The sequence below is a fragment of the Blastococcus sp. CT_GayMR20 genome (assembly GCF_004570345.1).
Genome location: NZ_SPQM01000005.1, coordinates 1 through 96,697 on the forward strand (window position 1 = coordinate 1; position 96,697 = coordinate 96,697).

Genomic DNA, 96,697 nt, shown 5'->3' on the forward strand with positions numbered 1-96,697 from the left:
GCCGGTGGGCTCGTGGGTGATCGTCATGGTGACCCGGGTGCCGCCGGCGCCGGTGTCCTCGAGCTCGATCCGTGTCGTCCAGGTCTCCGGCGTCAGCTCGAGCCGGGTCGTGACCAGCCGCGGGGGCGACCAGTCCACGATCTCCCCTTGGGGCGCCCCCGCCGCGGGCGGGAACCCGTCGAGCCGGCCCGGTGCGCAGACGAACGTCGTCCCGACCCCGGGCTCGGCGGCGTCGTCCCCGACCACGTAGGAGACGTCGCAGACCGCGCAGTACGGCTCCAGGACGGCGAGGGCGCGCCAGACCTCGGCCCGCGGCTCGGGCACGTCGCGGACGCCGGTGGCCGTCGTCGTCCCGGTCATGTCAGGTCGGTCACTCAGCGGCCGCCGACCGAGACCTCGAACTCGACCTGGCTGACGTCGGGACGCAGCCGGGAGAAGCTGTGCACCAGCGGATGGCCGCTGCTGTCCCGGACGGTGGTGCGGACGACGAGCAGCGGCGAGCCGGCGACGATGTGCAGGAGATCGGCCTCGTCGGGGGCCGCGGTGCCGACGTCGACGACGATCCGGGCGGTCGCGAGGTCGGCGGAGTACTCGCGGCGCAGGAAGTCGTAGAGCGAGCCCTCGCTGAAGTCCGCCTCGACGGCTCCGGCGTACAGGGCCGCCGGCAGGAAGCTGTGCGCCACGTGGTTGGGCTCGCCGTCGAGACTGCGCAGCCGCTCGAGCTCCACGACGTCGGCCGTGCCCTCCAGGGCCAGTTCCACGGCCACCGGAGCCGGGGCCGGGACGATCCGCTGGGTGAGCACCTTCGTGCCCACCTGGGCGCCCTGCTCGCTCATCACCGAGCTGAAGCCGGCGATCCGGTGGACGAAGCTCTCGCGGTACTCGTGCCGGATGGCCGGCCGGGTCACGTACGTGCCACGGCCCTGCTCGCGGACGAGGTGACCGTCGGCGACGAGGCCGTCGACTGCGCGGCGCAGCGTGATGCGGCTGACGCCGTACTCGGCGCAGAGGACGGGCTCCGGCGGGAGGACGGTGTGCTCGGGCAGCGCGGCGACGCGGCGCCGGAGGTGCTCGCGGACCGACAGGTACTTCGGTCCGGTGACGGGGCTGACCACGCGTCAAAGGTACGGGATCGCAAGACGTCTGGACGTCATGTCGTATGAGACGTCCGTTTCGCCCGTCCGGACGACACGCCGGGGCGGAATCATCAGGACGTCATGACGTATCGTCGGGCGCTCGGCCAGCAGAAGGAGCGACCGGTGCGCATCGGTGTCCTCACCGGCGGGGGCGACTGCCCCGGCCTGAACGCAGTCATCCGGTCCGTCGTCCGTACGGCGACGACCCACTACGGCAGCGAGGTCATCGGCTTCCGCGACGGCTGGCGCGGCCTGCTGGAGGACCGGACGACGCCGCTGGACATCGCCGCCGTCGACGGCCTCCTCACCCGGGGCGGGACGACACTCGGCTCGGCGCGGGTCGCCCCCGAGCGGCTGGACGCCGGCATCGCGGAGATGAAGGGGGTGCTCGCCCGCCACGGCGTCGACGTCCTCATCCCGATCGGCGGGGAGGGCACCCTGACGGCTGCGCACCTGCTGTCGCGGGCCGGCGTCCCGGTCGTGGGGATCCCGAAGACGATCGACAACGACATCGACGAGACCGACCTGACCTTCGGCTTCGACACGGCGGTCAGCATCGCCACCGAGATGATCGACCGGCTGCACACCACCGCCGAGTCGCACCAGCGGGTGCTGCTGGTCGAGGTGATGGGCCGGCACGCCGGCTGGATCGCGCTGCACGCAGGCCTGGCGTCCGGGGCGCACCTCACCCTGGTGCCGGAGGAGCCGTTCGACGTCGAGGAGGTCTGCCGCCTGGTCACCGCCCGGTTCGACCGCGGCGACTCGCACGTCATCGGCGTCGTCGCGGAGGGCGCCACCCCGCTGCCTGGCACGATGCCGTTGCGCGACGGCGGCGTCGACGAGTTCGGCCACCGCCGGTTCACCGGGGTCGCCCAGCAGCTCGGCGACGAGCTGGAGCGGCGCACCGGCAAGGAGGTCCGCACCACCGTCCTCGGGCACGTCCAGCGCGGCGGCACCCCCACCTCGTTCGACCGGGTCCTGGCGACCCGGTTCGGCCTGCACGCCACGGTCGCCGCCCACGAGGGGGCGCACGGGCAGATGGTGGCGCTGCGCGGAACCGAGATCGAGCTCGTCCCGCTGGCCAAGGCCGTCGCGAAGCTGAAGACGGTGAGCGCCTCCCGGCTGGCCGAGACGGGGGCCTTCACCGGCTGATTCGGCCCCGCGGGCGGCGCTCGGACCGCGTGAAGTGCGAAACCGCGGGTAGGGGCGGCAGGATGCGGCCCGTAGTCATCCGGGGACACCCGGTGGGGCGGCTGCGCTCAGTGCTGCGCGCGGACGAGGGAGTGACCAGTGGCGGACACGGGGGACTGGCGGATGCGCCGATGGGAGACGACCCACCGGCGGGTCTACGACGTGGCGATGGGCCTGTTCAGGGAGCACGGCTTCGAGCGGGTGAGCGTCGGCCAGATCGCCACGGCGGCGGAGGTCTCCGTGCCGACGTTCTACGCGCACTACCCGTCGAAGGAACACCTCGTCATGCAACTGCCGAGCGCCGAGGACATGGAGGCGCTCGTGGCCGCCCTCCCGGCCGAACTGCCGCTGCGGGAGCGCCTGAAGCACGCCCCGGCCATCTGGGTGTCCGCCTGGAGCCTGGAGGAACGGGAGGCCACTCTGGCGCGGTGGCGGATCATCGCGGCCACCCCGGCGCTGCGGACGCGGGCCGCGGAGTTCGAGCGCACCACGGCCAACCTGATCAGCGACGCGCTGCGGAAACAGGCGGGCGGCGCGCTCCCTCCGGCGGACGCCGTCGTCGTCCAGGTCTTCATGGCCGCCTTCACCGCGGGTGTGCTCGCGTGGGCGGACCGCGACGGCGAGCGCAAGCTCGAGGAGCTCATCGACGAGGCGTTCGAGGCCCTGTAGGGCCGCAGCCCACGACTCAGCCGGGCAGTGGCCGCAGTTCCACGACCGTGACCTCGGGCCGCGCCCCGATCCGCATCGGCGGACCCCAGTAGCCGGCGCCCGACGTGACGTAGAGCTGGGTGTCCCCGTGCCGGGTGAGCCCCTCGACGGACGGCTGGTCCAGCCGGATCGCGTAGTCGAAGGGCCACAGCTGGCCGCCGTGCGTGTGGCCGGAGAGCTGCAGGCCGACGCCGGCCGCTCGTGCCTGGTCGACCATGACGGGCTGGTGGGCCAGGAGGACGACGGGCGTCGCGTCGTCGCGTCCGTCGAGGGCGGCGTCGAGGTCCGCGCCGTGCCCGGGCAGGCCCGAGGACGCCGCCGTCCGGTCGTCGATGCCGGCCAGGTCGAAGGACGCCGCGCCGCGCCGGATGGCGACGCGTTCGTTGCGCAGCACGTCCACCCCGAGCGTCGGCAGGTGCCGCAGCCAGGCGTTCGTGTCGACGAAGTACTCGTGGTTGCCGGTCACGAAGAACACGCCCTGCGCGCTGACCAGGTCGGCGAGTGGCGCCGCCTCCTCGCGCAGCTCGCTCACGTCGCCGTCCACCAGGTCGCCGACGATCGCGACGACGTCCGGGCGCTGCTCGTTCACGAGCTCGACGAGCCGCTCGAAGCGGCGGCCGCCGTAGGTGGCCGAGAGGTGCCCGTCGGAGAAGGTGACGATCCGCAGGCCGTCGAGCGAGGGATCCAGGCCGGCCAGGGTCACCGGCACCCGGCGGACGACGGGTGCGGAGTTGGCGAAGTACGCCCCCGTGCCGGCCGTCCCGAGGGCGATCGCCCCCGCCGTGACGGCGAGGCTGCGCGCCAGGAACAACCGCCGCGCGGGATCCGGTGGCCCTTCCGGGAGAGCTTCGTCTCTCCTCCGGCGCAGCAGCAGCCGGCCCACGAGCCGCACGGGCTCCAGGAACAGCAGCGCGAGGAAGCCGTAGAACGCGATCCCGAGCCAGCTGTAGGCGACCCAGTCCAGCGGCGCCGAGGCGCCGAGGGGCAGCGTCCGGCGCAGCGAGATCGCGAGCACCGGCAGCAGCATGAGGCCGACGGTCAGCAGCGTCAGCCGCCGGCGGACCTGGCCAGGCGGCGTCGTGCCGCGGACCAGCCGGAACCAGAGATAGCCGTGCAGCAGCGTCATGGCCAGCAGGACGACGGTGCCGAAACCGAGCAACCGGATCAGGGACACCGGCGCCCCGGCTCGCACAGCACGGTCCCACTGTCGCAGGTGCGGCGGGCCGGCCGCCGTACAGCTAGCGCGCGGCGCGGTCCAGGGCCTTGCGGAGCTTCGGCTCCTCGGCCCAGAACGCCTCCTCGGCCCGCTCGGCGCGCGCCTGCTCGAGCGCGTGCAGCCGGCCGTAGGTGAAGGTGCTCTCCCCCTCGGCGAAGGCCACGACCCCGAAGCGGCGGCAGTGCTCGCGGGTGACCGTCGTGTCCTGCAGCTCGCCCAGGTCCGCCTGGATGCGCTTGGCGGCACGCACGAGGGGCTTCGCCGGCCCGAGCTCACCGGTGCCGATCTCGGCCGCGTAGCGCACGCGCTTCGCGGCCTTGCGGACGGCGTGCAGGGCCTCGTGCCGCTGCTCCTCGGATGCCTTCTCGGCGGTCGCGAGATGCCGGCGCAGTCGCTGCACCGAACTCCCGACGGCCTTCCGGAGCACGGGGCGCACCGGGCTCCCTGCCTTCCCGGTGAAGGGCGGCTCGGCGAGCAGCGCGTGCAGGGCGTCGAGGAGCTGCAGGTATCTCGGCTCCGAGAGCGTGACGAGAGCGCGGTCGAGCCCGGCCCGGGCCTCGCGGATCTGCGCCTGCTGCAGCCGCGCCGCCACCGGCCCGAGCACCAGTTCCTCCGGCTGCCCCCGCACGAGCTCCCGCAGGTGGGCCAGCGCCACCTCGTCGTCCCGGGCGTTCGACAGCTGCCCGCCCAGCCAGCGGAGCTCCTCCCGCAGTGGCGCCGTCGCCTCCCGGTCGAGCACCGCTCGGAACGCCGCGAGCGTGCTGCGGAGGCGCCGCGCGGAGACCCGGAGCTGGTGGACGGCGTCGGGCTGCTGGGTGCGCAGGTCGAGGTCTGCCTGCTGCAGCGCGGCGACCTGCTCGCCGAGGGCTGCCTGCACGAACTCGCCGGCCCGGGGGCGCTTGTCCTTCCGGCCCCGCTCCGCCGGGAGGGCGCCGGCCGCCAGCCGCGCCGCCAGCACGCGCCCGGCCTTCGACGCCGACTCCGACGGGCGGGCGCCGGCTCCGGTGAGGAGCTCCGCCACTGTCCCCAGGAGCTCCTCGCCGCCGTCGACCAGCTCCACCTCGAGCTCGCGCCAGACCTGCACCTCGGCCGGCTCGCCGATCCCGACGGCCGGCGTCGTCGCGGTCACCGTGTCGTCGGCCAACTCGGCCAGGGTCCGCCCGTCGGCGTCCCGGACGTGGGTGACGACCCGGCGCGTCCGGAGGGTGGCGACCGGACCGGTCGCAGCGCCGCGGAGGATCCCCCGCACCGGCGCGAGGAAGCCCTTCGGCGGGTTCTTGACCGCCCGCCCCAGCGGTGCGTGCAGCTCGCGCCGCGCGGGCCCGGCCGGCAGCTTGAGGTGCCAGCCCGCGTCGGCGCCCCCGGTGCGGCGGCGCAGCGTCACCCGCGCCCGCAGCAGCCGCAGGTCGGATGTGTCGTGGTAGACCGCCTCGAGCTCGTGGACCACCGGCGCGTCGACCGTCGCGACGCCGTCCAGGCCCGCCAGCCCGGGCAGCGCGAAGGTCTCGTCGACGTCGAACTTGCGCTCGACCTCCAGGTGTCCGGCAGTCACGACTGCGAACCTAGGCGCGCGGCGGTTCCTCCACCACGCCGACGGGGCTCGCGGCACCGCTGGCTACGGTGACCGCGATGGCCGCACCGGTTCGCGTCCGCCGCCGGACGGCGGTCGCCGTCGCGCTGCCGTGGGTGGGATGGGCGGTCGTCCGGGTGACCGGAACGGAGCGCGGATTCCCCCTCGTGCCGGCGATCTCCTTCACCCCCTACGCCGCGGTCACCGCCGTCCTGCCTCTCGCCGCCGCGGTCCTGGCCGGATCCGTCCCGGCCGCGGCGCTGTCGGCGGGCGCGGGCGCGGCACTCGCCGGGGCGGTGCTGTCCCGGGCCGGGGGATCGCCGGCACCGGCGGAGGGGCGCACCCGCCGAGTGCGCGTCGCGACTGTCAGCCTGCGCAAGGGGCTGGTGGAGGCCCGGCCGGTCCTCGACCTGGTTCGCCGGCACGACGTCGACGTCCTCTCGGTGCAGGAGCTGACCCCCCGGGCCGAGGCGGCCCTGCGGGCGGCGGGGATCGACGAGGTGCTGCCCCACGCGCACGTGATCCCGGCCCGCCCCGGATCCGTGCCGGCGGGCTCCGGCGCCGTGTGGACCCGCCTGATCGTGCTCGACCGCGGTGCCGAACCCGGGACCTTCGAGCAGCCGACCGTACGGCTGGCGGTCGACGGCGCACCGGACCTCGTGCTCACCGCCGTCCACACGACCCCGCCGGCGACCTCGCCGGCCGCCGTCCGGGCCTGGACCGGGGACCTCGCTGCCCTTCCGGACCCGGAGGCCGGCGTCCTGCGCGTGCTGGCCGGCGACTACAACGCCACCTTCGACCACGCCGCCTTCCGGGCGGTGCTGCGCCGCGGATACGTCGACGCCGCGCGGGTCGCGGGTGGCGCACTGGCGTGGACCTGGCACCCCCTCCGGCTGCGGGTCCCCCGCCTCGCCGTGGACCACGTGCTCGTCGACCCGCGGATCACGGTGGCCGACGTGGGGCTCGTCGCGGTCCACGGCAGCGACCACCGGGCCGTCGTCGCCGACCTCGTGCTGCCGGCCCGATGACGGCGATGTTCACCGAGCGGCCCGGCTGGGCACGATCATTCCCATGCTGAGCGAGCGAGAGGTCTCCACCTCCATCGGGAGCACCGTGTACGGCACCAACGGCGACAAGCTCGGCACCGTCGAGCACTTCTACGTCGACGACCGCACCGGAGCGCCGACGTGGGTCGCGGTGACCACCGGGCTCTTCGGCACGAAGCAGTCGATCGTCCCTGCGGTGGACGCCACCATCGAGGAGTCGGGCGGACTGCGGGTACCGGTCACCGCCGAAGCGGTGAAGGGCGCGCCGCACCTGACCGGCGACCACCTCACGCCCCACGACGAGGCCGAGCTGCGCCGCCACTACGGCCTGGGACAGGCGGGCGGTGAGGCGGTGGCCCCGGTCGTCGACGCGCCCGTGCCCGCCTCGCTGACCGACGCACCGGTCGACCGGACCCAGCCGGTACCCGTCGATGCCGAGGGCGGGATGGTGCGCAACGAGGAGCGCCTGGTCGTCGGCACCGAGCGGGTGGCGACCACCCGCGCGCGGATCGTGAAGTACGTGGTGACGGAGGAGGTCCAGATCACCGTGCCGATCCGGCGCGAGGAGATCCGCGTCGAGGAGGTGCCGGTCGACGCCCCGGACCTGCCGGGCGAGTCGCTGCTCGACGACGGCCGTCCGGGGACGGACGTCCAGGGCATGCCGGCGGGCGACGGGCTGCCCGGCGAGATCATCCTCCACACCGAGCGACCGGTGGTGACCGTCGAGGTCGTGCCGGTCGAGCGGGTCCGCCTGCGCACCGAGGTCGTGCAGGGGCAGGAGACGGTCACGGAGCAGGTCCAGCGCGAGCAGATCGCCGTCGACCAGCACGCAGTGCCGCGGACGACCGCCCGGCACGCGGCCACCGACGATCCGGCCGTCTGACCCCTCAGCCCACCCGGTCGGTCCCGGCGGCACGCAGCAGCTCGTCGACGGTCGGCTCGACGAGCACGCGGCCGTCGGCGGCGAGGACGACCGGCCGGTGGTCGTCGAGGCCCTCGATCTCGGTCAGCATCGCCCGGGCGGCCTCGTCCTGCGTCGGGTCGAGCCACTGGTGGACGATGCCGCGCTCCGCCAGGACGGCGCGCAGCTCGGCGCTGGCCGGCCAGCGGGGGTCGCCGACGACCCGCAGCCCCGTCGCCCGCCCGATCAGCATGGCCCGGCGCAGCAGGAACGCCCGCATGATGACGTCGGAGAGCTCGCGGTCGGCCGCCATCACCTCGCGCAACCGGTCGACCGAGAGCGTCACCACCGAACCCGGGGCCGCCACGACGACCGACCGCACCGCGCGCTGCCCGGCGAGCATGTTCAGCCCGCCCAGGAAGCGCCCGGGTCCGACCACCGACACCACCCGCGGCCCGGCGACGGCGCCGTCGGCCGCGTCGGGCGGGAGCCCGTCCTCGACGACGGCGACGGTGCCCTCCAGGACGACGACGAAGTCCCACTCCGACGAGCCGCCCTGCACCAGCACGTCCCCGGTCGACGTCGACCGCCGCCGGCCGGCCCGCCGCAGCACCGCGAGCTGCCGGGCGTCCAGTCGCGGTGAGGCGCCGCTGGGGTCCTCGGTCTCCGCGAGTCCCTCGACCGCGGGCAGCCGGGCCGGGGGCGAGAGCGGCGCGGGGGGACGCGTCCCCGGCACGGGGGACGGCCCGGCGGCGGAGCGCTCCAGGGCGGTGCCCCGCGGGTCGGTGCTCAGCAGGGCCGCCGCCAGCTCGTCGGTCCCGGCGCGGCCGACGTGCCGGACGCCGTTGACGAAGAACGTCGGGGTCCCCTCGACCCCGCTGGCCTCCGCTCCGGCGACGTCGTCCCGGATGTGCTGGGCGTACGTGCCGTCGCCGAGGTCGCGGGCGAACCGCTCGAGGTCGAGCCCCAGGGCCGAGGCGTAGTCGAGGAGGTCGGGCGCCTCCAGGTCGTCCTGGTGGGCGAAGAGCTTGTCGTGCATCTCCCAGAACTTGCCCTGGGCGCCGGCGGCCTCGGTCGCCTCGGCGGCCAGCTGGGCGTGCGGATGCAGCTCCACGAGCGGCAGGTGCCGGAAGACGTAGCGCAGGTCGTCGCCGAATCGGCCGCGGAGTTCGCTGACCACGCCTGTCGCCCGCCCGCAGAAGGGGCACTCCATGTCGCCGTACTCGACGAGGGTCAGCGGCGCGTCGACCGGACCGCGGACGTGGTCGACGTCGGGGTCGACCGGCGGGTCAAGCTCCACCGGCCGCTCGGGGGCGCTGCTTCGCTGGCTCAGCACGCGGAAGAAGAGGGCGCCCACGGCCGTGGAGACCACGGCGGCGGCGAGGATGCCGACGGTCGCCTCCTCCCGCAGCCGCTCGTCGTCGAACGCGAGGTCGGTGACGAACAGCGAGACCGTGAAGCCCAGGCCGGTGAGGGCGGCACCGCTCCAGACGTTGCCGAGGGTGACGCCCGGCGGGAGGACGCCCAGTCGCAGCCGCACGGCGAGTGCCGCCGCCAGACCGACACCGAGCAGCTTGCCGACCGCGAGGCCGACGAAGACGCCGATCGTCACCGGCGAGGTGACGGCCCGTTCGAGCAGGGCGCCGTCGATCCGCACGCCGGCGTTGGCCAGGGCGAACACCGGCACGACGACGTAGCTGCTCCACGGGACCAGGACGGCGCCGATCCGCTCGTTGGGCGAGATCGCGCGCTCCACCGACAGCTTCGCCTCCCGGGCGAGGGCCGGCTCCGGGGACTGGCGGAAGGCGCGGGCCAGGGACCCGGCGCGCTCGACCTCGGCCCGGCGCGGCGGGTACGCGCTGACCAGCAGCCCCAGCACGACGCCACCGATGGTGGCGTGCACGCCGGACTCGTACATGGCCACCCACATGACCGCGCCCACGGCGAAGTAGGCCGGTCCCCGCCACACCTGCATGCGCGACAGGCCGATGAACGCGAAGACGCAGAATCCGGCGATCGCCAGGGCGACGAGGTCGATCTCGTCGGAGTAGAAGATCGCGATCGCACTGAGGGCGCCGATGTCGTCGACCACGGACAGCGACAGCAGGAAGACCCGCAGCTGGATGGGGGTGTGCCGGCCGAACAGGGCCAGGGCGCCCAGCACGAACGCGGTATCCGTGGCCATCGGGATGCCCCACCCCACCGCGCCCTCCCCGCCGGCGTTGATGGCAAGGTAGAGCAGTGCCGGGAGGACGAGGCCGGCCACCGCGGCGAGCACCGGGATGGTGAGCCGGCTGCGCTGCACGAGCTCCCCCATCGAGAGCTCGCGACGCACCTCCATCCCGATCAGGAAGAAGAAGAAGACCATCAGGCCGTCGTTGACCCAGTGCTGCAGGTCCATCGCGATCTCGGCGTTCCCGAACCGCAGGGCCAGCTCGGTGTGCCAGAGCTGGTCGTAGGAGTCGGCCCAGGGCGAGTTGGCCCAGGCCAGCGCGACCAGGGTGGCGGCCACCATCAGGCCCGCGCCGGCCACACCGGAGCGCATCAGCCGGCGGACGGGGGCCGAGAGCTGCGCGGCGAGGTGGGCGGATCCGGTGCGGCTCGCTCCGGCGACGGTGGTCACCCGGGGAACGCTAGGGCCGGACGGTTTCCGGTGGGAGTCCCCGTCAGTCCCCCCGACGGTCGGGCAGGAACCTCAGCCGGTCCCGGGTCGCGGCGACCTCGGCGGCGTCGACGTCGGCGAGGACGATCGTCTCCACGCCGGCCGCCGTGGCGAGCAACTCCCCCATCGGGCTGACGATCCGGCTGTCCCCGACGTGCTCGGTGCCGTCGCCGGCGGTACCGACCCGGTTGCAGCCGACGACGTAGGCCTGGTTCTCGATGGCCCGGGCCTGCAGCAGCGTCTGCCAGTGGTGCCGGCGCGGGCTGGGCCAGTTCGCCGGCACGAGGTAGACGTCGGTGTCCGGCGCCGCCTTCCAGAAGACGTCGGCGAAGCGCAGGTCGTAGCAGATGAACGGGGTGATCCGGAGGCCCCCGACCTCGATCGTCACCGGCTTCTCCCCCGCCTTGAACCGCTCGTGCTCGCCGGCGTGGGTGAACGGGTGCAGCTTCCGGTACCGGTGCGTGGTGCCGTCCGGGCCCGCGATGACGAAGGAGTTGTAGGGCAGCTCCTCCCCGGTCGCCACCTCGGGACAGGTGCCCGCCACCCAGGCGCCCTGCGCCGACGCCTGGGCGGCAAGGAACTGCGCGGACGGCCCGCCCTCCGGCTCGCCGATCCCCGGGGTCATCGAGAACCCGGTGGAGAAGGTCTCGGTGAGCAGGACGAACTCCGCGCCGGCACCGACCGCCCGCTCGACCAGCGGGGCCAGCCGCTCGAAGTTGGCCTCGCGGTCCTCCCAGACGATGTCGTGCTGCACCGCCGCGATCCTCATGTCATCCCCCTCAACCGCCGGACGGCCTCGGCCAGCACATCGTCGCCCTTGCAGAACGCGAACCGCACCAGGTGCCGGCCGAGGTGGGCGTGCGCCGGGTCGTAGAAGACCACGGTGGGGATCGCGACGACCCCCGCCCGTTCCGGCAGTCCGCGGCAGAACGCCAGGCCGTCCCCGTCCGGTTGCACGGAGCGGACGTCGACGGTCGCGAAGTAGGTCGCCTCGGGGCTGATCACCGGCAGGCCGGCGTCGGTCAGCCCCCGGACGAGGACGTCGCGCCGGTACTCGAGGTCGCGGGCGGCCCGCGTGAAGTACTCGTCGGGCAGGCCCAGCCCCGCGGCCACCGCCGGCTGGAACGGCCCGCCGTTCACGTAGGTCAGGAACTGCTTGGCGGTCCGGACGGCGGAGACCAGCGCCCCCGGCCCGCAGATCCAGCCGATCTTCCAGCCGGTGACGTTGAAGGTCTTCCCGGCACTGCTGACGACGAGCGTGCGCTCGCGCATCCCGGGCAGCGTGGCGATCGACCGGTGCACCGCATCCCCGAAGACCAGGTGCTCGTAGACCTCGTCGGTCACGACCAGCAGGTCGTGCTCGATCGCGGCGGCCGCGACGAGGGTCAGCTCGTCGGCGGTGAACACCTTGCCGGTGGGGTTGTGCGGGCTGTTCAGCAGCAGGATCTTGGTGCGTGGCGTGATCGCGGCGTGCAGCTCGGCCGGGTCGAACGCCCAGCGGCCCTCCCCGTCGTCCGGGGGCCGGAGGGGGACCGGTCGGGCGACGCCGCCGGCCATGGCGATGCCCGCCGCGTAGCAGTCGTACATCGGCTCGAACAGCACGACCTCGTCACCGGTGTCGAGCAGCGCGAGCAGTGCTCCCGACAGCGCCTCGGTCGCGCCGGCGGTGACCAGCACCTCGGTGTCGGCGTCGTAGCTGCCGCCGCCGAACCGCGCGCGGTGGTCGGCGACGGCGGCGCGCAGCTCGGGGATGCCGGTGCCCGGCGGGTACTGGTCGGCGGCCGTGCCGATCGCGGCACGGGCCACGTCGAGGACCTCGGGGGGGCCGGGGTAGTCGGGGAAGCCCTGGCCGAGGTTCACCGCGCCGGTGGCCACCGCGAGCGCGCTCATCTCCGCGAACACCGTCGTCCCGAAGCCCTGCAGGCGGGCCGACAGGTACGGCACCCGGCTCACGGCTCGCCCGCCGTCGTGAAGCGCACCGACCGGCCGGCCACGTCGGCCTCCTCCAGGCGAACCCGCACCCGGGTGCCCGGCCGCAGGTGGTCCCCGGTGCACCTCCCGCGGATCGCGAGGGCGTCGAGCACGACCGTGCCCTTGCCGTTCTCGGCGTCGACGACCACGGCGGAGAAGGTCTGGCCGACGTGGTCGCGGATCAGCCAGGCCTCGGTCGCGTCGATGACCGCCCGCTCCACCTCCCGGGTCCGCCGGTCCGACGCCGACATCTGCGCCGGGAGCTCGGGCAGGGCGGCGCGCAGCTCGGGCGCCGGCTCCCGGCCGGCGGCGAGCGCGAGGCAGACCTCGGTGCCGAAGCGGTCGACCAGCCGGCGCAGCGGCGCTGTCACGTGCGCGTAGGGCGCGGCGACCCCGCTGTGCACCGCCTGTGCGGGCGGCGGACCGTCGAAGGGGGTGTACGCCGCGCCGCGCAGCAGGGTGACGGCCTCCTCGAGGAACGCCGCGTGCCCGGGCCGGGACGCGTCCAGGCGGGCGATCACCTCACCGGGCCCCGCGTCGGCCGGCCAGTCGACGCCGAGGGCCGGGGCGAGCAGGCGGAGCCGGCTGACGTCCTCCGGGCGGGCCGGCGGCAGGGTGCGCAGGACCCCCACGCCGCCGTCGAGCATCAGCGCGGCCGCACAGCGACCGGTGAGCAGCGAGATCTGGGCGTTCCACCCTTCGACTGGCAGGTCGCCGCGCAGGGCCAGCGTCCAGCCGCCGTCCTTCCCGGCCACCACCTCCTGGTCCGGGGTGCCCAGCTCGATCGCACCCCGCTCCGTCGCCCGCTGCTGCAGGAGGGCGCCGATCTCCGGCAGCAGCGCCAGCGGCTCGGGCAGCGTGCCGGCGTCCGCCTGCGCCTGCACCGCGGGGTAGTCCAGCTGCGCCCGGCTGCGCACGCGGGCCCGTCGGAGGTCGACGCGCACCGGTTCGCCGTCCGCGTCGAGGTCGATGGTCCACAGGACGGCGGGACGCAGCCGGTCGGCGAGCAGGCTCGCGGCGCCCTCGCTCAGCGCGGGCGGGTGCAGCGGTGTCCGGCGGTCGGGGCTGTAGAGGGTCTGGCCCCGGCGGCGCGCCTCGCGGTCGATCGCACCGCCCAGGACGACGAAGGCCCCGACGTCGGCGATCGCGTAGCTGACCCGGTAGCCGCCGTCGCGGGCGGCGAGGTGCACGGCCTGGTCGAGGTCGCGGCTGCCGACGGGGTCGAGGGTCACCAGGGGGACGTCGGTGGCGTCCAGCTCGGGCAGGGGTGGCTCGGCGGCCCGCCGCTCGGCCTCGGCCAGCACGTCGGCCGGGAACTCCTCCGGGACGTCGAACTCCGCGCGGATCGCCGCGAAGTCGGGACCGTCCTCGGCCGCGGCGGGCCAGCGCGGGAGGCGGATGGGGGCCGCGGACGGGACAGGCACGGTCGCCAGCCTGACAGAGGCGGCGGGACCGCGCGGTTCCACGTGGAACCGCGACGTCAGCCGATGCGCACGTCCTCCATGCCCTCGACGGAGATCACGTCGCCCGTGCGCAGCTGCCGGCCGCGGCGCTCCTCCGGCTGCCCGTTGACGCGAACCTCCCCGGCGAACAGCACGTCCTTCACCTGGGCCCCGGTGGGGACCGCGTCGACGAGCTTGAGCAGCTGCCCGAGGCGGATGCTGTCCTCGCCCGGGCGGAGGGAGACGGTGCGCACGGTGCCCAGTCTCGTCTCAGGCCGGGACGAGCACGTCACCGGTGCGCACCGTGCCGGAGGTGAGGACGGCGGCGCGCACCGCCAGCAGGCCGTCGCGCTCGCGGTGGATCGTCTTCAGCACGGAGGTGTCGCGGGCGATCCCGCCCGGTTGCGGCCGCGTGGTCATGACGCACCGGGAGATGGGCAGGCCGAACCGCAGCCGGACCCCGCCGAGCTCCGCCTCGCGACCGCGAAGCGCGTCCTCGCCCGCGCCGTCGAGGACGACGTTGGCGCGGAACCGGCGCCGGTCCCAGGTCCCGAGCGTGCCGGTCGAGACCAGCGACAGGCGGATCCGCGGGCTGTCGTGGAAGGGGCCGGGCGCACCCTCCCACTGCAGCCACTCCGTGGGATCGGGCACCTCCTCGTCCGCCGGGGTCTCGTAGGTCGGGGCCACGTCGCCGCGCTCGTCGGCCGCCCGGAGCTCCACCCGGCGGCCGAGCCAGCCGGAGATGTCCCCGTCGTCGGTGGTGACCGTCCCGTCGGGGAGCACCACCTCCACGCCGCCGTCCGCCCGGAGGCGGGCCGAGGCGAACAGCAGCTCCGGCACCCGCCGGGCGGTGAGGCCCAGGCCGGTGTCGAGGTCGAACAACGCCCAGCGCCGGTCGCCTGCGATGCCGAGGGCGTCGACGGCCGCCTCGGCCAGGCGTTCGCCCTGCAGCGACTTGACCGGGTAGCGCCAGAGCTCGGCGACTCTCATTCCCCGGCCGACCAGCTCAGCGTCCAGGTGCCCGACCAGTCCTCCCCGGGCTCGAGGACCACGAGATCGACGGCGTCGGCGAAGGCGTTCGGCGGGCAGGTCATCGGCTCGACCGCGAGGCTGCGGCGGCGCTGGCCCACCGGCAGGGTGTCGCCGCTGTAGACCTGGAGCCAGGGCCACGACGCGTCGACGGCGAGCTCGACCGCGCCCGCCGGGCCGCGGAGTCGGACGCGCGCCCAGCCGTCGTCGTCCCGCACGAGATCGGTGAGCGGGTCGTCGAAGGACCTGCCGCCGATCCGCCCGACCGCGCCGTCGAACGGCCGCCGCTCGCCGGTGGGCAGGCCGTCGCCGTCCACGACCAGCAGCGTGCGCGCGGGCAGCTCGAGCTCCGCCGTCCCCACGTCGCCGTCCTCGCTGCCCCCGACCGCCAGGTAGGGGTGCAGCCCGACGCCGAACGGGGCGGGCTCGTCGCCGGCGTTGCGCACCCGGACGGTCGACTCGAGCCGGTCGGGGGAGAGCGCGTAGTCGATCGCCGCGGCGAGCCGGAAGGGGTAGCCGGAGCGCTTCTCGACGACGGTCCCGACGGTCACGCGGTCGGCCTCGGAGTGCAGGACCCGCCAAGGCTGCGCCGAGACCAGGCCGTGGATGGCGGTCGGCTTGCTGGTCGATGCGATGTCCAGCTGGAGGTCGTGCCCCTGCCAGGTCCACCGTCCGTCGCGGATGCGGTTCGGCCAGGGCAGCAGCACGCCGCCCCGCCGTCCCGACGGCACCTCGCCGGGGGCGTACCCGTCGAGGACGTCCCAGGCGCCGACGGTGAGCGCGCGCAGGCCGCCGCCGTTGAGGTCGACGGCCAGCCGGGCGTCGCCGGCGGTCGCATGGACCTCGGTGGGCTCCGTCTCGGGCCAGGCGTGCTGCGACATGGCGCCAGCTCACCACACGCCCGTCGGCGAAGGAGTCCTGCTGCCGGGGCAGCCGGGAGATGCGGACCAGCCCCCTCGATCACCCGGATACGCACGACGGCGCGTATGGGGCGTCCGATGACCGCCGTCGTGCGCATATCGGCGCTCATCGCTGCGGCGTCCAGCAGCCGCTCGAAGAAGAGGGACTCGTCGGGGCCTTCGAGACGCCGCGCCCCCGGGCTGCCGGGACGACGAACATGCGCTTCACCTCCGCGACACCCGTCCCCAGCTCGCGCAGGGCGCCGCAGCCGATCGCCGTCCCGTCCTCGTCGCGCGCCACCAGGACGACGCCGATGTCGGCGGTGGACGGCGGCGTGCCTGGTTCCCCTTGCCGTCGTAGCGGGCGCGCACCTCCGCCTGCTGGTCGGCGGCCAGCCGCTGGACCTCGGGGTCGTCCCAGGAGGCGAACCCGACCGTCACAGCGCGATCCCGTGCAGCAGCAGGGCGGCCAGCTCGCGGTAGGCGGTGGCGTCGTCCAGGCCGGTCGCCCGGGCGGTGTCGCCGCGGCCGATGCGGAACATCAAGGTGGTCACGGTGTCGGCGATCAGCGCCGGGTGCACCTCGCGGAAGCGGCCCTGGGCCACCCCCTCGGCGATCAGCGCGCGCACCCGGTCGGCCGCCAGCGCGGTGTTGCGCTCGTAGACCTCGCGGCCCGGGGCGAAGGAGTCGAGGTCCCGGTGGAAGTCGGGGCCGGCGGGAGCCAGCGCCCGCGCGACGGCGCTCAGGTACGCGGTCACCCGCAGGGCCGGGTCGGTCTCGGTGACGGTCTGCGCCTCGACGTCCTCGGTCGCCTTGCGGAAGAAGTGCCGGATCACCCGCGAGGCCAGCCGTTCCTTGCTCTCGGCGAGCGCGTAGAGGGTGCTCTTCGAGCAGTGCAGCCGGACGGCGAGGTCGTCGAGGGTGAACCGCGCAAACCCCTCCGTGAGGAACAGCTCCTCGAGCTGGTCGAGCAGCTCGGCCCGCCGCCGGGTCAGCCGGGCGTCCGCCGGAACCGTGCTCGTCATCGCGCCTCCCAGCATGAACCAGGACGTACAACAGTACTGCGGTACCGTCGTGAGTACTGTTTTCGACGAGGGGACGCCCGTGCCGGTCGACCGCGAACTGCCCACGCCCGAGGCGTACGACCTGATCGCGCTCACCCGCGAGCTGGCCGACGCGGAGCTCGCGCCGAAGGCCGCGCAGTACGAACGCGAGGAGCGCTTCCCCCGCGAGGTCTTCCGCCTGCTCGGGAACGCCGGGCTGCTCGGCCTGCCCTTCGGCGAGGACGTCGGCGGCGGCAGCCAGCCCTACGAGGTCTACCTGCAGGTCGTCGAGGAGCTCGCGGCGCGCTGGGCCAGCGTCGCCCTCGGCGTCAGCGTGCACACGCTGTCGTGCTTCCCGATCGACCGGTTCGGCACCGAAGGACAGCGCCGCGACCTGCTGCCCGAGATGGTCGGCGGCCGGCTGCTGGGCGCCTACTGCCTGTCGGAGGCCCACGCCGGTTCCGACCCGGCCGCCATGCGCGCCGCCGCCCGGACCAGCGACGACGGCTGGCTCGCCACCGGCGAGAAGGCCTGGGTGACCCACGGGGGGCACGCGGACTTCTACTCGACGTTCCTCCGGACCCCGGACGACGGGGAGCGCGCGATCTCCACCTTCCACCTCACCCCGGACCTGCCCGGGTTCACCGCGGCCAGGCCCGAGGAGAAGATGGGCCTGACCGGGTCGACGACCGCGGCGATCCGGCTCGACGAGGTGCCGGTGCCCGCCGACCGGCTGGTCGGCGAGCGCGGCCGCGGGCTGTCGATCGCGCTGGCCGCCCTGGACTCCGGGCGCCTGGGCGTCAGCGCCGTCGCGGTCGGGCTCGCGCAGTCCGCGCTCGACGTCGCCGTCCGCTACGCCGGGGAGCGTGAGGCGTTCGGCCGGCCGATCGTCGAGCACCAGGGCGTGGCGTTCCTGCTCGCCGACATGGCCGCCGCCGTCGAGTCCGCGCGCGCCACGTACCTGGTGGCCGCCCGCCGCAAGGACGCCGGCAAGGACTACTCCCGGCAGGCCAGCATCGCCAAGCTCGTCGCCACCGACGCGGCCATGAAGGTCACGACCGACGCCGTCCAGGTGCTCGGCGGCGCGGGGTACACCCGCGAGTTCCCGGTCGAGCGCTACATGCGCGAGGCGAAGGTCATGCAGATCTTCGAGGGCACCAACCAGATCCAGCGCATGGTCATCGGCAAGTCCCTCGCCAGGGACGCGGCACCGGCCGGGAGCTGACCCTCGAAATCGTCGGCGCCCGGGTGGAGCATCCCGGCATGGCCTCGTTCGCCGATCTGGAGTCCCGGGAGCCGGAGTTCGCCGCGCGCGTGCGCGCGGCCTTCGACGCCCACGAGCACAAGTTCCTGGCCACGCTCCGGGCCGACGGGTCCCCGCGGATCAGCGGCATCACGATGCAGTTCGTGGGCGGCGAGCCCTGGCTGGCGGGCATGCCGGAGTCGGTCAAGTTCGCCGACCTGCGGCGCGATCCCCGGTTCGCCCTGCACAGCGGGAGCTCCGAGCCCGACGCCTTCTCCGGTGACGCCAAACTGAGCGGACGCGCCGCCGAGGTCACCGGATCGGCCGAGCGCAGCGGCTACGCGAAGGCGGCCGGCGTCCCGAAGGCGATGATGCACTTCGTCCTGTTCCGGGTGGCGCTCGAGCAGGTGGTGCTGGTCGCTCTCAACGACGAGAAGACCGCACTGGTCATCTCGTCGTGGCGCCCCGGGAGGGGCCTGACCCGGACGCTGCGCACCTGACGGCCGGAGTTCCACGTGGAACTGGTGACGTCCGTCAGTGGACCGGAACGACCGTCGCGGACGACACTGGCTGCACACCGACCAGGAGACGTCCGATGCCCGAGCCCCACCTGCGCGCCGCCGACACCGACCGCGCCGCCGTCGCCACCGTCCTCGGCCAGCACATGTCCGCGGGCCGGCTGACGGTCGACGAGTACGACGACCGGCTGGCACGGGCCTACGCGGCGAAGACGTATGGCGAGCTGGCCGAGCTGACCGCCGACCTCCCGGCCGCCCCGAAGCCCCGGGCCCCCGAGGCCGCCCGCCCGCAGGGCGCCGTCCCCGCCTGCACGCCCATGGCCAACCCCTGGGCCTGGCACGGCAGCGCCCAGTCCTCCTGGCGGTCCTGGCTGACCACCGCGCTCATCGTCGTGACCATCTGGGCGGCGACGTCACTGGCATCGTGGGAGTTCCACTACTTCTGGCCGATCTGGGTCATCGGTCCGTGGGGCGCGGTCCTGCTCGCGCAGACCCTCACGCGCGGCCGGCACGACCGGGAGCGGTACCGCCAGCTGGGCTGAGGCCCCGCGGCGCTCCGCGCGGGCCGGACCACCAGCGCGCCGGAGGCGGTCCACCTGCCAGGGACGCCGCTGCGCGGGGGGGTCCGCCAGGTGGCGCCGTAGAACTGGGGTGGGCAAGGGGGGAGTTGAACCCCCACGTCCTTTCGGACACACGGACCTGAACCGTGCGCGTCTGCCATTCCGCCACTTGCCCTGGCGAGCGCCGACATTAGCAGCCGGAGGCCGTGACCCGGCCGGGGGGTCGGTCGTTGCCCGGGTCACCAGAGGACGGCGCGGACGTGATTGCGGGGAGTCGCGGGTCACCGGCCGGTCGGTCGGGCACCGCCCGGCTACGATCACCGTTGGCACAGCGGGACGTCCGACCGAACGCAAAGGAGCGACTGTGGGTGTGCTGCAGCGCTTCGAGCGACGGCTCGAGGGCATGGTCGGCCTGGCCTTCGCCCGCATCTTCAAGGGCAAGGTGCACCCCGCCGAGATCGCGAAGGCACTCCAGCGCGAGGCAGACGAGCAGCGCTCCGTCCTCGGCGAGGGCCGCGTCCTGGCGCCCAACGTCTACGTCGTCACCCTCGGCCGCACCGACTTCGAGCACCTCGGCCAGTGGTCGGACCAGCTCGCCGGCGAGCTCGCGGACATGGTCAGCGAGCACATCGACGACGAGGGCTACCAGATCTTCGACAAGGTGACGGTGCGCCTCGAGCGCGACACCGACCTGCCCACGGGTGTCTTCGAGGTCAGCTCGCACGTCGCCGACCCGGCCCGCCCCGCGTCCCGCGACGACATGGCGGTGGCCGCTCCCCCGCGCGGTGCTCCGCCGGTCACCGGCCAGCACCCGCCGCTCCCCCCGCTGCCGCCCCTCCCCCCGCTGCGCGGCCGGGTCGCGACCGACACGGGGAAGCAGGGCCCGTCGATCGTCGGCCGGGCCGGCTCCCGACCGGGCGTGACCCACGTGCTCGTCGTCGACGGCCCGGGTACGCGCCACGAGCTCTCCACGGGGCGCAACGTCATCGGCCGTGGCACCGAGGCCGACATCCGGCTGCCGGACACCGGCGTCAGCCGCAAGCACGTCGACGTCGTCCTGGACGGCGGGACGGCGACGGTCGAGGACCTCGGCTCCACCAACGGCACGCTCGTCAACGGACGACGGGTCAGCCGGCAGGCCCTGGTCGACGGGGACGTCATCCGCATCGGCCACTCCGTGCTGGTCTACCGGCAGGATGGCTCGTGACCGAGCTTGCGAGGGCACGCAGGGACACAGCACGAGGGTTCTTGGGGCCGTGACCGCCGAGATCGTCCTCCAGGTCTTCCGCTTCGGCTTCCTGCTGCTGCTGTGGCTGTTCATCTTCGCGGCGTTCCGCGTGGTGCGCGCCGACCTGTTCGGCGGCCGGACCGGACGGGTCGCCTCGGTCCCGCCCCGGGCCGCCCCCGCCGGCAAGAAGCGCGGGCAGAAGGGCATGCGCACGCTGGTCGTCACCGCCGGCCCGCTGGCCGGCACGAAGATCACCCTGGGCGACCAGCCGATCCTGATCGGCCGGGCCGACGACTCCACGCTGGTGCTCACCGACGACTTCGCCAGCTCCCGCCACGCGCGGCTGACCAACCGCGGGGGTTCCTGGTACGTCGAGGACCTCGGCTCCACCAACGGGACCTACCTCGACCAGCAGCGCGTGCAGGGTCCGCTCCTGGTCAACCCGGGGCAGCCGATCCGCATCGGGCAGACTGCTCTGGAGCTGCGTACGTGAGGGAGCGTGCGGGCACGGCGATGAGCACAGGAGACGGGCGCCCGCGCCCCCCGAGCGCGAGCGAGGTGGACGGATGAGCCTCGTTCTCAGATATGCGGCCCGCTCGGACCGCGGCCTGATCCGCGGCAACAACCAGGACTCCGTCTACGCCGGCCCTCGCCTGCTCGCGGTGGCCGACGGCATGGGCGGCCACGCGGCCGGCGACGTGGCCAGCAAGGTCGTCATCGCCGCCCTGGAGCACCTGGACGACGACGCCCCTTCCGGCGACATGCTGCAGGCGATGCGCGAGGCGGTCTTCGAGGGCAGCGAGCACCTGCGCGAGGTGATCCGCGAGTCACCGCAGCTCGAGGGCATGGGGACGACGCTCACCGCGATCCTGTTCGCCGGTGGCCGGCTGGCGCTGTGCCACGTCGGCGACTCGCGCGCCTACCTCGTCCGCGACGGCCAGCTGTCGCAGATCACCCATGACGACACGTTCGTCCAGACGCTGATCGACGACGGCCGGATCACCGCCGAGGAGGCCAACAGCCACCCGCAGCGCTCGCTGCTGCTGCGGGCGCTCAACGGCCAGGAGGTCGAGCCGGACCTCTCCATGCGCGAGGCACGGGCCGGCGACCGGTACCTGCTGTGCTCCGACGGCCTCTCGGGCGTGGTGAGCGAGGAGACCCTCGCCGAGGCGCTGAAGGACCCCGACCCGCAGACCACGGCCGACCGGCTCATCGAGCTGGCGCTGCGCAGCGGCGGCCCCGACAACATCACGGTGATCGTCGCCGACGTCATCGAGGACACCGGGGGCGGCGGCCGCGTCGACCCGGTCGTCGACGGCGCGGCCGGTGACAACGTCGGCCAGCGGCAGGTCGACGCCCGCTCGGCCGCCGGCCGAGCCGCGCTCGCCGATCCGCCCGCACCTCCCCCGCCGACATCCACACCGCCGACGGGCGGTGGCCCCTCCGCCCGCCGCCGCCCGGTGCGACTACTCCTGGTGGCGGTGATCGCTCTCGTCGTGCTCGTGGCGGGGGCGGTCGGTACGTACGTCTGGGCCCTCGGACACTGGTTCGTGGGCGTCGACGGCACGGGCGACAGCGAGCAGGTGGCCATCTTCCGCGGCCTGGACGTCTCCGTGGTGGGCTTCGACTTCTTCGAGGTCGACGAGGACACCGGCCTGGCGCTCGCCGATCTCACGCCTGCGGCGCGCAACCGCGTCCGCGGCGGCATCTCGGCCACCGATTCCGACGACGCGAACCGGATCCTGGAGGCCCTGCGCGACCAGCGGCTGCCGGTCTGCTCCTCCGGCGGGGCGTCGTCGTCGAACGGCCCGTCGTCCCCTGCGGTCCCGTCGACCGCGCCGACGACGTCGGCGGTCCCGGGGGATCCTGGTGGCGTGCCGCCGACCACCGCGGAGACGACGACCTCGACCCGCACGACGGAAGCGCAGGAGCCGGGAACGGACTGCCGGGAGGCCGACTGATGTCCGGTCCGGCCACCGACCCCCGGGCCCAGGCGGCCGCCCCGCCCAAGCGGCGGGGCACGGAGGCCGCGCTGCTCGGCTTCGCCGTGCTCATCACCGTCGTCGCGCAGTGCATCGTCGACCTCACGATCACCGGCTCCCTGCGGCCGGAGATGGCCGCGTTCAGCGCCTGGATCACCGCCCTCTGGGTCGTGGCGCACTTCGTCGTCCGCAGGTGGGCTCCGTACGCCGACCCGCTCCTCCTGCCCTGCGTCGCCCTGCTGGTCGGCCTCGGGCTCACCGTCATCCACCGGCTGGACCTCGCCGCGGAGCAGCTCGACAGCACGATCACCCGGGAAGACGCGCCGGTCCAGCTGGTCTGGGCCACCCTCGGCGTGGCCCTGTTCGTCGCGTTCCTCGTGGTCGTGCGCGACCACCGCACGCTGTCCCGGTACGCGTACACGCTGGCGCTGGTCGGCATGGCTCTGCTCGCGCTGCCGGCCCTGCTGCCCTCCTCGATCTCCGAGGTCAACGGCGCCAAGATCTGGATCCGGGTCGCCGGCTTCTCCATCCAGCCCGGTGAGTTCGCCAAGATCTGCCTGGTCGTCTTCTTCGCCGCCTACCTGGTCGACAAGCGCGACGTCCTCGCCCTGGCCAGCCGCCGGGTGATGGGCCTGGAGCTCCCGCGCGGCCGCGACCTCGGCCCGGTGCTGCTGGCCTGGGTGCTGTCGATCCTCGTGCTCGTCTTCGAGCGCGACCTCGGCAGCTCGCTGCTGCTGTTCGGGATCTTCGTGGTGATGCTCTACATCGCCACCGAGCGCTCCAGCTGGCTGCTCATCGGCGTCGGGCTGTTCGCCGGCGGTGCCCTGATCGCCTACCAGATCTTCGGCCACGTCCAGCAGCGCGTGGACACCTGGCTCGACCCCTTCGCCTACCGGGACGGCGCCGGCTACCAGCTCGTGCAGTCGCTGTTCGGCCTGGGCACCGGCGGCCTCTTCGGCGCCGGGCTCGGCGGTGGCCGCCCCGACCAGGTGCCGGTGGCCAAGAGCGACTTCATCGCCTCGGCGATCGGCGAGGAGCTCGGCCTGTTCGGGCTCGTCGCGGTGATCATCGTCTACCTGGTGCTCGTCGAGCGCGGCCTGCGCACCTCGCTCATCGTGCGGGACGCGTTCGGCAAGCTGCTCGCCGCGGGCCTCGCGTTCGCCGTCGCGTGGCAGGTCTTCGTCGTCCTCGGCGGGGTCACCGGCCTGCTGCCGCTGACGGGTCTGACGACGCCGTTCCTCGCCTACGGCGGTTCGTCCCTGGTGGCCAACTTCGTGCTCGTGGCCCTTCTGGTCCGCATCAGCGACGCCGCGCGGCGCCCGGCCACCCCGCACGCGGCCCCGCAACGGCTCGGCGACGCGCCCACCGAGGTCGTGACCCAGTGAACGCCCCGCTGCGCCGCGTCGCGATCAGCATCCTCGTGCTCTTCACCCTGCTGATCATCAACGTCAACTACATCCAGGTCGTGCGCTCCGACGACTTGCGCGACGACACCAGCAACACCCGCGTGCTGGCCGCCGAGTACGACCGCGAGCGCGGCTCGATCATCGTCGGCGGTGAGCCGATCGCCCTCTCGGTCCCGACCGAGGGCCGCCTGAAGTACCTGCGCCAGTACCCGCAGGGAGGGCTGTACGCGGCCGTCACCGGGTACTACTCGCTGATCTACAACAACAGCGGCATCGAGCGCGTCGAGAACGACATCCTCTCGGGCAAGGACCCCCGCCTGGCACTCCGTCGCCTGGCGGACATGTTCACCGGCCGGGACCCCGCCGGCGGTGACGTCGTCCTCACGCTCGACCCTGCCGTGCAGGCCGCGGCCATGGCCGGCCTGGAGGGCGTCACCGGGGCCGTCGTCGCCCTCGACCCCAGCACCGGCGCGGTGCTCGGTCTGGCCAGCACGCCCACCTACGACCCCGGCCTCCTGTCCAGCCACGACCCGGACGCGATCCGCGAGTACGCCGCCGAGCTCGACGCCGCCGACCCCGACCCGCGCGCCAACCAGGCGACCCGCGAGATCTACGCGCCCGGCTCGGTCTTCAAGGTGATCGTGTCGGCCGCCGCGCTGGCCGAGGGCTACACGCCGGACACCGTGATCCCGGCGCCGACGGAGTTCCCGCTGCCCAACAGCTCCCGCGTCATCCCCAACTTCAACGGTTCGAGCTGCAGCAGCACCGGCGAGCAGTCGCTCCTCGACGCGCTCACCATCTCCTGCAACACCGCGTTCGCGATGCTCGGCATCGAGCTGGGCGAGGACAAGGTGCGGGCGATGGCCGAGGCGTTCGGACTGGACGGCGAGCGCCTCCAGATCCCCCTGACGGTCGAGGGCAGCACGGTCGGGGACATCGAGGACGACGCCGCGCTCGGCCAGACCTCGATCGGCCAGCGCGACGTGCGGGTGACCACGCTGCAGGCGGCGATGATCGCCGCAGCCGTGGCCAACGACGGCAGCCTCATGTCCCCGTACCTCGTCGACCAGCTGCGCGCCCCGGACCTCTCCGTCATCGACGAGACGACGCCGGAGGAGCTGAGCCGCCCGGTCTCGACGGAGATCGCGAACCAGCTGACCGAGATGATGCAGAGCGTGGTCGAGCGGGGCTCCGGCCGGGCCGCCCGGATCAGCGGCGTCGAGGTCGCCGGCAAGACCGGCACGGCCCAGACTCCGGACGCCCCCGACCACAACTGGTTCGTCGGTTTCGCCCCGGCCGACGACCCGACGATCGCCGTCGCGGTGTTCGTGAAGAACGGTGGCGGAACCGGCGGCGACGTCTCCGCGCCGATCGCCCGCGAGGTCATGGCCGCCCACCTCGCCGGTCAGGAGGACTGATGGCGCTCTCCGTCGGCAGCCTGCTGGCCGGCCGGTACGAGATCGTGGCCCCGATCGCGACGGGCGGCATGGGCGAGGTCTGGCAGGCCCGCGACCAGGTCCTGGACCGCATCGTGGCCGCCAAGGTCCTCAAGAGCGAGTACACCGGCGACCCGAACTTCCTCGCCCGGTTCCGCAACGAGGCCCGGCACACCGCCGCCCTGACCCACCAGAACATCGCGTCGGTCTACGACTACGGCGAGACCGTGGACGACACCGGCACGCAGAACCTGGCGTTCCTCGTCATGGAGTACGTCGAGGGCCAGCCGCTGGTGACGATCCTCCACGACGAGGGCGCCCTGCCCGTCGACTGGACGCTGCACGTGATCAGCCAGTCCGCCGACGGGCTGTCGGCCGCCCACAAGGGCGGTGTGGTCCACCGCGACATCAAGCCCGGCAACCTCATGGTCCGGCCCGACGGCGTGGTCAAGCTGACCGACTTCGGCATCGCCCAGGCCCGCGACGCCGCACCGCTCACCCGCACCGGCATGGTCGTCGGCACCGCCCAGTACCTCTCCCCGGAGCAGGCCCAGGGGATGGAGGTCGGCCCGCCGTCCGACGTCTACTCGCTGGGCGTGGTCGCCTTCGAGTGCCTCACCGGCGCGCGGCCATTCGACGGCGCCTCCCAGGTGGCCATCGCGCTGGCGCACATCAACCGGCCGCCGCCGCCGTTGCCGGCGCACGTCCCCCCGGCCGTGCGGCTGCTCGTCGAGCGGGCGCTGGCCAAGGACCCCGCCGACCGCTTCCCGGACGGTGGCGCCTTCGCCGAGGCGATCCGGCGGGTCGCCTCCGGCGGCACCCTCACGCCCGTCGTCGGCCCCGTCACCATGCCCACCCAGGTGGTCGCGGCCGGTGGGGACAACTCGCGCACGCAGGTCATCGCCGTCACCGGTGCCACCGCCGTGGCCGGTGCCGGGCTCGCCGGGCCCCCGACGGGGCCGGCCGGCCCGATGCCGCCCCTGCAGGCCCCTCCCGAGGACGACGACGGCTGGCTCGAGGAACCCGAGGAGCCACGCCGGGGACGACGCTGGGCATGGGTGGTCGCCGCGCTGGCGCTCGTCCTGCTGCTGGCCGCGGGCGCCTGGTGGGTCCTCGGCAGCGACGACCCCGGCGGCGGCGGTGACACCGCCAGCACGAACCCGACCGTGACGAGCGCGAGTTCTGCCGGGGTCGTCGTGGACCCGGCGGCGTTCATCGGCGAACCCGCCGACGACGTCGAGGCGGCGCTGACGGCCCAGGGCCTCGGCGTCGTCCGGGAGACGGCCAGCGAGGGCCAGCTCGAGGGCGCCGGGACGGAGCTGGACGCCGGGGACGTGGCTGACCTGGCGCCCACCGGCTCGGTGGCCCCGGGGACGGACATCACGCTCTACGTCGCCGAGGAGGCCTACGCGCCCGGGGGGACGGAGCCGACCGACGAAGCGGAACCGACCGAGACCAGCGCCAGTACGACGTCGACAGCGCCCACCACCACGAGGAGCATCCCGACGACCAGCAGCTCGTCGGCCTCGACGTCCACCACGACGGCCACGACCACGACCACCCTCCCGGCCGACCCCGGCGGGGACCCGCCGTGCGCTCCGCCGGAGGACTGCGACGGCGACGGACTGCCGGACGAGGACCCGAACGCTGGGGCAGCTGATCCGGGTGAGGCCGGGTGAGCCCGCTCCACCGCGTCGTCCCTGGATCGCCCCGCCCAGCGGATAGGCTCGCCGGCGGCAGCCAGCCCGCAGCGCCCCGCGCCCGGGGTGCTCGCCCGCTCGCCGAGGCCCTCGCCCGGACGACGCACCGCCCCGCCCGAGAGGACCTCTGATGACCACGCCGCAGGTGCTCGGGGAGCGCTACGAGATCGGCGGGGTCCTCGGGCGCGGCGGCATGGCCGAGGTGCACCGCGGCCGCGACCTGCGGCTCGGGCGCGAGGTCGCCGTCAAGGTGCTCCGGCACGACCTGGCCCGCGACCCCTCGTTCCAGGTCCGCTTCCGCCGCGAGGCCCAGGCCTCGGCCTCGCTGAACCACCCGGCGATCGTCGCCGTCTACGACACCGGTGAGGACCGCACGACGACCGGCGCCACCCCGTACATCGTCATGGAGTACGTCGAGGGCGAGACGCTGCGCGACGTCCTGCGGCGCGAGGGTCACCTGACCCCCGAGCGCGCGATGGCCCTGTCGGCCGACATCTGCGGGGCGCTGGACTTCAGCCACCGCAACGGCATCGTGCACCGCGACGTGAAGCCCGGGAACGTGATGATCACGCCCCAGGGCACCGTCAAGGTGATGGACTTCGGCATCGCCCGCGCCGTCTCCGACTCGGCCGCGACGATGACCTCGACCGCCGCCGTCATCGGCACCGCCCAGTACCTCTCGCCCGAGCAGGCCCGGGGCGAGGGCGTCGACGCCCGGTCCGACGTCTACTCGATGGGCTGCATGCTCTTCGAGCTCGTGACCGGTGCCCCCCCGTTCACCGGCGACTCCCCTGTCGCCGTTGCCTACCAGCACGTCCGCGAGGACCCGCGCCTGCCGTCGTCGATCAACCCGGCCATCCCGCCGGAGCTCGACGCCATCGTGCTCAAGGCGATGAGCAAGAACCCGGCCAACCGGTACCAGTCGGCCGCGGAGATGCGCAACGACCTCCTCCGGGCGCTCGCCGGGCAGCGGGTGGAGGCGACGCCGGTCATGGGCGACGCCGAGAAGACCACGATCCTCAGCGCCACGCCGGGCGTGCCCTACCGGGACGACGACTGGGACGACGCCGACGAGGCCGACCGCAGGCGCCGGCGGAAGATCATCGCGATCGTCGCCGTCGTCGTGGCCCTGCTCGTCGCCGGTGCCGTCGCGCTGGCGATCGCCATGAGCGGCGACGACGAGACCCCGCCGGCCGCCCAGGTCGCGGTCCCCGGTCTGGTCGACCTCACCGAGGCTGAGGCCCGGCAGCGGATCACCGACGCCGGCCTGGTCGTCGGCGAGGTCACGACGCGACCGGTCACCGACACCACGCAGGTGGGCACGGTCCTGGAGAGCGACCCCGCCGGCGGCGCGCAGGTCGAGGAGGGCACCGAGGTCAGCCTGGTCGTCGGCGCCGAGCCGGACGCCGTCGCCATCCCGGGCGTCGTCGGCCTGGACGTCGAGCAGGCCCAGAGCAATCTCGCGGCCGACGGGTTCAACCGCGTCACCATCGACCGGGTCGACTCAGCGGCACCCGAGGGCGAGGTCATCTCGGTCGACCCGGAAGAGGGCACCCAGGTGCCGGTGGACACCGCCATCACCCTCGAGGTCTCCGACGGCGACGTGGCCGTGCCCGACGTCCGGGGCGAGGACCAGGCGACGGCGACCCAGACCCTGCGGTCCGCGGGCTTCACGAACATCACCTCCGCCGAGGTGGACTCGCAGGAACCGGCGGGGACTGTGCTCGGCACCAGCCCGGCCGCGGGCACCCAGGCCACGGCGGACACCGCGATCACGCTCCAGATCTCCGGCGGCCCCGCCGAGCCCACGTCGGGCACCGTGCCGAACGTGCGCGGCCAGTCGGAGGCCGGGGCCCAGGCGCTCCTGGCGCAGGCGGGCTTCACCAACGTCGACTTCGTGGAGAGCGACGAGGTGGACCCGACCGTAGGCCCCGGCCAGGTGCAGGCCACCGATCCGGCGGGCGGCAGCACTCAGCCGTTCGACACCGAGATCACGGTCATCCTGAACCCGGGCGGCTAGCGGGCGCCTCAGGCCCCGTCCAGAGGCTCGCCGCGAGCTTGCGAGCGGTGAGGAGGACGGGGTCCTTTCTCAGGCCGTGGCTGCCGACAGCCGTCGTGCGGTGGCGCTGGCGCTCTCCACCACGTCCGGGTCGGGCGTCAGCCCGCAGACGGCGAGCCAGGTGGCCAGCATCCGGTGCCCGCCCTCGGTGAGCACCGACTCGGGGTGGAACTGCACGCCCTCGATGGGCAGCTCTCGGTGCCGCAGCGCCATGACGACGCCCGACGGGGTGGCGCCGGTGACCTCCAGCTCCGCCGGAACGGTGGCCGGGTCGACGGCCAGGGAGTGGTAGCGGGTCGCGGTGAAAGGCGACGGCAGCCCGGCGAGGACGCCGTCCCCGTCGTGGACCACCTGGCTGGTCTTGCCGTGCAGGAGCTCCGGGGCGCGCACCACGACGGCGCCGAACGCCTCGGCGATCGCCTGGTGGCCCAGGCAGACGCCGAAGACCGGCGTGCCGGTCTCGGCGGCGGCCCGCACCATCGGCACGGTCACGCCCGCGTCGGACGGCGTCCCGGGCCCGGGGGAGAGCAGCACCCCGGCGACGTCGAGGTCGGCGAGCTCGTCGACGCTGACGGCGTCGTTGCGCCGCACGATGCAGCGGACGCCGAGCTGGCCCAGGTACTGGACGAGGTTGTAGACGAAGCTGTCGAAGTTGTCGACGACCAGCACCGGTCGGTCGGGAGCGGTCATGGAAGTGCGTGCTCCCTCGTCGATGCTCAGCCTGCGGTCGCGTACTGCAGGTCCAGGGGGCCATCGTAGGCGGGCAGCGCGAGCGCCGGCCGCTCCCGCACCTCGAAGGTGAGCCCGTAGGCCTCCACCGCCTGCTGGAACACCGCCACCTGCGGCGACGCCGCGAGCTGGGCGCGCACGGTGGAGGCGTCGGCCACGGCGACGACGACGAACGGCGGCGAGTACGTGCGGCCCTGCAGCAGCAGGGTGTTGCCCACGCACCGGACGGCGCTGGTGGCGATGAGCCGCTGGTCCATGACCGTCACGCCTTCGGCGCCGGCGGCCCAGACCGCGTTCACGACCGCCTGGACGTCGGACTGGTGGATGACCAGGTCGTCGGCCCGGGCACCGCCGGGCAGGGTGCCGTCGGGGCGGGCAGGGGCGTCGTCCAGGGTGATCTCCACGCCCGGGCCGCTGACGGGCACGAGGGCGGCGGCCAGCGCACCCGCCTCACCGGCACTCCGGGCGGCCGCGACGGCGCCGTCGCGGCTGGCGGCCCCCTCGGTCAGCCGGTCCACCTCGCGCTGCAGGTCGGCCAGCTGGTCGCTCTGCCGGGCGATCACGGTGTTGCGCTGCTCGATGAGCTCCGAGAGCTGGGTGACCTCGCCGGCGCGCAGATCGGTGCCCTGCGCCGTCCGGCCGGACGTTGCGAACAGTAGGCCGGCCGCCAGGGCCACCACGGGCACGAGCGCGGTCCAGCCGGAAGGACGGCGGCCGCGGAACCGGGCCGGGACGACCGCGGAGGGGAGCAGGCTGCGGGCCACAGGTTCCTCCTCGCGCGTCGTCGGGACCGGATGCGGGGCGTACCGCACGTGGCAACGGCACCGTCGTCCCCCAGCAGCTTAGGCTGGGAGGCAGTTCCGGCCGGAGGACACGACCCGGCCGCCGGAAGGGAGTTCCACGGTGCCCAAGTCCAAGGTCCGCAAGAAGTCGGCGTACACGCCCCCCGAGGGGGTGCTGCAGGGCCGGTCGGCCCAGGCGCGCGTCGCCCAGCCCAGCCCGCGCTGGTACGCGCCGCTCATGGTGGCGCTGATGCTGGTCGGCCTGCTGTGGATCGTCGTCTACTACGTGGCCGGCGACCGGATCCCCTTCATGGTGTCGCTCGGCGCCTGGAACTTCGCGATCGGGTTCGGCGCCATGGTCGCCGGCCTGGTCATGTCGATGCGCTGGCGCTGAACTCGCCCCCAGCCGCTCGCAGTATCCGAGGCCCTCACCCCGAACCGGGGTGGGGGCCTCGTCCGTTCCGCGGTCCACCCCCGTCCGGTGGCTGTGCACAGACGGACGCTTCATCCACAGGTCGACATGGCGCTCCGCCCCCAGGGTTGTCCACCGTGTGTGGAGAGACGGAACGGACCCGATCCTCGTTGACCTGCGCGAACGTCGTCCGTGAGACGCATGTGACAGGACGACCACGCCAGTAACTACACCCGTGTGAGTCTGTCCCCAGCTGTGTACCCAGCTGTGGATGTATCGACTTGGCGGTTCCTCCGAGGAGCCGACCGCGCCGTGGTGTCGACCCCCTCGTACCCGTCCCGACCTGCGACTACACGGCGGACGACCGCTCCGGGTGGCCGTCCGGCGACGGACCGGTCGGTCACGGGTACTCGGGGGGCGGTGCCCGCGCTGGCACCCTGGGTGCGTGCAGTGGTCCCCCCGTACCGGCGAGACGGTGGCCCTGGTGACCGTCGGCGCCGGCCTCGCGCTGTCCCTCCTCGTCCTCGACTCCGCCGGCCGGGTGCTGGTCGGGCTCGGAGCGCTGCTCGTGCTCGTCCTCGCGGCTCGCGACCTGGTGGCCCGCCCACGGCTGGCCGCCGGTCCCGACGGCGTGGACGTGCGCACGCTCACCGGCGGCCGCCATCTCCCCTGGCCGGGACTGCGCGTCGACGTCCGGGAGACCCGGCGGTTCGGCGTCCGCGGCCGGACCCTCGAGCTGGACACCGTCGGCGGGCCGGACGATCCCGGTGTCCTCGTCGTCCTCGGGCGGCGCGACCTCGGCACCGACCCGGCGGAGGTGGCCCGCGCCCTGCGGGCGCTGGACCCCACCACCCGGCCCTAGATGCCGAGGACGACGACCGTCGGCACGGTGAGGGCGAGGACCAGCAGGACGACGGCGAGCGCGGCGAGCCCGGCGATCTGCAGCGGCGGCCGGCGCCGCGTGAGCACGAGGATCCCCGCGGTCAGCAGCCCGGCGACGAGGCCGCCGAGGTGGCCGAGCAACGAGACGCCCGGCAGGAAGCTGATGAACACGTTCAGCACGATCAGCGTCAGCAGCCCGCGCAGGTCCTGGCGGTTGAACAGCATCAGGACGACGAGACCGCCGAGCAGACCGTAGATGGCCGTGGAGGCGCCCGCGACAGGGACGCGGGGGTCACCGAACAGCTGGATGGCGGCCGCCCCGCCCAGGGCCGACAGCAGGTAGAGGGCGAGGAAGCGCACCCGGCCCAGCTGCCGCTCGAGCTCCGACCCGAAGATCAGCAGGCCCAGCATGTTCATCACGAGGTGGATCGGCCCGATGTGCAGGAACGCCGCGGTGAAGACCCGCCACCACTCACCGAAGAGGTTCACGCCGAAGGGCCACTGCGACAGCTGGTCGAACACCGGGGAGTCGTAGTTCTCCAGCGGGACGTTGCCGACGGACGCGGCGGAGACGGCCGAGACCAGGAACATCGCGACGTTCGCCGCGATCAGGGAGAGGGTGACGACACCCCACCGGCGCCCCGCCACCTGCAGGCCGGTCGTGCGCCGGGGAGCGCGCACCGTGGCCTGCCCCTCCCGGACGCACTCCGGGCACTGGAACCCGACCGAGGCCGGGATCATGCACTCCGGGCAGATCGCCCGGTTGCACCGCGCGCAGGCGATGCCGGTGGGCCGGTCGGGGTGCCGGTAGCAGCAGATGGACCCCGTCCCCCCCACCCCCCGCTCGCTCGGGGCGGGCCCCTGGACGGGGCCGTCGTCTGCGTTCTGCGTCAGCTGCGCTGCACCTCGACGGACTCGATGACGACGTCGTCGACCGGCTTGTCGCCACGGGCGGTGGGCACCTTGGCGATGCGGTCCACCACGTCCCGGCTGGCCTGGTCGGCCACCTCACCGAAGATCGTGTGCTTGCGGTTCAGGTGGGGGGTCGGGCCGACGGTGATGAAGAACTGGGAGCCGTTGGTCCCGGGGCCGGCGTTGGCCATGGCGAGCAGGTACGGGCGGTCGAAGGACAGCTCGGGGTGGAACTCGTCGCCGAACTGGTAGCCGGGGCCACCGAAGCCCTGACCGAGCGGGTCGCCGCCCTGGATCATGAAGCCGTCGATGATGCGGTGGAAGATCGTGCCGTCGTAGAGCTTGTCGGTGGTCTTCTGCCGGGTCTCGGGGTGGGTCCACTCACGGGCACCCTCGGCCAGGTCGGCGAAGTTGGCGACGGTCTTCGGAGCGTGGTCCGGGAACAGGTCGACGGTGATGTCGCCGTGGTTGGTGTGCAGGACCGCGCGGCGGGCGGGAGTCGATTCAGTCACGCCTCCACTCTGCCACCGATCGGCGGGGCACGACCGACCGGTTCCGTGCGGAGGCGCCGACGGCCCTGGCTCCCTCACCCGAACCTCATCGAGCCCTCATCGAACGGGTGCGCCCGTACGCGACGCTCTCCATACGGACGACCGCGATCGGCGAAGGGAACCGTCATGTCGACCTCCGCACTTCCCCGGGGCCTGCCTTCCCCGTCGCGGCGGAAGCACCGGGCGCGCCGCGTGGCGGCGGGCGTGGCGGGGTGCGGGCTCGCGGCGTGGGTCATCGTCGCGGTCACGTCGGACGGCAACAGCCTCGACGTCCTGGGAGCGGCCAACATCTTCGGCGCCGGGCTCGATACCCCGCCACAACCCGGCGGCGGAGGGGCCGGCGTCGAACCGCCCATGTGGGAGATCCCCGACGGCACCGACCGGGTGCTCACGTTCCCCGAGGTCACCGGACGCGTGAACCCGATCACGAGCCAGCCGAACTTCGTCGGCCCCGAGGGGGACGGCGGCGAGTTCGGCACGACCGACGTGCAGTCGTTCGGGGGCATCTCCGGCATCGTGCACGAGGAAGCGGGGATCTTCGTGGTCGGCGTCCTCCTCACCGATGCCCCGCCCGAGGACCCGGCGCCGGAGCGGCTGGACGTCACCGACCAGGCAACGGCCGGATCCATCGAGCCGGAGATCGGCCAGACCTTCCTCATCGGCGACGGGACCGACCTGCGCGTGCAGGTCCCGGACGAGGCCACCCGGCTCTTCGTGGGGTACGCCGACGGCTACTACTACAAGGGCCAGCCGGGCTGGTACGACAACAACTCGGGGCGGGTCCAGGTGACGGTGGAGCTGGCCGACCGGTAGCCGGCGGGAGCCCGCCGGACTCCCGGAGCTGGCCCCGGGGCCGGGACGTACGAACCTTGTACGTCCCGGTTCCGAGGGCCATCCTCCGGGAGTGGGCACGGCCACGCGGTCCCGCATCGCGCCGCTGCTGGGACGCGAGCACGACATCGCACTCCTCGTCGACTCCGCCGGAGCCGGCGGGATCGTGCACGTCCACGGCCTTGCCGGCATGGGCAAGTCCGCACTCCTGGACACCTTCGCCGACCGCACGAGGGCCGCCGGCAGGCACGTCGTGTCCCTGGACTGCCGGACCGTCGAGCCGACCGAACGCGGGTTCCTGCGCGCAGCAGGGGGGTTCGACGACGTCGCCGCCTTCGCTGCGCATCTCGGCGCGCTGGCGCAGCCCGTCGTCCTGGTCCTCGACCAGTACGAGCACTTCCTGCTGCTGGACACCTGGTTGCGCCGGGCGGTCGTGCCCGCCCTGCCGCCCCGCGCCGCCCTGGTGCTCGGCTGCCGGGAGCGGCCGGTACCGGGCTGGTTCGGGGTGCCCGGCTTCCGGACCCTCGCGCTGGCGCCGTTGTCCGAGGCGGATTCCGGCCTGCTGCTGGCCGACCGGGGTGTCCCGCCCTCCGAGGCGGCGCGGCTCAACCGCATCGCTCGTGGCCACCCGCTGGCTCTCGTCCTCGCCTCGGCGGGGGCCGCGGAGAACCCGCAGCTCGCCCTGGAGGACGCGGCGACGTCCCGCGTCGTCGAGGAGCTGACGCGGCTGTACTTCGAGGACATCGACGATCCGCTGACCCGGCAGTCGCTCGAGGCGGCGTCCGTCGTGCGCCGGGTCACCGAGTCGCTCCTCGACGCGGTGCTGGACGGCAACGGCGCCGCAGCCGTGCACCGGCTGCTCTCCCTGCCGTTCGTGGTGGCGGGTCGGGACGGGACCGTCGTGCACGAGGCCGTCCGCGATGCGGTGGCCGGACACCTCCGGAGCACGAGCCCGGTGCGCTACCGGGAGTACCGGCGCGCGGCCTGGCGGCGGCTCCGCGACGAGATGCGTGCGGCCGCTCCCGCCGAGCTCTGGCGCTACACGGCCGACATCCTCTACCTGCTGGACAACCCCGTGGCCCGTGAGGCCTTCTTCCCGAGCGACGCGCAGCAGTTCGCCGTCGAACCGGCCGACCGCTCCGACGAGCGGGCCGTCCACGAGGTCGCCGAACGGCACGACGGACCGGACGCGGCGCGGCTGCTCCGGCAGTGGTGGACCGCGGCCCCCTCGGCGTTCAACGTCTCCCGGGGCCGGGACGGCCGGCTCGCCGGGTTCTTCCTGCTGCTCGACGACGCCCGGATCCGGCACCCGTCCGTGGGGAACGACCCCGTCGTCCAGTCCTGGGCCCGGCAGCTCGACAGCCACCCGACGGCCCGCGGCGAGGTCGTGCTGGGTCTGCGTCGATGGCTGGACCGCGATCGCGGTGAGGCGCCCGGAGCCACCCAGGCGGCCTGCTGGCTGGACGTGAAACGGACGTACATGGCGCTGCGGCCGGCTCTGCGCCGGATGTTCGTCGTCGTGCGTGACGTGCCGTCGTACTGGCCGGTGGTCCGCGAGCTCGGCTTCCGGCCGATCAGTTCGGCGCCGGTCGTGCTCGACGGCGCCGGCTACACGACCGTGATGCTGGACTTCGGCCCGGGCTCGGTCGACGGCTGGCTGGTCGACGTCCTCGCGGCCGAACTCGGGGTCGCCGAGGAGCCGGCGCTCGATGCCGACGCCCACGAACTGGTCGTCGGCGGGCAGCCGGTCGCACTCACACCGCTGGAGTTCGGGCTGTTCCGCCACCTCCACGACCACGAGGGCCAGACCGTGTCCCGCGCCGAGCTGCTGCGGGACGTGTGGGCGACGGAGTACATCGGTGGGAGCAACGTCGTGGACGCCGTCGTGCGCACGCTGCGGACGAAGCTCGGCTCCGGAGGGTCTGCGGTGGAGGCCATCCGTGGGCGCGGCTACCGCCTGCGCGAGGACTGGCGCTCGCGCCTGGACTAGGTGCCCTCCGCCGCGGACGGTCAGCTGCGCACAGCCGGCCGTGCTCCACGTGGAACATCTGCCCCGCGATTGCCGCTACCGTGCCCGCCATGCCGGCTGACGAGCCGCTCGGCGAGCGCGGCTTCCTCGCCGTCGCCCCGCCGTCCTCTGCAGCGGACAAGCTGTTCGCCGGCGACCGGGACGACTTCGGCTTCGTCATGAACACCTCGCACGCCTGGGCTCACCAGCCCAGGGACCATGACGCGCTCGCGGCTCTCTGGACGCGGGCCGCCACCCGCGCCGGGCTCACGTTCCGTCAGCGCGGGATCCTGGTGGCCGCCTCGGCCGGCGCGCTGGGCGACCCGCACTGCTCGCTGGCATGGGGGACGCGCCTGGCCGGTGAGGTCGACGACGAGACCGCCGCCGCGGTGCTCCGGGGGGACGACGCGGGGCTCGACGCCACCGACCGGGCGCTGGCGCGCTGGGCCCGCGCTCTGGCGCGTGATCCGAACACCACGCAGCCCGCCGACGTCCAGGCGCTGCGGGACGCCGGCTTCGACGAGGCGCAGATCGCCGCGCTCACGCTGTACGTCGCGCTGCGGATCGCCTTCTCCACCGTGAACGACGCCCTCGGCGCCCGGCCGAACCGGGAGCTGGTCGAGGCGGCGCCGCCCGCCGTCCGGGATGCGGTCGGCTACGGCCGTCCGCCGGCCGATGGGGAGTCGGCCCCCTAGATGGTCACGGCCGGCCCGTCAGCCACGCGTGCAGGCCGGCGTCCTGCTGCCGGAGCGTGTCCAGGGCGTTCCGCAGGATCATGCGGACGGGCAGGCACTCGCCGCCCATGTAGTACCGGGGCAGACCCATCGGCTGGAAGTGGAAGCCGGACGCGGTCATGTGCTCGAGCAGCCACTGCTCGAGCACCGCCACCCAGGCAGTGACGCCATCGTCAAGCGACAGCTGCAGCGCCGCCCGGTAGAGGTGCAGCCCGACGTCGGTGCCGCGGTGCGCCGCGGTGACCGCCAAGGTGCCCACCTCGGCGTACCGCTCGCCGGTGAGGATGCCGTGCGCCCCCGGGAACGGCGGGAAGTGAGCCACGGCGGGCACCGCACGGGGCCCCTCCGCCATCAGCCGCAGCACGCCGGCCGGCTCGCCGTCCCGCTCGGCGAGCAGCCAGCGCGACTGCCCGTCGAGGTGGGCGTACTCCTCGACGACCCGGGCCTCGCTGGCGGGCGTGAACCCCTCGGCCACGAAGACGTCGTGCTCGAGGGCGCGGGCGGTCCGCAGGTCGTCGGGGTCGGTGGCCAGGCGCACCTGGACGGCGGTCACCACGGCTGGCTCTGATAGGTCGCTGCGACCAGTGCCGAGACCGGGCGTCCCGTGCAGCGGCCACCGCGCAGGACGCTCCGCACGGGACCGAAGACCTCGGGCCGGTACTCCCGCATGGATCCGAGGCTGGCGTGGATGAGGTCCTCGACCTCGGCCTCGCTGGCGCCGTGGTGCTCCACGAACAGGCCACGGCGCCTGCCCTCGGGCTCCTGGATCCAGCCGATGCCGGCCCACGCCTCCTGGCCCACGGTGGTGGCGGTCTGCTCGGCGAGGACGACGTAGAGCCGGTCCCCCCACTCGGTACCGGTGAGGTCGGGCTGCTTCTGCACCACGTCGGCCCCGGGCGGGATGACGGAGGACAGCGGGAGGAGGTTGACGTCGCCGATGCCGGCCTCGTAGAGCGCCGCGTCGAACGCGGCGAGCTGCGTGTCGGCGACACCGACCCCGGTCGAGATCCGGATCTCGATGAGCGGCATGACTGTTCTCCCCCGTGCTGTGTGGTGACCTCCTCGTCGTCGAGCAAGTCGGGCTGGTCTCGTTCGTCCGACTGTCACACGGGGACGCGACGCGACCAAGCAGGACGCCCCCCTTCTGGGGAGCACGACGCGGGTGTTGTGGGCACCGTCACCGGAAGGGCAGCGGGCGTGCAGGATGTGGGTGGAGACGAGGGGAATCGAACCCCTAACCCCCGCCTTGCAAAATCGACCGAGGGGTGGTTTGGCGCGGTGGGCTGTGACTGGAAACCCCACTTGACCAGCACTTTTGCCAAGGGTCGCTCGCGGCTGTGGTTGGCTGATTCTGGCCGTTTTGCGGACCATCTGCGGACTGTGTGCGGACTGGGGCCACCGCAGCAGTCGTCTCGGACACTGCCCGGACGACGGCAACCGCGCCCCACACCCGCAGGAGCCTCTCCGACTGCGCCGGCCGCCGGAAGGGCGCTGCGCGTCCCTTCGGGATGGGCCTTCGGCCCACCCTTCCCCCGGCGCTGCGCCGTCGGAGTAGGGCGGGATATGGGAGGCGGGGTAGACCCTCGGGCTAACCACCCACGCCTTGATCTGCGAGGTCAGGTCCGGCGTCACCGATCAGGTGTCGTGGGTAGCGGGTCTCGAACCAGGACCGGTACAGCTGGTCGACGCCCTCCGGCTCGTCAGCCGAGAGAGCCCTGCAGCCAACTGAATGCGCTAACGACCTGCGCCATGCCGCTCAGCGCTTCGGTGCCCCCAGTCTTGTTGATCGAGTAGACGGTCAAACCGGCCAAGGTCATGAAGCCGCCGACGACCACCGTCAGGGCTACGACGTTCTTGCTGGTGATCACACGCTCACGCGTGACTTCAGAGGAAACAGACTGCATGGCGAACTCCACAAGGGTGTGGCCGCGCCCCGGATCGCAGCACCTCATGGACAGCAAGCGTCTGCTTGGTTGAACAACCCCGGGGCTGACTCATATGCAGCCCGTGAGACCCAACATTTAGGCCTACCGGGATGTACGTCCGGGGACGCACACCACGGCTAGGCGTGGGGTCGTTCGGGAGTGAGGGTAAGGCAGTCTCACCGTCACGGCAAGCAACCGTTACTTTGCGTTGCCTAGCTACGCGGAGGCTTCCTCTCGGCGTAACCGCGCCTCGCGGTGGAAATTCACTGGGCTGTTGTCGAGCACCCGGTTGACGATCGTAGGGAAGAAGACCTCTGGGGAGAGGTTCGGCGGTACGGCGTCGCGACGTAGCCCGACATGCGGGAGGTCCCGGAGCCGTTGATCCAGCTCATCTTCGGGCAGCGGGAGCGGCAGCGGCTCCTCCTCGGCGGAGGCGCTGGTCTGTACACCAGCTGAGACAAGAGGGTCTTCGTCGTCCTCGTCGCCGCCCGGCGGGGACGGCAATTCGTCCGACCAGTCAGGGATGACGAGGCAGACGGCGTCGTAAGCGTCGTCCTCGCGGCCGAGCTTGCCGAGAAGGTCGATGATCCAGGCGGCAATGTCGGCGAACTGCGGCGTCAGCGCGGTCGAGCGCAGGCTGTAGAGAAACCCAAGTGCCGCTTGCGGGTGCCGACTGCGCAGGTTCTTGGCGTCGCCGTAGCTCTCTTCGACACGGTTGGCAGCGTTCTTGCCGAACGACGAGTCCATCCGCTTGGTCGAGATCATGATCTCGGGACCGGTGTTCCAGGCGGACATGACGACGTCGACCTGCTTGACGTAGTTCTTGCCGAGGATGTTCGCGTTCGCGCCGGTCTCGTTACTGTACGTCTTACCGGACTGCAGCATGGCATCGAGCACGCGCAGCTGTTCACGAGTTGCTTCCCGCCGTAGCGCCACCAGAGTCGACGGCAGGATGCGTGGTGGATTTGCCCGGGGCCACACCAGATCGGGCTCGAAGCCGGCTCGGCGCAGCTCGTAGGCAGTCCAGACGTCAAGGGCTAACGCCGGCACACCGGACTGCGAGGCCGCTTGCAGCAGTAGCGGCACGCCCAGCAGCTGCTGGAGAACGTCGTAGTCGGGGTTGTAGCAGAGGGGACCCTCTTCGGACTCGCGGTTCCATGGGTTGCTGTAGTCCTGCAGCTCCCCGCCGATCGCCCGCTCAACGATCCGGTCGAACAGGGTCCAAGCCTCGGACTTGAGACTGCGTTCAGCAGCCATCAGAGACGCCGCAGCCTGTTGCTGTTGGCTCTCCGGCTGACTGTGTCCCCGTCACCGCGATGAACATGCGACGCACCACCTCTTGCGACGCGTCGGGCCGTCAGCTCCTCGTGTCCTTGGCGGAGGGCCTTCACCTCAGCCTCTGGTAGCCCGAGTTCACCAACGAGCAGCACCTCATCGACCGCGCGGGCCGCCGACACGACTTGACCGCTGGCCAGGAGGCGGACCAACTGCGGCCGAAGTCTCCGTAGGGCCGTCTCGGCGGCTTTGGTCAGGGCGGGCGACGGCACGGGCAACAGGTCAGCTTCCTTGGGTTCCAGCTTGAGCATCCCGCCGCCGTAGGCGCGGCCAACCATCTCTGCGCCGAGCAGCGTCATGGAGTTCAAGGACGCCACCGGCAGCAGATCGCTGCCCAGCGCTCGGTGCTCCGGCTTCAGATAAACGCCGTGCACCGAGTTGAGATGGTGCGCCCGGGCCTTGTTGGCAGACAGCCGCGGCGTATCGGCGTTCATGTACGTCAGCAGCAGATCAGCCGGCTTCACCAGCGGCGTCCGCCACCACGGTTTTCTCACCTGGCACTTGTAGGCCTGATCAACCTCTCGCGCCTCGCCCTCTGCGATGTACGCCCACGCAGCCGCAGACGGCTCGCCAGCCGGTCGGAACAACCAGACTGCTGCGCCGGCGTCTCCCAACTCAGTGAGTGCAGCGCTGGTGAGGCTGAGGCCCCGCAGGTGTCGCGAGCCAGGGGGTGACAACCGCAGCAGGTCTGACTTGGACAGGCCAAGCTGAGCGGCGCGCGCTGGGCTCAAGGTGAAGTACTTGTTGTTGCCCGTGACCATGCCGAGCGTCGTGTCGCCCCAGGTCTCCAGCAGCGTGAAGGACTCAGTCGCCAGCAGCCCGGAATAGGCGCCGAGAGTCTCGCTGGTCAGCAGGCTGGCAGTCCACTTGCCGGCGGGCGGGATCGGCCGCCACAGCCGTGGCGTCGTCGTGTTCGCCAGGTCGTCGGCGTTCCTCGCCTGGAACAGCCGGAAGTGGTCGGTGGGGCCGTCGGCGTAACCATCAGCCAGAACCAGGACGACCTCTTCTAGTACCCCGGGAAAGACACGCTCGTCGAAGGCGACGAGGTCGACCTGCTCGAAATTCTGCAGCAGGAAGGTGCGCACCCCGGCCGCGTAGTTGACCGTCAAGAGTTCGGCCGGCAGCACCAAGCCGAGACGACCGCCGGGCTTCAAGAACTGTGCCGCATGCACCGTGAAGGCCGCCCAGGAGGACGCCAGGCCAGTCAGGGAGACGCCGCCGCGGAGCGCCGCGGCGCGGGATCGTGCCCGGCTCTCGCCGGAAAAGTCCTGGTAGCGGACGTAAGGCGGATTTCCGATCACCGCGTCGTACTGCCGCCCCGGATTGATCCCGAAGAAGTCTCCGACGGTGACGGTTGCCTCCACGCCAGCTGCTGTCAGCAGTTCCCGTGCTGCTTGGGCTGAGTCCTCGTGCAGTTCGACGCCGTCGAGGTGGGGGAGCAACGTCTGTCCGGTGCTGGTGGCCTCCAGAGCGGCCAGGCGATCGACCGCGGCGAGGAGGAACGCCGCCTCGCCGCACGAGGGTTCGAGCACACGGTCGTCGACGGAACGGACCGCCCAGTCAGTGATGTAGCGCGCGAGCGGTTCCGGGGTAAAGAAGGCGCCCCGCGCCTTCCGAAGGGCCGCCGTATCAAGATCTGCAGAGGCCGACCGGAGTACCACGGGGTGCAGTCTGACCCATGGGGGTCACAGAACTGGCGACCGGGAGGAAACCCGAGGTCAGCGAGTGGCGGACAACATCACCGGCGACGAGCGTCGAGCATCAGGCCTGAAGGGAAGGCGAAACGGACGCCGGCCGGGCCGCGGCGCAGGACGCTCTCGCCGGCGGCGGTTCCGGCTGGCGTCTGCCCCAGAAACTTCCAAGGCATCTCGCCCTCATGGCCGCCGACTGCCACTTCAGCCTGGGCCGGCAGGAGGCCTGACCCGAGCAGCGACTAGCTCAGCTGCCGCGGCCCTGCGGCAGCATTCAGGGCCCGCTCGACGACCGGCAGAGCGAGGGCCGTCCCACCCTGGTAACCGCGTTCGGGACGATGAACGGCGTGACGAACATCCGTCTGGCCGTTGGCGCAGAGCTTCGCCTCATGTTCGACGAAGTGACAGCGGAGCCTGGGCCAGGCGCCCACCGTCTCGCGCTGCGCTACAAAGCCACCCCGGTGGGCCTTCCCGTGGGGTCGGTTGCGCTGATCTCCGGAGCGCTACGGCTCCAGCACTCGATGGGCTGGATCGGGGTGCTGCAATCCGATCAGCCGCTGCCAGTCAGCGCCGCAGCGTCCTACCCGCGCTCGGTGGTGCTCACCACGACAATTAACGACCAGCAACTGGCCGGCGTTGAGGCCGACCGCGATGGAGGCGACCTGGAACTGCTCGTCGACCTGAACGTCGCCCTCGTCGGCGCCGCGACTCTGGACTACCCGGCCGCCGACGCGCAGGACTGGATCCGCGTCCGCGGCCCAATCTGGGCCAGCCATGCCGAGCGCCTCGGCGCCCTAGTCACCGTGCCACTACTGGTGCCGCTGCCTCTCGGCGATCCGAACAGCCTGCGCGCACAGGCCGGCCGCCGGCTGCAAGCAGCGCTACGGGCGCTGACGGACGGCCGCGCCGAGGACGCAGTGCGCGACGCGCGGCTGGCTCTCGACCTATACGACCAGCTCGACCCACCAGTTGCGTACGACGAACCGAGGACGGCACGGCAACGCGACCTGGCGCAACGATTCGCCGCGCTGCGCGCCGCGGTGCACTCCCTTGCCAGCGGTGCCCACCACGCCGACGCCATCACCGCCGACTTTCGCTACGACCGTCGCGACGCCTCCGCGGTCGTTGCCTGTGTCGCCGCCCTGTTACAACGGCACCCTTCTGCGTGAGCGGTCGCTAGCGGATAGATGGTCCGAGGCGACCGCCGGTTCCCCAGGACGTACCGATATGGGGGCTGGTTCCGATCTCCCGGTCCCGCACCATCGCTCGTCGCACGGGTCCCAAAATCGCGCAGCTGCCACCCCCACCTCGCAGGAGCCTCTCCGACTGCGCCGGCCGCCGGAAGGGCGCTGCGCATCCCTGCGGGATGGTCCTTCGGCCCACCCTTCCCAGCCCTGCACAGTCGGAGGGAGATGGTCATGGGGAAGCAGAGTGGACTCCGCTACCGGGACTTTCCACTCCCCTTCGAGGACTTTGGTTGTTGTAGGCGCAAGGGCGGAAGCTTGCTAGGAGTAGCGGGCTTCCGCGCGCTCGACGATGTGACCGCAAAGCGTCCCGAGGCCGAGGAACGCGACGCCTGGCCTGACGACGTAGGGGTGTACACCCGACCTGCGGTGGCGTTCTCGTTCATCTATGCCTGCCTCACGGGTTGAGGGTGCTGGTGTAGTAGTGCTTGCGTTTGACCCACTTGAAACCCTCGTGCCGCGTGACCGCGGCGACTTCAACCGGTCCTCCTACCGTCGGGTGACCAGGTTCGAAGCGGACGAACTTGATCGTGGTCTCCACCAGCCACTCGGCTAGCTGTATGGCCTCGACGGGGGGCATGGAGTCGTAGATAAACGGTCGGGCCACTTGGGCCTTTATCGCTTGGGTGTAAGGGTCCACCAGATTCGCCGGCACGCCGAGGTTGCTGAGGGCCTGTGGCAAGTCCTGGCTCACGCCGTCGAGAAGACGAGCGATAGCCTCAGGTTGGCCCCACTGGAAGATGCCGATCTCTCCAGCAGAAAGCTCCGCTCCAGTGCTGCACGTGCCGGCATCAATGTTCAACTCGGTGAGGGCCGGCCGGTCGTCGTCGGCTCCGTAACCAGCCACGAGCAACCCCATGGGAGCGGAGGGCTGGCTCGCGTCAAGCCGCTCCGCGAAGAACTCCTTAACCCGATCCACCACTTCGGTCATTGAGTAGGCAGCCTCGTCGAGCTGCCAGTCCGCGTGAGCTGAGGACTGACCACTGAGCCTTTGGCGGAGATCTTTCACATGCGACGAGATGCTCCGGCCTTGGATGGTGCCTCGTCCCCACGTCATCGCGGCCAAGGGAAGCCCCTTGCGGAGGTTGAAGATCTTGTCCGCGCTGTTCCAGATGTGGATCGGCTCGGCGTGGCCGTCGGGAAAGTTCGCTTGAAGCGTGGTCGCGCTATCGCTAGCGACGACGAGCCCGTCGCCGACGACTACGGCCACTGTGATCGTCAAGAGTCTCCCCGGATCCTCTGTGAAGCGAAGAGTTGCACATCCGTCAACCCCTCGGGCTGAAACCGCGAGCCATGTCGATCACGTTGTGGTCACGCGACCGACCACCCTCTACAGGGTCGTCAGCCCTGCTCGGGCCGAGCCCACTGGCCTACGACGCGCGGTTGGGCGCGCCCGTGGACATGAGTGCCATGCCCGCACGGGGGCAACGACGTTGCGGAACTGACAGAAGTCCGGCCGAGCTTCGCCGGCCGTCCGTGACACGTCCAACAGCACTCAGCCAGCCAGCCGCACACGCCGGCCCAGACGCAGCCCTGAGCGCGGAGTCACCAGCACGAAGACACACCGCTGGTTGTAGAACGCCTCGGCCTTGTATCGACGCACTTCACCGTCCAACGCTGTGCGTCGTAGCTCTAGCTCGGGATGCGACTCTCCGTGCAGTGCCCGGTGCGCAACCTGCCCCAGTGGTCGGACGTCGGCGCCCGACCCGATGGCTAGGCGATTCCCGGGGAACCAACGACTGAACGGCCCATGCTCGGCGATGAAGGTCGGTGAAGCGAGAGCGTTCCAAACGGGAACGGTGTCGTCGCTGGTCGCGAACTGACCAACTATCGCGAGAGCGACCGACTCGGGGTGATGCTCTACGTAGTACCGGATCGTGGCATGCATGGACGTCCCGAACTGTGGCGCCAGCAGGGTCGGGGTGGCCAGCGACAACTCGTAGCTCAGAGCGCGGTCATGAAACCGGGCGCCCTGAAAGAGCAAATGAGCGGCCATGATGTTCGCTTCTGCCTCGAGCTCCAGCTCAGTCTCAGGGTCGAGGGCGCGGTCATCGTCGAGAAAAAGCTCATGGCTCGCCTGGTGCCACGGGATCGCCCGGTGGGCGATCTCGTGCGCCTCGGTGAACCGAGCGCGTACTTGGGACTGGCCGTAGTCGATGAACGCCACCTCCTCGCGGTAAAGAAGGGCCCCGACCACCCGGCGTAGAAAGGATGGCCGTCGCGGCTTGACAGCAGCCGGTAGCTCGCTGATGTCGAGGACCTCCTCGATCCCCACCACCTCGGCGACGGAGTCAAGCGGCGTGGGGAAAACGCCGGCGGCATCGGCGCGCTGGAGCAGCCGCTCGGCCAGGCCCGCGACGTGATCCGAGGCCCGATCCAATGCCGGCTCCTTCGTCACGTGTCGGCACCCTTCGGTTTGTTTCGGTGGTCTGAGCCGAGCTTTCGCGACCGCCCCGCGCCACCACTGCGTCGGAGCGCATCCATGAATGCCAGCGCCTCTTCTTGTTGCGCTGGCGTCAGATCATCGAGGGCCCGCAGAGCCGCGCCTGCCAAGGAGCGGCGATGTGGAGCCTGCTGATTTGAGGCGCTGACCGTCCGGCCGGCCAGCGTCATGAGATCCGCAAAGTCAAGCTCATAGATGCCCGCCAAGGTCCACAGCAGGCCCGTGTCGGGCCTCTCGATCGCGCCGGACTCGATCTGTGACAGATGGGCATTGCGCACACCACTTCGCGCTTCAACCTCCCGCAGGGTCCACCCACGCTCGACCCTGGCTGCCCTCAGTCGCTCTCCCAAAGTCCCAGACATGCCTCAAGAGTAGTGACTTGCTCATCGCCTGAGCAAGTCTGCTAATCTCCTGAGCAAGACGGCGAGGGGCTGTCTCGGCGGGACCCCACCCATGAGGTCGGTTCTGTCAGTAGCACCAGCACACCCGTGCTGGTCGCAACCAAGATCCGCTCGACCGGGCGGAGAGGAGCAACGATGCGGTTCAAGATCAGCGAGTCGACCGACGGCCAGTACTACTTCGAGATCCAGGCCGGAGGGAACTACGAAACGCTGGCAACCAGCGAGACGTACAAGCGCTCGGACAAGCGCGACGTCCAGGCCGCGATCGACCAGATCAGGCGCGAGGCCGGCGGCGCCGACGTCGTCAACGACAGCCAGTAGGCGACGGCCTGTCCAGCCGCGACGCCTATCCATCCATCGCCTTAGGAGGCACCCATGGCTTTCGAGCCGCTCAGCAATATCCCGGTCCGGGTCGTCGACACGACCATCGACGTCGTCTCGAAGGGATCGGGAAGTCAGGCCCAGGACGACGTCTTCGTCACCGCGCAGCTCCAGCTGCAGGGCGAGGTCGCCGCCGGTGAGCGCGCGACCCTCATCCTGCCGCTGGCGTCGGAGGCGCAGCAGCAGCCGATCCTGCGCTACACCGACAAGCCCATCACGGGTGCGCAGGTCTTCGCGTTCGACGACGTCGACCGGTCGGACTACGACCAGGAGGTCGTCAAGAGCCTGGAGGCTCTGGGTGACGGTGCGAGCAAGCGCGAACAGCGCGACCTCGCCGTCGACATCGGGCGAGCCGCCAAGTCCTTCTCCAGCACCGTGGTGACCGTCGAGCCGGGGCAGCGGACGCTGCGCCTCTTCTACGGCATCTCTGCAGACAAGGTCGGCGACCGCGAGTTCGAGTTCTCCGTCATCGGGCCGCTGCCGTCCTTCGTCATCCAGGCCGGCGGCTCCATCGGCGTCATCGCCGCACTGCCGCGCAACACGACGGTGGTAAAGGCCGAGGGGCTGTTCAACCCGAACGACCCCAACTCGGTCGTCCCGCCGAGCAACGCCACGCTCGGCGGCCGTCCGGTCTGGGGTTGGTTCTGGCAGAACGATCCGCTGTTCCGCATCCGCTACCGCTACTGACACCCGCGTCTGAACGTGGAGAGGGGGAAGACGCCTCGACCTGAGAGGGGTGGCGGAGCCAACCAGAATTTGGCTCCGCCACCTGTCCCAGGCATCGACCCATCACCTAACTGACTTAAGCCGAGGGAGTGCTTCCGCACTGCCGTCGACGCCGCGCTCACGTGGGTTGGCGCGACAGTCAAGATGCACCGAGCGGAGGGTGCCTGCTACACGTGCACCGCGTCTGAGGTCCCGATAGTAGGAACCCAATATCGTCGTTGCTCATTGACCGGGCCTGGAATCAACCGAACTTCTAACGCTGCCGACACTTATCATCAGCATTCCACTATTTACTAGAGAGCGGCACGCATGCTACCAATGGAGGTAGTCTGGGCCCCGCTTCGCGGGGCCCATCGCCGTTTTTAAGGGTGACCTGTTGGTCATTGTTGGGTGGCGTTGAAAATGCGCGGTGGAATGAAGGTGTACGCCGGGGCGGCGACGGCCGCCCGGGCGTATCTGGAGGCCGACCGCGGCCGGGCCGACGACTACTACCTGACCGAGGGCACCGCCCTGGCGCGCCGCTTCGTGGCCCGCGACGGACGGGTGGCCGAGCGGGCGCCGCTGGCGGGCAAGGGCTACGAGACGTGGGTGGCCGGCTGCGACCCGGACACCGGCGACCCGCGAGGGCGGCTGCGCACCGATGAGCGTGCGGTGCGGTTCGTCGAGGTGGTGGTCAACGGCCCGAAGTCCTGGTCCCTGGCGGCCGCGCTGCACGACGACGTCGCGGCCGCCTACGACGCCGCCCAGGACCGGGCCGCCGCCCAGATCATCGGCTGGCTCGCCGCCCACGCGACCACCCGGGTCGGCCCCCGCGGCGGCCAGGTCCAGGTCCCGGTGGACATGCTGGAGGCGGTGACAGTGCGGCACTACACCTCCCGCGCCGGAGACCCGCACCGGCATCTGCACCTGCAGATCGGCGCCCGGGTGTTCGCCGCCGAGCAATGGCGCGGGCTACACACCGTCGCCGTGCGTGACTTCCTCGCCGCCATCAACGGAATCGGGCACGCCGCGGTCGCCTGCGATCCCCAGTTCCGGGCCGCACTCGCCGGGCACGGCTACACCCTGGACGCGACAGGAGAAATACAGGAGCTCGGCGCCTACGTCGGTCCGTTCAGCGCACGGGCGGCGCAGATCGGGCGCAACCTGGATCGCTACGAACGCGACTGGATGGCGGCGCACCCCGGAGAACAGCCCGGTCCGGCGCTGCGGCGGGCCTGGGACGCCCGCGCCTGGGCCGAGGGGCGCCCGGACAAGGTCATCCCCCGCTCCGGGGCCGAGCTCGTGGCGCGGTGGCGAGCCGAGCTGGCGTCACTGGGCTATCGCGATCCCGCCCACCCCGTCTCGCTGACGCCCTCCGCGGCGATCAGCCGCTCGACCTCGCCGCGGACGTCGGCGGCGTTCCAGGCCGAGCGGCCGACGGCCAGCCGGATCAGCACGGCGTCGACGGCAGCCTCGCGGTCCAGCGCGCCGATCGAAGTCGGCGTCAGCGAGACGGGGTGGGCGGGATCGCGATAGCCCAGTGACGCCAGCTCGGCTCGCCACCGCGCCACGAGCTCGGCCCCGGAGCGGGGGATGACCTTGTCCGGGCGCCCCTCGGCCCAGGCGCGGGCGTCCCAGGCCCGCCGCAGCGCCGGACCGGGCTGTTCTCCGGGGTGCGCCGCCATCCAGTCGCGTTCGTAGCGATCCAGGTTGCGCCCGATCTGCGCCGCCCGTGCGCTGAACGGACCGACGTAGGCGCCGAGCTCCTGTATTTCTCCTGTCGCGTCCAGGGTGTAGCCGTGCCCGGCGAGTGCGGCCCGGAACTGGGGATCGCAGGCGACCGCGGCGTGCCCGATTCCGTTGATGGCGGCGAGGAAGTCACGCACGGCGACGGTGTGTAGCCCGCGCCATTGCTCGGCGGCGAACACCCGGGCGCCGATCTGCAGGTGCAGATGCCGGTGCGGGTCTCCGGCGCGGGAGGTGTAGTGCCGCACTGTCACCGCCTCCAGCATGTCCACCGGGACCTGGACCTGGCCGCCGCGGGGGCCGACCCGGGTGGTCGCGTGGGCGGCGAGCCAGCCGATGATCTGGGCGGCGGCCCGGTCCTGGGCGGCGTCGTAGGCGGCCGCGACGTCGTCGTGCAGCGCGGCCGCCAGGGACCAGGACTTCGGGCCGTTGACCACCACCTCGACGAACCGCACCGCACGCTCATCGGTGCGCAGCCGCCCTCGCGGGTCGCCGGTGTCCGGGTCGCAGCCGGCCACCCACGTCTCGTAGCCCTTGCCCGCCAGCGGCGCCCGCTCGGCCACCCGTCCGTCGCGGGCCACGAAGCGGCGCGCCAGGGCGGTGCCCTCGGTCAGGTAGTAGTCGTCGGCCCGGCCGCGGTCGGCCTCCAGATACGCCCGGGCGGCCGTCGCCGCCCCGGCGTACACCTTCATTCCACCGCGCATTTTCAACGCCACCCAACAATGACCAACAGGTCACCCTTAAAAACGGCGATGGGCCCCGCGAAGCGGGGCCCAGACTACCTCCATTGGTAGCATGCGTGCCGCTCTCTAGTAAATAGTGGAATGCTGATGATAAGTGTCGGCAGCGTTAGAAGTTCGGTTGATTCCAGGCCCGGTCAATGAGCAACGACGATATTGGGTTCCTACTATCGGGACCTCAGACGCGGTGCACGTGTAGCAGGCACCCTCCGCTCGGTGCATCTTGACTGTCGCGCCAACCCACGTGAGCGCGGCGTCGACGGCAGTGCGGAAGCACTCCCTCGGCTTAAGTCAGTTAGGTGATGGGTCGATGCCTGGGACAGGTGGCGGAGCCAAATTCTGGTTGGCTCCGCCACCCCTCTCAGGTCGAGGCGTCTTCCCCCTCTCCACGTTCAGACGCGGGTGTCAGTAGCGGTAGCGGATGCGGAACAGCGGATCGTTCTGCCAGAACCAACCCCAGACCGGACGGCCGCCGAGCGTGGCGTTGCTCGGCGGGACGACCGAGTTGGGGTCGTTCGGGTTGAACAGCCCCTCGGCCTTTACCACCGTCGTGTTGCGCGGCAGTGCGGCGATGACGCCGATGGAGCCGCCGGCCTGGATGACGAAGGACGGCAGCGGCCCGATGACGGAGAACTCGAACTCGCGGTCGCCGACCTTGTCTGCAGAGATGCCGTAGAAGAGGCGCAGCGTCCGCTGCCCCGGCTCGACGGTCACCACGGTGCTGGAGAAGGACTTGGCGGCTCGCCCGATGTCGACGGCGAGGTCGCGCTGTTCGCGCTTGCTCGCACCGTCACCCAGAGCCTCCAGGCTCTTGACGACCTCCTGGTCGTAGTCCGACCGGTCGACGTCGTCGAACGCGAAGACCTGCGCACCCGTGATGGGCTTGTCGGTGTAGCGCAGGATCGGCTGCTGCTGCGCCTCCGACGCCAGCGGCAGGATGAGGGTCGCGCGCTCACCGGCGGCGACCTCGCCCTGCAGCTGGAGCTGCGCGGTGACGAAGACGTCGTCCTGGGCCTGACTTCCCGATCCCTTCGAGACGACGTCGATGGTCGTGTCGACGACCCGGACCGGGATATTGCTGAGCGGCTCGAAAGCCATGGGTGCCTCCTAAGGCGATGGATGGATAGGCGTCGCGGCTGGACAGGCCGTCGCCTACTGGCTGTCGTTGACGACGTCGGCGCCGCCGGCCTCGCGCCTGATCTGGTCGATCGCGGCCTGGACGTCGCGCTTGTCCGAGCGCTTGTACGTCTCGCTGGTTGCCAGCGTTTCGTAGTTCCCTCCGGCCTGGATCTCGAAGTAGTACTGGCCGTCGGTCGACTCGCTGATCTTGAACCGCATCGTTGCTCCTCTCCGCCCGGTCGAGCGGATCTTGGTTGCGACCAGCACGGGTGTGCTGGTGCTACTGACAGAACCGACCTCATGGGTGGGGTCCCGCCGAGACAGCCCCTCGCCGTCTTGCTCAGGAGATTAGCAGACTTGCTCAGGCGATGAGCAAGTCACTACTCTTGAGGCATGTCTGGGACTTTGGGAGAGCGACTGAGGGCAGCCAGGGTCGAGCGTGGGTGGACCCTGCGGGAGGTTGAAGCGCGAAGTGGTGTGCGCAATGCCCATCTGTCACAGATCGAGTCCGGCGCGATCGAGAGGCCCGACACGGGCCTGCTGTGGACCTTGGCGGGCATCTATGAGCTTGACTTTGCGGATCTCATGACGCTGGCCGGCCGGACGGTCAGCGCCTCAAATCAGCAGGCTCCACATCGCCGCTCCTTGGCAGGCGCGGCTCTGCGGGCCCTCGATGATCTGACGCCAGCGCAACAAGAAGAGGCGCTGGCATTCATGGATGCGCTCCGACGCAGTGGTGGCGCGGGGCGGTCGCGAAAGCTCGGCTCAGACCACCGAAACAAACCGAAGGGTGCCGACACGTGACGAAGGAGCCGGCATTGGATCGGGCCTCGGATCACGTCGCGGGCCTGGCCGAGCGGCTGCTCCAGCGCGCCGATGCCGCCGGCGTTTTCCCCACGCCGCTTGACTCCGTCGCCGAGGTGGTGGGGATCGAGGAGGTCCTCGACATCAGCGAGCTACCGGCTGCTGTCAAGCCGCGACGGCCATCCTTTCTACGCCGGGTGGTCGGGGCCCTTCTTTACCGCGAGGAGGTGGCGTTCATCGACTACGGCCAGTCCCAAGTACGCGCTCGGTTCACCGAGGCGCACGAGATCGCCCACCGGGCGATCCCGTGGCACCAGGCGAGCCATGAGCTTTTTCTCGACGATGACCGCGCCCTCGACCCTGAGACTGAGCTGGAGCTCGAGGCAGAAGCGAACATCATGGCCGCTCATTTGCTCTTTCAGGGCGCCCGGTTTCATGACCGCGCTCTGAGCTACGAGTTGTCGCTGGCCACCCCGACCCTGCTGGCGCCACAGTTCGGGACGTCCATGCATGCCACGATCCGGTACTACGTAGAGCATCACCCCGAGTCGGTCGCTCTCGCGATAGTTGGTCAGTTCGCGACCAGCGACGACACCGTTCCCGTTTGGAACGCTCTCGCTTCACCGACCTTCATCGCCGAGCATGGGCCGTTCAGTCGTTGGTTCCCCGGGAATCGCCTAGCCATCGGGTCGGGCGCCGACGTCCGACCACTGGGGCAGGTTGCGCACCGGGCACTGCACGGAGAGTCGCATCCCGAGCTAGAGCTACGACGCACAGCGTTGGACGGTGAAGTGCGTCGATACAAGGCCGAGGCGTTCTACAACCAGCGGTGTGTCTTCGTGCTGGTGACTCCGCGCTCAGGGCTGCGTCTGGGCCGGCGTGTGCGGCTGGCTGGCTGAGTGCTGTTGGACGTGTCACGGACGGCCGGCGAAGCTCGGCCGGACTTCTGTCAGTTCCGCAACGTCGTTGCCCCCGTGCGGGCATGGCACTCATGTCCACGGGCGCGCCCAACCGCGCGTCGTAGGCCAGTGGGCTCGGCCCGAGCAGGGCTGACGACCCTGTAGAGGGTGGTCGGTCGCGTGACCACAACGTGATCGACATGGCTCGCGGTTTCAGCCCGAGGGGTTGACGGATGTGCAACTCTTCGCTTCACAGAGGATCCGGGGAGACTCTTGACGATCACAGTGGCCGTAGTCGTCGGCGACGGGCTCGTCGTCGCTAGCGATAGCGCGACCACGCTTCAAGCGAACTTTCCCGACGGCCACGCCGAGCCGATCCACATCTGGAACAGCGCGGACAAGATCTTCAACCTCCGCAAGGGGCTTCCCTTGGCCGCGATGACGTGGGGACGAGGCACCATCCAAGGCCGGAGCATCTCGTCGCATGTGAAAGATCTCCGCCAAAGGCTCAGTGGTCAGTCCTCAGCTCACGCGGACTGGCAGCTCGACGAGGCTGCCTACTCAATGACCGAAGTGGTGGATCGGGTTAAGGAGTTCTTCGCGGAGCGGCTTGACGCGAGCCAGCCCTCCGCTCCCATGGGGTTGCTCGTGGCTGGTTACGGAGCCGACGACGACCGGCCGGCCCTCACCGAGTTGAACATTGATGCCGGCACGTGCAGCACTGGAGCGGAGCTTTCTGCTGGAGAGATCGGCATCTTCCAGTGGGGCCAACCTGAGGCTATCGCTCGTCTTCTCGACGGCGTGAGCCAGGACTTGCCACAGGCCCTCAGCAACCTCGGCGTGCCGGCGAATCTGGTGGACCCTTACACCCAAGCGATAAAGGCCCAAGTGGCCCGACCGTTTATCTACGACTCCATGCCCCCCGTCGAGGCCATACAGCTAGCCGAGTGGCTGGTGGAGACCACGATCAAGTTCGTCCGCTTCGAACCTGGTCACCCGACGGTAGGAGGACCGGTTGAAGTCGCCGCGGTCACGCGGCACGAGGGTTTCAAGTGGGTCAAACGCAAGCACTACTACACCAGCACCCTCAACCCGTGAGGCAGGCATAGATGAACGAGAACGCCACCGCAGGTCGGGTGTACACCCCTACGTCGTCAGGCCAGGCGTCGCGTTCCTCGGCCTCGGGACGCTTTGCGGTCACATCGTCGAGCGCGCGGAAGCCCGCTACTCCTAGCAAGCTTCCGCCCTTGCGCCTACAACAACCAAAGTCCTCGAAGGGGAGTGGAAAGTCCCGGTAGCGGAGTCCACTCTGCTTCCCCATGACCATCTCCCTCCGACTGTGCAGGGCTGGGAAGGGTGGGCCGAAGGACCATCCCGCAGGGATGCGCAGCGCCCTTCCGGCGGCCGGCGCAGTCGGAGAGGCTCCTGCGAGGTGGGGGTGGCAGCTGCGCGATTTTGGGACCCGTGCGACGAGCGATGGTGCGGGACCGGGAGATCGGAACCAGCCCCCATATCGGTACGTCCTGGGGAACCGGCGGTCGCCTCGGACCATCTATCCGCTAGCGACCGCTCACGCAGAAGGGTGCCGTTGTAACAGGGCGGCGACACAGGCAACGACCGCGGAGGCGTCGCGACGGTCGTAGCGAAAGTCGGCGGTGATGGCGTCGGCGTGGTGGGCACCGCTGGCAAGGGAGTGCACCGCGGCGCGCAGCGCGGCGAATCGTTGCGCCAGGTCGCGTTGCCGTGCCGTCCTCGGTTCGTCGTACGCAACTGGTGGGTCGAGCTGGTCGTATAGGTCGAGAGCCAGCCGCGCGTCGCGCACTGCGTCCTCGGCGCGGCCGTCCGTCAGCGCCCGTAGCGCTGCTTGCAGCCGGCGGCCGGCCTGTGCGCGCAGGCTGTTCGGATCGCCGAGAGGCAGCGGCACCAGTAGTGGCACGGTGACTAGGGCGCCGAGGCGCTCGGCATGGCTGGCCCAGATTGGGCCGCGGACGCGGATCCAGTCCTGCGCGTCGGCGGCCGGGTAGTCCAGAGTCGCGGCGCCGACGAGGGCGACGTTCAGGTCGACGAGCAGTTCCAGGTCGCCTCCATCGCGGTCGGCCTCAACGCCGGCCAGTTGCTGGTCGTTAATTGTCGTGGTGAGCACCACCGAGCGCGGGTAGGACGCTGCGGCGCTGACTGGCAGCGGCTGATCGGATTGCAGCACCCCGATCCAGCCCATCGAGTGCTGGAGCCGTAGCGCTCCGGAGATCAGCGCAACCGACCCCACGGGAAGGCCCACCGGGGTGGCTTTGTAGCGCAGCGCGAGACGGTGGGCGCCTGGCCCAGGCTCCGCTGTCACTTCGTCGAACATGAGGCGAAGCTCTGCGCCAACGGCCAGACGGATGTTCGTCACGCCGTTCATCGTCCCGAACGCGGTTACCAGGGTGGGACGGCCCTCGCTCTGCCGGTCGTCGAGCGGGCCCTGAATGCTGCCGCAGGGCCGCGGCAGCTGAGCTAGTCGCTGCTCGGGTCAGGCCTCCTGCCGGCCCAGGCTGAAGTGGCAGTCGGCGGCCATGAGGGCGAGATGCCTTGGAAGTTTCTGGGGCAGACGCCAGCCGGAACCGCCGCCGGCGAGAGCGTCCTGCGCCGCGGCCCGGCCGGCGTCCGTTTCGCCTTCCCTTCAGGCCTGATGCTCGACGCTCGTCGCCGGTGATGTTGTCCGCCACTCGCTGACCTCGGGTTTCCTCCCGGTCGCCAGTTCTGTGACCCCCATGGGTCAGACTGCACCCCGTGGTACTCCGGTCGGCCTCTGCAGATCTTGATACGGCGGCCCTTCGGAAGGCGCGGGGCGCCTTCTTTACCCCGGAACCGCTCGCGCGCTACATCACTGACTGGGCGGTCCGTTCCGTCGACGACCGTGTGCTCGAACCCTCGTGCGGCGAGGCGGCGTTCCTCCTCGCCGCGGTCGATCGCCTGGCCGCTCTGGAGGCCACCAGCACCGGACAGACGTTGCTCCCCCACCTCGACGGCGTCGAACTGCACGAGGACTCAGCCCAAGCAGCACGGGAACTGCTGACAGCAGCTGGCGTGGAGGCAACCGTCACCGTCGGAGACTTCTTCGGGATCAATCCGGGGCGGCAGTACGACGCGGTGATCGGAAATCCGCCTTACGTCCGCTACCAGGACTTTTCCGGCGAGAGCCGGGCACGATCCCGCGCCGCGGCGCTCCGCGGCGGCGTCTCCCTGACTGGCCTGGCGTCCTCCTGGGCGGCCTTCACGGTGCATGCGGCACAGTTCTTGAAGCCCGGCGGTCGTCTCGGCTTGGTGCTGCCGGCCGAACTCTTGACGGTCAACTACGCGGCCGGGGTGCGCACCTTCCTGCTGCAGAATTTCGAGCAGGTCGACCTCGTCGCCTTCGACGAGCGTGTCTTTCCCGGGGTACTAGAAGAGGTCGTCCTGGTTCTGGCTGATGGTTACGCCGACGGCCCCACCGACCACTTCCGGCTGTTCCAGGCGAGGAACGCCGACGACCTGGCGAACACGACGACGCCACGGCTGTGGCGGCCGATCCCGCCCGCCGGCAAGTGGACTGCCAGCCTGCTGACCAGCGAGACTCTCGGCGCCTATTCCGGGCTGCTGGCGACTGAGTCCTTCACGCTGCTGGAGACCTGGGGCGACACGACGCTCGGCATGGTCACGGGCAACAACAAGTACTTCACCTTGAGCCCAGCGCGCGCCGCTCAGCTTGGCCTGTCCAAGTCAGACCTGCTGCGGTTGTCACCCCCTGGCTCGCGACACCTGCGGGGCCTCAGCCTCACCAGCGCTGCACTCACTGAGTTGGGAGACGCCGGCGCAGCAGTCTGGTTGTTCCGACCGGCTGGCGAGCCGTCTGCGGCTGCGTGGGCGTACATCGCAGAGGGCGAGGCGCGAGAGGTTGATCAGGCCTACAAGTGCCAGGTGAGAAAACCGTGGTGGCGGACGCCGCTGGTGAAGCCGGCTGATCTGCTGCTGACGTACATGAACGCCGATACGCCGCGGCTGTCTGCCAACAAGGCCCGGGCGCACCATCTCAACTCGGTGCACGGCGTTTATCTGAAGCCGGAGCACCGAGCGCTGGGCAGCGATCTGCTGCCGGTGGCGTCCTTGAACTCCATGACGCTGCTCGGCGCAGAGATGGTTGGCCGCGCCTACGGCGGCGGGATGCTCAAGCTGGAACCCAAGGAAGCTGACCTGTTGCCCGTGCCGTCGCCCGCCCTGACCAAAGCCGCCGAGACGGCCCTACGGAGACTTCGGCCGCAGTTGGTCCGCCTCCTGGCCAGCGGTCAAGTCGTGTCGGCGGCCCGCGCGGTCGATGAGGTGCTGCTCGTTGGTGAACTCGGGCTACCAGAGGCTGAGGTGAAGGCCCTCCGCCAAGGACACGAGGAGCTGACGGCCCGACGCGTCGCAAGAGGTGGTGCGTCGCATGTTCATCGCGGTGACGGGGACACAGTCAGCCGGAGAGCCAACAGCAACAGGCTGCGGCGTCTCTGATGGCTGCTGAACGCAGTCTCAAGTCCGAGGCTTGGACCCTGTTCGACCGGATCGTTGAGCGGGCGATCGGCGGGGAGCTGCAGGACTACAGCAACCCATGGAACCGCGAGTCCGAAGAGGGTCCCCTCTGCTACAACCCCGACTACGACGTTCTCCAGCAGCTGCTGGGCGTGCCGCTACTGCTGCAAGCGGCCTCGCAGTCCGGTGTGCCGGCGTTAGCCCTTGACGTCTGGACTGCCTACGAGCTGCGCCGAGCCGGCTTCGAGCCCGATCTGGTGTGGCCCCGGGCAAATCCACCACGCATCCTGCCGTCGACTCTGGTGGCGCTACGGCGGGAAGCAACTCGTGAACAGCTGCGCGTGCTCGATGCCATGCTGCAGTCCGGTAAGACGTACAGTAACGAGACCGGCGCGAACGCGAACATCCTCGGCAAGAACTACGTCAAGCAGGTCGACGTCGTCATGTCCGCCTGGAACACCGGTCCCGAGATCATGATCTCGACCAAGCGGATGGACTCGTCGTTCGGCAAGAACGCTGCCAACCGTGTCGAAGAGAGCTACGGCGACGCCAAGAACCTGCGCAGTCGGCACCCGCAAGCGGCACTTGGGTTTCTCTACAGCCTGCGCTCGACCGCGCTGACGCCGCAGTTCGCCGACATTGCCGCCTGGATCATCGACCTTCTCGGCAAGCTCGGCCGCGAGGACGACGCTTACGACGCCGTCTGCCTCGTCATCCCTGACTGGTCGGACGAATTGCCGTCCCCGCCGGGCGGCGACGAGGACGACGAAGACCCTCTTGTCTCAGCTGGTGTACAGACCAGCGCCTCCGCCGAGGAGGAGCCGCTGCCGCTCCCGCTGCCCGAAGATGAGCTGGATCAACGGCTCCGGGACCTCCCGCATGTCGGGCTACGTCGCGACGCCGTACCGCCGAACCTCTCCCCAGAGGTCTTCTTCCCTACGATCGTCAACCGGGTGCTCGACAACAGCCCAGTGAATTTCCACCGCGAGGCGCGGTTACGCCGAGAGGAAGCCTCCGCGTAGCTAGGCAACGCAAAGTAACGGTTGCTTGCCGTGACGGTGAGACTGCCTTACCCTCACTCCCGAACGACCCCACGCCTAGCCGTGGTGTGCGTCCCCGGACGTACATCCCGGTAGGCCTAAATGTTGGGTCTCACGGGCTGCATATGAGTCAGCCCCGGGGTTGTTCAACCAAGCAGACGCTTGCTGTCCATGAGGTGCTGCGATCCGGGGCGCGGCCACACCCTTGTGGAGTTCGCCATGCAGTCTGTTTCCTCTGAAGTCACGCGTGAGCGTGTGATCACCAGCAAGAACGTCGTAGCCCTGACGGTGGTCGTCGGCGGCTTCATGACCTTGGCCGGTTTGACCGTCTACTCGATCAACAAGACTGGGGGCACCGAAGCGCTGAGCGGCATGGCGCAGGTCGTTAGCGCATTCAGTTGGCTGCAGGGCTCTCTCGGCTGACGAGCCGGAGGGCGTCGACCAGCTGTACCGGTCCTGGTTCGAGACCCGCTACCCACGACACCTGATCGGTGACGCCGGACCTGACCTCGCAGATCAAGGCGTGGGTGGTTAGCCCGAGGGTCTACCCCGCCTCCCATATCCCGCCCTACTCCGACGGCGCAGCGCCGGGGGAAGGGTGGGCCGAAGGCCCATCCCGAAGGGACGCGCAGCGCCCTTCCGGCGGCCGGCGCAGTCGGAGAGGCTCCTGCGGGTGTGGGGCGCGGTTGCCGTCGTCCGGGCAGTGTCCGAGACGACTGCTGCGGTGGCCCCAGTCCGCACACAGTCCGCAGATGGTCCGCAAAACGGCCAGAATCAGCCAACCACAGCCGCGAGCGACCCTTGGCAAAAGTGCTGGTCAAGTGGGGTTTCCAGTCACAGCCCACCGCGCCAAACCACCCCTCGGTCGATTTTGCAAGGCGGGGGTTAGGGGTTCGATTCCCCTCGTCTCCACCCACATCCTGCACGCCCGCTGCCCTTCCGGTGACGGTGCCCACAACACCCGCGTCGTGCTCCCCAGAAGGGGGGCGTCCTGCTTGGTCGCGTCGCGTCCCCGTGTGACAGTCGGACGAACGAGACCAGCCCGACTTGCTCGACGACGAGGAGGTCACCACACAGCACGGGGGAGAACAGTCATGCCGCTCATCGAGATCCGGATCTCGACCGGGGTCGGTGTCGCCGACACGCAGCTCGCCGCGTTCGACGCGGCGCTCTACGAGGCCGGCATCGGCGACGTCAACCTCCTCCCGCTGTCCTCCGTCATCCCGCCCGGGGCCGACGTGGTGCAGAAGCAGCCCGACCTCACCGGTACCGAGTGGGGGGACCGGCTCTACGTCGTCCTCGCCGAGCAGACCGCCACCACCGTGGGCCAGGAGGCGTGGGCCGGCATCGGCTGGATCCAGGAGCCCGAGGGCAGGCGCCGTGGCCTGTTCGTGGAGCACCACGGCGCCAGCGAGGCCGAGGTCGAGGACCTCATCCACGCCAGCCTCGGATCCATGCGGGAGTACCGGCCCGAGGTCTTCGGTCCCGTGCGGAGCGTCCTGCGCGGTGGCCGCTGCACGGGACGCCCGGTCTCGGCACTGGTCGCAGCGACCTATCAGAGCCAGCCGTGGTGACCGCCGTCCAGGTGCGCCTGGCCACCGACCCCGACGACCTGCGGACCGCCCGCGCCCTCGAGCACGACGTCTTCGTGGCCGAGGGGTTCACGCCCGCCAGCGAGGCCCGGGTCGTCGAGGAGTACGCCCACCTCGACGGGCAGTCGCGCTGGCTGCTCGCCGAGCGGGACGGCGAGCCGGCCGGCGTGCTGCGGCTGATGGCGGAGGGGCCCCGTGCGGTGCCCGCCGTGGCTCACTTCCCGCCGTTCCCGGGGGCGCACGGCATCCTCACCGGCGAGCGGTACGCCGAGGTGGGCACCTTGGCGGTCACCGCGGCGCACCGCGGCACCGACGTCGGGCTGCACCTCTACCGGGCGGCGCTGCAGCTGTCGCTTGACGATGGCGTCACTGCCTGGGTGGCGGTGCTCGAGCAGTGGCTGCTCGAGCACATGACCGCGTCCGGCTTCCACTTCCAGCCGATGGGTCTGCCCCGGTACTACATGGGCGGCGAGTGCCTGCCCGTCCGCATGATCCTGCGGAACGCCCTGGACACGCTCCGGCAGCAGGACGCCGGCCTGCACGCGTGGCTGACGGGCCGGCCGTGACCATCTAGGGGGCCGACTCCCCATCGGCCGGCGGACGGCCGTAGCCGACCGCATCCCGGACGGCGGGCGGCGCCGCCTCGACCAGCTCCCGGTTCGGCCGGGCGCCGAGGGCGTCGTTCACGGTGGAGAAGGCGATCCGCAGCGCGACGTACAGCGTGAGCGCGGCGATCTGCGCCTCGTCGAAGCCGGCGTCCCGCAGCGCCTGGACGTCGGCGGGCTGCGTGGTGTTCGGATCACGCGCCAGAGCGCGGGCCCAGCGCGCCAGCGCCCGGTCGGTGGCGTCGAGCCCCGCGTCGTCCCCCCGGAGCACCGCGGCGGCGGTCTCGTCGTCGACCTCACCGGCCAGGCGCGTCCCCCATGCCAGCGAGCAGTGCGGGTCGCCCAGCGCGCCGGCCGAGGCGGCCACCAGGATCCCGCGCTGACGGAACGTGAGCCCGGCGCGGGTGGCGGCCCGCGTCCAGAGAGCCGCGAGCGCGTCATGGTCCCTGGGCTGGTGAGCCCAGGCGTGCGAGGTGTTCATGACGAAGCCGAAGTCGTCCCGGTCGCCGGCGAACAGCTTGTCCGCTGCAGAGGACGGCGGGGCGACGGCGAGGAAGCCGCGCTCGCCGAGCGGCTCGTCAGCCGGCATGGCGGGCACGGTAGCGGCAATCGCGGGGCAGATGTTCCACGTGGAGCACGGCCGGCTGTGCGCAGCTGACCGTCCGCGGCGGAGGGCACCTAGTCCAGGCGCGAGCGCCAGTCCTCGCGCAGGCGGTAGCCGCGCCCACGGATGGCCTCCACCGCAGACCCTCCGGAGCCGAGCTTCGTCCGCAGCGTGCGCACGACGGCGTCCACGACGTTGCTCCCACCGATGTACTCCGTCGCCCACACGTCCCGCAGCAGCTCGGCGCGGGACACGGTCTGGCCCTCGTGGTCGTGGAGGTGGCGGAACAGCCCGAACTCCAGCGGTGTGAGTGCGACCGGCTGCCCGCCGACGACCAGTTCGTGGGCGTCGGCATCGAGCGCCGGCTCCTCGGCGACCCCGAGTTCGGCCGCGAGGACGTCGACCAGCCAGCCGTCGACCGAGCCCGGGCCGAAGTCCAGCATCACGGTCGTGTAGCCGGCGCCGTCGAGCACGACCGGCGCCGAACTGATCGGCCGGAAGCCGAGCTCGCGGACCACCGGCCAGTACGACGGCACGTCACGCACGACGACGAACATCCGGCGCAGAGCCGGCCGCAGCGCCATGTACGTCCGTTTCACGTCCAGCCAGCAGGCCGCCTGGGTGGCTCCGGGCGCCTCACCGCGATCGCGGTCCAGCCATCGACGCAGACCCAGCACGACCTCGCCGCGGGCCGTCGGGTGGCTGTCGAGCTGCCGGGCCCAGGACTGGACGACGGGGTCGTTCCCCACGGACGGGTGCCGGATCCGGGCGTCGTCGAGCAGCAGGAAGAACCCGGCGAGCCGGCCGTCCCGGCCCCGGGAGACGTTGAACGCCGAGGGGGCCGCGGTCCACCACTGCCGGAGCAGCCGCGCCGCGTCCGGTCCGTCGTGCCGTTCGGCGACCTCGTGGACGGCCCGCTCGTCGGAGCGGTCGGCCGGTTCGACGGCGAACTGCTGCGCGTCGCTCGGGAAGAAGGCCTCACGGGCCACGGGGTTGTCCAGCAGGTAGAGGATGTCGGCCGTGTAGCGCCAGAGCTCGGCGGGAGCGGCCGCACGCATCTCGTCGCGGAGCCGCCGCCAGGCCGCGCGCCGGTACTCCCGGTAGCGCACCGGGCTCGTGCTCCGGAGGTGTCCGGCCACCGCATCGCGGACGGCCTCGTGCACGACGGTCCCGTCCCGACCCGCCACCACGAACGGCAGGGAGAGCAGCCGGTGCACGGCTGCGGCGCCGTTGCCGTCCAGCACCGCGTCGAGGAGCGACTCGGTGACCCGGCGCACGACGGACGCCGCCTCGAGCGACTGCCGGGTCAGCGGATCGTCGATGTCCTCGAAGTACAGCCGCGTCAGCTCCTCGACGACGCGGGACGTCGCCGCGTCCTCCAGGGCGAGCTGCGGGTTCTCCGCGGCCCCCGCCGAGGCGAGGACGAGAGCCAGCGGGTGGCCACGAGCGATGCGGTTGAGCCGCGCCGCCTCGGAGGGCGGGACACCCCGGTCGGCCAGCAGCAGGCCGGAATCCGCCTCGGACAACGGCGCCAGCGCGAGGGTCCGGAAGCCGGGCACCCCGAACCAGCCCGGTACCGGCCGCTCCCGGCAGCCGAGCACCAGGGCGGCGCGGGGCGGCAGGGCGGGCACGACCGCCCGGCGCAACCAGGTGTCCAGCAGCAGGAAGTGCTCGTACTGGTCGAGGACCAGGACGACGGGCTGCGCCAGCGCGCCGAGATGCGCAGCGAAGGCGGCGACGTCGTCGAACCCCCCTGCTGCGCGCAGGAACCCGCGTTCGGTCGGCTCGACGGTCCGGCAGTCCAGGGACACGACGTGCCTGCCGGCGGCCCTCGTGCGGTCGGCGAAGGTGTCCAGGAGTGCGGACTTGCCCATGCCGGCAAGGCCGTGGACGTGCACGATCCCGCCGGCTCCGGCGGAGTCGACGAGGAGTGCGATGTCGTGCTCGCGTCCCAGCAGCGGCGCGATGCGGGACCGCGTGGCCGTGCCCACTCCCGGAGGATGGCCCTCGGAACCGGGACGTACAAGGTTCGTACGTCCCGGCCCCGGGGCCAGCTCCGGGAGTCCGGCGGGCTCCCGCCGGCTACCGGTCGGCCAGCTCCACCGTCACCTGGACCCGCCCCGAGTTGTTGTCGTACCAGCCCGGCTGGCCCTTGTAGTAGTAGCCGTCGGCGTACCCCACGAAGAGCCGGGTGGCCTCGTCCGGGACCTGCACGCGCAGGTCGGTCCCGTCGCCGATGAGGAAGGTCTGGCCGATCTCCGGCTCGATGGATCCGGCCGTTGCCTGGTCGGTGACGTCCAGCCGCTCCGGCGCCGGGTCCTCGGGCGGGGCATCGGTGAGGAGGACGCCGACCACGAAGATCCCCGCTTCCTCGTGCACGATGCCGGAGATGCCCCCGAACGACTGCACGTCGGTCGTGCCGAACTCGCCGCCGTCCCCCTCGGGGCCGACGAAGTTCGGCTGGCTCGTGATCGGGTTCACGCGTCCGGTGACCTCGGGGAACGTGAGCACCCGGTCGGTGCCGTCGGGGATCTCCCACATGGGCGGTTCGACGCCGGCCCCTCCGCCGCCGGGTTGTGGCGGGGTATCGAGCCCGGCGCCGAAGATGTTGGCCGCTCCCAGGACGTCGAGGCTGTTGCCGTCCGACGTGACCGCGACGATGACCCACGCCGCGAGCCCGCACCCCGCCACGCCCGCCGCCACGCGGCGCGCCCGGTGCTTCCGCCGCGACGGGGAAGGCAGGCCCCGGGGAAGTGCGGAGGTCGACATGACGGTTCCCTTCGCCGATCGCGGTCGTCCGTATGGAGAGCGTCGCGTACGGGCGCACCCGTTCGATGAGGGCTCGATGAGGTTCGGGTGAGGGAGCCAGGGCCGTCGGCGCCTCCGCACGGAACCGGTCGGTCGTGCCCCGCCGATCGGTGGCAGAGTGGAGGCGTGACTGAATCGACTCCCGCCCGCCGCGCGGTCCTGCACACCAACCACGGCGACATCACCGTCGACCTGTTCCCGGACCACGCTCCGAAGACCGTCGCCAACTTCGCCGACCTGGCCGAGGGTGCCCGTGAGTGGACCCACCCCGAGACCCGGCAGAAGACCACCGACAAGCTCTACGACGGCACGATCTTCCACCGCATCATCGACGGCTTCATGATCCAGGGCGGCGACCCGCTCGGTCAGGGCTTCGGTGGCCCCGGCTACCAGTTCGGCGACGAGTTCCACCCCGAGCTGTCCTTCGACCGCCCGTACCTGCTCGCCATGGCCAACGCCGGCCCCGGGACCAACGGCTCCCAGTTCTTCATCACCGTCGGCCCGACCCCCCACCTGAACCGCAAGCACACGATCTTCGGTGAGGTGGCCGACCAGGCCAGCCGGGACGTGGTGGACCGCATCGCCAAGGTGCCCACCGCCCGTGGCGACAAGCCGGTCGACGACGTCGTCATCGAGTCCGTCGAGGTGCAGCGCAGCTGACGCAGAACGCAGACGACGGCCCCGTCCAGGGGCCCGCCCCGAGCGAGCGGGGGGTGGGGGGGACGGGGTCCATCTGCTGCTACCGGCACCCCGACCGGCCCACCGGCATCGCCTGCGCGCGGTGCAACCGGGCGATCTGCCCGGAGTGCATGATCCCGGCCTCGGTCGGGTTCCAGTGCCCGGAGTGCGTCCGGGAGGGGCAGGCCACGGTGCGCGCTCCCCGGCGCACGACCGGCCTGCAGGTGGCGGGGCGCCGGTGGGGTGTCGTCACCCTCTCCCTGATCGCGGCGAACGTCGCGATGTTCCTGGTCTCGGCCGTCTCCGCCGCGTCCGTCGGCAACGTCCCGCTGGAGAACTACGACTCCCCGGTGTTCGACCAGCTGTCGCAGTGGCCCTTCGGCGTGAACCTCTTCGGTGAGTGGTGGCGGGTCTTCACCGCGGCGTTCCTGCACATCGGGCCGATCCACCTCGTGATGAACATGCTGGGCCTGCTGATCTTCGGGTCGGAGCTCGAGCGGCAGCTGGGCCGGGTGCGCTTCCTCGCCCTCTACCTGCTGTCGGCCCTGGGCGGGGCGGCCGCCATCCAGCTGTTCGGTGACCCCCGCGTCCCTGTCGCGGGCGCCTCCACGGCCATCTACGGTCTGCTCGGCGGTCTCGTCGTCCTGATGCTGTTCAACCGCCAGGACCTGCGCGGGCTGCTGACGCTGATCGTGCTGAACGTGTTCATCAGCTTCCTGCCGGGCGTCTCGTTGCTCGGCCACCTCGGCGGCCTCGTCGCCGGGCTGCTGACCGCGGGGATCCTCGTGCTCACGCGGCGCCGGCCGCCGCTGCAGATCGCCGGGCTCGCCGCGCTCGCCGTCGTCCTGCTGGTCCTCGCCCTCACCGTGCCGACGGTCGTCGTCCTCGGCATCTAGGGCCGGGTGGTGGGGTCCAGCGCCCGCAGGGCGCGGGCCACCTCCGCCGGGTCGGTGCCGAGGTCGCGCCGCCCGAGGACGACGAGGACACCGGGATCGTCCGGCCCGCCGACGGTGTCCAGCTCGAGGGTCCGGCCGCGGACGCCGAACCGCCGGGTCTCCCGGACGTCGACGCGCAGTCCCGGCCAGGGGAGATGGCGGCCGCCGGTGAGCGTGCGCACGTCCACGCCGTCGGGACCGGCGGCCAGCCGTGGGCGGGCCACCAGGTCGCGAGCCGCGAGGACGAGCACGAGCAGCGCTCCGAGCCCGACCAGCACCCGGCCGGCGGAGTCGAGGACGAGGAGGGACAGCGCGAGGCCGGCGCCGACGGTCACCAGGGCCACCGTCTCGCCGGTACGGGGGGACCACTGCACGCACCCAGGGTGCCAGCGCGGGCACCGCCCCCCGAGTACCCGTGACCGACCGGTCCGTCGCCGGACGGCCACCCGGAGCGGTCGTCCGCCGTGTAGTCGCAGGTCGGGACGGGTACGAGGGGGTCGACACCACGGCGCGGTCGGCTCCTCGGAGGAACCGCCAAGTCGATACATCCACAGCTGGGTACACAGCTGGGGACAGACTCACACGGGTGTAGTTACTGGCGTGGTCGTCCTGTCACATGCGTCTCACGGACGACGTTCGCGCAGGTCAACGAGGATCGGGTCCGTTCCGTCTCTCCACACACGGTGGACAACCCTGGGGGCGGAGCGCCATGTCGACCTGTGGATGAAGCGTCCGTCTGTGCACAGCCACCGGACGGGGGTGGACCGCGGAACGGACGAGGCCCCCACCCCGGTTCGGGGTGAGGGCCTCGGATACTGCGAGCGGCTGGGGGCGAGTTCAGCGCCAGCGCATCGACATGACCAGGCCGGCGACCATGGCGCCGAACCCGATCGCGAAGTTCCAGGCGCCGAGCGACACCATGAAGGGGATCCGGTCGCCGGCCACGTAGTAGACGACGATCCACAGCAGGCCGACCAGCATCAGCGCCACCATGAGCGGCGCGTACCAGCGCGGGCTGGGCTGGGCGACGCGCGCCTGGGCCGACCGGCCCTGCAGCACCCCCTCGGGGGGCGTGTACGCCGACTTCTTGCGGACCTTGGACTTGGGCACCGTGGAACTCCCTTCCGGCGGCCGGGTCGTGTCCTCCGGCCGGAACTGCCTCCCAGCCTAAGCTGCTGGGGGACGACGGTGCCGTTGCCACGTGCGGTACGCCCCGCATCCGGTCCCGACGACGCGCGAGGAGGAACCTGTGGCCCGCAGCCTGCTCCCCTCCGCGGTCGTCCCGGCCCGGTTCCGCGGCCGCCGTCCTTCCGGCTGGACCGCGCTCGTGCCCGTGGTGGCCCTGGCGGCCGGCCTACTGTTCGCAACGTCCGGCCGGACGGCGCAGGGCACCGATCTGCGCGCCGGCGAGGTCACCCAGCTCTCGGAGCTCATCGAGCAGCGCAACACCGTGATCGCCCGGCAGAGCGACCAGCTGGCCGACCTGCAGCGCGAGGTGGACCGGCTGACCGAGGGGGCCGCCAGCCGCGACGGCGCCGTCGCGGCCGCCCGGAGTGCCGGTGAGGCGGGTGCGCTGGCCGCCGCCCTCGTGCCCGTCAGCGGCCCGGGCGTGGAGATCACCCTGGACGACGCCCCTGCCCGCCCCGACGGCACCCTGCCCGGCGGTGCCCGGGCCGACGACCTGGTCATCCACCAGTCCGACGTCCAGGCGGTCGTGAACGCGGTCTGGGCCGCCGGCGCCGAAGGCGTGACGGTCATGGACCAGCGGCTCATCGCCACCAGCGCCGTCCGGTGCGTGGGCAACACCCTGCTGCTGCAGGGCCGCACGTACTCGCCGCCGTTCGTCGTCGTCGCCGTGGCCGACGCCTCCACCGTGCGCGCCCAGCTCGCGGCGTCGCCGCAGGTGGCGGTGTTCCAGCAGGCGGTGGAGGCCTACGGGCTCACCTTCGAGGTGCGGGAGCGGCCGGCGCTCGCGCTGCCCGCCTACGATGGCCCCCTGGACCTGCAGTACGCGACCGCAGGCTGAGCATCGACGAGGGAGCACGCACTTCCATGACCGCTCCCGACCGACCGGTGCTGGTCGTCGACAACTTCGACAGCTTCGTCTACAACCTCGTCCAGTACCTGGGCCAGCTCGGCGTCCGCTGCATCGTGCGGCGCAACGACGCCGTCAGCGTCGACGAGCTCGCCGACCTCGACGTCGCCGGGGTGCTGCTCTCCCCCGGGCCCGGGACGCCGTCCGACGCGGGCGTGACCGTGCCGATGGTGCGGGCCGCCGCCGAGACCGGCACGCCGGTCTTCGGCGTCTGCCTGGGCCACCAGGCGATCGCCGAGGCGTTCGGCGCCGTCGTGGTGCGCGCCCCGGAGCTCCTGCACGGCAAGACCAGCCAGGTGGTCCACGACGGGGACGGCGTCCTCGCCGGGCTGCCGTCGCCTTTCACCGCGACCCGCTACCACTCCCTGGCCGTCGACCCGGCCACCGTTCCGGCGGAGCTGGAGGTCACCGGCGCCACCCCGTCGGGCGTCGTCATGGCGCTGCGGCACCGAGAGCTGCCCATCGAGGGCGTGCAGTTCCACCCCGAGTCGGTGCTCACCGAGGGCGGGCACCGGATGCTGGCCACCTGGCTCGCCGTCTGCGGGCTGACGCCCGACCCGGACGTGGTGGAGAGCGCCAGCGCCACCGCACGACGGCTGTCGGCAGCCACGGCCTGAGAAAGGACCCCGTCCTCCTCACCGCTCGCAAGCTCGCGGCGAGCCTCTGGACGGGGCCTGAGGCGCCCGCTAGCCGCCCGGGTTCAGGATGACCGTGATCTCGGTGTCGAACGGCTGAGTGCTGCCGCCCGCCGGATCGGTGGCCTGCACCTGGCCGGGGCCTACGGTCGGGTCCACCTCGTCGCTCTCCACGAAGTCGACGTTGGTGAAGCCCGCCTGCGCCAGGAGCGCCTGGGCCCCGGCCTCCGACTGGCCGCGCACGTTCGGCACGGTGCCCGACGTGGGCTCGGCGGGGCCGCCGGAGATCTGGAGCGTGATCGCGGTGTCCGCCGTGGCCTGGGTGCCCGCGGCCGGGCTGGTGCCGAGCACAGTCCCCGCCGGTTCCTGCGAGTCCACCTCGGCGGAGGTGATGTTCGTGAAGCCCGCGGACCGCAGGGTCTGGGTCGCCGTCGCCTGGTCCTCGCCCCGGACGTCGGGCACGGCCACGTCGCCGTCGGAGACCTCGAGGGTGATGGCGGTGTCCACCGGCACCTGGGTGCCCTCTTCCGGGTCGACCGAGATGACCTCGCCCTCGGGTGCCGCTGAGTCGACCCGGTCGATGGTGACGCGGTTGAACCCGTCGGCCGCGAGATTGCTCTGGGCCTGCTCGACGTCCAGGCCGACGACGCCCGGGATGGCGACGGCGTCCGGCTCGGCGCCGACGACCAGGCTGACCTCGGTGCCCTCCTCGACCTGCGCGCCGCCGGCGGGGTCGCTCTCCAGGACCGTGCCCACCTGCGTGGTGTCGGTGACCGGTCGCGTCGTGACCTCGCCGACGACCAGGCCGGCGTCGGTGATCCGCTGCCGGGCCTCAGCCTCGGTGAGGTCGACCAGACCGGGGACCGCGACCTGGGCGGCCGGCGGGGTCTCGTCGTCGCCGCTCATGGCGATCGCCAGCGCGACGGCACCGGCGACGAGCAGGGCCACGACGACGGCGACGATCGCGATGATCTTCCGCCGGCGCCTGCGGTCGGCCTCGTCGGCGTCGTCCCAGTCGTCGTCCCGGTAGGGCACGCCCGGCGTGGCGCTGAGGATCGTGGTCTTCTCGGCGTCGCCCATGACCGGCGTCGCCTCCACCCGCTGCCCGGCGAGCGCCCGGAGGAGGTCGTTGCGCATCTCCGCGGCCGACTGGTACCGGTTGGCCGGGTTCTTGCTCATCGCCTTGAGCACGATGGCGTCGAGCTCCGGCGGGATGGCCGGGTTGATCGACGACGGCAGGCGCGGGTCCTCGCGGACGTGCTGGTAGGCAACGGCGACAGGGGAGTCGCCGGTGAACGGGGGGGCACCGGTCACGAGCTCGAAGAGCATGCAGCCCATCGAGTAGACGTCGGACCGGGCGTCGACGCCCTCGCCCCGGGCCTGCTCGGGCGAGAGGTACTGGGCGGTGCCGATGACGGCGGCGGTCGAGGTCATCGTCGCGGCCGAGTCGGAGACGGCGCGGGCGATGCCGAAGTCCATCACCTTGACGGTGCCCTGGGGCGTGATCATCACGTTCCCGGGCTTCACGTCGCGGTGCACGATGCCGTTGCGGTGGCTGAAGTCCAGCGCCCCGCAGATGTCGGCCGACAGGGCCATCGCGCGCTCGGGGGTCAGGTGACCCTCGCGCCGCAGGACGTCGCGCAGCGTCTCGCCCTCGACGTACTCCATGACGATGTACGGGGTGGCGCCGGTCGTCGTGCGGTCCTCACCGGTGTCGTAGACGGCGACGATCGCCGGGTGGTTCAGCGAGGCCGAGGCCTGGGCCTCGCGGCGGAAGCGGACCTGGAACGAGGGGTCGCGGGCCAGGTCGTGCCGGAGCACCTTGACGGCGACCTCGCGCCCGAGCCGCAGGTCGCGGCCGCGGTGCACCTCGGCCATGCCGCCGCGCCCGAGGACCCCGCCGATCTCGTAGCGCTCCCCGAGCACCTGCGGCGTGGTCATCAGAGGTCCTCTCGGGCGGGGCGGTGCGTCGTCCGGGCGAGGGCCTCGGCGAGCGGGCGAGCACCCCGGGCGCGGGGCGCTGCGGGCTGGCTGCCGCCGGCGAGCCTATCCGCTGGGCGGGGCGATCCAGGGACGACGCGGTGGAGCGGGCTCACCCGGCCTCACCCGGATCAGCTGCCCCAGCGTTCGGGTCCTCGTCCGGCAGTCCGTCGCCGTCGCAGTCCTCCGGCGGAGCGCACGGCGGGTCCCCGCCGGGGTCGGCCGGGAGGGTGGTCGTGGTCGTGGCCGTCGTGGTGGACGTCGAGGCCGACGAGCTGCTGGTCGTCGGGATGCTCCTCGTGGTGGTGGGCGCTGTCGACGTCGTACTGGCGCTGGTCTCGGTCGGTTCCGCTTCGTCGGTCGGCTCCGTCCCCCCGGGCGCGTAGGCCTCCTCGGCGACGTAGAGCGTGATGTCCGTCCCCGGGGCCACCGAGCCGGTGGGCGCCAGGTCAGCCACGTCCCCGGCGTCCAGCTCCGTCCCGGCGCCCTCGAGCTGGCCCTCGCTGGCCGTCTCCCGGACGACGCCGAGGCCCTGGGCCGTCAGCGCCGCCTCGACGTCGTCGGCGGGTTCGCCGATGAACGCCGCCGGGTCCACGACGACCCCGGCAGAACTCGCGCTCGTCACGGTCGGGTTCGTGCTGGCGGTGTCACCGCCGCCGCCGGGGTCGTCGCTGCCGAGGACCCACCAGGCGCCCGCGGCCAGCAGCAGGACGAGCGCCAGCGCGGCGACCACCCATGCCCAGCGTCGTCCCCGGCGTGGCTCCTCGGGTTCCTCGAGCCAGCCGTCGTCGTCCTCGGGAGGGGCCTGCAGGGGCGGCATCGGGCCGGCCGGCCCCGTCGGGGGCCCGGCGAGCCCGGCACCGGCCACGGCGGTGGCACCGGTGACGGCGATGACCTGCGTGCGCGAGTTGTCCCCACCGGCCGCGACCACCTGGGTGGGCATGGTGACGGGGCCGACGACGGGCGTGAGGGTGCCGCCGGAGGCGACCCGCCGGATCGCCTCGGCGAAGGCGCCACCGTCCGGGAAGCGGTCGGCGGGGTCCTTGGCCAGCGCCCGCTCGACGAGCAGCCGCACGGCCGGGGGGACGTGCGCCGGCAACGGCGGCGGCGGCCGGTTGATGTGCGCCAGCGCGATGGCCACCTGGGAGGCGCCGTCGAATGGCCGCGCGCCGGTGAGGCACTCGAAGGCGACCACGCCCAGCGAGTAGACGTCGGACGGCGGGCCGACCTCCATCCCCTGGGCCTGCTCCGGGGAGAGGTACTGGGCGGTGCCGACGACCATGCCGGTGCGGGTGAGCGGTGCGGCGTCGCGGGCCTGGGCGATGCCGAAGTCGGTCAGCTTGACCACGCCGTCGGGCCGGACCATGAGGTTGCCGGGCTTGATGTCGCGGTGGACCACACCGCCCTTGTGGGCGGCCGACAGCCCGTCGGCGGACTGGCTGATCACGTGCAGCGTCCAGTCGACGGGCAGGGCGCCCTCGTCGTGGAGGATCGTCACCAGCGGCTGGCCCTCGACGTACTCCATGACGAGGAACGCCAGGTTCTGCGTGCCGGTGTCGTCCACGGTCTCGCCGTAGTCGTAGACCGACGCGATGTTCTGGTGGGTCAGGGCGGCGGTGTGCCGGGCCTCGTTGCGGAACCGGGCGAGGAAGTTCGGGTCGCCGGTGTACTCGCTCTTGAGGACCTTGGCGGCCACGATGCGGTCCAGGACCTGGTCGCGGGCCTGCCAGACCTCGCCCATGCCGCCCGTCGCGATCGGGGCCACGATCTCGTACCGGCCGGCCAGCAGGCTGCCGACGGAGAGCGCCATCAGTCCTCCTGACCGGCGAGGTGGGCGGCCATGACCTCGCGGGCGATCGGCGCGGAGACGTCGCCGCCGGTTCCGCCACCGTTCTTCACGAACACCGCGACGGCGATCGTCGGGTCGTCGGCCGGGGCGAAACCGACGAACCAGTTGTGGTCGGGGGCGTCCGGAGTCTGGGCCGTGCCGGTCTTGCCGGCGACCTCGACGCCGCTGATCCGGGCGGCCCGGCCGGAGCCCCGCTCGACCACGCTCTGCATCATCTCGGTCAGCTGGTTCGCGATCTCCGTCGAGACCGGGCGGCTCAGCTCCTCCGGCGTCGTCTCGTCGATGACGGAGAGGTCCGGGGCGCGCAGCTGGTCGACGAGGTACGGGGACATGAGGCTGCCGTCGTTGGCCACGGCTGCGGCGATCATCGCCGCCTGCAGCGTGGTCACCCGCACGTCGCGCTGGCCGATCGAGGTCTGGCCGAGCGCGGCGTCGTCCTCGATGTCCCCGACCGTGCTGCCCTCGACCGTCAGGGGGATCTGGAGGCGCTCGCCGTCCAGTCCGAACGCCTCGGCCATCGCCCGCACCTTGTCCTCGCCCAGCTCGATGCCGAGCATCGCGAACGCGGTGTTGCAGGAGATGGTGAGCGCGTCGAGGAGCGACTGCTCGCCGGTGCTGCTGCAGCTCGAACCGTTGAAGTTGGGGATGACGCGGGAGCTGTTGGGCAGCGGGAACTCCGTCGGCGCCGGGATCACGGTGTCCGGCGTGTAGCCCTCGGCCAGCGCGGCGGCCGACACGATCACCTTGAAGACCGAGCCGGGCGCGTAGATCTCGCGGGTCGCCTGGTTGGCGCGCGGGTCGGGGTCGGCGGCGTCGAGCTCGGCGGCGTACTCGCGGATCGCGTCCGGGTCGTGGCTGGACAGGAGGCCGGGGTCGTAGGTGGGCGTGCTGGCCAGACCGAGCACCGCGCCGGTGCTGGGGTCGAGGGCGACGACGGCCCCGGTGACGCCCTCCAGGCCGGCCATGGCCGCGGCCTGCACGGCAGGGTCGAGCGTGAGGACGACGTCACCGCCGGCGGGGTCCCGGCCGGTGAACATGTCCGCCAGGCGACGGAGTGCCAGGCGGGGGTCCTTGCCCGAGAGGATGTCGTTCTCGACGCGCTCGATGCCGCTGTTGTTGTAGATCAGCGAGTAGTACCCGGTGACGGCCGCGTACAGCCCTCCCTGCGGGTACTGGCGCAGGTACTTCAGGCGGCCCTCGGTCGGGACCGAGAGGGCGATCGGCTCACCGCCGACGATGATCGAGCCGCGCTCGCGGTCGTACTCGGCGGCCAGCACGCGGGTGTTGCTGGTGTCGTCGCGCAAGTCGTCGGAGCGCACGACCTGGATGTAGTTGACGTTGATGATCAGCAGGGTGAAGAGCACGAGGATGCTGATCGCGACGCGGCGCAGCGGGGCGTTCACTGGGTCACGACCTCGGTGGGCGCGTCGCCGAGCCGTTGCGGGGCCGCGTGCGGGGTGGCCGGGCGCCGCGCGGCGTCGCTGATGCGGACCAGAAGGGCCACGAGCACGAAGTTGGCCACCAGGGACGAACCGCCGTAGGCGAGGAACGGCGTCGTCAGACCCGTCAGCGGCAGCAGGCCGGTGACCCCGCCGAGGACGACGAAGACCTGCCACGCGACGGCGAACGCGAGGCCCGCGGCGAGCAGCTTGCCGAACGCGTCCCGCACGATGAGCGAGGTGCGCAGGCCGCGCTCGACGAGCACCAGGTAGACGATGATCACCGCGACGAGCCCGAACAGGCCGAGCTCCTCGCCGATCGCCGAGGCGATGAAGTCGCTCTTGGCCACCGGCACCTGGTCGGGGCGGCCACCGCCGAGCCCGGCGCCGAAGAGGCCGCCGGTGCCCAGGCCGAACAGCGACTGCACGAGCTGGTAGCCGGCGCCGTCCCGGTAGGCGAAGGGGTCGAGCCAGGTGTCCACGCGCTGCTGGACGTGGCCGAAGATCTGGTAGGCGATCAGGGCACCGCCGGCGAACAGCCCGACGCCGATGAGCAGCCAGCTGGAGCGCTCGGTGGCGATGTAGAGCATCACCACGAAGATCCCGAACAGCAGCAGCGAGCTGCCGAGGTCGCGCTCGAAGACGAGCACGAGGATCGACAGCACCCAGGCCAGCAGCACCGGGCCGAGGTCGCGGCCGCGCGGGAGCTCCAGGCCCATCACCCGGCGGCTGGCCAGGGCGAGGACGTCGCGCTTGTCGACCAGGTAGGCGGCGAAGAAGACGACCAGGCAGATCTTGGCGAACTCACCGGGCTGGATGGAGAAGCCGGCGACCCGGATCCAGATCTTGGCGCCGTTGACCTCGGAGATCGAGGAGGGCAGCAGGGCCGGCAGCGCGAGCAGAGCCATGCCGACCAGCGCCAGCGTGTACGCGTACCGGGACAGCGTGCGGTGGTCGCGCACGACCACGAGGAACGCGACGAACAGGGCCACGCCGAGGGTGGCCCAGACCAGCTGGACCGGCGCGTCTTCCCGGGTGATCGTGCTGTCGAGCTGCTCCGCGGCGAGGTCCAGCCGGTGGATGACGGTGAGCCCGAGGCCGACCAGCAGGGCGACGCAGGGCAGGAGGAGCGGGTCGGCGTACGGAGCCCACCTGCGGACGACGAAGTGCGCCACGACCCAGAGGGCGGTGATCCAGGCGCTGAACGCGGCCATCTCCGGCCGCAGGGAGCCGGTGATCGTGAGGTCGACGATGCACTGCGCGACGACGGTGATGAGCACGGCGAAGCCGAGCAGCGCGGCCTCCGTGCCCCGCCGCTTGGGCGGGGCGGCCGCCTGGGCCCGGGGGTCGGTGGCCGGACCGGACATCAGTCGGCCTCCCGGCAGTCCGTTCCCGGCTCCTGCGCTTCCGTCGTGCGGGTCGAGGTCGTCGTCTCCGCGGTGGTCGGCGGCACGCCACCAGGATCCCCCGGGACCGCCGACGTCGTCGGCGCGGTCGACGGGACCGCAGGGGACGACGGGCCGTTCGACGACGACGCCCCGCCGGAGGAGCAGACCGGCAGCCGCTGGTCGCGCAGGGCCTCCAGGATCCGGTTCGCGTCGTCGGAATCGGTGGCCGAGATGCCGCCGCGGACGCGGTTGCGCGCCGCAGGCGTGAGATCGGCGAGCGCCAGGCCGGTGTCCTCGTCGACCTCGAAGAAGTCGAAGCCCACCACGGAGACGTCCAGGCCGCGGAAGATGGCCACCTGCTCGCTGTCGCCCGTGCCGTCGACGCCCACGAACCAGTGTCCGAGGGCCCAGACGTACGTACCGACCGCCCCCGCCACGAGCACGACGAGAGCGATCACCGCCACCAGGAGTAGTCGCACCGGGCGGCGGCGGGCGGAGGGGCCACCGCCCGTCGGCGGTGTGGATGTCGGCGGGGGAGGTGCGGGCGGATCGGCGAGCGCGGCTCGGCCGGCGGCCGAGCGGGCGTCGACCTGCCGCTGGCCGACGTTGTCACCGGCCGCGCCGTCGACGACCGGGTCGACGCGGCCGCCGCCCCCGGTGTCCTCGATGACGTCGGCGACGATCACCGTGATGTTGTCGGGGCCGCCGCTGCGCAGCGCCAGCTCGATGAGCCGGTCGGCCGTGGTCTGCGGGTCGGGGTCCTTCAGCGCCTCGGCGAGGGTCTCCTCGCTCACCACGCCCGAGAGGCCGTCGGAGCACAGCAGGTACCGGTCGCCGGCCCGTGCCTCGCGCATGGAGAGGTCCGGCTCGACCTCCTGGCCGTTGAGCGCCCGCAGCAGCAGCGAGCGCTGCGGGTGGCTGTTGGCCTCCTCGGCGGTGATCCGGCCGTCGTCGATCAGCGTCTGGACGAACGTGTCGTCATGGGTGATCTGCGACAGCTGGCCGTCGCGGACGAGGTAGGCGCGCGAGTCGCCGACGTGGCACAGCGCCAGCCGGCCACCGGCGAACAGGATCGCGGTGAGCGTCGTCCCCATGCCCTCGAGCTGCGGTGACTCGCGGATCACCTCGCGCAGGTGCTCGCTGCCCTCGAAGACCGCCTCGCGCATCGCCTGCAGCATGTCGCCGGAAGGGGCGTCGTCGTCCAGGTGCTCCAGGGCGGCGATGACGACCTTGCTGGCCACGTCGCCGGCCGCGTGGCCGCCCATGCCGTCGGCCACCGCGAGCAGGCGAGGGCCGGCGTAGACGGAGTCCTGGTTGTTGCCGCGGATCAGGCCGCGGTCCGAGCGGGCCGCATATCTGAGAACGAGGCTCATCCGTCCACCTCGCTCGCGCTCGGGGGGCGCGGGCGCCCGTCTCCTGTGCTCATCGCCGTGCCCGCACGCTCCCTCACGTACGCAGCTCCAGAGCAGTCTGCCCGATGCGGATCGGCTGCCCCGGGTTGACCAGGAGCGGACCCTGCACGCGCTGCTGGTCGAGGTAGGTCCCGTTGGTGGAGCCGAGGTCCTCGACGTACCAGGAACCCCCGCGGTTGGTCAGCCGCGCGTGGCGGGAGCTGGCGAAGTCGTCGGTGAGCACCAGCGTGGAGTCGTCGGCCCGGCCGATCAGGATCGGCTGGTCGCCCAGGGTGATCTTCGTGCCGGCCAGCGGGCCGGCGGTGACGACCAGCGTGCGCATGCCCTTCTGCCCGCGCTTCTTGCCGGCGGGGGCGGCCCGGGGCGGGACCGAGGCGACCCGTCCGGTCCGGCCGCCGAACAGGTCGGCGCGCACCACGCGGAACGCCGCGAAGATGAACAGCCACAGCAGCAGCAGGAAGCCGAAGCGGAAGACCTGGAGGACGATCTCGGCGGTCACGGCCCCAAGAACCCTCGTGCTGTGTCCCTGCGTGCCCTCGCAAGCTCGGTCACGAGCCATCCTGCCGGTAGACCAGCACGGAGTGGCCGATGCGGATGACGTCCCCGTCGACCAGGGCCTGCCGGCTGACCCGTCGTCCGTTGACGAGCGTGCCGTTGGTGGAGCCGAGGTCCTCGACCGTCGCCGTCCCGCCGTCCAGGACGACGTCGACGTGCTTGCGGCTGACGCCGGTGTCCGGCAGCCGGATGTCGGCCTCGGTGCCACGGCCGATGACGTTGCGCCCCGTGGAGAGCTCGTGGCGCGTACCCGGGCCGTCGACGACGAGCACGTGGGTCACGCCCGGTCGGGAGCCGGCCCGGCCGACGATCGACGGGCCCTGCTTCCCCGTGTCGGTCGCGACCCGGCCGCGCAGCGGGGGGAGGGGCGGCAGCGGGGGGAGCGGCGGGTGCTGGCCGGTGACCGGCGGAGCACCGCGCGGGGGAGCGGCCACCGCCATGTCGTCGCGGGACGCGGGGCGGGCCGGGTCGGCGACGTGCGAGCTGACCTCGAAGACACCCGTGGGCAGGTCGGTGTCGCGCTCGAGGCGCACCGTCACCTTGTCGAAGATCTGGTAGCCCTCGTCGTCGATGTGCTCGCTGACCATGTCCGCGAGCTCGCCGGCGAGCTGGTCCGACCACTGGCCGAGGTGCTCGAAGTCGGTGCGGCCGAGGGTGACGACGTAGACGTTGGGCGCCAGGACGCGGCCCTCGCCGAGGACGGAGCGCTGCTCGTCTGCCTCGCGCTGGAGTGCCTTCGCGATCTCGGCGGGGTGCACCTTGCCCTTGAAGATGCGGGCGAAGGCCAGGCCGACCATGCCCTCGAGCCGTCGCTCGAAGCGCTGCAGCACACCCACAGTCGCTCCTTTGCGTTCGGTCGGACGTCCCGCTGTGCCAACGGTGATCGTAGCCGGGCGGTGCCCGACCGACCGGCCGGTGACCCGCGACTCCCCGCAATCACGTCCGCGCCGTCCTCTGGTGACCCGGGCAACGACCGACCCCCCGGCCGGGTCACGGCCTCCGGCTGCTAATGTCGGCGCTCGCCAGGGCAAGTGGCGGAATGGCAGACGCGCACGGTTCAGGTCCGTGTGTCCGAAAGGACGTGGGGGTTCAACTCCCCCCTTGCCCACCCCAGTTCTACGGCGCCACCTGGCGGACCCCCCCGCGCAGCGGCGTCCCTGGCAGGTGGACCGCCTCCGGCGCGCTGGTGGTCCGGCCCGCGCGGAGCGCCGCGGGGCCTCAGCCCAGCTGGCGGTACCGCTCCCGGTCGTGCCGGCCGCGCGTGAGGGTCTGCGCGAGCAGGACCGCGCCCCACGGACCGATGACCCAGATCGGCCAGAAGTAGTGGAACTCCCACGATGCCAGTGACGTCGCCGCCCAGATGGTCACGACGATGAGCGCGGTGGTCAGCCAGGACCGCCAGGAGGACTGGGCGCTGCCGTGCCAGGCCCAGGGGTTGGCCATGGGCGTGCAGGCGGGGACGGCGCCCTGCGGGCGGGCGGCCTCGGGGGCCCGGGGCTTCGGGGCGGCCGGGAGGTCGGCGGTCAGCTCGGCCAGCTCGCCATACGTCTTCGCCGCGTAGGCCCGTGCCAGCCGGTCGTCGTACTCGTCGACCGTCAGCCGGCCCGCGGACATGTGCTGGCCGAGGACGGTGGCGACGGCGGCGCGGTCGGTGTCGGCGGCGCGCAGGTGGGGCTCGGGCATCGGACGTCTCCTGGTCGGTGTGCAGCCAGTGTCGTCCGCGACGGTCGTTCCGGTCCACTGACGGACGTCACCAGTTCCACGTGGAACTCCGGCCGTCAGGTGCGCAGCGTCCGGGTCAGGCCCCTCCCGGGGCGCCACGACGAGATGACCAGTGCGGTCTTCTCGTCGTTGAGAGCGACCAGCACCACCTGCTCGAGCGCCACCCGGAACAGGACGAAGTGCATCATCGCCTTCGGGACGCCGGCCGCCTTCGCGTAGCCGCTGCGCTCGGCCGATCCGGTGACCTCGGCGGCGCGTCCGCTCAGTTTGGCGTCACCGGAGAAGGCGTCGGGCTCGGAGCTCCCGCTGTGCAGGGCGAACCGGGGATCGCGCCGCAGGTCGGCGAACTTGACCGACTCCGGCATGCCCGCCAGCCAGGGCTCGCCGCCCACGAACTGCATCGTGATGCCGCTGATCCGCGGGGACCCGTCGGCCCGGAGCGTGGCCAGGAACTTGTGCTCGTGGGCGTCGAAGGCCGCGCGCACGCGCGCGGCGAACTCCGGCTCCCGGGACTCCAGATCGGCGAACGAGGCCATGCCGGGATGCTCCACCCGGGCGCCGACGATTTCGAGGGTCAGCTCCCGGCCGGTGCCGCGTCCCTGGCGAGGGACTTGCCGATGACCATGCGCTGGATCTGGTTGGTGCCCTCGAAGATCTGCATGACCTTCGCCTCGCGCATGTAGCGCTCGACCGGGAACTCGCGGGTGTACCCCGCGCCGCCGAGCACCTGGACGGCGTCGGTCGTGACCTTCATGGCCGCGTCGGTGGCGACGAGCTTGGCGATGCTGGCCTGCCGGGAGTAGTCCTTGCCGGCGTCCTTGCGGCGGGCGGCCACCAGGTACGTGGCGCGCGCGGACTCGACGGCGGCGGCCATGTCGGCGAGCAGGAACGCCACGCCCTGGTGCTCGACGATCGGCCGGCCGAACGCCTCACGCTCCCCGGCGTAGCGGACGGCGACGTCGAGCGCGGACTGCGCGAGCCCGACCGCGACGGCGCTGACGCCCAGGCGCCCGGAGTCCAGGGCGGCCAGCGCGATCGACAGCCCGCGGCCGCGCTCGCCGACCAGCCGGTCGGCGGGCACCGGCACCTCGTCGAGCCGGATCGCCGCGGTCGTCGACCCGGTCAGGCCCATCTTCTCCTCGGGCCTGGCCGCGGTGAACCCGGGCAGGTCCGGGGTGAGGTGGAAGGTGGAGATCGCGCGCTCCCCGTCGTCCGGGGTCCGGAGGAACGTCGAGTAGAAGTCCGCGTGCCCCCCGTGGGTCACCCAGGCCTTCTCGCCGGTGGCGAGCCAGCCGTCGTCGCTGGTCCGGGCGGCGGCGCGCATGGCGGCCGGGTCGGAACCGGCGTGGGCCTCCGACAGGCAGTAGGCGCCCAGCAGCCGGCCGCCGACCATCTCGGGCAGCAGGTCGCGGCGCTGTCCTTCGGTGCCGAACCGGTCGATCGGGAAGCACGACAGCGTGTGCACGCTGACGCCGAGGGCGACGCTGGCCCAGCGCGCCGCGAGCTCCTCGACGACCTGCAGGTAGACCTCGTAGGGCTGGCTGCCGCCGCCGACGTCCTCGCCGAAGGGCAGGCCGAGCAGCCCGGCGTTCCCGAGCAGGCGGAAGACCTCGCGGGGGAAGCGCTCCTCGCGTTCGTACTGCGCGGCCTTCGGCGCGAGCTCCGCGTCGGCCAGCTCGCGGGTGAGCGCGATCAGGTCGTACGCCTCGGGCGTGGGCAGTTCGCGGTCGACCGGCACGGGCGTCCCCTCGTCGAAAACAGTACTCACGACGGTACCGCAGTACTGTTGTACGTCCTGGTTCATGCTGGGAGGCGCGATGACGAGCACGGTTCCGGCGGACGCCCGGCTGACCCGGCGGCGGGCCGAGCTGCTCGACCAGCTCGAGGAGCTGTTCCTCACGGAGGGGTTTGCGCGGTTCACCCTCGACGACCTCGCCGTCCGGCTGCACTGCTCGAAGAGCACCCTCTACGCGCTCGCCGAGAGCAAGGAACGGCTGGCCTCGCGGGTGATCCGGCACTTCTTCCGCAAGGCGACCGAGGACGTCGAGGCGCAGACCGTCACCGAGACCGACCCGGCCCTGCGGGTGACCGCGTACCTGAGCGCCGTCGCGCGGGCGCTGGCTCCCGCCGGCCCCGACTTCCACCGGGACCTCGACTCCTTCGCCCCGGGCCGCGAGGTCTACGAGCGCAACACCGCGCTGGCGGCCGACCGGGTGCGCGCGCTGATCGCCGAGGGGGTGGCCCAGGGCCGCTTCCGCGAGGTGCACCCGGCGCTGATCGCCGACACCGTGACCACCTTGATGTTCCGCATCGGCCGCGGCGACACCGCCCGGGCGACCGGCCTGGACGACGCCACCGCCTACCGCGAGCTGGCCGCCCTGCTGCTGCACGGGATCGCGCTGTGACGGTCGGGTTCGCCTCCTGGGACGACCCCGAGGTCCAGCGGCTGGCCGCCGACCAGCAGGCGGAGGTGCGCGCCCGCTACGACGGCAAGGGGAACCAGGCACGCCGCCGTCCACCGCCGACATCGGCGTCGTCCTGGTGGCGCGCGACGAGGACGGGACGGCGATCGGCTGCGGCGCCCTGCGCGAGCTGGGGACGGGTGTCGCGGAGGTGAAGCGCATGTTCGTCGTCCCGGCAGCCCGGGGGCGCGGCGTCTCGAAGGCCCCGACGAGTCCCTCTTCTTCGAGCGGCTGCTGGACGCCGCAGCGATGAGCGCCGATATGCGCACGACGGCGGTCATCGGACGCCCCATACGCGCCGTCGTGCGTATCCGGGTGATCGAGGGGGCTGGTCCGCATCTCCCGGCTGCCCCGGCAGCAGGACTCCTTCGCCGACGGGCGTGTGGTGAGCTGGCGCCATGTCGCAGCACGCCTGGCCCGAGACGGAGCCCACCGAGGTCCATGCGACCGCCGGCGACGCCCGGCTGGCCGTCGACCTCAACGGCGGCGGCCTGCGCGCGCTCACCGTCGGCGCCTGGGACGTCCTCGACGGGTACGCCCCCGGCGAGGTGCCGTCGGGACGGCGGGGCGGCGTGCTGCTGCCCTGGCCGAACCGCATCCGCGACGGACGGTGGACCTGGCAGGGGCACGACCTCCAGCTGGACATCGCATCGACCAGCAAGCCGACCGCCATCCACGGCCTGGTCTCGGCGCAGCCTTGGCGGGTCCTGCACTCCGAGGCCGACCGCGTGACCGTCGGGACCGTCGTCGAGAAGCGCTCCGGCTACCCCTTCCGGCTCGCCGCGGCGATCGACTACGCGCTCTCCCCCGACCGGCTCGAGTCGACCGTCCGGGTGCGCAACGCCGGCGACGAGCCCGCCCCGTTCGGCGTCGGGCTGCACCCCTACCTGGCGGTCGGGGGCAGCGAGGACGGCGACGTGGGGACGGCGGAGCTCGAGCTGCCCGCGCGCACGCTGCTGGTCGTGGACGGCGACGGCCTGCCCACCGGCGAGCGGCGGCCGTTCGACGGCGCGGTCGGGCGGATCGGCGGCAGGTCCTTCGACGACCCGCTCACCGATCTCGTGCGGGACGACGACGGCTGGGCGCGCGTCCGACTCCGCGGCCCGGCGGGCGCGGTCGAGCTCGCCGTCGACGCGTCGTGGCCCTGGCTCCAGGTCTACAGCGGCGACACCCTGCCGGTGGGCCAGCGCCGCCGCAGCCTCGCGGTCGAGCCGATGACCTGCCCGCCGAACGCCTTCGCCGACGCCGTCGATCTCGTGGTCCTCGAGCCCGGGGAGGACTGGTCGGGCACCTGGACGCTGAGCTGGTCGGCCGGGGAATGAGAGTCGCCGAGCTCTGGCGCTACCCGGTCAAGTCGCTGCAGGGCGAACGCCTGGCCGAGGCGGCCGTCGACGCCCTCGGCATCGCAGGCGACCGGCGCTGGGCGTTGTTCGACCTCGACACCGGCCTGGGCCTCACCGCCCGGCGGGTGCCGGAGCTGCTGTTCGCCTCGGCCCGCCTCCGGGCGGACGGCGGCGTGGAGGTGGTGCTCCCCGACGGGACGGTCACCACCGACGACGGGGACATCTCCGGCTGGCTCGGCCGCCGGGTGGAGCTCCGGGCGGCCGACGAGCGCGGCGACGTGGCCCCGACCTACGAGACCCCGGCGGACGAGGAGGTGCCCGATCCCACGGAGTGGCTGCAGTGGGAGGGTGCGCCCGGCCCCTTCCACGACAGCCCGCGGATCCGCCTGTCGCTGGTCTCGACCGGCACGCTCGGGACCTGGGACCGGCGCCGGTTCCGCGCCAACGTCGTCCTCGACGGCGCGGGCGAGGACGCGCTTCGCGGTCGCGAGGCGGAGCTCGGCGGGGTCCGGCTGCGGTTCGGCCTGCCCATCTCCCGGTGCGTCATGACCACGCGGCCGCAACCGGGCGGGATCGCCCGCGACACCTCCGTGCTGAAGACGATCCACCGCGAGCGCGACGGCCTGCTGGCGGTGCGCGCCGCCGTCCTCACCTCCGGCACGGTGCGCACCGGTGACGTGCTCGTCCCGGCCTGAGACGAGACTGGGCACCGTGCGCACCGTCTCCCTCCGCCCGGGCGAGGACAGCATCCGCCTCGGGCAGCTGCTCAAGCTCGTCGACGCGGTCCCCACCGGGGCCCAGGTGAAGGACGTGCTGTTCGCCGGGGAGGTTCGCGTCAACGGGCAGCCGGAGGAGCGCCGCGGCCGGCAGCTGCGCACGGGCGACGTGATCTCCGTCGAGGGCATGGAGGACGTGCGCATCGGCTGACGTCGCGGTTCCACGTGGAACCGCGCGGTCCCGCCGCCTCTGTCAGGCTGGCGACCGTGCCTGTCCCGTCCGCGGCCCCCATCCGCCTCCCGCGCTGGCCCGCCGCGGCCGAGGACGGTCCCGACTTCGCGGCGATCCGCGCGGAGTTCGACGTCCCGGAGGAGTTCCCGGCCGACGTGCTGGCCGAGGCCGAGCGGCGGGCCGCCGAGCCACCCCTGCCCGAGCTGGACGCCACCGACGTCCCCCTGGTGACCCTCGACCCCGTCGGCAGCCGCGACCTCGACCAGGCCGTGCACCTCGCCGCCCGCGACGGCGGCTACCGGGTCAGCTACGCGATCGCCGACGTCGGGGCCTTCGTCGTCCTGGGCGGTGCGATCGACCGCGAGGCGCGCCGCCGGGGCCAGACCCTCTACAGCCCCGACCGCCGGACACCGCTGCACCCGCCCGCGCTGAGCGAGGGCGCCGCGAGCCTGCTCGCCGACCGGCTGCGTCCCGCCGTCCTGTGGACCATCGACCTCGACGCGGACGGCGAACCGGTGCGCGTCGACCTCCGACGGGCCCGCGTGCGCAGCCGGGCGCAGCTGGACTACCCCGCGGTGCAGGCGCAGGCGGACGCCGGCACGCTGCCCGAGCCGCTGGCGCTGCTGCCGGAGATCGGCGCCCTCCTGCAGCAGCGGGCGACGGAGCGGGGTGCGATCGAGCTGGGCACCCCGGACCAGGAGGTGGTGGCCGGGAAGGACGGCGGCTGGACGCTGGCCCTGCGCGGCGACCTGCCAGTCGAAGGGTGGAACGCCCAGATCTCGCTGCTCACCGGTCGCTGTGCGGCCGCGCTGATGCTCGACGGCGGCGTGGGGGTCCTGCGCACCCTGCCGCCGGCCCGCCCGGAGGACGTCAGCCGGCTCCGCCTGCTCGCCCCGGCCCTCGGCGTCGACTGGCCGGCCGACGCGGGGCCCGGTGAGGTGATCGCCCGCCTGGACGCGTCCCGGCCCGGGCACGCGGCGTTCCTCGAGGAGGCCGTCACCCTGCTGCGCGGCGCGGCGTACACCCCCTTCGACGGTCCGCCGCCCGCACAGGCGGTGCACAGCGGGGTCGCCGCGCCCTACGCGCACGTGACAGCGCCGCTGCGCCGGCTGGTCGACCGCTTCGGCACCGAGGTCTGCCTCGCGCTCGCCGCCGGCCGGGAGCCGGCGCCCGAGCTGCGCGCCGCCCTGCCCGAGCTCCCGGCGCAGATGTCGGCGTCGGACCGGCGGACCCGGGAGGTGGAGCGGGCGGTCATCGACGCGACCGAGGCCTGGCTGATCCGCGACCACGTCGGCCAGACCTTCTCCGCCGTGGTCGTCGACGCCGAGAACGGCAAGGGCACGGTCGTGCTCGACGCCCTCGCGATCCGCGGGAGGTGCACCGGGGACCACCTGCGGCCGGGCACCCGGGTGCGGGTTCGCCTGGAGGAGGCCGACGTGGCCGGCCGGTCGGTGCGCTTCACGACGGCGGGCGAGCCGTGAGCCGGGTGCCGTACCTGTCGGCCCGCCTGCAGGGCTTCGGGACGACGGTGTTCGCGGAGATGAGCGCGCTCGCGGTGGCCACCGGCGCGGTGAACCTCGGCCAGGGCTTCCCCGACTACCCCGGCCCCCCCGAGGTCCTCGACGTGGCCCGTGCCGCGATCGGCACGGCCGCCGACCAGTACCCGCCGGGCACCGGCATCCCCGAGCTGCGCGCCGCCGTCGCCGACCACCGCGCGCGGTTCGGCGGCGGCAGCTACGACGCCGACACCGAGGTGCTGGTCACCGCCGGCGCGACCGAGGCGCTGTCGGGAGCACTGCTCGCGCTGCTCGACACCGGTGACGAGGTCGTGCTGTTCGAGCCGATGTACGACTGCTACGCGGCGGGCATCGCCATGGCCGGCGGCGTCGCCCGACCGGTCCCCCTCCGGCCCCCGGACGACGGGGAGGGCCGCTGGGCGTTCGACCCGGCCGAGCTGCACGCCGCGATCACGCCACGCACCAAGATCCTGCTGCTGAACAGCCCGCACAACCCCACCGGCAAGGTGTTCACCGCCGACGAGCTGACCCTCGTCGCGGCCGCCGCGATCGAGCACGACCTGCTGGTCGTGACCGACGAGGTCTACGAGCACCTGGTCTTCGGGGATGCGGTGCACCGGTCGATCGCCACGCTGCCCGGGATGCGCGAGCGCACGCTCGTCGTCAGCAGTGCCGGGAAGACCTTCAACGTCACCGGCTGGAAGATCGGCTGGATCTGCGGGCCGGGGGCGCTGGTCTCCGCCGTCCGGACCGCCAAGCAGTTCCTGACCTACGTGAACGGCGGGCCGTTCCAGCCGGCGGTGGCCGCGGGGCTGGGCCTGCCCGACGAGTACTTCACGCGGGCCGCCCGCGACCTCGAGTACCGGCGCGACGTCCTCGTCCGGGGGCTGACCGACGCCGGCCTGCCGGTGATCAGCCCCGAGGCGACCTACTTCGCGACCGTCGACGTCCGCTCCGTGCAACCGGACGGGGACGGCCTGGCGTTCTGCCGCGGACTGCCGGAACGGGCGGGGGTCGTCGCGATCCCCACCGTGGTCTTCTACGACCCGGCGCACGCCCACCTCGGCCGGCACCTGGTGCGGTTCGCGTTCTGCAAGGGCGACGATGTGCTGGCCGAGGCCGTCCGGCGGTTGAGGGGGATGACATGAGGATCGCGGCGGTGCAGCACGACATCGTCTGGGAGGACCGCGAGGCCAACTTCGAGCGGCTGGCCCCGCTGGTCGAGCGGGCGGTCGGTGCCGGCGCGGAGTTCGTCCTGCTCACCGAGACCTTCTCCACCGGGTTCTCGATGACCCCGGGGATCGGCGAGCCGGAGGGCGGGCCGTCCGCGCAGTTCCTTGCCGCCCAGGCGTCGGCGCAGGGCGCCTGGGTGGCGGGCACCTGTCCCGAGGTGGCGACCGGGGAGGAGCTGCCCTACAACTCCTTCGTCATCGCGGGCCCGGACGGCACCACGCACCGGTACCGGAAGCTGCACCCGTTCACCCACGCCGGCGAGCACGAGCGGTTCAAGGCGGGGGAGAAGCCGGTGACGATCGAGGTCGGGGGCCTCCGGATCACCCCGTTCATCTGCTACGACCTGCGCTTCGCCGACGTCTTCTGGAAGGCGGCGCCGGACACCGACGTCTACCTCGTGCCGGCGAACTGGCCCAGCCCGCGCCGGCACCACTGGCAGACGCTGCTGCAGGCCCGGGCCATCGAGAACCAGGCCTACGTCGTCGGCTGCAACCGGGTCGGTACCGCCGGCGACGGCACCGAGCACGTCGGGGACAGCCGGATCGTCAGCCCGATGGGGGAGTTGCTCGCCACGGCGGCCGGCGTGGAGACGATCGTCCTCGCCGACGTCGACGCCGCCGAGGTCGCCGCGACCCGGGACCGGCTGAGGTTCCTGCCCGACCGTCGGGGGGACTGACGGGGACTCCCACCGGAAACCGTCCGGCCCTAGCGTTCCCCGGGTGACCACCGTCGCCGGAGCGAGCCGCACCGGATCCGCCCACCTCGCCGCGCAGCTCTCGGCCCCCGTCCGCCGGCTGATGCGCTCCGGTGTGGCCGGCGCGGGCCTGATGGTGGCCGCCACCCTGGTCGCGCTGGCCTGGGCCAACTCGCCCTGGGCCGACTCCTACGACCAGCTCTGGCACACCGAGCTGGCCCTGCGGTTCGGGAACGCCGAGATCGCGATGGACCTGCAGCACTGGGTCAACGACGGCCTGATGGTCTTCTTCTTCTTCCTGATCGGGATGGAGGTGCGTCGCGAGCTCTCGATGGGGGAGCTCGTGCAGCGCAGCCGGCTCACCATCCCGGTGCTCGCCGCGGTGGCCGGCCTCGTCCTCCCGGCACTGCTCTACCTTGCCATCAACGCCGGCGGGGAGGGCGCGGTGGGGTGGGGCATCCCGATGGCCACGGATACCGCGTTCGTGCTGGGCGCCCTGGCCCTGTTCGGCCGGCACACCCCCATCCAGCTGCGGGTCTTCCTGCTGTCGCTGTCCGTGGTCGACGACATCGGCGCCCTCAGTGCGATCGCGATCTTCTACTCCGACGAGATCGACCTCGTCGCCCTGGCGATCGCCGGATTCTGCGTCTTCGCGTTCATCGGCCTGTCGCGCATGCAGGTGTGGCGGGGACCGGCCTACTTCGCCGTGGGCGCGGTCATGTGGGTGGCCATGTACGAGTCCGGCGTGCACGCCACCATCGGTGGCGTCGTGCTGGGGCTGCTGGTCAGCGCGTACCCGCCGCGCCGGGCCGAGGTCGAGCGCGCCGGGTCCCTGGCCCGCGCCTTCCGCCAGTCCCCGGAGCCGGCCCTCGCCCGGGAGGCGAAGCTGTCGGTGGAGCGCGCGATCTCGCCCAACGAGCGGATCGGCGCCGTCCTGGTCCCGTGGAGCAGCTACGTCGTCGTGCCGGTGTTCGCCCTGGCCAACGCCGGCGTGCGGATCGACGGCGCCCTGCTCGAACGGGCCGTCACCTCGCCGGTGACGATCGGCGTCTTCGTCGGCCTCGCGGTCGGCAAGCTGCTCGGTGTCGGTCTGGCGGCGGCACTCGCCGTGCGGCTGCGACTGGGCGTCCTCCCGCCGGGCGTCACCCTCGGCAACGTCTGGAGCGGTGCCGCCCTCACCGGCCTGGGCTTCACGGTCTCGCTGTTCGTCACCGACCTCGCGTTCGACGACGAGCGGCTGCGGGAGGAGGCGACCGTCGGCATCCTCGCCGCCGCCGTGGTCTCCACGGCCGTGGGCGCCCTCTTCTTCCGCGTGCTGAGCCAGCGAAGCAGCGCCCCCGAGCGGCCGGTGGAGCTTGACCCGCCGGTCGACCCCGACGTCGACCACGTCCGCGGTCCGGTCGACGCGCCGCTGACCCTCGTCGAGTACGGCGACATGGAGTGCCCCTTCTGCGGGCGGGCGACAGGCGTGGTCAGCGAACTCCGCGGCCGATTCGGCGACGACCTGCGCTACGTCTTCCGGCACCTGCCGCTCGTGGAGCTGCATCCGCACGCCCAGCTGGCCGCCGAGGCGACCGAGGCCGCCGGCGCCCAGGGCAAGTTCTGGGAGATGCACGACAAGCTCTTCGCCCACCAGGACGACCTGGAGGCGCCCGACCTCCTCGACTACGCCTCGGCCCTGGGGCTCGACCTCGAGCGGTTCGCCCGCGACCTCGGCGACGGCACGTACGCCCAGCACATCCGGGACGACGTCGCCGGAGCGGAGGCCAGCGGGGTCGAGGGGACCCCGACGTTCTTCGTCAACGGCGTCCGGCACGTCGGCCGCGCCGGGACCGACGAGCTGGCGGCGGCCCTGCTGAGCACCGACCCGCGGGGCACCGCCCTGGAGCGCTCCGCCGCCGGGCCGTCCCCCGTGCCGGGGACGCGTCCCCCCGCGCCGCTCTCGCCCCCGGCCCGGCTGCCCGCGGTCGAGGGACTCGCGGAGACCGAGGACCCCAGCGGCGCCTCACCGCGACTGGACGCCCGGCAGCTCGCGGTGCTGCGGCGGGCCGGCCGGCGGCGGTCGACGTCGACCGGGGACGTGCTGGTGCAGGGCGGCTCGTCGGAGTGGGACTTCGTCGTCGTCCTGGAGGGCACCGTCGCCGTCGTCGAGGACGGGCTCCCGCCCGACGCGGCCGACGGCGCCGTCGCCGGGCCGCGGGTGGTGTCGGTGGTCGGACCCGGGCGCTTCCTGGGCGGGCTGAACATGCTCGCCGGGCAGCGCGCGGTGCGGTCGGTCGTCGTGGCGGCCCCGGGTTCGGTGGTGACGCTCTCGGTCGACCGGTTGCGCGAGGTGATGGCGGCCGACCGCGAGCTCTCCGACGTCATCATGCGGGCGTTCCTGCTGCGCCGGGCCATGCTGATCGGGCGGGCGACGGGGCTGCGGGTCGTCGGCGACCCCCGCTGGCCGGCCAGCGCCGAGCTGCGCGCCGTCCTGGCGGAGCGCGGCATCGTCCACCAGTGGCTCGACCCGACGCAGGACGAGGCCGCCCGGGCGATGCTGACCGAGATCGAGGGCCTCGACGACCACCGGCCGGTCGTCCTCGCCGCCGACGGCCGCGTGCTCGTCGAGCCGACCGTCGACGAGCTGCTGCGTGCCGCCGGGACCGACCGGGTGGGCTGAGGGGTCAGACGGCCGGATCGTCGGTGGCCGCGTGCCGGGCGGTCGTCCGCGGCACTGCGTGCTGGTCGACGGCGATCTGCTCGCGCTGGACCTGCTCCGTGACCGTCTCCTGCCCCTGCACGACCTCGGTGCGCAGGCGGACCCGCTCGACCGGCACGACCTCGACGGTCACCACCGGTCGCTCGGTGTGGAGGATGATCTCGCCGGGCAGCCCGTCGCCCGCCGGCATGCCCTGGACGTCCGTCCCCGGACGGCCGTCGTCGAGCAGCGACTCGCCCGGCAGGTCCGGGGCGTCGACCGGCACCTCCTCGACGCGGATCTCCTCGCGCCGGATCGGCACGGTGATCTGGACCTCCTCCGTCACCACGTACTTCACGATCCGCGCGCGGGTGGTCGCCACCCGCTCGGTGCCGACGACCAGGCGCTCCTCGTTGCGCACCATCCCGCCCTCGGCATCGACGGGTACCGGCTGGGTCCGGTCGACCGGTGCGTCGGTCAGCGAGGCGGGCACGGGCGCGTCGACGACCGGGGCCACCGCCTCACCGCCCGCCTGTCCCAGGCCGTAGTGGCGGCGCAGCTCGGCCTCGTCGTGGGGCGTGAGGTGGTCGCCGGTCAGGTGCGGCGCGCCCTTCACCGCTTCGGCGGTGACCGGTACCCGCAGTCCGCCCGACTCCTCGATGGTGGCGTCCACCGCAGGGACGATCGACTGCTTCGTGCCGAAGAGCCCGGTGGTCACCGCGACCCACGTCGGCGCTCCGGTGCGGTCGTCGACGTAGAAGTGCTCGACGGTGCCGAGCTTGTCGCCGTTGGTGCCGTACACGGTGCTCCCGATGGAGGTGGAGACCTCTCGCTCGCTCAGCATGGGAATGATCGTGCCCAGCCGGGCCGCTCGGTGAACATCGCCGTCATCGGGCCGGCAGCACGAGGTCGGCGACGACGGCCCGGTGGTCGCTGCCGTGGACCGCGACGAGCCCCACGTCGGCCACCGTGATCCGCGGGTCGACGAGCACGTGGTCCACGGCGAGGCGGGGGACCCGCAGCCGGAGGGGGTGCCAGGTCCACGCCAGTGCGCCACCCGCGACCCGCGCGGCGTCGACGTATCCGCGGCGCAGCACCGCCCGGAAGGCGGCGTGGTCGAAGGTGGCGTTGTAGTCGCCGGCCAGCACGCGCAGGACGCCGGCCTCCGGGTCCGGAAGGGCAGCGAGGTCCCCGGTCCAGGCCCGGACGGCGGCCGGCGAGGTCGCCGGCGGGGTCGTGTGGACGGCGGTGAGCACGAGGTCCGGTGCGCCGTCGACCGCCAGCCGTACGGTCGGCTGCTCGAAGGTCCCGGGTTCGGCACCGCGGTCGAGCACGATCAGGCGGGTCCACACGGCGCCGGAGCCCGCCGGCACGGATCCGGGGCGGGCCGGGATCACGTGCGCGTGGGGCAGCACCTCGTCGATCCCCGCCGCCCGCAGGGCCGCCTCGGCCCGGGGGGTCAGCTCCTGCACCGAGAGGACGTCGACGTCGTGCCGGCGAACCAGGTCGAGGACCGGCCGGGCCTCCACCAGCCCCTTGCGCAGGCTGACAGTCGCGACGCGCACTCGGCGGGTGCGCCCCTCCGCCGGTGCCGGCGATCCCCCGGCCCGGGACAGCACCGCCCCGGCGAGTGCCGCGCCCGCGCCCGCCGACAGCGCCGCGGCCGGGACGGATCCGGCCAGGACCGCGGCGGCGAGAGGCAGGACGGCGGTGACCGCGGCGTAGGGGGTGAAGGAGATCGCCGGCACGAGGGGGAATCCGCGCTCCGTTCCGGTCACCCGGACGACCGCCCATCCCACCCACGGCAGCGCGACGGCGACCGCCGTCCGGCGGCGGACGCGAACCGGTGCGGCCATCGCGGTCACCGTAGCCAGCGGTGCCGCGAGCCCCGTCGGCGTGGTGGAGGAACCGCCGCGCGCCTAGGTTCGCAGTCGTGACTGCCGGACACCTGGAGGTCGAGCGCAAGTTCGACGTCGACGAGACCTTCGCGCTGCCCGGGCTGGCGGGCCTGGACGGCGTCGCGACGGTCGACGCGCCGGTGGTCCACGAGCTCGAGGCGGTCTACCACGACACATCCGACCTGCGGCTGCTGCGGGCGCGGGTGACGCTGCGCCGCCGCACCGGGGGCGCCGACGCGGGCTGGCACCTCAAGCTGCCGGCCGGGCCCGCGCGGCGCGAGCTGCACGCACCGCTGGGGCGGGCGGTCAAGAACCCGCCGAAGGGCTTCCTCGCGCCGGTGCGGGGGATCCTCCGCGGCGCTGCGACCGGTCCGGTCGCCACCCTCCGGACGCGCCGGGTCGTCACCCACGTCCGGGACGCCGACGGGCGGACCCTGGCCGAGTTGGCCGACGACACGGTGACCGCGACGACGCCGGCCGTCGGGATCGGCGAGCCGGCCGAGGTGCAGGTCTGGCGCGAGCTCGAGGTGGAGCTGGTCGACGGCGGCGAGGAGCTCCTGGGGACAGTGGCGGAGCTCCTCACCGGAGCCGGCGCCCGCCCGTCGGAGTCGGCGTCGAAGGCCGGGCGCGTGCTGGCGGCGCGGCTGGCGGCCGGCGCCCTCCCGGCGGAGCGGGGCCGGAAGGACAAGCGCCCCCGGGCCGGCGAGTTCGTGCAGGCAGCCCTCGGCGAGCAGGTCGCCGCGCTGCAGCAGGCAGACCTCGACCTGCGCACCCAGCAGCCCGACGCCGTCCACCAGCTCCGGGTCTCCGCGCGGCGCCTCCGCAGCACGCTCGCGGCGTTCCGAGCGGTGCTCGACCGGGAGGCGACGGCGCCACTGCGGGAGGAGCTCCGCTGGCTGGGCGGGCAGCTGTCGAACGCCCGGGACGACGAGGTGGCGCTGGCCCACCTGCGGGAGCTCGTGCGGGGGCAGCCGGAGGAACTGGTGCTCGGGCCGGTGGCGGCGCGGCTGCAGCAGGCGCAGATCCGCGAGGCCCGGGCCGGGCTCGACCGCGCTCTCGTCACGCTCTCGGAGCCGAGATACCTGCAGCTCCTCGACGCCCTGCACGCGCTGCTCGCCGAGCCGCCCTTCACCGGGAAGGCAGGGAGCCCGGTGCGCCCCGTGCTCCGGAAGGCCGTCGGGAGTTCGGTGCAGCGACTGCGCCGGCATCTCGCGACCGCCGAGAAGGCATCCGAGGAGCAGCGGCACGAGGCCCTGCACGCCGTCCGCAAGGCCGCGAAGCGCGTGCGCTACGCGGCCGAGATCGGCACCGGTGAGCTCGGGCCGGCGAAGCCCCTCGTGCGTGCCGCCAAGCGCATCCAGGCGGACCTGGGCGAGCTGCAGGACACGACGGTCACCCGCGAGCACTGCCGCCGCTTCGGGGTCGTGGCCTTCGCCGAGGGGGAGAGCACCTTCACCTACGGCCGGCTGCACGCGCTCGAGCAGGCGCGCGCCGAGCGGGCCGAGGAGGCGTTCTGGGCCGAGGAGCCGAAGCTCCGCAAGGCCCTGGACCGCGCCGCGCGCTAGCTGTACGGCGGCCGGCCCGCCGCACCTGCGACAGTGGGACCGTGCTGTGCGAGCCGGGGCGCCGGTGTCCCTGATCCGGTTGCTCGGTTTCGGCACCGTCGTCCTGCTGGCCATGACGCTGCTGCACGGCTATCTCTGGTTCCGGCTGGTCCGCGGCACGACGCCGCCTGGCCAGGTCCGCCGGCGGCTGACGCTGCTGACCGTCGGCCTCATGCTGCTGCCGGTGCTCGCGATCTCGCTGCGCCGGACGCTGCCCCTCGGCGCCTCGGCGCCGCTGGACTGGGTCGCCTACAGCTGGCTCGGGATCGCGTTCTACGGCTTCCTCGCGCTGCTGTTCCTGGAGCCCGTGCGGCTCGTGGGCCGGCTGCTGCTGCGCCGGAGGAGAGACGAAGCTCTCCCGGAAGGGCCACCGGATCCCGCGCGGCGGTTGTTCCTGGCGCGCAGCCTCGCCGTCACGGCGGGGGCGATCGCCCTCGGGACGGCCGGCACGGGGGCGTACTTCGCCAACTCCGCACCCGTCGTCCGCCGGGTGCCGGTGACCCTGGCCGGCCTGGATCCCTCGCTCGACGGCCTGCGGATCGTCACCTTCTCCGACGGGCACCTCTCGGCCACCTACGGCGGCCGCCGCTTCGAGCGGCTCGTCGAGCTCGTGAACGAGCAGCGCCCGGACGTCGTCGCGATCGTCGGCGACCTGGTGGACGGCGACGTGAGCGAGCTGCGCGAGGAGGCGGCGCCACTCGCCGACCTGGTCAGCGCGCAGGGCGTGTTCTTCGTGACCGGCAACCACGAGTACTTCGTCGACACGAACGCCTGGCTGCGGCACCTGCCGACGCTCGGGGTGGACGTGCTGCGCAACGAACGCGTCGCCATCCGGCGCGGCGCGGCGTCCTTCGACCTGGCCGGCATCGACGACCGGACGGCGGCGTCCTCGGGCCTGCCCGGGCACGGCGCGGACCTCGACGCCGCCCTCGACGGACGCGACGACGCGACGCCCGTCGTCCTCCTGGCCCACCAGCCCGTCATGGTCGACCAGGCACGAGCGGCCGGCGTCGGCCTGCAGCTCTCCGGCCACACGCACGGCGGCCAGCTGTGGCCCTTCGACTACGCGATCCGGCTGGACCAGCCGTCCGTCGAGGGGCTCACCCGGCACGGGGACACCCAGCTCTACGTCACGTCGGGCGCCGGCTACTGGGGTCCGCCGATGCGGATCGGGGCGCGGCCCGAGGTCACGGTCGTGGAACTGCGGCCACTGCCCGGCTGAGTCGTGGGCTGCGGCCCTACAGGGCCTCGAACGCCTCGTCGATGAGCTCCTCGAGCTTGCGCTCGCCGTCGCGGTCCGCCCACGCGAGCACACCCGCGGTGAAGGCGGCCATGAAGACCTGGACGACGACGGCGTCCGCCGGAGGGAGCGCGCCGCCCGCCTGTTTCCGCAGCGCGTCGCTGATCAGGTTGGCCGTGGTGCGCTCGAACTCCGCGGCCCGCGTCCGCAGCGCCGGGGTGGCCGCGATGATCCGCCACCGCGCCAGAGTGGCCTCCCGTTCCTCCAGGCTCCAGGCGGACACCCAGATGGCCGGGGCGTGCTTCAGGCGCTCCCGCAGCGGCAGTTCGGCCGGGAGGGCGGCCACGAGCGCCTCCATGTCCTCGGCGCTCGGCAGTTGCATGACGAGGTGTTCCTTCGACGGGTAGTGCGCGTAGAACGTCGGCACGGAGACCTCCGCCGCCGTGGCGATCTGGCCGACGCTCACCCGCTCGAAGCCGTGCTCCCTGAACAGGCCCATCGCCACGTCGTAGACCCGCCGGTGGGTCGTCTCCCATCGGCGCATCCGCCAGTCCCCCGTGTCCGCCACTGGTCACTCCCTCGTCCGCGCGCAGCACTGAGCGCAGCCGCCCCACCGGGTGTCCCCGGATGACTACGGGCCGCATCCTGCCGCCCCTACCCGCGGTTTCGCACTTCACGCGGTCCGAGCGCCGCCCGCGGGGCCGAATCAGCCGGTGAAGGCCCCCGTCTCGGCCAGCCGGGAGGCGCTCACCGTCTTCAGCTTCGCGACGGCCTTGGCCAGCGGGACGAGCTCGATCTCGGTTCCGCGCAGCGCCACCATCTGCCCGTGCGCCCCCTCGTGGGCGGCGACCGTGGCGTGCAGGCCGAACCGGGTCGCCAGGACCCGGTCGAACGAGGTGGGGGTGCCGCCGCGCTGGACGTGCCCGAGGACGGTGGTGCGGACCTCCTTGCCGGTGCGCCGCTCCAGCTCGTCGCCGAGCTGCTGGGCGACCCCGGTGAACCGGCGGTGGCCGAACTCGTCGACGCCGCCGTCGCGCAACGGCATCGTGCCAGGCAGCGGGGTGGCGCCCTCCGCGACGACGCCGATGACGTGCGAGTCGCCGCGGTCGAACCGGGCGGTGACCAGGCGGCAGACCTCCTCGACGTCGAACGGCTCCTCCGGCACCAGGGTGAGGTGCGCCCCGGACGCCAGGCCTGCGTGCAGCGCGATCCAGCCGGCGTGCCGGCCCATCACCTCGACCAGCAGCACCCGCTGGTGCGACTCGGCGGTGGTGTGCAGCCGGTCGATCATCTCGGTGGCGATGCTGACCGCCGTGTCGAAGCCGAAGGTCAGGTCGGTCTCGTCGATGTCGTTGTCGATCGTCTTCGGGATCCCCACGACCGGGACGCCGGCCCGCGACAGCAGGTGCGCAGCCGTCAGGGTGCCCTCCCCGCCGATCGGGATGAGGACGTCGACGCCGTGGCGGGCGAGCACCCCCTTCATCTCCGCGATGCCGGCGTCCAGCCGCTCGGGGGCGACCCGCGCCGAGCCGAGTGTCGTCCCGCCCCGGGTGAGGAGGCCGTCGACGGCGGCGATGTCCAGCGGCGTCGTCCGGTCCTCCAGCAGGCCGCGCCAGCCGTCGCGGAAGCCGATGACCTCGCTGCCGTAGTGGGTCGTCGCCGTACGGACGACGGACCGGATGACTGCGTTCAGGCCGGGGCAGTCGCCCCCGCCGGTGAGGACACCGATGCGCACCGGTCGCTCCTTCTGCTGGCCGAGCGCCCGACGATACGTCATGACGTCCTGATGATTCCGCCCCGGCGTGTCGTCCGGACGGGCGAAACGGACGTCTCATACGACATGACGTCCAGACGTCTTGCGATCCCGTACCTTTGACGCGTGGTCAGCCCCGTCACCGGACCGAAGTACCTGTCGGTCCGCGAGCACCTCCGGCGCCGCGTCGCCGCGCTGCCCGAGCACACCGTCCTCCCGCCGGAGCCCGTCCTCTGCGCCGAGTACGGCGTCAGCCGCATCACGCTGCGCCGCGCAGTCGACGGCCTCGTCGCCGACGGTCACCTCGTCCGCGAGCAGGGCCGTGGCACGTACGTGACCCGGCCGGCCATCCGGCACGAGTACCGCGAGAGCTTCGTCCACCGGATCGCCGGCTTCAGCTCGGTGATGAGCGAGCAGGGCGCCCAGGTGGGCACGAAGGTGCTCACCCAGCGGATCGTCCCGGCCCCGGCTCCGGTGGCCGTGGAACTGGCCCTGGAGGGCACGGCCGACGTCGTGGAGCTCGAGCGGCTGCGCAGTCTCGACGGCGAGCCCAACCACGTGGCGCACAGCTTCCTGCCGGCGGCCCTGTACGCCGGAGCCGTCGAGGCGGACTTCAGCGAGGGCTCGCTCTACGACTTCCTGCGCCGCGAGTACTCCGCCGACCTCGCGACCGCCCGGATCGTCGTCGACGTCGGCACCGCGGCCCCCGACGAGGCCGATCTCCTGCACATCGTCGCCGGCTCGCCGCTGCTCGTCGTCCGCACCACCGTCCGGGACAGCAGCGGCCATCCGCTGGTGCACAGCTTCTCCCGGCTGCGTCCCGACGTCAGCCAGGTCGAGTTCGAGGTCTCGGTCGGCGGCCGCTGAGTGACCGACCTGACATGACCGGGACGACGACGGCCACCGGCGTCCGCGACGTGCCCGAGCCGCGGGCCGAGGTCTGGCGCGCCCTCGCCGTCCTGGAGCCGTACTGCGCGGTCTGCGACGTCTCCTACGTGGTCGGGGACGACGCCGCCGAGCCCGGGGTCGGGACGACGTTCGTCTGCGCACCGGGCCGGCTCGACGGGTTCCCGCCCGCGGCGGGGGCGCCCCAAGGGGAGATCGTGGACTGGTCGCCCCCGCGGCTGGTCACGACCCGGCTCGAGCTGACGCCGGAGACCTGGACGACACGGATCGAGCTCGAGGACACCGGCGCCGGCGGCACCCGGGTCACCATGACGATCACCCACGAGCCCACCGGC

The 96,697-nt window shown here is 72.4% G+C and carries 96 protein-coding genes, 2 tRNA genes and 2 pseudogenes; 50 read left to right on the forward strand and 50 right to left on the reverse strand.

From position 1 onward, the window contains the following. A partial coding sequence (locus E4P40_RS02130) for an SRPBCC family protein (RefSeq protein ID WP_135156998.1) occupies positions 1-360 on the reverse strand: 360 nt, incomplete at its 3' end. 14 nt (positions 361-374) lie between these two features. Then, on the reverse strand, positions 375-1,115 hold the full coding sequence (locus E4P40_RS02135; protein ID WP_135157000.1) for a GntR family transcriptional regulator: 741 nt from the start codon (positions 1,113-1,115) through the stop codon (positions 375-377). A 144-nt stretch (positions 1,116-1,259) separates the two neighbouring features. Between E4P40_RS02135 and E4P40_RS02140 the strand changes: the two genes are divergently transcribed. Further along, a complete protein-coding gene (locus E4P40_RS02140) occupies positions 1,260-2,288 on the forward strand; it encodes an ATP-dependent 6-phosphofructokinase (RefSeq protein WP_135157095.1) in 1,029 nt (342 codons plus the stop codon). A gap of 138 nt (positions 2,289-2,426) precedes the next feature. Then, on the forward strand, positions 2,427-2,996 hold the full coding sequence (locus tag E4P40_RS02145; protein WP_135157002.1) for a TetR/AcrR family transcriptional regulator: 570 nt from the start codon (positions 2,427-2,429) through the stop codon (positions 2,994-2,996). 16 nt (positions 2,997-3,012) lie between these two features. On the opposite strand, the gene E4P40_RS02150 is transcribed toward E4P40_RS02145, so the two are convergent. Further along, the gene (locus E4P40_RS02150) at positions 3,013-4,227 is read right to left on the reverse strand and encodes a metallophosphoesterase (RefSeq protein ID WP_245160094.1); all 1,215 of its coding nucleotides are present in this window, start codon (positions 4,225-4,227) and stop codon (positions 3,013-3,015) included. Between the two features lie 46 nt (positions 4,228-4,273). Continuing rightward, the gene (locus E4P40_RS02155) at positions 4,274-5,803 is read right to left on the reverse strand and encodes a CYTH and CHAD domain-containing protein (protein ID WP_135157004.1); all 1,530 of its coding nucleotides are present in this window, start codon (positions 5,801-5,803) and stop codon (positions 4,274-4,276) included. Positions 5,804-5,880: 77 nt separating this feature from the next. Between E4P40_RS02155 and E4P40_RS02160 the strand changes: the two genes are divergently transcribed. Continuing rightward, positions 5,881-6,849 (forward strand): endonuclease/exonuclease/phosphatase family protein, encoded by a 969-nt coding sequence (locus tag E4P40_RS02160; RefSeq protein WP_135157006.1) that lies wholly within the window; start codon positions 5,881-5,883, stop codon positions 6,847-6,849. A 43-nt stretch (positions 6,850-6,892) separates the two neighbouring features. Next, positions 6,893-7,750 (forward strand): PRC and DUF2382 domain-containing protein, encoded by an 858-nt coding sequence (locus tag E4P40_RS02165; protein WP_135157008.1) that lies wholly within the window; start codon positions 6,893-6,895, stop codon positions 7,748-7,750. 4 nt (positions 7,751-7,754) lie between these two features. Here the strand turns inward: E4P40_RS02165 and nhaA (E4P40_RS02170) are convergent, their stop codons facing one another. The 10 genes from nhaA (E4P40_RS02170) to E4P40_RS02210 all read right to left on the reverse strand — a co-directional run bounded on the left by nhaA (E4P40_RS02170) (position 7,755) and on the right by E4P40_RS02210 (position 16,796). Continuing rightward, positions 7,755-10,391 (reverse strand): Na+/H+ antiporter NhaA, encoded by a 2,637-nt coding sequence (gene nhaA, locus E4P40_RS02170; RefSeq protein ID WP_135157010.1) that lies wholly within the window; start codon positions 10,389-10,391, stop codon positions 7,755-7,757. Between the two features lie 43 nt (positions 10,392-10,434). After that, positions 10,435-11,199: a nitrilase-related carbon-nitrogen hydrolase gene (locus tag E4P40_RS02175; RefSeq protein ID WP_135157012.1), complete on the reverse strand. Its 765-nt coding sequence runs from the start codon at positions 11,197-11,199 to the stop codon at positions 10,435-10,437. Next, a complete protein-coding gene (locus E4P40_RS02180; protein ID WP_135157014.1) occupies positions 11,196-12,383 on the reverse strand; it encodes a pyridoxal phosphate-dependent aminotransferase in 1,188 nt (395 codons plus the stop codon). The genes E4P40_RS02175 and E4P40_RS02180 overlap by 4 nt, the downstream gene beginning before the upstream one ends. Beyond that, complete coding sequence (locus tag E4P40_RS02185; protein ID WP_245160095.1) at positions 12,380-13,825, reverse strand: RNB domain-containing ribonuclease; 1,446 nt, start codon at positions 13,823-13,825, stop codon at positions 12,380-12,382. Before E4P40_RS02185 ends, E4P40_RS02180 begins: the two co-directional genes overlap by 4 nt. Before the next feature lie 56 nt (positions 13,826-13,881). Next, a complete protein-coding gene (locus E4P40_RS02190) occupies positions 13,882-14,097 on the reverse strand; it encodes an RNA-binding S4 domain-containing protein (RefSeq protein WP_135157016.1) in 216 nt (71 codons plus the stop codon). Positions 14,098-14,113: 16 nt separating this feature from the next. After that, entirely contained in the window at positions 14,114-14,833 is a 720-nt protein-coding gene (locus E4P40_RS02195) for an MOSC N-terminal beta barrel domain-containing protein (RefSeq protein WP_135157018.1), read from the reverse strand. Further along, on the reverse strand, positions 14,830-15,753 hold the full coding sequence (locus E4P40_RS02200) for an aldose 1-epimerase family protein (protein ID WP_135157020.1): 924 nt from the start codon (positions 15,751-15,753) through the stop codon (positions 14,830-14,832). The genes E4P40_RS02195 and E4P40_RS02200 overlap by 4 nt, the downstream gene beginning before the upstream one ends. 145 nt (positions 15,754-15,898) lie before the next feature. Then, a complete protein-coding gene (locus E4P40_RS29480) occupies positions 15,899-16,072 on the reverse strand; it encodes a GNAT family N-acetyltransferase (RefSeq protein WP_348519635.1) in 174 nt (57 codons plus the stop codon). Beyond that, complete coding sequence (locus E4P40_RS02205) at positions 15,997-16,212, reverse strand: hypothetical protein (protein ID WP_135157022.1); 216 nt, start codon at positions 16,210-16,212, stop codon at positions 15,997-15,999. The genes E4P40_RS29480 and E4P40_RS02205 overlap by 76 nt, the downstream gene beginning before the upstream one ends. Next, positions 16,209-16,796 carry a TetR/AcrR family transcriptional regulator gene (locus E4P40_RS02210; RefSeq protein WP_135157024.1) on the reverse strand — a complete coding sequence of 196 codons (588 nt, stop codon included), beginning with the start codon at positions 16,794-16,796 and terminating at the stop codon, positions 16,209-16,211. Before E4P40_RS02210 ends, E4P40_RS02205 begins: the two co-directional genes overlap by 4 nt. A 49-nt stretch (positions 16,797-16,845) precedes the next feature. Between E4P40_RS02210 and E4P40_RS02215 the strand changes: the two genes are divergently transcribed. From E4P40_RS02215 to E4P40_RS02225, 3 genes are all read left to right on the forward strand, one after another. Next, positions 16,846-18,039 carry an acyl-CoA dehydrogenase family protein gene (locus E4P40_RS02215; RefSeq protein WP_245160096.1) on the forward strand — a complete coding sequence of 398 codons (1,194 nt, stop codon included), beginning with the start codon at positions 16,846-16,848 and terminating at the stop codon, positions 18,037-18,039. 38 nt (positions 18,040-18,077) lie between these two features. Continuing rightward, positions 18,078-18,557: a pyridoxamine 5'-phosphate oxidase family protein gene (locus tag E4P40_RS02220; RefSeq protein WP_135157026.1), complete on the forward strand. Its 480-nt coding sequence runs from the start codon at positions 18,078-18,080 to the stop codon at positions 18,555-18,557. Between the two features lie 95 nt (positions 18,558-18,652). Next, a complete protein-coding gene (locus E4P40_RS02225) occupies positions 18,653-19,117 on the forward strand; it encodes a DUF1707 domain-containing protein (RefSeq protein ID WP_135157028.1) in 465 nt (154 codons plus the stop codon). Between the two features lie 110 nt (positions 19,118-19,227). Here the strand turns inward: E4P40_RS02225 and E4P40_RS02230 are convergent. Further along, positions 19,228-19,310, reverse strand: a tRNA-Leu gene (locus E4P40_RS02230). 189 nt (positions 19,311-19,499) lie between these two features. Here E4P40_RS02230 and E4P40_RS02235 point away from each other — a divergent pair. The 7 genes from E4P40_RS02235 to pknB (E4P40_RS02265) all read left to right on the forward strand — a co-directional run bounded on the left by E4P40_RS02235 (position 19,500) and on the right by pknB (E4P40_RS02265) (position 28,907). Next, positions 19,500-20,342 carry a DUF3662 and FHA domain-containing protein gene (locus tag E4P40_RS02235; protein WP_135157030.1) on the forward strand — a complete coding sequence of 281 codons (843 nt, stop codon included), beginning with the start codon at positions 19,500-19,502 and terminating at the stop codon, positions 20,340-20,342. 49 nt (positions 20,343-20,391) lie between these two features. Continuing rightward, positions 20,392-20,856, forward strand: coding sequence for an FHA domain-containing protein (locus tag E4P40_RS02240; protein WP_135157032.1), 465 nt, complete (start codon positions 20,392-20,394; stop codon positions 20,854-20,856). 73 nt (positions 20,857-20,929) lie between these two features. Beyond that, positions 20,930-22,324: a PP2C family serine/threonine-protein phosphatase gene (locus E4P40_RS02245; protein WP_135157034.1), complete on the forward strand. Its 1,395-nt coding sequence runs from the start codon at positions 20,930-20,932 to the stop codon at positions 22,322-22,324. Beyond that, positions 22,324-23,730 (forward strand): FtsW/RodA/SpoVE family cell cycle protein, encoded by a 1,407-nt coding sequence (locus tag E4P40_RS02250; protein WP_135157036.1) that lies wholly within the window; start codon positions 22,324-22,326, stop codon positions 23,728-23,730. The genes E4P40_RS02245 and E4P40_RS02250 overlap by 1 nt, the downstream gene beginning before the upstream one ends. After that, entirely contained in the window at positions 23,727-25,169 is a 1,443-nt protein-coding gene (locus E4P40_RS02255; RefSeq protein WP_135157038.1) for a penicillin-binding transpeptidase domain-containing protein, read from the forward strand. The genes E4P40_RS02250 and E4P40_RS02255 overlap by 4 nt, the downstream gene beginning before the upstream one ends. Beyond that, positions 25,169-26,866, forward strand: a complete 1,698-nt coding sequence (locus tag E4P40_RS02260; RefSeq protein ID WP_135157040.1) for a serine/threonine-protein kinase — start codon at positions 25,169-25,171, stop codon at positions 26,864-26,866. The genes E4P40_RS02255 and E4P40_RS02260 overlap by 1 nt, the downstream gene beginning before the upstream one ends. Before the next feature lie 151 nt (positions 26,867-27,017). Continuing rightward, positions 27,018-28,907: a Stk1 family PASTA domain-containing Ser/Thr kinase gene (gene pknB / locus E4P40_RS02265; protein WP_135157042.1), complete on the forward strand. Its 1,890-nt coding sequence runs from the start codon at positions 27,018-27,020 to the stop codon at positions 28,905-28,907. Positions 28,908-28,976: 69 nt separating this feature from the next. Here the strand turns inward: pknB (E4P40_RS02265) and E4P40_RS02270 are convergent, their stop codons facing one another. Both E4P40_RS02270 and E4P40_RS02275 read right to left on the reverse strand, forming a co-directional pair. After that, positions 28,977-29,636: an aminodeoxychorismate/anthranilate synthase component II gene (locus E4P40_RS02270; RefSeq protein WP_135157044.1), complete on the reverse strand. Its 660-nt coding sequence runs from the start codon at positions 29,634-29,636 to the stop codon at positions 28,977-28,979. A 26-nt stretch (positions 29,637-29,662) separates the two neighbouring features. After that, positions 29,663-30,439, reverse strand: coding sequence for a DUF881 domain-containing protein (locus E4P40_RS02275; protein WP_245160097.1), 777 nt, complete (start codon positions 30,437-30,439; stop codon positions 29,663-29,665). A gap of 139 nt (positions 30,440-30,578) precedes the next feature. Here E4P40_RS02275 and crgA (E4P40_RS02280) point away from each other — a divergent pair, with 139 nt between their 5' ends. Then, complete coding sequence (gene crgA / locus E4P40_RS02280; RefSeq protein ID WP_135157046.1) at positions 30,579-30,851, forward strand: cell division protein CrgA; 273 nt, start codon at positions 30,579-30,581, stop codon at positions 30,849-30,851. 463 nt (positions 30,852-31,314) lie between these two features. After that, complete coding sequence (locus E4P40_RS02285) at positions 31,315-31,731, forward strand: PH domain-containing protein (RefSeq protein WP_135157048.1); 417 nt, start codon at positions 31,315-31,317, stop codon at positions 31,729-31,731. On the opposite strand, the gene E4P40_RS02290 is transcribed toward E4P40_RS02285, so the two are convergent. Then, positions 31,728-32,588, reverse strand: a complete 861-nt coding sequence (locus E4P40_RS02290; protein ID WP_245160098.1) for a rhomboid family intramembrane serine protease — start codon at positions 32,586-32,588, stop codon at positions 31,728-31,730. The genes E4P40_RS02285 and E4P40_RS02290 overlap by 4 nt on opposite strands. A gap of 53 nt (positions 32,589-32,641) precedes the next feature. Further along, a complete protein-coding gene (locus E4P40_RS02295) occupies positions 32,642-33,175 on the reverse strand; it encodes a peptidylprolyl isomerase (RefSeq protein ID WP_135157050.1) in 534 nt (177 codons plus the stop codon). A gap of 165 nt (positions 33,176-33,340) precedes the next feature. Between E4P40_RS02295 and E4P40_RS02300 the strand changes: the two genes are divergently transcribed. From E4P40_RS02300 to E4P40_RS02310, 3 genes are all read left to right on the forward strand, one after another. Further along, positions 33,341-34,027, forward strand: coding sequence for a hypothetical protein (locus E4P40_RS02300; RefSeq protein ID WP_135157052.1), 687 nt, complete (start codon positions 33,341-33,343; stop codon positions 34,025-34,027). 91 nt (positions 34,028-34,118) lie between these two features. Next, positions 34,119-36,035, forward strand: a complete 1,917-nt coding sequence (locus E4P40_RS02305) for a winged helix-turn-helix domain-containing protein (RefSeq protein ID WP_135157054.1) — start codon at positions 34,119-34,121, stop codon at positions 36,033-36,035. Between the two features lie 89 nt (positions 36,036-36,124). Further along, positions 36,125-36,748, forward strand: coding sequence for a hypothetical protein (locus tag E4P40_RS02310; RefSeq protein WP_135157061.1), 624 nt, complete (start codon positions 36,125-36,127; stop codon positions 36,746-36,748). 4 nt (positions 36,749-36,752) lie between these two features. Here the strand turns inward: E4P40_RS02310 and E4P40_RS02315 are convergent, their stop codons facing one another. From E4P40_RS02315 to E4P40_RS02335, 5 genes are all read right to left on the reverse strand, one after another. Further along, entirely contained in the window at positions 36,753-37,340 is a 588-nt protein-coding gene (locus E4P40_RS02315) for a GNAT family N-acetyltransferase (protein WP_167762082.1), read from the reverse strand. Beyond that, positions 37,337-37,816, reverse strand: coding sequence for a pyruvoyl-dependent arginine decarboxylase (locus E4P40_RS27870; RefSeq protein ID WP_167762083.1), 480 nt, complete (start codon positions 37,814-37,816; stop codon positions 37,337-37,339). Before E4P40_RS27870 ends, E4P40_RS02315 begins: the two co-directional genes overlap by 4 nt. Positions 37,817-38,487: 671 nt before the next feature. Then, positions 38,488-38,691, reverse strand: a complete 204-nt coding sequence (locus E4P40_RS02325) for a hypothetical protein (protein WP_135157067.1) — start codon at positions 38,689-38,691, stop codon at positions 38,488-38,490. A 237-nt stretch (positions 38,692-38,928) separates the two neighbouring features. Next, positions 38,929-39,969: a hypothetical protein gene (locus E4P40_RS02330; protein WP_135157069.1), complete on the reverse strand. Its 1,041-nt coding sequence runs from the start codon at positions 39,967-39,969 to the stop codon at positions 38,929-38,931. Beyond that, positions 39,969-41,708, reverse strand: a complete 1,740-nt coding sequence (locus tag E4P40_RS02335) for an N-6 DNA methylase (protein WP_135157077.1) — start codon at positions 41,706-41,708, stop codon at positions 39,969-39,971. Before E4P40_RS02335 ends, E4P40_RS02330 begins: the two co-directional genes overlap by 1 nt. Positions 41,709-42,085: 377 nt before the next feature. On the opposite strand from E4P40_RS02335, the gene E4P40_RS02340 reads away from it, so the two are divergent. Then, positions 42,086-42,907: a hypothetical protein gene (locus E4P40_RS02340; RefSeq protein WP_135157079.1), complete on the forward strand. Its 822-nt coding sequence runs from the start codon at positions 42,086-42,088 to the stop codon at positions 42,905-42,907. A 472-nt stretch (positions 42,908-43,379) separates the two neighbouring features. Here the strand turns inward: E4P40_RS02340 and E4P40_RS02345 are convergent, their stop codons facing one another. The 3 genes from E4P40_RS02345 to E4P40_RS02355 all read right to left on the reverse strand — a co-directional run bounded on the left by E4P40_RS02345 (position 43,380) and on the right by E4P40_RS02355 (position 45,787). Next, positions 43,380-44,204, reverse strand: a complete 825-nt coding sequence (locus E4P40_RS02345) for a hypothetical protein (RefSeq protein WP_135157081.1) — start codon at positions 44,202-44,204, stop codon at positions 43,380-43,382. 273 nt (positions 44,205-44,477) lie between these two features. After that, positions 44,478-45,380 (reverse strand): ImmA/IrrE family metallo-endopeptidase, encoded by a 903-nt coding sequence (locus tag E4P40_RS02350; RefSeq protein ID WP_167762084.1) that lies wholly within the window; start codon positions 45,378-45,380, stop codon positions 44,478-44,480. Next, on the reverse strand, positions 45,377-45,787 hold the full coding sequence (locus E4P40_RS02355) for a helix-turn-helix domain-containing protein (RefSeq protein ID WP_135157085.1): 411 nt from the start codon (positions 45,785-45,787) through the stop codon (positions 45,377-45,379). The genes E4P40_RS02350 and E4P40_RS02355 overlap by 4 nt, the downstream gene beginning before the upstream one ends. A gap of 174 nt (positions 45,788-45,961) precedes the next feature. Between E4P40_RS02355 and E4P40_RS02360 the strand changes: the two genes are divergently transcribed. The 3 genes and pseudogenes from E4P40_RS02360 to mobF (E4P40_RS02370) form a co-directional block, all read left to right on the forward strand. Further along, positions 45,962-46,147 carry a YegP family protein gene (locus E4P40_RS02360; RefSeq protein WP_135157087.1) on the forward strand — a complete coding sequence of 62 codons (186 nt, stop codon included), beginning with the start codon at positions 45,962-45,964 and terminating at the stop codon, positions 46,145-46,147. Positions 46,148-46,201: 54 nt separating this feature from the next. After that, the gene (locus E4P40_RS02365; RefSeq protein WP_135157089.1) at positions 46,202-46,894 is read left to right on the forward strand and encodes a hypothetical protein; all 693 of its coding nucleotides are present in this window, start codon (positions 46,202-46,204) and stop codon (positions 46,892-46,894) included. Positions 46,895-47,335: 441 nt separating this feature from the next. After that, positions 47,336-48,289 (forward strand): annotated as a pseudogene (gene mobF / locus E4P40_RS02370) (MobF family relaxase); the annotation flags it as partial. On the opposite strand, the pseudogene mobF (E4P40_RS02375) reads toward mobF (E4P40_RS02370), so the two are convergent. The 3 genes and pseudogenes from mobF (E4P40_RS02375) to E4P40_RS02385 form a co-directional block, all read right to left on the reverse strand. After that, positions 48,280-49,362: pseudogene (gene mobF, locus E4P40_RS02375) on the reverse strand (MobF family relaxase); the annotation flags it as partial. The pseudogenes mobF (E4P40_RS02370) and mobF (E4P40_RS02375) overlap by 10 nt on opposite strands. A gap of 441 nt (positions 49,363-49,803) precedes the next feature. Next, on the reverse strand, positions 49,804-50,496 hold the full coding sequence (locus E4P40_RS02380; protein ID WP_135157089.1) for a hypothetical protein: 693 nt from the start codon (positions 50,494-50,496) through the stop codon (positions 49,804-49,806). A gap of 54 nt (positions 50,497-50,550) precedes the next feature. Next, on the reverse strand, positions 50,551-50,736 hold the full coding sequence (locus tag E4P40_RS02385; RefSeq protein ID WP_135157087.1) for a YegP family protein: 186 nt from the start codon (positions 50,734-50,736) through the stop codon (positions 50,551-50,553). Between the two features lie 174 nt (positions 50,737-50,910). Here E4P40_RS02385 and E4P40_RS02390 point away from each other — a divergent pair, with 174 nt between their 5' ends. From E4P40_RS02390 to E4P40_RS02400, 3 genes are all read left to right on the forward strand, one after another. After that, complete coding sequence (locus tag E4P40_RS02390) at positions 50,911-51,321, forward strand: helix-turn-helix domain-containing protein (protein WP_135157085.1); 411 nt, start codon at positions 50,911-50,913, stop codon at positions 51,319-51,321. Next, positions 51,318-52,220, forward strand: a complete 903-nt coding sequence (locus E4P40_RS02395) for an ImmA/IrrE family metallo-endopeptidase (RefSeq protein ID WP_167762084.1) — start codon at positions 51,318-51,320, stop codon at positions 52,218-52,220. Before E4P40_RS02390 ends, E4P40_RS02395 begins: the two co-directional genes overlap by 4 nt. A gap of 273 nt (positions 52,221-52,493) precedes the next feature. Continuing rightward, entirely contained in the window at positions 52,494-53,318 is an 825-nt protein-coding gene (locus tag E4P40_RS02400; RefSeq protein ID WP_135157081.1) for a hypothetical protein, read from the forward strand. 472 nt (positions 53,319-53,790) lie between these two features. On the opposite strand, the gene E4P40_RS02405 is transcribed toward E4P40_RS02400, so the two are convergent. Next, the gene (locus tag E4P40_RS02405) at positions 53,791-54,612 is read right to left on the reverse strand and encodes a hypothetical protein (RefSeq protein WP_135157079.1); all 822 of its coding nucleotides are present in this window, start codon (positions 54,610-54,612) and stop codon (positions 53,791-53,793) included. 377 nt (positions 54,613-54,989) lie between these two features. Between E4P40_RS02405 and E4P40_RS02410 the strand changes: the two genes are divergently transcribed. From E4P40_RS02410 to E4P40_RS02430, 5 genes are all read left to right on the forward strand, one after another. Then, positions 54,990-56,729 carry an N-6 DNA methylase gene (locus tag E4P40_RS02410; RefSeq protein WP_135157077.1) on the forward strand — a complete coding sequence of 580 codons (1,740 nt, stop codon included), beginning with the start codon at positions 54,990-54,992 and terminating at the stop codon, positions 56,727-56,729. Then, positions 56,729-57,769 carry a hypothetical protein gene (locus E4P40_RS02415; protein ID WP_135157069.1) on the forward strand — a complete coding sequence of 347 codons (1,041 nt, stop codon included), beginning with the start codon at positions 56,729-56,731 and terminating at the stop codon, positions 57,767-57,769. The genes E4P40_RS02410 and E4P40_RS02415 overlap by 1 nt, the downstream gene beginning before the upstream one ends. Before the next feature lie 237 nt (positions 57,770-58,006). Continuing rightward, entirely contained in the window at positions 58,007-58,210 is a 204-nt protein-coding gene (locus tag E4P40_RS02420; RefSeq protein ID WP_135157067.1) for a hypothetical protein, read from the forward strand. A 671-nt stretch (positions 58,211-58,881) separates the two neighbouring features. Then, positions 58,882-59,361, forward strand: a complete 480-nt coding sequence (locus E4P40_RS27875) for a pyruvoyl-dependent arginine decarboxylase (RefSeq protein ID WP_167762083.1) — start codon at positions 58,882-58,884, stop codon at positions 59,359-59,361. Then, positions 59,358-59,945: a GNAT family N-acetyltransferase gene (locus E4P40_RS02430; RefSeq protein ID WP_167762082.1), complete on the forward strand. Its 588-nt coding sequence runs from the start codon at positions 59,358-59,360 to the stop codon at positions 59,943-59,945. The genes E4P40_RS27875 and E4P40_RS02430 overlap by 4 nt, the downstream gene beginning before the upstream one ends. Before the next feature lie 4 nt (positions 59,946-59,949). Here E4P40_RS02430 and E4P40_RS02435 read toward each other — a convergent pair whose 3' ends face one another. From E4P40_RS02435 to E4P40_RS02445, 3 genes are all read right to left on the reverse strand, one after another. Beyond that, the gene (locus E4P40_RS02435) at positions 59,950-60,573 is read right to left on the reverse strand and encodes a hypothetical protein (protein WP_135157061.1); all 624 of its coding nucleotides are present in this window, start codon (positions 60,571-60,573) and stop codon (positions 59,950-59,952) included. A gap of 89 nt (positions 60,574-60,662) precedes the next feature. Beyond that, positions 60,663-62,579, reverse strand: a complete 1,917-nt coding sequence (locus E4P40_RS02440) for a winged helix-turn-helix domain-containing protein (RefSeq protein WP_135157054.1) — start codon at positions 62,577-62,579, stop codon at positions 60,663-60,665. Between the two features lie 91 nt (positions 62,580-62,670). Then, positions 62,671-63,357: a hypothetical protein gene (locus tag E4P40_RS02445; protein WP_135157052.1), complete on the reverse strand. Its 687-nt coding sequence runs from the start codon at positions 63,355-63,357 to the stop codon at positions 62,671-62,673. 165 nt (positions 63,358-63,522) lie between these two features. On the opposite strand from E4P40_RS02445, the gene E4P40_RS02450 reads away from it, so the two are divergent. Both E4P40_RS02450 and E4P40_RS02455 read left to right on the forward strand, forming a co-directional pair. Continuing rightward, positions 63,523-64,056, forward strand: coding sequence for a peptidylprolyl isomerase (locus E4P40_RS02450; protein ID WP_135157050.1), 534 nt, complete (start codon positions 63,523-63,525; stop codon positions 64,054-64,056). Between the two features lie 53 nt (positions 64,057-64,109). Beyond that, positions 64,110-64,970 (forward strand): rhomboid family intramembrane serine protease, encoded by an 861-nt coding sequence (locus tag E4P40_RS02455; RefSeq protein ID WP_245160098.1) that lies wholly within the window; start codon positions 64,110-64,112, stop codon positions 64,968-64,970. Here E4P40_RS02455 and E4P40_RS02460 read toward each other — a convergent pair. Both E4P40_RS02460 and crgA (E4P40_RS02465) read right to left on the reverse strand, forming a co-directional pair. Next, a complete protein-coding gene (locus tag E4P40_RS02460; protein WP_135157048.1) occupies positions 64,967-65,383 on the reverse strand; it encodes a PH domain-containing protein in 417 nt (138 codons plus the stop codon). The genes E4P40_RS02455 and E4P40_RS02460 overlap by 4 nt on opposite strands. A gap of 463 nt (positions 65,384-65,846) precedes the next feature. Next, entirely contained in the window at positions 65,847-66,119 is a 273-nt protein-coding gene (gene crgA / locus E4P40_RS02465; RefSeq protein WP_135157046.1) for a cell division protein CrgA, read from the reverse strand. A gap of 139 nt (positions 66,120-66,258) precedes the next feature. Here crgA (E4P40_RS02465) and E4P40_RS02470 point away from each other — a divergent pair, with 139 nt between their 5' ends. Then, positions 66,259-67,035 (forward strand): DUF881 domain-containing protein, encoded by a 777-nt coding sequence (locus tag E4P40_RS02470; RefSeq protein ID WP_245160097.1) that lies wholly within the window; start codon positions 66,259-66,261, stop codon positions 67,033-67,035. A 26-nt stretch (positions 67,036-67,061) separates the two neighbouring features. Next, a complete protein-coding gene (locus tag E4P40_RS02475) occupies positions 67,062-67,721 on the forward strand; it encodes an aminodeoxychorismate/anthranilate synthase component II (protein WP_135157044.1) in 660 nt (219 codons plus the stop codon). Positions 67,722-67,790: 69 nt separating this feature from the next. Here the strand turns inward: E4P40_RS02475 and pknB (E4P40_RS02480) are convergent, their stop codons facing one another. The 7 genes from pknB (E4P40_RS02480) to E4P40_RS02510 all read right to left on the reverse strand — a co-directional run bounded on the left by pknB (E4P40_RS02480) (position 67,791) and on the right by E4P40_RS02510 (position 77,198). Next, on the reverse strand, positions 67,791-69,680 hold the full coding sequence (gene pknB, locus E4P40_RS02480; RefSeq protein WP_135157042.1) for a Stk1 family PASTA domain-containing Ser/Thr kinase: 1,890 nt from the start codon (positions 69,678-69,680) through the stop codon (positions 67,791-67,793). Between the two features lie 151 nt (positions 69,681-69,831). Continuing rightward, entirely contained in the window at positions 69,832-71,529 is a 1,698-nt protein-coding gene (locus E4P40_RS02485; RefSeq protein ID WP_135157040.1) for a serine/threonine-protein kinase, read from the reverse strand. Then, positions 71,529-72,971 (reverse strand): penicillin-binding transpeptidase domain-containing protein, encoded by a 1,443-nt coding sequence (locus tag E4P40_RS02490; protein ID WP_135157038.1) that lies wholly within the window; start codon positions 72,969-72,971, stop codon positions 71,529-71,531. Before E4P40_RS02490 ends, E4P40_RS02485 begins: the two co-directional genes overlap by 1 nt. Beyond that, positions 72,968-74,374, reverse strand: a complete 1,407-nt coding sequence (locus E4P40_RS02495) for an FtsW/RodA/SpoVE family cell cycle protein (protein ID WP_135157036.1) — start codon at positions 74,372-74,374, stop codon at positions 72,968-72,970. Before E4P40_RS02495 ends, E4P40_RS02490 begins: the two co-directional genes overlap by 4 nt. Beyond that, entirely contained in the window at positions 74,374-75,768 is a 1,395-nt protein-coding gene (locus tag E4P40_RS02500; RefSeq protein WP_135157034.1) for a PP2C family serine/threonine-protein phosphatase, read from the reverse strand. Before E4P40_RS02500 ends, E4P40_RS02495 begins: the two co-directional genes overlap by 1 nt. Positions 75,769-75,841: 73 nt before the next feature. Then, positions 75,842-76,306 (reverse strand): FHA domain-containing protein, encoded by a 465-nt coding sequence (locus E4P40_RS02505; protein WP_135157032.1) that lies wholly within the window; start codon positions 76,304-76,306, stop codon positions 75,842-75,844. Between the two features lie 49 nt (positions 76,307-76,355). After that, positions 76,356-77,198 carry a DUF3662 and FHA domain-containing protein gene (locus E4P40_RS02510; protein ID WP_135157030.1) on the reverse strand — a complete coding sequence of 281 codons (843 nt, stop codon included), beginning with the start codon at positions 77,196-77,198 and terminating at the stop codon, positions 76,356-76,358. Positions 77,199-77,387: 189 nt separating this feature from the next. Between E4P40_RS02510 and E4P40_RS02515 the strand changes: the two genes are divergently transcribed. Beyond that, positions 77,388-77,470: transfer RNA gene (locus E4P40_RS02515), tRNA-Leu, on the forward strand. A gap of 110 nt (positions 77,471-77,580) precedes the next feature. Here E4P40_RS02515 and E4P40_RS02520 read toward each other — a convergent pair. The 3 genes from E4P40_RS02520 to E4P40_RS02530 all read right to left on the reverse strand — a co-directional run bounded on the left by E4P40_RS02520 (position 77,581) and on the right by E4P40_RS02530 (position 79,852). Beyond that, positions 77,581-78,045, reverse strand: coding sequence for a DUF1707 domain-containing protein (locus E4P40_RS02520; RefSeq protein WP_135157028.1), 465 nt, complete (start codon positions 78,043-78,045; stop codon positions 77,581-77,583). Positions 78,046-78,140: 95 nt separating this feature from the next. Continuing rightward, entirely contained in the window at positions 78,141-78,620 is a 480-nt protein-coding gene (locus tag E4P40_RS02525; RefSeq protein WP_135157026.1) for a pyridoxamine 5'-phosphate oxidase family protein, read from the reverse strand. 38 nt (positions 78,621-78,658) lie between these two features. Beyond that, complete coding sequence (locus tag E4P40_RS02530) at positions 78,659-79,852, reverse strand: acyl-CoA dehydrogenase family protein (RefSeq protein WP_245160096.1); 1,194 nt, start codon at positions 79,850-79,852, stop codon at positions 78,659-78,661. A gap of 49 nt (positions 79,853-79,901) precedes the next feature. Between E4P40_RS02530 and E4P40_RS02535 the strand changes: the two genes are divergently transcribed. From E4P40_RS02535 to nhaA (E4P40_RS02575), 10 genes are all read left to right on the forward strand, one after another. Next, positions 79,902-80,489 carry a TetR/AcrR family transcriptional regulator gene (locus tag E4P40_RS02535; RefSeq protein ID WP_135157024.1) on the forward strand — a complete coding sequence of 196 codons (588 nt, stop codon included), beginning with the start codon at positions 79,902-79,904 and terminating at the stop codon, positions 80,487-80,489. Beyond that, positions 80,486-80,701 (forward strand): hypothetical protein, encoded by a 216-nt coding sequence (locus tag E4P40_RS02540; protein ID WP_135157022.1) that lies wholly within the window; start codon positions 80,486-80,488, stop codon positions 80,699-80,701. The genes E4P40_RS02535 and E4P40_RS02540 overlap by 4 nt, the downstream gene beginning before the upstream one ends. Continuing rightward, positions 80,626-80,799 carry a GNAT family N-acetyltransferase gene (locus tag E4P40_RS29485; RefSeq protein WP_348519635.1) on the forward strand — a complete coding sequence of 58 codons (174 nt, stop codon included), beginning with the start codon at positions 80,626-80,628 and terminating at the stop codon, positions 80,797-80,799. The genes E4P40_RS02540 and E4P40_RS29485 overlap by 76 nt, the downstream gene beginning before the upstream one ends. A gap of 145 nt (positions 80,800-80,944) precedes the next feature. Next, positions 80,945-81,868, forward strand: coding sequence for an aldose 1-epimerase family protein (locus E4P40_RS02545; protein ID WP_135157020.1), 924 nt, complete (start codon positions 80,945-80,947; stop codon positions 81,866-81,868). Further along, positions 81,865-82,584, forward strand: a complete 720-nt coding sequence (locus E4P40_RS02550) for an MOSC N-terminal beta barrel domain-containing protein (protein ID WP_135157018.1) — start codon at positions 81,865-81,867, stop codon at positions 82,582-82,584. Before E4P40_RS02545 ends, E4P40_RS02550 begins: the two co-directional genes overlap by 4 nt. A 16-nt stretch (positions 82,585-82,600) precedes the next feature. Then, a complete protein-coding gene (locus tag E4P40_RS02555) occupies positions 82,601-82,816 on the forward strand; it encodes an RNA-binding S4 domain-containing protein (RefSeq protein WP_135157016.1) in 216 nt (71 codons plus the stop codon). A gap of 56 nt (positions 82,817-82,872) precedes the next feature. Continuing rightward, positions 82,873-84,318: an RNB domain-containing ribonuclease gene (locus E4P40_RS02560; protein ID WP_245160095.1), complete on the forward strand. Its 1,446-nt coding sequence runs from the start codon at positions 82,873-82,875 to the stop codon at positions 84,316-84,318. Further along, the gene (locus E4P40_RS02565) at positions 84,315-85,502 is read left to right on the forward strand and encodes a pyridoxal phosphate-dependent aminotransferase (RefSeq protein ID WP_135157014.1); all 1,188 of its coding nucleotides are present in this window, start codon (positions 84,315-84,317) and stop codon (positions 85,500-85,502) included. The genes E4P40_RS02560 and E4P40_RS02565 overlap by 4 nt, the downstream gene beginning before the upstream one ends. Next, positions 85,499-86,263 (forward strand): nitrilase-related carbon-nitrogen hydrolase, encoded by a 765-nt coding sequence (locus tag E4P40_RS02570; RefSeq protein WP_135157012.1) that lies wholly within the window; start codon positions 85,499-85,501, stop codon positions 86,261-86,263. The genes E4P40_RS02565 and E4P40_RS02570 overlap by 4 nt, the downstream gene beginning before the upstream one ends. A gap of 43 nt (positions 86,264-86,306) precedes the next feature. Next, on the forward strand, positions 86,307-88,943 hold the full coding sequence (gene nhaA, locus E4P40_RS02575; RefSeq protein ID WP_135157010.1) for a Na+/H+ antiporter NhaA: 2,637 nt from the start codon (positions 86,307-86,309) through the stop codon (positions 88,941-88,943). A 4-nt stretch (positions 88,944-88,947) separates the two neighbouring features. Here the strand turns inward: nhaA (E4P40_RS02575) and E4P40_RS02580 are convergent, their stop codons facing one another. Together E4P40_RS02580 and E4P40_RS02585 are read right to left on the reverse strand one after the other, a co-directional pair. Further along, positions 88,948-89,805 carry a PRC and DUF2382 domain-containing protein gene (locus E4P40_RS02580; RefSeq protein ID WP_135157008.1) on the reverse strand — a complete coding sequence of 286 codons (858 nt, stop codon included), beginning with the start codon at positions 89,803-89,805 and terminating at the stop codon, positions 88,948-88,950. Between the two features lie 43 nt (positions 89,806-89,848). Continuing rightward, a complete protein-coding gene (locus tag E4P40_RS02585; RefSeq protein WP_135157006.1) occupies positions 89,849-90,817 on the reverse strand; it encodes an endonuclease/exonuclease/phosphatase family protein in 969 nt (322 codons plus the stop codon). 77 nt (positions 90,818-90,894) lie between these two features. Here E4P40_RS02585 and E4P40_RS02590 point away from each other — a divergent pair, with 77 nt between their 5' ends. Both E4P40_RS02590 and E4P40_RS02595 read left to right on the forward strand, forming a co-directional pair. Then, positions 90,895-92,424 (forward strand): CYTH and CHAD domain-containing protein, encoded by a 1,530-nt coding sequence (locus tag E4P40_RS02590; protein ID WP_135157004.1) that lies wholly within the window; start codon positions 90,895-90,897, stop codon positions 92,422-92,424. Between the two features lie 46 nt (positions 92,425-92,470). Beyond that, positions 92,471-93,685 carry a metallophosphoesterase gene (locus tag E4P40_RS02595; protein WP_245160094.1) on the forward strand — a complete coding sequence of 405 codons (1,215 nt, stop codon included), beginning with the start codon at positions 92,471-92,473 and terminating at the stop codon, positions 93,683-93,685. Between the two features lie 16 nt (positions 93,686-93,701). Here E4P40_RS02595 and E4P40_RS02600 read toward each other — a convergent pair whose 3' ends face one another. Both E4P40_RS02600 and E4P40_RS02605 read right to left on the reverse strand, forming a co-directional pair. Then, positions 93,702-94,271 carry a TetR/AcrR family transcriptional regulator gene (locus E4P40_RS02600; protein WP_135157002.1) on the reverse strand — a complete coding sequence of 190 codons (570 nt, stop codon included), beginning with the start codon at positions 94,269-94,271 and terminating at the stop codon, positions 93,702-93,704. A 138-nt stretch (positions 94,272-94,409) separates the two neighbouring features. After that, a complete protein-coding gene (locus E4P40_RS02605; RefSeq protein WP_135157095.1) occupies positions 94,410-95,438 on the reverse strand; it encodes an ATP-dependent 6-phosphofructokinase in 1,029 nt (342 codons plus the stop codon). Positions 95,439-95,582: 144 nt separating this feature from the next. Here E4P40_RS02605 and E4P40_RS02610 point away from each other — a divergent pair, with 144 nt between their 5' ends. Together E4P40_RS02610 and E4P40_RS02615 are read left to right on the forward strand one after the other, a co-directional pair. Further along, a complete protein-coding gene (locus E4P40_RS02610) occupies positions 95,583-96,323 on the forward strand; it encodes a GntR family transcriptional regulator (RefSeq protein ID WP_135157000.1) in 741 nt (246 codons plus the stop codon). 14 nt (positions 96,324-96,337) lie between these two features. Further along, the coding region (locus tag E4P40_RS02615; protein WP_135156998.1) for an SRPBCC family protein at positions 96,338-96,697 on the forward strand (360 nt) is incomplete at its 3' end.

What these genes read in the sequence shown, in the direction of transcription:
- E4P40_RS02270 (WP_135157044.1), bottom strand. Translation starts at nt 29,636, where the DNA reads ATGACCGCTCCCGACCGACCGGTGCTGGTCGTCGACAACTTCGACAGC.
- E4P40_RS02310 (WP_135157061.1), top strand. Translation starts at nt 36,125, where the DNA reads ATGCCGGCTGACGAGCCGCTCGGCGAGCGCGGCTTCCTCGCCGTCGCC.
- E4P40_RS02385 (WP_135157087.1), bottom strand. Translation starts at nt 50,736, where the DNA reads ATGCGGTTCAAGATCAGCGAGTCGACCGACGGCCAGTACTACTTCGAG.
- E4P40_RS02175 (WP_135157012.1), bottom strand. Translation starts at nt 11,199, where the DNA reads ATGAGGATCGCGGCGGTGCAGCACGACATCGTCTGGGAGGACCGCGAG.
- pknB (WP_135157042.1), top strand. Translation starts at nt 27,018, where the DNA reads ATGACCACGCCGCAGGTGCTCGGGGAGCGCTACGAGATCGGCGGGGTC.
- E4P40_RS02160 (WP_135157006.1), top strand. Translation starts at nt 5,881, where the DNA reads ATGGCCGCACCGGTTCGCGTCCGCCGCCGGACGGCGGTCGCCGTCGCG.
- E4P40_RS02420 (WP_135157067.1), top strand. Translation starts at nt 58,007, where the DNA reads ATGCAGTCTGTTTCCTCTGAAGTCACGCGTGAGCGTGTGATCACCAGC.
- E4P40_RS02500 (WP_135157034.1), bottom strand. Translation starts at nt 75,768, where the DNA reads ATGAGCCTCGTTCTCAGATATGCGGCCCGCTCGGACCGCGGCCTGATC.
- E4P40_RS02355 (WP_135157085.1), bottom strand. Translation starts at nt 45,787, where the DNA reads ATGTCTGGGACTTTGGGAGAGCGACTGAGGGCAGCCAGGGTCGAGCGT.
- E4P40_RS02325 (WP_135157067.1), bottom strand. Translation starts at nt 38,691, where the DNA reads ATGCAGTCTGTTTCCTCTGAAGTCACGCGTGAGCGTGTGATCACCAGC.
- E4P40_RS02250 (WP_135157036.1), top strand. Translation starts at nt 22,324, where the DNA reads ATGTCCGGTCCGGCCACCGACCCCCGGGCCCAGGCGGCCGCCCCGCCC.
- E4P40_RS02300 (WP_135157052.1), top strand. Translation starts at nt 33,341, where the DNA reads ATGTCGACCTCCGCACTTCCCCGGGGCCTGCCTTCCCCGTCGCGGCGG.
- E4P40_RS02585 (WP_135157006.1), bottom strand. Translation starts at nt 90,817, where the DNA reads ATGGCCGCACCGGTTCGCGTCCGCCGCCGGACGGCGGTCGCCGTCGCG.
- E4P40_RS27870 (WP_167762083.1), bottom strand. Translation starts at nt 37,816, where the DNA reads ATGCCGCTCATCGAGATCCGGATCTCGACCGGGGTCGGTGTCGCCGAC.
- E4P40_RS02475 (WP_135157044.1), top strand. Translation starts at nt 67,062, where the DNA reads ATGACCGCTCCCGACCGACCGGTGCTGGTCGTCGACAACTTCGACAGC.
- E4P40_RS02360 (WP_135157087.1), top strand. Translation starts at nt 45,962, where the DNA reads ATGCGGTTCAAGATCAGCGAGTCGACCGACGGCCAGTACTACTTCGAG.
- E4P40_RS02210 (WP_135157024.1), bottom strand. Translation starts at nt 16,796, where the DNA reads ATGACGAGCACGGTTCCGGCGGACGCCCGGCTGACCCGGCGGCGGGCC.
- E4P40_RS02550 (WP_135157018.1), top strand. Translation starts at nt 81,865, where the DNA reads ATGAGAGTCGCCGAGCTCTGGCGCTACCCGGTCAAGTCGCTGCAGGGC.
- E4P40_RS02195 (WP_135157018.1), bottom strand. Translation starts at nt 14,833, where the DNA reads ATGAGAGTCGCCGAGCTCTGGCGCTACCCGGTCAAGTCGCTGCAGGGC.
- E4P40_RS27875 (WP_167762083.1), top strand. Translation starts at nt 58,882, where the DNA reads ATGCCGCTCATCGAGATCCGGATCTCGACCGGGGTCGGTGTCGCCGAC.
- pknB (WP_135157042.1), bottom strand. Translation starts at nt 69,680, where the DNA reads ATGACCACGCCGCAGGTGCTCGGGGAGCGCTACGAGATCGGCGGGGTC.
- E4P40_RS02415 (WP_135157069.1), top strand. Translation starts at nt 56,729, where the DNA reads ATGGCTGCTGAACGCAGTCTCAAGTCCGAGGCTTGGACCCTGTTCGAC.
- E4P40_RS02380 (WP_135157089.1), bottom strand. Translation starts at nt 50,496, where the DNA reads ATGGCTTTCGAGCCGCTCAGCAATATCCCGGTCCGGGTCGTCGACACG.
- E4P40_RS02525 (WP_135157026.1), bottom strand. Translation starts at nt 78,620, where the DNA reads ATGGCCTCGTTCGCCGATCTGGAGTCCCGGGAGCCGGAGTTCGCCGCG.
- E4P40_RS02485 (WP_135157040.1), bottom strand. Translation starts at nt 71,529, where the DNA reads ATGGCGCTCTCCGTCGGCAGCCTGCTGGCCGGCCGGTACGAGATCGTG.
- E4P40_RS02520 (WP_135157028.1), bottom strand. Translation starts at nt 78,045, where the DNA reads ATGCCCGAGCCCCACCTGCGCGCCGCCGACACCGACCGCGCCGCCGTC.
- E4P40_RS02165 (WP_135157008.1), top strand. Translation starts at nt 6,893, where the DNA reads ATGCTGAGCGAGCGAGAGGTCTCCACCTCCATCGGGAGCACCGTGTAC.
- E4P40_RS02580 (WP_135157008.1), bottom strand. Translation starts at nt 89,805, where the DNA reads ATGCTGAGCGAGCGAGAGGTCTCCACCTCCATCGGGAGCACCGTGTAC.
- E4P40_RS02495 (WP_135157036.1), bottom strand. Translation starts at nt 74,374, where the DNA reads ATGTCCGGTCCGGCCACCGACCCCCGGGCCCAGGCGGCCGCCCCGCCC.
- E4P40_RS02260 (WP_135157040.1), top strand. Translation starts at nt 25,169, where the DNA reads ATGGCGCTCTCCGTCGGCAGCCTGCTGGCCGGCCGGTACGAGATCGTG.
- E4P40_RS02445 (WP_135157052.1), bottom strand. Translation starts at nt 63,357, where the DNA reads ATGTCGACCTCCGCACTTCCCCGGGGCCTGCCTTCCCCGTCGCGGCGG.
- E4P40_RS02390 (WP_135157085.1), top strand. Translation starts at nt 50,911, where the DNA reads ATGTCTGGGACTTTGGGAGAGCGACTGAGGGCAGCCAGGGTCGAGCGT.
- E4P40_RS02535 (WP_135157024.1), top strand. Translation starts at nt 79,902, where the DNA reads ATGACGAGCACGGTTCCGGCGGACGCCCGGCTGACCCGGCGGCGGGCC.
- E4P40_RS02435 (WP_135157061.1), bottom strand. Translation starts at nt 60,573, where the DNA reads ATGCCGGCTGACGAGCCGCTCGGCGAGCGCGGCTTCCTCGCCGTCGCC.
- E4P40_RS02330 (WP_135157069.1), bottom strand. Translation starts at nt 39,969, where the DNA reads ATGGCTGCTGAACGCAGTCTCAAGTCCGAGGCTTGGACCCTGTTCGAC.
- E4P40_RS02225 (WP_135157028.1), top strand. Translation starts at nt 18,653, where the DNA reads ATGCCCGAGCCCCACCTGCGCGCCGCCGACACCGACCGCGCCGCCGTC.
- E4P40_RS02200 (WP_135157020.1), bottom strand. Translation starts at nt 15,753, where the DNA reads ATGTCGCAGCACGCCTGGCCCGAGACGGAGCCCACCGAGGTCCATGCG.
- E4P40_RS02220 (WP_135157026.1), top strand. Translation starts at nt 18,078, where the DNA reads ATGGCCTCGTTCGCCGATCTGGAGTCCCGGGAGCCGGAGTTCGCCGCG.
- E4P40_RS02570 (WP_135157012.1), top strand. Translation starts at nt 85,499, where the DNA reads ATGAGGATCGCGGCGGTGCAGCACGACATCGTCTGGGAGGACCGCGAG.
- E4P40_RS02365 (WP_135157089.1), top strand. Translation starts at nt 46,202, where the DNA reads ATGGCTTTCGAGCCGCTCAGCAATATCCCGGTCCGGGTCGTCGACACG.
- E4P40_RS02545 (WP_135157020.1), top strand. Translation starts at nt 80,945, where the DNA reads ATGTCGCAGCACGCCTGGCCCGAGACGGAGCCCACCGAGGTCCATGCG.
- E4P40_RS02245 (WP_135157034.1), top strand. Translation starts at nt 20,930, where the DNA reads ATGAGCCTCGTTCTCAGATATGCGGCCCGCTCGGACCGCGGCCTGATC.